Origin of the sequence: Actinomyces sp. oral taxon 171 str. F0337 (assembly GCF_005696555.1) — a bacterium.
Classification (GTDB): Bacteria; Actinomycetota; Actinomycetes; order Actinomycetales; family Actinomycetaceae; genus Actinomyces; species Actinomyces oris_E.
This window is the reverse complement of sequence record NZ_CP040005.1, coordinates 1,201,304-1,315,295: the sequence shown is the minus strand read 5'-3', so window position 1 is coordinate 1,315,295 and position 113,992 is coordinate 1,201,304. Positions and strand designations below refer to the sequence as shown.

Here is a 113,992-nt window from a genome sequence, read left to right as displayed (position 1 = left end):
CTGCGGTCCGGGTCAGGGCAGACGCAGCGCCCAGAAGGCCACGGCGGCGGCCGCCGCCACGTTGAGGGAGTCCACTCCCCCGGCCATGGGGATGCGCACCACCTCGTCGGCCGCGGCGATCGTCCGGTGGGACAGCCCATCGCCCTCCGTGCCCAGGACGACGGCGACCCTGGAGTCCGCACCGGTGCAAGCCGTTGACGCCGCGAACTCGTCCAGCGCCACTGAGGTGTCCGACAGCGCCAGGGCGGCCACGGTGAAGCCCTGGCCATGGAGCTCGTCCATGGCGGGCCAGCGCTCGATCCGGGTCCAGGGGACCTGGAAGACGGTGCCCATGGAGACGCGCACACTGCGCCGGTAAAGGGGATCCGCGCAGCGCGGAGTGACCAGGACGGCGTCGATCCCCAGGGCGGCAGCGCTGCGGAAGGCGGCCCCCACGTTCGTGTGGTCCACCAGGTCCTCCAGGATCGCGACCCTCCTGGCCCCCGCTCCCCCGCGGGCGGCCGACAGCAGCTCGGAAACACCGATGAGCTCGGGGCGGTTCATGGCGGCCAGCGCCCCGCGGTGCAGGTGGAAACCCGTGATGGACTCCAGGACCTCCTCGGGGGCGACGAACACGGGCACCTCACCGCCGTCGTCGTTGCCCCCGCAGCCGGCCGCTGAGGCGATGACCGGGCGCATCTCAGCCAGGTGGCGCGGAGCCATAAGGAAGGAGCGCGGGGCGTGCCCGGCGGCCACGGCGCGTGTGATGACCTTGGAGGACTCGGCCATGTACAGGCCCCGCTGCGTCTCCAACCGACGGCGCAGCGCCACATCCGTCAGCCTGGTGTAGTCCGCCAGGCGCTCGTCGGCCCCGTCGTCCAGCTCAATAATCATCGTTCGTCACCTTCTTGGTTTTCCCCGCTCAGCGCAGCAGTACGGCGGGAAGAATAGGCCGATCATCGTGGATCGCCCATTCCTCCCGCCGCAGCAAGTGCCCCTGGGACCTCTCCGGTTCCCAACGGGCCTCAAGACAGCCGGTCAGGCTCCGTAGGGTCCCTGGGGCGCGCCGGGAGGCGTGCCGTACCCGGGCTGTGCCTGGATGCCGTAACCGCCGCGCGGGGGCACGGAATTCGGCTGCTGATCCTCCTCCTCGGGATCGGCCACGTGACTGCCGCGCGCGGCGTGAGCACCCTCCAGGCCGTCGGAGGTCGGGACGGTCACCGTGGCCCCGCCGTCGGTCTCATCCGCGGGAGCCTTCCGGGGAACGCCTGCCTTGGGAGCGGGCTCCTCACTGGCCTCCTGGGAGGCCGACTCGACCTCGCCCCGGGCCTGGGCGAGGGCCTCCTCGGGGGCTTGGAGGCTGATGCTGGCCAGGTCCGAGGCGATGCCCAGGTCGAGCTCGCTGCCTGAGAGGTCGACGCCGGGACGGGTATCGTCGTCGGAGTCGTCCGAGCCGCCGCTGGGGCCGCCATCCTTGCCACCGCCGAGAGCGCCGGCGATGCCGTCGAGCGCCGCCGTGAACTCAGTGGGCACGATCCACATCTTGGAGGAGGAGCCGTTGGCGATCTTGGGCAGGGTCTGGAGGTACTGGTAGGCCAGCAGCTTGGAGTCGGCGTTTCCGCGATGGATGGCTTCGAAGACCTGGAGGATGGCGCGCGACTCACCCTGGGCCTTGAGGATCGCGGACTGCGCCTGCCCCTCGGCGCGCAGGATGGCGGACTGCTTGTCACCCTCGGCCGTGAGAATCTGGGACTGCTTGACGCCCTCGGCGGTCAGGATCGCGGCGCGGCGGTCACGCTCGGCGCGCATCTGCTGCTCCATGGAGCCCTGGATGGAGGCGGGCGGGTCGATGGACTTCAGCTCCACGCTGTTGACGCGGATTCCCCACCGGCCGGTGGCCTGATCCAGGACACCGCGCAGCTGGCCATTGATCTGGTCACGGCTGGTCAACGTCTGCTCCAGGTCCATGGAGCCGACGACGTTGCGCAGCGTGGTGACCGTCAGCTGCTCAATGGCCTGCAGGTAGTTGGAGATTTCGTAGGTGGCACGCATGGGGTCGGTGATCTGGTAGTAGACCACCGAGTCGATGCTCACGACGAGGTTGTCGGAGGTGATGACCGGCTGGGGCGGGAAGGAGACGACCTGCTCGCGCAGGTCCATGATGTTGCGTACCCGGTCGATGAAGGGCACCAGGAAGTGCATTCCAGCGCCGTAGGCCGCCTGGAAGCGCCCCAGGCGCTCAACGATGATCGCGGTGCTCTGCTTAACGATCCGCACCGATCGGAAGATGGCAACGATGACCAATACGGCCACGAGAAGCAAGATGATGGAGACGATGGGCACGAGTTTTCTCCTGCGGGGTTGAACGGGTGGTCAGAACGGTTGATGGGCCGGTGCGGGGAACGTCAGGGCGCGGGCGCAGCGGCGGAGGTCGTCGCCGGGGCGACCACGGCCACGGCCCCGTCGATCTGTGTCACGGTCACGCTCACCCCGGCCTCCAGGCGGGTGACGCCACCCTGGGCGGCGGGAGCCAGACGGGCGCTCCACTCCTCACCGCCCAGACGGACTCGGCCGCCGCCGTCATCCACCGCGGTGATGGTGGTGGCCGACCTGCCGATGAGGGCGTCGACGTTGGTCTTCATCTGTGGGGTGGCGGCTGCCAGACGCCGCTTGGCCCAGGGGCGCACGGCGAAGAGCAGCAGGGTGGAGACGCAGGCGAAGACCAGTACCTGCGCCCACACAGGCCCACCGAGGAAGGATGTCAGCCCTCCCCCCAGCGCACCACCGGCAATCATGAGGAAGGTGAGGTCGGCCGTCACCGTCTCGATGACGATGAGGAGCAGAGCCCCTCCGACCCAGATCAGCCATTCCATGAGAACCTCCTGATGAACGCGGTTGGTGAGTAAGTGGTCCCGTGCCGGACGGGGACGACGTGGTCCGGAGCGGACATCCGCACCCGGAACCGGTCAGCCCCTGGCCGCGGCGACGCGCCTGCCGTGGCCGACGGGTCGGCCCCTGGCGGCGTAGCGACCGCGGTCGTAGGTGACCTCCAGCGGCATGCCGAAGGTCGTGCTGATCGTGTCCACGGTGAGGACCTGCTCCAGCGGACCGGAGCCCACGACCTTCCCCTCACGCAGCGTGAGTGCGTGGGTGAAGCCCTCCGGAATCTCCTCCAGGTGGTGGGTCACCAGGACCATGGAGGGTGAGTCGGGCGAGGAGATGATCTCGGTGAGCGCCGCCAGGAGCTGTTCACGGCCGGCCAGGTCCAGGCCCGAGGCGGGCTCGTCGAGGAAGAGCATCTCCGGGTCCGGCATGAGAGCGCGAGCCAGCTCGACGCGCTTGCGCTCCCCCGATGACAGCGTTCCCCACAGCCGGTCGACCAGGTGCCCGGCCTCCAGGGCACCCAGCAGGGCGTGAGCGCGCTCAAGGTCAAAGTCGTCGTACTCCTCGCGCCAGCGCCCGATGCGCCCGTAGGAGGCCGACAGGACCACGCCGAGCACCTTCTCGCCGTCCTGGACGTCGGCGGCCAGGGCCGAGGACAACAGGCCGATACGGGGGTGCAGCTCGGAGACGTCCACGCGCCCGAGCCTCTCGGAGAGGATGTCCACCGTGCCGGAGGACGGGAAGAGCCTGGCCGAGGCGATCCTGGCGATCGTGGTCTTGCCCGCGCCGTTGGATCCCAGCAGCACCCAGTGCTGGCCCTCCTCCACGGTCCAGCTGACGTGGCTGAGGATCTGGTGGCTGCCGCGGTGCAGCGAGACGTCGTCGAGGTGCAGGACACTGGTCATGAGCCGATCCTATCGTGACACCGGGATGACACAGGGCAGATGCGGGACGAGAGCCGCCAGCCCGATGGTGCCCGGCCCCCATCCGGGGCTCGCCCCGCCACCATTCACTATGGTTGATCCCCATGGATCCCCTCAACCCGCCTGTCAGCATCATGCTGGCCCTGTGGGCGCCCTCGCCCTCCTCCCGCGGCCTGTCGCTCGTTGAGGGCGTCGACGGCGCCCATGACGTCATCGACAGCATCGTCGACGGTATCGCCGGCGCCCCCAGCGGTTCGGGGCGCGTCGGCCTGGAGCAGTGGCTCACCACCGCCCGCCCACTGAGCCGGGTGAGCGCGGTCCTGCCCTCACCGGCCGGCGGTACCGGCACCTGGGGGATCATCCCCGACATCGAGGAGGGCGTCGTCCTGGAGGGCGCACCCGGTCGGGTGCTGCTGGTGCCCGAGGACTCAGGCACCTCGGTGACCTGGCGCGCTGAGCCGATGGCCCGCCCGCTGCCTCCGCTGGATGCGGCGCACGCCCGCAGGCAGGTGCACGCCGCCACCGAGGAGGCCATCGAGGCGCTCGTCGAGCTCGACCTGGCCCGCGAGCGCCCGGAGATGGCCGATGCTCTCAACGACCTTCTCACCGCCGTGGTGGATCCGCGGCTCGTCCCGCCCTGGCTGTCGCACCGCGATCGAGAGCTGTTGGAGCGCTCCTTGCGCCTGGCGGGGATGTGCGAGCTGGCCCTGGACGACGACGGTGCGGCTACGACCGCCCTTCAGGCGCAGCAGCGAGCCGGCGTCCTGCGTCCGCTGCTGGCTGTGGCGCGTCACGGGGCCGCTGCGGCCACCGAGTGGTGGGCCCGGTAGAGGGGCCGTACCACTCGGTGGCATGGCCGGACGAGAACCGTCCTGTTCAGCCCTGGGCCAGGACCCAGTTGTAGACGTCCATGGTGCGCTGAGCGATGGCCTCCCAGGCGAAGTGCTCCTCGACGCGGCGTCGGGCGGCCTGCCCCATGGTCCTGGCGGCCTCGGTGTCGGTGACCAGGGTGGTGAGGCGCTCGGCCAGGTCGGCCTCGAAGCGGGCCGGGTCGATGGGGGTGCCGGTGCCGTCCTGGACCTGCTCGATGGGGACCAGAAGGCCGGTCTCGCCGTCGACGATGACGTCGGGGATGCCGCCGGTGGCCGATCCGACGACCGGCAGACCCACGGCCATGGCCTCGAGGTTGACGATGCCCAGTGGCTCGTAGACCGAGGGGCACACGAAGACGTCGGAGGCGGCCAGGACGGCGATGAGCTCGGGGCGCGGCAGCATCTCCTCGATCCAGACCACGCCGGTGCGCTTCTCCCGCAGGCGGGCCACGAGACCCTCGACCTCGGCCTTGATCTCGGGGGTGTCGGGGGCGCCGGCGCACAGGATGACCTGGACGTCCGCGGGCAGCTGCTCGCAGGCGCGCAGTAGGTGCGGCAGGCCCTTCTGACGGGTGATGCGTCCGACGAACACGACGGTGGGGCGGTCGGGGTCGATGCCGAGGCGCTTGAGGGTAGCTGCGGCCGCGGCGTCGGCGTCCTCGCCCTGCGGGTGCTTCCAGGCCTCGAGGTCGATGCCGTTGTGGACGACCTTGACGCGTTCGGGGTCGACGGCCGGGTAGGAGCGCAGGATGTCCTCGCGCATGCCGTTGGAGACCGCGATGATCCCGGAGGCGGCCTCGTAGGCGGTCTTCTCCGCCCAGGAGGACAGGGCGTAGCCGCCGCCGAGCTGCTCGGCCTTCCAGGGGCGCAGGGGCTCCAGGGAGTGGGCGCTGATGACGTGGGGGACGCCGTGGAGCAGGCCGGACAGGTGGCCGGCGAGGTTGGTGTACCAGGTGTGGGAGTGGACGAGGTCGGTTCCCTTGGTGCCCTGGGCCATCTCCAGGTCGACGCCGAAGGTGCGCAGAGCGGCGTTGGCGCCGTCGAGCTCAGCGATCTCGGGGTAACCGGTGACGCCGTCGTCAGCGCCCTCGGTGCCGGGCTCGCGGGGGCCGCCGAAGGCGTGGACGCGAACGTCGGCCAGAGGGCGCAGGACCCTGGCGAGCTCGTTGACGTGGACCCCGGCGCCGCCGTAGATGAAGGGTGGGTACTCCTTGGTCAGCAGGTCGACCCTCATGGGTGTGCGTCTCCTCTGTCTGCTGGATGGTCTGACCGCGCCGTCGGCGGCGCAGGACGGGCACCCGCGGTGGGTCGGGCGCCACCCCCGACGGTATACGCACGCGCCTCGCAGTGGGACCGTTCGACGTCGGTGGTTTCCACCGACTCACGTGTACGGGCCCGTCGGCGTCCTGAGCGGGGTGCGTCTAGATCGAAGGTCCGGGTCGACTCGGGAGTCGCCCCGGGAACGGCCCACATTGTGATCTGTTTGGCCCCATAAGCCTCTCAAGCAACGTAAGGTGGGCCACATGGCTCAACCTCGTGTTCTCGCAATCGTCCTCGCTGGTGGCGAGGGCAAGCGCCTCATGCCCCTGACCGTGGATCGCGCCAAGCCGGCCGTGCCCTTCGGCGGGATCTACCGGCTCATCGACTTCTCCCTGTCCAACATGATCAACTCCGGCTTCCTCAAGGTCGTGGTGCTCACCCAGTACAAGTCCCACTCACTGGACCGTCACATCTCCAAGACGTGGCGCATGTCCGACATGCTGGGCAACTACATCGCGCCTGTTCCGGCCCAGCAGCGCGTGGGCAAGCACTGGTTCCTGGGGAGCGCCGACGCGATCTACCAGTCCCTCAACCTGCTCGACGACGAGCGGCCGGACTACGTGGTCATCACCGGTGCGGACAACATCTACCGCATGGACTTCTCCCAGATGCTGGACCATCACATCGCCTCCGGGCTGCCCTGCACCGTCGCAGGCATCCGTCAGCCCCGGTCATTGGCGGACCAGTTCGGCGTCATCGAGACCGACCCGACCGACCGCGGCAGGATCAAGGCCTTCGTGGAGAAGCCCAAGGACACCCCGGGCCTGCCGGACTCCCCTGATGAGGTCCTGGCCTCGATGGGCAACTACATCATGAACGCCGACGCGCTCCTGGAGGCCGTGACGGTCGACGCAGGCGACGAGTCCTCCAAGCACGACATGGGCGGCAGCATCGTGCCCTGGTTCGTCAACCAGGGTGCGGCCGGCGTCTACGACTTCAAGGACAACGACGTCCCGGGCTCCTCCGAGCGCGACCGCGACTACTGGCGCGACGTGGGTACCGTGGACGCCTTCTTCGAGGCGCACCAGGACCTCATCTCGGTGACCCCCGTGTTCAACCTGTACAACGACCGCTGGCCGTTGTTCGCCGGTTACCAGGCCGCGATGCCCCCGGCCAAGTTCGTCTACGGCCACCACGAGCGCCTGGGGCACGCGGTCGACTCGATCGTCTCACCGGGTGTCATCGTCTCCGGTGGTGAGGTGATCTCCTCGGTCCTGTCCCCCGGTGTGCGTGTCAACTCCTGGTCCTCGGTGCGAGAGTCCGTCCTCATGGACGGCGCTGAGGTGGGCCGCAACACCGTGGTCAACCGCGCGATCCTGGACAAGTACGTCCGGGTCGAGGAGGGGGCCATGGTGGGGATCGACCCCGAGCACGACCGCGAGCGGGGCTTCACCGTGACAGAGTCCGGTATCACGGTGGTGGCCAAGGGGCAGCTCGTCACCCGCTGACCGAGGGGCCTACCGCCTTCCATGTGCGCGCCGTCGCCCGAGTCGCCGGGCGGCGGCGCGCTCGTACCCGCCCGCCGGTTCGCCCACTAGCATGGCGCCATGAGCGACACCTCTCGACACCGTGCCGGCGGCTCCGCGGGCCTCAGCGGGGCTCTGACCGATGGTGCCCTGATGACTGGGGGCCCAGGCCTTCTGGTCATGGACGTGGACTCCACCCTCATCGAGCAGGAGGTCATCGAGCTCATCGCCCAGCGCGCCGGAACCCGTGAGCTGGTTGCCGAGGTCACGGCCCGGGCGATGCGCGGGGAGCTGGACTTCGCAGCCTCCCTGCGCGAGCGGGTGGCGACGCTGGCCGGGGTCTCCCAGGAGGTCTTCGCCGAGGTCCTCGCCGAGGTGCGCCCCACCGAGGGGGCTGCCGAGCTCATTGAGGCGCTGCATGCGCGTGGCTGCCGCGTGGGGGTCGTCTCGGGCGGCTTCGAGGAGGTCGTGGTGCCCCTGGCCGAGCGGCTGGGTATCGACCACGTGGCGGCCAACCGCCTGGAGGTGGCGGGCGGCTGCCTCACCGGTCGGGTGCTGGGGCGCATCGTGGACCGTCAGGAGAAGGTCCACTGCCTGCGCACCTGGGCCCAGCAGGACGGTGTGCCCATGGAGCGCACCATCGCGGTCGGGGACGGGGCCAACGACCTGGGGATGCTGGAGGCCGCGGGGCTGGGGGTGGCGTTCTGCGCCAAGCCGGTGGTTGTTGAGCAGGCTGATGCGGCTATCCATGTGCGTGACCTGCGTGCCGTCCTGCAGCTGATCGGGGGCTGACCGGCGACTGCTTCGGGACGTCCAGCCTCAGTCGCGCTTGCGGGCGGTGAAGATCTCCCGGATACGGGCGCTCTTGGGCTCAAGGTCCGCCCAGGCGCCGGGGACATCGATGATGACGGCGGTTGCCGTGGGCACCCCGAAGGAGATCTGGGAGGCCAGGTCGTCATCGGTGTCGTGGAGGATGTGGGCGAGCACGGAGATCGTGGGCTCGTGGCCGACGACGACGACCGTCCTGGCGTCTGCGCCCTCCTCGGCCAGAACCCCGAGGATGCCGTTGGGGCCCAGGTTATAGATCTCCTCGCGCACGAGGGTGTCAGTGGGCTCGAGGCGGTCGCGGATGGGGCGGGCGGTCTCGCGGGCCCGGGCCGCCGGGGAGACCAGGAGCAGGTCGGTGGTCTCCAGGCGCTTGCGCAGCTCCTTGGCCAGCAGGCCTGCGAGGGCGGTGCCCTTGGGGGTCAGAGGACGTTCCAGGTCGGTGACGGCGTCGTGAGAGGCCTTGGAGTGTCGGACGAGCACGAGCCGGCGCATGGGATCCGTTGTCACGGCTCTACCCTACGGCACCACGGCGGCCCCCGGATACGGCCCCGACAACGTCTCGCGGCCTGCTGTGCGCCTAGCGCCCCATGCCCATGCCGCCGTCGACGCCGAGGATGGCGCCGGTGACGTAGGCCGCCGCGGGTGAGGCGAGGAAGACGGCGGGGCCGGCGATGTCGGCGACGTCGGCGAAGCGCCCCAAGGGAATCTGCTCGAGGTAGGCGGTGCGGATGTGGTCGGGCAGGGAGGCGGTCATCGCCGTGGTGACGAATCCGGGGGCCACGGCGTTGACGGTGATGCCGCGCGGTGCGAGCTCGCGGGCCAGGGAGCGGGTCAGCCCCTCCACGCCGCCCTTGGCGGCGCCGTAGGCCGACAGGCCCACGCCTCCACGTGCGGCGATGGCCGAGGAGACCAGGATGATGCGCCCCGTACGGGCCCGCATCATGGCTGGCGTCACGGCGCGTACTGTATTGAAGGTGCCGGTCAGGTCCGCTGAGATGACCTCGTCCCACATCTGGGAGGAGGTGCGGGCGGCCAAGGACTCCCGGTTGATGCCGGCCGAGGCCACGAGGACCTCGATGGGGCCGTGCTCCTCGGTGGCGGCGCTAAGGGCCTGGGCCAGGGCGTCGGGGTCGGTGACATCGGCAGCCAGGCCCAGGGCGCCGTCGGGGGCCTCACCGGAGCGGGAGATACCCGCCACCCGGTCGCCCTGTGCGAGAAACGCCTTCACAACCGCCTCCCCGATTCCCCGGGAGGCTCCGGTCACGACGACGGAACGTGATATCGACGGTTCGGTCTCTTCGTTCATCAGCACAAGCACACAAGGTAACGCGCGCAAGCACTCGTCATCAGCAGTTCGTCATGCACTGACCTCGATCCAGCCCTGTTACTTCCTTCACAAGTGGTCTATACCTGTGTCGGTTCCGGGCCGAAGGACGGGGCCGGTCGCCGCCCTGGTACTCGCCGTGTGTCAGCATGTCGGGGTGACGATGAGTGAGACCTCCCCCCGCCTGCCCGACGCCTGCGCATCGGGCCGCGCGCCCACACCGCTGCGCATCGGGCCGCTGGTGGTGCCCACCCCCGTCGAGCTCGCCCCCATGGCCGGAGTCACCAACGCCTCCTTCCGCCGCTTGTGCCGGGAGATGGCCGAGGCCGTCCTGCCGGAGGCACTGACGCCCTCCTGCCCCGGTCCGGTGTCCGCCCCCGGCGGCGGTCTGCTGGCCCCGGCGGGCCTGTACGTCACGGAGATGGTCACCACCCGCGCCCTGGTGGAGCGCAACGAGCGCACCCTGGCGATGGTGCGCACCGACCCGGCCGAGAGGGTTCGTTCCATTCAGCTCTACGGGGTTGACCCGGCCACGGTGGGGGCCGCGGTGCGGATCCTGGTGGAGGAGGACCTGTCCGACCACATCGACCTCAACTTCGGCTGCCCGGTTCCCAAGGTGACCCGCAAGGGAGGCGGTGCGGCGCTGCCGTGGAAGCGCGATCTGCTGGCGGCGATTCTCACCGAGGCGGTGCGTGCCAGTGAGGCCGCTGCCCGCGCCGCCGGGCGGGTTCGACAGGTGCCGGTGACCATGAAGATGCGCCTGGGCATCGATGAGGGGCACGAGACCTTCCTCGACGCCGCCCGGGCCGCCGAGAACGCCGGGATCGCGGCGGTGGCCCTGCACGCCCGCAGCGCACGCCAGCACTACTCGGGTCAGGCCCGCTGGGAGGAGATCGCCCGCCTCAAGGAGTCCACCGTCCTACCGGTGCTCGGCAACGGGGACATCTGGCTCGGCGACGACGCGGTGCGCATGATGGAGACCACCGGCTGCGACGGCGTCGTCGTGGGCCGCGGCTGCCAGGGCCGCCCCTGGCTGTTCGCCGACATCGTGGCGGCCATGCACGGCTCGCCGACACGCACCCGCCCGGACCTGGACGCCGTCATCGAGGTGATCCGCCGCCACGGGCGCATGCTGGCTGAGGAGATGGGCGAGGACCGGGGAGTGCGTGACCTGCGCAAGCACGTGGGCTGGTACCTCAAGGGCTACCCGGTCGGCGGCGCGGCGCGTGCCGACCTCATGGGGATCCGGAGCCTCGATGAGCTCGACGCCGGCCTGGAGCGGATGCGCTCGCGCCTGCCAGACGTCGTCGACTACCCCGGTGACGTCGTCGAGGGCCCCCGGGGGCGGGCCGGCAGTCCGAAGACCCCCCGTCTGCCCGACGGCTGGCTGGACTCTCCCGCCCTGGACGAGGCCCACCGCGAGATGCTCAGCCAGGCCGAGTCCGACGTCTCCGGAGGCTGACGGAGCGGTCTCACCGGGTCTCTTCAGACCGGTCTTCGGCTACTCGTCGAGGACAGGGGTGACGCGGCACAGGGCCGCCGCGATCGCCGTGGTCGCCGGGATCGCCAGGACCAGGCCGATGGAGGAGATGAGGGTGCGCACGATCTCCTCGGCGATCTCCCCCGAGAGCATGGTGTCCAGCACGGCCCGGTCCATGAGGGAGGCGGCCAGGATGAGTGGCAGCGCCGTGCCGGCGTAGGCGAAGGCCAGGGTGTAGACGGTCGAGGCGATGTGGTCCCGGCCGATCCTCATCCCGCCGGTGAACAGGCGCGTACGCGACAGCAGCGGGTTGGCGGCGTGCAGCTCCCACACCGAGGAGGCCTGGGTGATGGTGACGTCGTTGAGGACGCCGAGCCCGGCGATGACCATGCCGCAGGTCAGCAGCGTCTGCAGGTCGATGTGCGTGCGTGAGGCCAGCAGGCGGGCGGTCTCGTCGACGTCGCCGGTCAAGTGAGCGGCGTCGGTCCCCCACAGGGCGAGCAGCACGGTCAGCACGATGCCGGCCACCGTTCCCAGCAGGGCCGTCGTGGTGCGGATGGACACGCCGTGGGCCACGTAGACGGCGGCCAGCATCATCGCCATCGATCCGACCAGTGTCACCGCCAGCGGGTGGGAGCCTGACAGGAGCGCCGGGATCATGAAGAAGGCGAGCACACCGGTGGCCACCAGCAGACCCAGGACGCTCAGGACGCCCTTGCGCCCGGCCACGGCGACGACGAGCACGAGGTAGACGATCGTCAGGGCGCCGACCGGGAGCTGACGCTGGTAGTCGATGAAGGAGTAGGGGGAGCCGGACAGGATGGCCTGGGGCGAGTAGAGGACGACGAGCCGGTCACCGACGTGGGCGAGCTTGCGGGGCTCACCCACCAGCTGGACCGGCATGACCAGGCCCTTGCCCTCGCCCTCGGTGATGCGGGCGCACACGTGGCTCTTGGAGAACTCCTCCGGCTTGACGCCGTTGACCTCCGTCAGGGCGCTCACGGAGCTCTCACAGCCGGACAGGTCCGTGGAGGTGATGGTGGCCTTGCCCACTGAGCCGCCCTCGGCGGTGAAGGAGCGTGAGCCGATGAGTGAGCTCTTGCCCGGCCAGAGCACGACCAGTCCGACGACGGTGGCCAGGACCAGGGCACCGACGATGACACCGAGCACGATCCGCACCCGGCGGACCTCCCCCGCCTCCAGGTCCAGTGGCCCGGAGTGGGAGTGGCTGTGGCCGCCGTGAGGGCCGGCAGGTCCTACCGACGGCTGGGGAAGGTCCTCAGCGGAAAGAGACTCGTTGCTCGGGGAGGTCGAGTTGGTGCTCACCGTCCCATCATGCCCGCCCCGTGTCCCTGACGTGAGCCAGGGACACGGGGCGGGATCGAGATGGTGGCCGGGTCAGTGGCGCTGCCGGCCTGCTCGGCGCGGCTCAGCAGCCGACGAGGCGCTCAGCCAGGTAGCGCTCCACGCCCTCGAGCGGGATGCGCTCCTGGGTCATCGTGTCGCGCTCGCGCACGGTGACCGCCCCGTCCTCGGGCGAGTCGAAGTCGTAGGTCAGGCAGAAGGGCGTGCCCACCTCGTCCTGACGGCGGTAGCGGCGGCCCACCGCGCCGGCGTCGTCGTACTCCACGTTCCAGGAGCGGCGCAGGCGGGCTGCCAGCTCCTTGGCAGGACCGGTCAGCTCCTCCTTGCGGCTCAGCGGCAGGACGGCCGCCTTGACCGGGGCGATGCGCGGGTCGAGCTTGAGGACGATGCGCTTGTCCACCCCGCCCTTGGTGTTGGGGGCCTCGTCCTCGGTGTAGGCCTCCACGAGGAAGGCCATGAGCGAGCGGGTCAGGCCGGCCGATGGCTCGATGACGTAAGGGGTCCAGCGCTCGGAACGGGTCTGGTCGAAGTAGGACAGGTCCTTGCCGGAGTGCTCGGCGTGGGTGGACAGGTCGAAGTCGGTGCGGTTGGCGATGCCCTCGAGCTCGCCCCACTCCGAGCCGGCGAAGCCGAAGCGGTACTCCAGGTCCACGGTGCGCTTGGAGTAGTGGGAGAGCTTCTCGGTGGGGTGCTCGTAGAGGCGCAGGTTGTCCTCACTGATACCCAGGTCGGTGTACCAGGCCTTGCGGTAGTCGATCCAGTACTGGTGCCACTCCTCGTCGGTGCCCGGCTCGCAGAAGAACTCCAGCTCCATCTGCTCGAACTCGCGGGTGCGGAAGATGAAGTTGCCCGGCGTGATCTCGTTGCGGAAGGACTTGCCCACCTGGCCGATGCCGAAAGGCGGCTTCTTGCGGGCCGCGCTCATGACGTTGGTGAAGTTGATGAAGATGCCCTGGGCGGTCTCGGGGCGCAGGTAGTGCAGGCCGGACTCGTCGTCGACCGGCCCCAGGTAGGTCTTGAGCAGGCCGGAGAACTCGCGCGGCTCGGTCCAGGAGCCCGGCTGGCCGGTGACGGGGTCGGGGACCATGTCGAGGGTGACGGCCTCGGGGTCGAGGCCCTTGCGGGCCGCGTAGTCCTCGACGAGCTGGTCGGCGCGGTACCTCTTGTGGGTGTGCAGGGACTCCACGAGCGGGTCGGTGAAGGCGCCGACGTGCCCGGAGGCGACCCACACCTCGCGCGGCAGGATGACCGAGGAGTCCAGCCCGACGACGTCGTCGCGTGAGCGCACCATGTACTGCCACCACTGGCGCTTGATGTTCTCCTTGAGCTCGACGCCCAGCGGTCCGTAGTCCCAGGCCGAGCGGGTTCCGCCGTAGATCTCGCCGCAGGGGAAGACGAACCCGCGACGCTTGGCGAGGTTGATGACGGCGTCAAGGCGTGAAGGGGTGGATGCCAACGGATGCTCCTTCAGGAGTGGTCGTGGTCCCGCCTGGTTGGTGGGGACGAGTGGGAACAGTCTAGGCGGACAGCCGCCGACAGCTGGTGAGGGGCCCGTCGCACCGCGGATGCGCACGCAAGCGCTCGAGCGGCCCTTCTGACTACTGTTCAAACCGGCTCTCAGCAGCGCACACGCGGAATCCCTCGGAGTTTGACGCACAGCCATCAGAGTATGAGAATGATTCGCATGAGTGTTTCACAGGCTCGTTCCCACCACCTCCGTCGCATCGTGGCGCTCGGAGCCACCCTGATCCTGGCCGCCGGTATGAGCGCGTGCAGCGCCCTGAAGAGCGAGAACTCGTCAAGTGCCTCGGCACCGCACACGATCGCCCCGGGCAAGACCCTGACGGTCTCTACGTCCTTCTACCCGATCCAGTACCTGGCCGAGGCCATTGGCGGCAAGCTCGTCAAGGTCTCCACCGTGACCCCGGCCAACGTCGAGCCGCACGACTTCGAGCTCTCCGGCAAGGCGACCGCCGAGCTGGGCAAGGCCGACCTCATCGCCTACGTCCCCGGCTTCCAGCCCTCCCTGGACAAGGCCGTCAAGGAGGTCGGCTCCGGGCCCACCGTGGTGGACCTCAGCAAGCCGGCCAACCTCGTCCACCACGAGGGGGTTGAGGAGGAGCACGAGCACGGCGAGGAGGCCACCGACGGCGCCTCGGCCACGGCGAGTGCCGCCGCCACCGCGCAGGCCAGCGAGGCCGGCCACGACGAGCACAAGGACGAGCACGGTCACGATGAGCACGGTCACACCGAGGGCGAGGAGGGGCACGACAGTGACCTCGACCCGCACTTCTGGCTCGACCCGGACCGCATGATCAAGGTGGCCGAGGCCCTCGAGGCCTCCTTCGCCCAGATCGACCCGGCCAACGCCAACGACTACAAGGCGAACCTGGACAAGCTCAAGACGGCGCTGACCGGCCTGGACAACCAGTACAAGCAGGGCCTGTCCACCTGCCAGCACAAGACCTTCATCACCACCCACGCCGCCTTCGGCTACATGGCCGAGCGCTACGGCCTGACCCAGGCCTCCATCTCCGGCATCGACCCCGATGCTGAGCCCAGCCCCGCTGAGATGGCCAACATCAAGTCGGTGGTCGAGAAGACGGGGGTGAAGACGATCTTCACCGAGGAGCTGGTCTCCGACGCTCCCGCCAAGGCGATCGCCGCGGAGACCGATGCGAAGACGAGCGTCCTCAGTCCCCTGGAGTCCAAGCCCGAGCGGGGCGACTACACCGACGCCATGACCAGCAACCTGGAGCGGCTCAAGTCCGCCATGGTGTGCCAGTAGCCTCGGGGCCGGGCCACCGAGCCCGAGATCCCGAGCAGATGACGTCCACTCAGATTGGCATGATCGAAACGGCATGACCTCATCATCTTCACCATCATCAGCGTCTGTGACGACGCCGTCCGACTCACCCCGGGCGGCGTCGTCCGCGCTCGCCATCAGGATCCGCGAGCTCAGCGTCGTCCTGGGCTCCTCCCTCATCCTGGACGACGTGAGCCTGGCCGTGGGCGGCGGCGAGTCCGTGGCGATCCTGGGCGCCAACGGCTCGGGCAAGTCCACCCTCGTCAAGGCCGTTCTGGGGCTGGTGCCCCTGTCCGGCGGCAGCATCGAGGTCCTGGGCGCCCCCACCTCGCGCCGCCGCAGGGTCCCCTGGGAGCGCGTCGGCTACGTCCCCCAGCGGATCGGTGCCGGCTCCGGTGTCCCGGCCACCGCCCTGGAGGTGGTGCGATCCGGGCTCCTGGGACCGCGCAGGCCCTGGGCCGACCGGGGGCGGAGCGCCAAATGCAAGGCCATGGCCGCACTCGACGCCGTCGGCCTGGCCCACCGGGCCGCGGACCACGTCCAGGTCTTCTCCGGCGGGCAGGCCCAGCGCGTCCTCATCGCCCGAGCCCTGGTGCGCTCCCCAGAGCTGCTCATCCTCGATGAGCCCCTGGCCGGCATCGACCGTGCCAGCCGTGAGTCCCTGGCCGAGATCCTCCGGGGGCTGCGCGCGCAGGGGCTGACCCTGGTGACGGTCCTGCACGAGATGGGTGAGCTCGCCGACGTCGTCCAGCGGGCGATCCTCCTGCAGGACGGCCGGCTCGTCGCCGACGGCCCGGCCGGCGAGGTCGCTCATCTGCGTGACAGCAGAGTCGGCGCGTCCCACGGCCCACGCCGCACTCACAGCGGCGACGACGACCACCACCCTGACGCCGGAGGCCCTCCGGCCCACCACGCCCCCGTCCTCGACCATCGGTTGCCTGAAACGCGCCCCCATTCCGGTAGGAGCACCCGCCCATGATCGAGTTCGTCTCCGACATGCTCGCCAGCCCCCTCATCCAGCGGGCCTTCATCGTGGCGGTCCTGGTGGGGCTGGCCGCCCCGGTGGTGGGCACCTACCTGGTTCAGCGGGGCCTGGCGCTGCTGGGCGACGGGATCGGGCACATCGCCCTGACCGGCATCGCCCTGGGCTGGCTGGCCGGGACCGCCGCCAACGTCACCTCCCGTGACGCCTGGGCCGTGCCCGGGGCGATCATCGTGAGCGTGCTGGGCGCCGTGCTGATCGAGGTCATCCGCGCCAACGGCCGCACCCGGGGCGACGTGGCCCTGGCGATCCTGTTCTACGGGGGCATCGCCGGGGGCGTCATCCTCATTAGCGTCGCCGGCGGGACGACGACGAATCTCAACTACTACCTGTTCGGCTCGATCTCCACGGTCTCGGTCCCCGACGCCTGGTTCACCATCGCCCTGGCCACCCTGGTGCTCCTGGTGGGGCTGGGACTGCGCGGCCCGCTGTTCGCGCTGTGCCACGACGAGGAGTTCGCCCGCGCCTGCGGGCTGCCCACCAGTGCCCTCAACGTACTGGTGGCGGTGGTAGCGGCGCTGACGGTCTCAGTGTCCATGCGGGTGGTGGGGGCGCTGCTGGTCTCGGCCGTCATGATCGTGCCGGTGGCCATCGCCCAGCTCGTCTCGCACTCCTTCGCCCGCACCATGTACCTGGCGATGGGTCTGGGGGTAGTGGCCTGTGTGTCGGGTCTGACGATCACCTACCGGGTGGAGGTCTCTCCCGGCGCCATGATCGTGGTACTCCTAGTGGGGGGCTACGCCGTCGTCGCCCTCCTGTCCGGACTGCTGCAGTTCGTCAGCCGCTCCCGACGGCACCGCATCACCTCAGGAGGCAGATCATGAGCGCAAGCAGCACGGCGCAGCGTCCACGCGCCACGCGCCAGCGCGCCGCCGTCGCCGACATCCTCACCCGCACCGACGAGTTCCGCTCGGCCCAGCAGATCCATTCCGCCCTGGAGGCCGAAGGCACCAAGGTGGGGCTGGCCACCGTGTACCGCAACCTGCAGACCCTGGCGGAGACCGGCACGGTGGACCAGGTGCGCAGCGCCGAGGGCGAGGTCCTCTACCGGGCCTGCGAGAGGCAGGAGCACCACCACCACATCGTGTGCCGCCGCTGCGGCTACACCGTGGAGGTTGCCGGCGGTGAGCTGGAGGAGTGGATTCAGCGGGTGTCGACCCAGCAGGGCTTCACCCAGATGGAGCACACGGCGGAGTTCTTCGGCCTGTGCGCCGCCTGCTCGGCACAGGACACCTCACAGGACTGAACTGTCCTGATCCGCCTGGTGGCCCCGATCCGGTGGTGCCGGGCGGCCGACTACTGCCCGTCGTGGTGCGGTTCCTCGTCAGCCTCGTCGTCCTCCGGGTCCTCGGTATCGGCGGGCTCCTCGTGCAGCACCTTGTCTACGGCGCCGCCGTAGCGGCGCTCGCGTCCGGCGTAGGCCTCGCAGGCCCTCCACAGCTCGGTGCGGTTGAAATCGGGCCAGGCCAGGGGCGAGAAGTAGAGCTCGGCATAGGAGGAGGACCACATGAGGAAGTTGGAGGTGCGTTGCTCGTCGCCGGTGCGGATGAACAGGTCCACGTCCCGCATGGTGGGTGAGTAGAGGTAACGCTGGATGGTCTTCTCGTTGACGGAGGAGGTCTTGAGGCGGCCGGCGGCCACGTCCTCGGCGATGGCTCGGGTGGCGTCGGCGATCTCGGCGCGCCCGCCGTAGTTGATGCACAGGTTGAGGGTGAGGCCCGTGTTGTGGGCGGTGACGCGTTCGGCCTCACGCAGCTCACGCAGGACGGACTTCCACAGGCGCGGGGTGCGACCGACCCAGCACAGCCTGACGTTCCAGGAGTTGAGGACATCGCGCTGGACGCGCAGGACCTTGCGGGCGAAGCCCATGATGAAGCGGACCTCACCGGGTGAGCGCCGCCAGTTCTCAGTGGAGAAGGCGTAGACGCTCAGCTCTTTCACGCCGATCTCAATGGCGCCGGCGGCGACGTCGAGCATATTGGCCTCCCCCACCCGGTGGCCCTCGGTGCGGGGCAGGCCGCGGGCATTGGCCCAGCGCCCGTTGCCGTCCATGACGACGGCGACGTGCTGGGGCAGGGAGGCGGCCGGCAGCACGGGCGGGGTCAGGCCGGGCCGGTGCAGGGGCGGAGCCGCCTCGACCGTCATGTCTCTGGTGACGTCTGTCATGGTCATGCTCTTTCCACCAGTGCGAGGGAGCGCAGGCGCCGCTCCAGGTACCAGGTCGTGTAGGCCGAGACGAGCCCGGAGGCCTGCGAGCGCTCGCGCTGGCCGGAGGCGTCGGCCACGGCCCAGTCGCCGGTGAGCAGGGCCCCCAGGAGCACCATCGTGGCCGGCTCGACCTCCACGGCGCCGGCCGAGCGGCAGGACTCGCACACCGCGCCGCCGGCCTGCACATGGAAGGCCCTGTGCGGTCCGAGTGCACCGCACAGGGCGCAGTCATAGCACGAGGGCGCCCAGCCCCCCAGGGCCAGGGCCCGCAGCAGGTAGGAGTCCAGGATGAGTCCGGGGGCGTGGCGCCGGTGGGACATGGCGGCCAGGGCCCCGGCCAGCAGCAGGTACTGCTGGGGGCTGGCCTCGGTGCCCAGGTCTCCGTCGTCGGCACTGAGGCGCTCGGCGGTCTCCACCATGGTCGAGGCGCAGGTGAACATGGCGTAGTCGGCGCTCACGGCCCGACCGAAGGGGTCGATGATCTCGGCCTGGGTGACGACGTCGAGGCTGCGCCCGGCGTGGAGCTGGACATCGGTCATGGAGAAGGGCTCCAGGCGGGCACCGAAGCGGGAGGTGGTGCGGCGCACCCCCTTTGCCACAGCACGCACCTGGCCGTGGTGGCGGGTGAGCATCACGATGATGCGGTCGGCCTCGCCCAGCTTGTAGGTGCGCAGGATGATCGCCTCATCCCGGTACAGCCTGCTCGTCACGGGCGCAGTCTCTCACGCCCCCTCAGCGCAGGGCGCGATTGATGGCGGAGATGACGGCCTTGAAGGAGGAGGTGGTGATGGAGGGGTCAATGCCCACGCCCCACAGGACCTGGCCGTCGACCTCGCACTCGACGTAGCTGGCGGCCTTCGCGTCGTGTCCCTCGCTCAGGGCGTGCTCGGCGTAGTCGAGGATCCGCACGCTCAGGCCTGTGCTCTCCAGAGCGGTGACGAAGGCGTCCAGGGGGCCGTTGCCGGCGGCGGTCAGGTGCTTCTCCTGGCCGCCGTCGATCAGGGTGACGGTGAGGGTGGAGTCCTTGTCGTCACCGGTGGAGGTCAGGGTGGCCCCGCGCAGCTCGAAGCGGCCCCAGCGGCTGAGCTCGGCCTCGGGGGCGGCCGCGGCGGGCAGGTACTCGTCGGCGAAGATCGACCACAGGCGGGCGCCGTCGACCTCACCGCCGTAGGTGTCGGTGTGGCGCTGGACGATGTGGGAGAACTCGATCTGGAGGCGGCGCGGCAGCTCGAGCTTGCGAGTGGTGCCCAGCAGGTAGGCGACCCCGCCCTTGCCGGACTGGGAGTTGACGCGCACGACGGCCTCGTAGGAGCGGCCCACGTCGTGGGGGTCGATGGGCAGGTAGGGCATGGCCCAGGGGACGGCGATCTCGGCCTCGGCGTCGGACAGCCCCTCGGCCTTCTTGGCGTTGACCTGCGTGGTGCGCGCGGCGAAGCCCTTCTTGATGGCGTCCTGGTGGGAGCCGGAGAAGGAGGTGTAGACGAGCTCGCCGGCGTAGGGGGTGCGCGGGGGCACGTCCATGCCGGTGGCCCGCTCGACGATGCGGCGGACCTCGTCGATGTCGGACAGGTCCAGCATGGGGTCGACGCCCTGGCTGAAGAGGTTGAGGGCCAGGGTCACCAGGTCCACGTTGCCGGTGCGCTCGCCGTGGCCGAACAGGCAGCCCTCGACGCGGTCGGCGCCGGCCATGAGGCCGAGCTCGGCAGTGGCCACGCCCGAGCCGCGGTCATTGTGGTTGTGCAGTGACAGGCACACCGAGTCGCGATGAGACAGGTGTCGGCTCATCCACTCGATCTGGTCGGCGTAGACGTTGGGCGTGGCGCGCTCGACGGTGGAAGGCAGGTTGAGGATGATCTCGCGGTCCCCGTCAGGCTCCCAGACGTCCATGACGGCCTCGCAGACCTCGAGGCTGTAGTCGAGCTCGGTGTCGATGAAGAACTCCGGGGAGTACTCGTAGCCGAAGACCGTGTCCTCGTCGAGGACCTTCTCGGCACGGGCCATGATCTGGCGGGTGCCGTCGACGGCGAGCTCGCGGACCTGGTCGCGGTCCATACGGAAGACGACGTCACGGAAGATGGGTGACAGGGCGTTGTAGAGGTGGACGGTGGCCCGCGGAATGCCGACGCAGGCGTCCAGGGTGCGGTCGATGAGGTCGCCGCGCGACTGGGTGAGTACCGAGATGGTGACGTCCTCGGGGATCGCACCGTCGTCCACCAGGGAGCGCACGAAGTCGAAGTCGGTCTGAGAGGCGGCCGGGAAGCCAATCTCGATCTCCTTGAAGCCCATGGTCACAAGCAGGTCGAAGACGGCGCGCTTGGCCTGGGGCCCCATGGGCTCGATGAGGGACTGGTTGCCGTCGCGCAGGTCGGTGCTCAGCCAACGGGGGGCGGTGGTGATGCGCTTGTCCGGCCAGGTGCGGTCGGGCAGATCGATGGTGGCGACGTCGAGGAAGGGCCGGTACTTGGCAAACGGCATACCGGAGGGCTGCTGGGGGGCGGGGCGGGCGTTACGCATCGGGGTTCTCCTGGGATCAGGTGCTTCGTGGTTCCGACGGCGGTTCCCGGAAGACTCGTCTGACTCCTGAGGAACGCGGCCGCGAACGTGGCCGAGCAGAACGAGCCAGCCGCGGTCGGGGTGCCGGCCTGTCAGGCCCCGCCGCGGCGACTAAGCAGGAGGCTCACCTGGTGGCCTGGAGTCGCTCGCACGGCGTAGACCCTACCCCGATGACACCCCATCGTCAGGTAGGACGGCCGCACGGGACCGCAGTGTGAGACGGAGGCCGAAGGAGCTCCACCGCAGGCCACACTCTCAATCCGACGAACACCAACGTCATGATGTAGTATCTCTACTATATTCAGTTACGCCTCTACTCAGGAGGATTTGTGCGATGGCTCCAGTCATCACCACGGAGAACCTCGAGTTCTCCTACGGGGACACCCCGGTGCTGCGTGGCATCGACCTGTCGGTCGAGGCCGGAGAGGTCGTCTGCCTGCTCGGCCCCAACGGCGTGGGCAAGACGACGCTCGTGGAGAACCTGCTGGGTTCACTGATGCCGACCAGCGGCAGGGTGCGCGTGCTCGGCACCGATCCGCGCCGGGCGGGCGCCGACTTCTGGGCGCGGATCGGACTGGTGCAGCAGAGCTGGACCGATCACGCCAAGTGGCGGGTGAGGGACCAGCTGGAGTGGATCCGCTCGGTCCAGCTGACGGCGACAAGCCGGGTGAGCAGCGTCGACGAGGTGCTCGACGCCGTCGGGCTCAGCGAGAAGGCCGGCTCCCGGCTGTCACGGCTCTCCGGCGGGCAGCGACGCACCATTGACTTCGCGGCCGCGCTCATGGCCTCACCCGAGATCCTCATCCTGGACGAGCCGACGACCGGACTGGACCCGGTCTCGAAGGCGCGCCTGCACGATCTCATCCTGGCCCGGGTCGACGATGACGCCACCATCATCATGACCACCCATGACCTGGCCGAGGCCGAGCACCTGGCCTCTCGGGTGCTCATCATGAACGAGGGGCGGATCCTTGCCGACGGCACGGTCACGGCGCTGCGCGAGCGCCTTGACCGCGGCGCCGAGATCACCTGGGTCCAGGACGGCACCCGCCACGTCCACTCCACCCACTCCCCGAGCGCTTCGTCAAGGAGCTTGATCTCGATCACATCACCGGGCTCACCATCACCCGTCCCACCCTGGAGGAGACCTACCTCTCCCTCGTCAGCAAGGAGGCCCGAGCATGAGCATTCACACCGTCCTGGCAGTTCTGCGCGCAGCCTCCCGACAGGCGGCCACCGATCTTCGAGCAGGTATTGTCGGAATGAGCGTCGCGCTGCTGGCATCCTTAAGCGCCATCGTGGTCGTCGGCAGGAACACCCAGGTGAACGCCGAGGCCCACGCAACCTTCGGCCCCATGTTCCTCGCCAGCAGCATCGGCACGATCAGCTGCTTCATCACCCTCCAGATCGCCAGCGAGACCTACATCGACCGTATCGGTGGTGCCCTGCTGCGGGTGCGCGTCCTGCCCCGCGGCCCGCTTGCGTGGGCAATCGGTAAGACGATGTCCTCGATCACTCAGACCCTGGTCTTCCAGGGTGCCATTCTTCTCGGGGGAGCCCTGTTCGTTGAGGCGCTGCCCGTGAGTACGTCCCAGGTGCTGGCCTGCCTGCCACTCATAGCGCTGTCGGCTATTGCGACGGTCCCGCTGGGCTTCCTCGTGGGCACCTTCGTTCGCGGCGCCTACAGCTTCATGGCCTCCTACCTGCCCATCTTCGCCCTCGTCGGAACGAGTGGTTTCTTCATGCCCATGGACCGCCTCCCGTCCTGGGTGCAGGCGGTTCAGCTGGTACTGCCCACCTACTGGTCGGGGCACCTGACCCGCTGGGTGCTGGTGGGTGACCCCTCGTGGGAGGTGGGCCGAGCCTTCTCCCCGGCGCTTGCCGTCGGGGTCCTGGTGGCATGGACAGTCCTCGGCTTCGCAGGGGCCTCGTTCATCGTGCGACGCAGCTTCCGCAAGGAGACGATCGGTAGTCTGGCGCGCGTGCAGTCCACCATTCGTTCCCAGTCCGGTCTGTGACCATGTCCGACGACGTCGTCCACAACCGGATCGCGGTCCTGCGTGCCGACCGCAGGGTGAGTCGCCGAGAGCTCGCTGAGGCCCTCGGCGTCCACTACCAGACGGTGGGTTACCTCGAGCGCGGGGAGTACGCCCCCTCACTGCACCTGGCCCTGCGCATCGCCCGCTACTTCGACGTGGCCGTGGAGTCGGTCTTCTCCTTGGAGGAGTTCCCCCGCCTGACGTAAAACGCTGCCACTCATCGTAGTCGGGTGGTGCCCTCCCCGTCTGGGGAGGGCACCACCCGACTACTCGGTTCGGCGGGGTGTCTGTGTCCTGGCGCCGACCGGCCTACAGGAGGCCCTCGGCCAGGTCCAGCGGGGTGCCGAAGCGGTGGTTGGTGATGGCCACAGCCTGCTCGCGCAGGAAGGGCAGCAGCTCGGAGTGCGGGCAGGCCGTCACGGCCCCGGTGTACAGGGCGATGTCGGGGCTCCCGCCGGTCACCCGGCTGGCCTGGCTCCAGCGGGCGGCCGAGGTCTCCTCACGTGGGCCGAGGATGCGCACACGCGTTCCCAGCCCGCCGGAGGCGGAGAGCTCAGCCAGGCGGGCGTCCCAGGTGTCCTGGTCCTCGACCGTCACCTGGACGCCTGCTGCCAGCAGCGCGTTCTGCAACGGCTGGGGCAGACGGTCGGCCACCGACAGGCTGATGAACCCTCCGGCGCGCACGCCGGCCGCCATGACGCGCACGACGTCGGCCGGCTCGGTTCCAGACCCGGCGCGCACGACGACGTCAGTGGGTCGGTAGCGCAGCACGTTGCGCTCGCAGGCCAGTGCCGTGACATCGCGGTTGGCGCCGTAGGCGCTCCTCCAGGCCGAGGCGTCGGCCACCAGGGCGCGGCGCAGCCCGGCCAGGTCGTCCTCGCCCAGCTGACCGCTGACGGCGTCGCACAGGCTCGCCACGCGAGGGTCCAGCGCCGCAGTGCCCTGGCCCGCAGGCTCCTTCACGTCCTGGCCGTCTGCGGGCTCGATGTCCCCCAGTCCCAGCAGGTAGGAGGGACCGCCGGCCTTCGTCGTCGAGCCGATGGCCGAGCGCTTCCAGCCGCCGAAGGGCTGGCGGCGCACGATGGCCCCGGTGATGCCGCGGTTGACGTAGATGTTGCCGGCCTGGATCGAGTCGAGCCAGACGGCCAGCTCGGCCGCGTCGAGGGTCTGGAGCCCGGAGGTGAGCCCGTAGTCGACGGCGTTGACCGCCTCGATGGCCTCCTCGAGCGTGTCGACCCGCATGACGCCGATGACCGGCGCGAAGTACTCGGTGAGGTGGAACTCGCTGCCGGGCACGACCCCGGCGCGGATGCCCGGGGTCCACAGGCCGTCACCGAGGTAGCGGGGCTTGAGGACCCAGTGCTCGCCGACCCCCAGCGTGGTCAGGCCGCGCACGGCCTTCTCGTCATCGGGCACGACGACGGGCCCCATCTGGGAGTCCAGCGACAGCGGGAGCCTGACCCGCAGGGAGGCGGTGGCGTCCACGAGCTGGCGGGCGATGCGCTCGGAGTTTCCGGCCGAGGAGACCAGGACCAGCAGGGAGGAGGCCGAGCACTTCTGGCCGGCGTGGGCGAAGGCCGAGTAGACGGCGTCGCGCACGGCGATGTCGGGGTCGGCCGAGGGGGTGACGATGATGGCGTTCTTGCCGCTGGTCTCCCCCAGCAGGTGCATGTCCGGCTTCCAGGAACGGAAGAGGCGGGCCGTGTCGTAGGAGCCGGTGAGGACCACGCGGTCGACGTCCTTGTGGGTCACCAAGTGGCGTGAGACGTCGCCGTCCTCCAGCGGGGCGAGCACCACGAGGTCCTCGGGGATCCCGGCGTCGTGGAAGGCGCGCACGAGCTCGGCCGCGCAGCGTCGGGCCGGCGGGGCGGGCTTGAGGATGACGGCGCTGCCGGCCGCCAGGGCCGCGGCCACTCCCCCGGTGGGGATGGCCACCGGGAAGTTCCAGGGCGAGGCGACCACGGTGACGTCCACCGGGGCGAAGCGGGCCCCGACCATGTACTCCGGGTCGTGCAGGAGCAGCGAGGACTCGGCGTAGTGGTGGCAGAAGTCGATGGCCTCACTGACCTCGGGGTCGGACTGGTCGATGGTCTTGCCGGCCTCGGAGCCGGCGACCTCGATGAGCTCGGCGCGCCGGGCGGCCAGGACGTCGCCGACACGGTGCAGGGCGGCGGCCCGCTCCTCCGGGTCCAGGGACTGCCAGACTCCGGCGGCCTCGGCCGTCGCGGCCACGAGGGAGTCCACCGAGGCATTCGTGGCCAGACGGGCGGCGCCTGCCTCCACCTCGGCCACGCCCCGCGTGGAGCCCGGGATGGCGGCGGCGATATCCCGGGCCCACTGGCGGTTGGCGGCCAGGGCCGGGTCGGAGTCGGACTCGGAGACGAAGGACCTCCTGGCACGCTCGGCCACTGTCCCGGTCTCCTTCGGAATGCCCGCCTCCCGCTCGGCGAGCCGGTTCTGGGTGCGGTTGGGCACCGGCACCGGGGCATCCGGGTCGAGGTCGGAGAGGGCCGCCAGGAAGCGGTCGCGCTCGCGGGCGAAGATCTGCTCGTTGCTGGCCAGGTCGAAGACGCCGGACATGAAGTTCTCCGGCGCCGCGTTCTCCTCCAGGCGGCGCACCAGGTAGGAGATGGCGACGTCGAACTCGTGGGGGTCGACGACGGGTACGTACAGCAGGAGGTGGCCGGTCTCGCGGCGGACGACCTCCTGGATGCCGGTGGCCATGCCGGAGAGCATCTCGAACTCGACGCTGTCCTCGACGCCGCGTGCGGCGCGCAGCTCGAAGGCGAAGGCGATGTCGAAGAGGTTCTGGCCGGCTACGCCCAGGCGGATGTTGCGGGTGCGCTCGGGCGTCATCGCCCAGGAGAGCATGCGCTTGTAGTTGGTGTCGGTGGCCTGCTTGGAGGGCCAGGTGGTCAGCTCCCAGCCGTGGATCTCGGCGTCGACCTTCTCCATGGACAGGTTGGCGCCCTTGACGATGCGGACCTTGACTCGTGAGCCGCCGGAGGCGACACGCTTGGCGGCCCACTCCTGGAGGCGCTGCATGGCGCCCAGGGAGTCGGGCAGGTAGGCCTGCAGGACGATGCCGGCCTCGTAGCCGCGCATGTCCTCCTGGTCGAGGATCGCGGTGAAGACCGCGATGGTCAGGTCGAGGTCCTTGTAGTCCTCCATGTCCAGGTTGAGGAAGGCGCCGTGGTCGCGGGCCAGGCGGTAGAGGGCAGGAGGGCCTGGACGCCGTGGGCGACGACCTCCTCGAAGCCCCAGGGGTTGTGGGGGCCGGTGACGGCGGAGACCTTGACCGAGACGTAGTCGACGTCCTCGCGGGTGACAAGGCGGGAGACCTCGGCCAGGCGGCGGGCCGCCTCCTTCTCCCCCAGGACGGCCTCGCCCAGGAGGTTGACGTTGAGGCGGTTGCCGCCCTTGCGCAGGCGGGCGAGGGCGGGCCCGAGTCCCTTGTCGGTGGCGTCGACGACGAGGTCGCCGACGATCTCGCGAAAGACACGACGGGCGACGGCGGTGACGGTGCGCGGGGCGAGACGGGAGGCGGCCGAGCCCAGTCCCATGGCACCGGCCAGGGCGGGCGGCAGGAAGTCGGTGCGCCCTGAGGAGAGGCGCTTGAGGGCGGTGCTGGCGACGTCGAGGTCGGTGGGACGCACGACGTCGTCGACGAAGCGGGTGGTGAATGTCAGGCCCTCGGGGTCGGAGAGGATGCCGGAGAGAAGCTTGGCCGAACGCGGTACCGGCTCGGAGGCCGACTCGTCAGCCCACCGGCGTGCTCGGGCGACGGCTCTCTCACCCAGCGCCCACAGGTCGTCGGGGCAGCGGCGCCCTGCGCTACCTGCGTCGGTACGGGGCTGACTGGGAACGGCGTTGTTCGTCATGCGTTTGGTCTCCAGGTCGATGTGGTATTGGACCTTCCAAGTGTGCGTGACAGCACCCCTTGTGCGCGACTGATTCGGATGTCGAGTCGCCTGGTGTCGCACGTTCCCGTCCCAGATACCGTCCGCACCCCTCCGCTCGCAGCGCGGAGGGTTCAGAAACCGAGGCGGGCCAGGGCCTTGGGGTCGGACTGCCAGTCCTTGGCGGTGCGCACGTGCAGGTCGAGGTAAACCTTGCGCCCCAGCAGCTCCTCGATGCCCTTACGGCGGTGACGCCCACCTCCTTGAGGCGCCGCCCTCCCTTGCCGATGATGATGGCCTTCTGGGAGTCGCGCTCGACGACGAGGCTCACGCGCACCTGGAGACGACCTCCGGCGCCCTTGATGCGGCCGACCTCACGCTCGTCGTCGGGGTCGGCGATCTCGTCGACGACGACGGCCAGGGAGTGGGGCAGCTCGTCGCGCACGCCCTCCAGGCGGCCTCGCGCACGAGCTCGGCGATCATGACCTGCTGGGGCTCGTCGGTGATCTCGCCGGTGGGGTACAGCGGGGGGACAGGGGCATGTACTTGAGCAGGACCTCCTTGAGGACGTCGATCTGCTCGTTGCGCTGGGCTGAGACCGGGACGATGTCGGCCCACTCCCCCAGCTCGCTGACGGCCAGGAGCTGTGCGGCCAGGGCCTCGCGGGTAACGGTGTCAGCCTTGGTGACCACGGCGACCACGGGGGTGCGCAGCTCGGCGAGGTCGCGGGTGATGAAGCGGTCGCCCGGGCCGATCTTCTCGTTGGCGGGGACGCAGAAGACGACGACGTCGACGTCGGTGAGGGTCTCGCGCACCAAGTCGTTGAGGCGCTTGCCCAACAGGGTGCGGGGCGGTGGAGACCGGGGGTGTCGACCAGGACGATCTGCGCATTGTCCTGGTGGATGACGCCGCGCACGTTGTGGCGGGTGGTCTGGGGGCGCCCGGAGGTGATGGCGATCTTGGCGCCGACCAGGGCGTTGGTGAGGGTGGACTTGCCAGCGTTGGGGCGACCCACGATGCAGGCGAAGCCGGCGCGGAAGTCCTCGGGGAAGTCGGGGACAACGATCTCGACGCGGGCCGAGTCGGCAGTGTCGGCGGTGTCGGCACTCTCGTCCACGTCGTCGTCCTCGTCGTCGGGGTCGGTGAGCGGGTTGGGGCCGTCCATGAGCTCGGCGTCGGTGGGAAGCGGAAGCCGGCCGGGCGGGGCCGGGTGCGGGCATCTCGAGGGACTCGGCCAGGAGCTCCTCGGGGGCCTGGGGCTGGTCGTCGCGGGCTGCGGGGGCGGTGTGGTCGGCGGTGTCAGTCATCGGTGTCCTCTTCGGGTGCGGGGGTGCGCGAGGCGAGAATAGTGGAGACCTGGCGGCGGCGCCGGTGGCCTCCTCGGCCTGGAGGTGGACGCCCTGGGGTCTCCGGCGGCGCCGGCAGGGGGACGCGGCCGATGGCCTTGGTGAGCAGGCCGCCGACGGTGTCGACGTCGTCGTCGTCGATCTCGAGGTCGAAGAGCTCGCCGAGCTCGTCCAGGGCGAGTCGGGCGGGGACGCGGTAGGTGCCGGGGGCGACTTCGACGACCTCGGGCAGCTCGGGGTCGTGCTCGTCGGTGAGCTCGCCGACGACCTCCTCCAGGAGGTCCTCCATGGTGACCAGGCCGGCGGTGCCGCCGTACTCGTCGACGGCCAGGGCCATGTGGAAGCGGCCGGTCTGCATCTCGCGCAGGAGGTCGTCGGCGGGTTTCGTCTCGGGGACGTACTCGGCGTCGCGGACGAATCCGGCCACGGCGAGGGCCTCGTGCTCGGGGTGGGCGGCCAGGCGACGCAGGACGTCCTTGAGGTAGAGGATGCCGCGCACGTCGTCGGCGTCCTCCCCGATGACGGGGACGCGTGAGTAGCCGGAGCGGATGAACAGGCGCATGGCTGCGGAGGCGGGCTTGTGGGCGTCGATGGTGACCATGTCGGTGCGTGGGACCATGACCTCGCGCACGAGGGTCTGGCCGAGCTCGACCACCGAGCGCATCATCTCGCGGTCCTCGTCCTCGATGGTGTCGGTCTCGCCGATCTCGTCGATCATCTCGCGCAGGTCCTCGTTGACGGCCTCGCGGGTCTCGGCGTCGGTGGGGGCGGACTCGGGGCGGCGGGTGCGGGAGACGAGCCGGCGCTGCGGGGCGGCCAGGACGTCGACCCAGGTGAGCAGGCCCCCCAGGGCGAGGAGGGTGCCGGCGGGGTTGCGCCGGCCGTAGGTGCGTGGGGAGAGGCCGACGACCACGCCCAGCAGGATGATGTTGGCCAGCAGGGCCAGGGCCAGGACCTGCCACCAGGCGCGCACGAGCCCGGAGGCGGCCAGGGTGATGAGGACGGCGGCGAGCATGTCGACGGCGACGCGGGCGACGCTGAGGGCGCCCAGGACCCGGGTGCGGTGCTCGGCCAGGCGGCGGACCCTGGCGGCGCCGCGGCGGCCCTCCTCGATGAGGTCGTCGGCGGCGGCCCGGGTGAAGCGCAGCAGGGCGACTCGCCGGCTGATAGGAGGGCCCCCAGGGCCAGGACGATCACCGCGCAGGCGATGAGCGCGGCGGTGGGGATGCCGGTCACGCGGGTCTCACTTGCCGCGCTCGGCCAGGAAGGTCAGCAGGAGGCGGCGCTGGAGGTCGAACATCTCCTTCTTCTCCTCGGGCTCGGCGTGGTCGTAGCCCAGGAGGTGGAGGATGCCGTGGACGGTGAGCAGGAGCATCTCCTCGACGGCTGAGTGGCCGGCGGCAAGGGCCTGCTTGGCGGCGACCTGCGGGCACAGGACGATGTCGCCCAGGGTGCCGGCGGGGGTGGGCGAGTCGGCTGAGCCGGGGCGCAGCTCGTCCATGGGGAAGCTCATGACGTCGGTGGGGCCGGGCAGGTCAAGCCAGCGCACGTGGAGCTCTTCCATGGGCTCGGGGTCGATGAACATGATGTTGAGCTCGGCGGCGGGGCTGACGTGCATGGCGGTCAGGACGGTCGGCGAGGTCCGCGAACTCGGCGGCGTCGATGACGGTGGTGGTCTCGTTGATGACCTCAGTGGTCATGCGGGTTCCTCTCCGAGTAAGGCCGGGCGGGGCGGTTGCTGCTCCCCCGACGGTACTGGCTGTTGCGGCCGCTGCGGCCAGGCGGTCCGGCGGGTCGGGCGGCGGCGTCCTGGGCGGCGGCCTCGGCGTCGTGGCGGGCGTAGGCCTCGATAATGCGGCCCACGAGGCGGTGGCGCACGACGTCGGCCGATCCGAGCTCGCAGAAGCTGATGCCCTCGACTCCGGCGAGGATCCTGCGCACGACGATGAGGCCGGACTCGCGTCCGCCGGGCAGGTCGACCTGGGAGATGTCTCCGGTGACGACCATGCGTGAGCCGAAGCCGAGGCGGGTGAGGAACATCTTCATCTGCTCGGGGCTGGTGTTCTGGGCTCGTCGAGGATGACGAAGGCGTCGTTGAGGGTGCGTCCGCGCATGTAGGCCAGGGGCGCGACCTCGATGGTGCCGGCGGCCATGAGGCGGGGCAGGGCCTCGGGCTCGAGCATGTCGTGGAGGGCGTCGTAGAGGGGCCGCAGGTAGGGGTCGATCTTGTCGGTGAGGCTGCCGGGCAGGAAGCCGAGGTTCTCGCCGGCCTCGACGGCGGGCGGGTGAGGATGATGCGCGAGACGCGCTTGCGGGCCAGGGCGTCGACGGCCTTGGCCATGGCCAGGTAGGTCTTGCCGGTGCCGGCGGGGCCGATGCCGAAGGTGATGGTGGATTCCTCGATGGCGTCGGTGTAGGCCTTCTGGCCGAGTGACTTGGGGCGGATGGTGCGGCCGTGGGAGGTGAGGATGTCGTCGGTGAGGACCTCGGTGGGGCGGGCAGCGGTCCAGCAGGCCGACGGCGCGCTCGACGGCGTCAGCAGTCAGGGGCGTACCGGTGCGGGCAACGTCAATGAGCTCGGAGAGCAGGACGACGACGGTGTCGACGCGGGCGGCGGGGCCGGAGACGGTGACGGCAGTGCCGCGCACGTGGATGTCGACGTCAGTGAAGCCCTTCTCAATGGCGCGCAGGACCTCGTCCCGGGCGCCCAGGAGGGTCACCGGAGCGACGTCCTCGGGCAGGGTAAGGGTGCGAACCACGGTGGAGTCGGGGTGGTGGAAGTGGAGTGGGCGGCAACCGAGTCGATTGTTGAGACGGCCGGGGATGCGGGACCTGCTGGGTTCAAGGGGCTATCGGCTGAGGAGGTCATCGCCGGCGAACCGGCTGCTGCGGTGGGCGTGTCGTCATCACGGTCGATCCTAGATGATCGGCCCCGGAGACGCCGAGGGCACGGCGTCCTGGGCCGCGCGCACTCTGCAGCCACATCATGCCGCCCTAATCGTCATCCGGATCTGCTGGGCCTCTCGACATTCTTCCGGTACGTCACATCTGATCCCGACTCTCCGTCTCGGATCGGCTAGTTGTTGCAGTCGGCCCAGGGCCCCGAATCGCGGGCGGCACCCACACCAGTAATGTCTTTCGAGGATTCGTATGACTGACTACCTCACCCTTGGAAATGACGGCCGACTCGTTGACCGCGAAGGCAAGACTCTGGAGTTCAAGCGGGATCTCAGCTCACCCACTGGGCCACTGCGCACCATCACAGCCTTCGCGAACTCCGCGGTGGTCGCCTCGTCATCGGGATCGCGGATGATGGCACCGTGGTCGGTGTTGAGGACCCGCTCGCTGAGGAGGAGCGCGTCGTCAGTCTCATCGATGACTGGATCTCGCCGCAGCTGGTTCCCGCCATCGACTTGTCCCGCTCGCCGACAAGACTGTTCTCGTCGTCGATGTTCCTCTGAGCACCCGACGCCCCCACTACATCACCCGGCAGGGGCCGGAAGCGGGCGTCTACGTGCGTCTCGGTTCCTCCACTCGCCAGGCTGATCCGGCATTGGTTGCCGGGCCGTCAAGGAGGTCGGCTCCGGGCCCACCGTGGTGGACCTCAGCAAGCCGGCCAACCTCGTCCACCACGAGGGGGTTGAGGAGGAGCACGAGCACGGCGAGGAGGCCACCGACGGCGCCTCGGCCACGGCGAGTGCCGCCGCCACCGCGCAGGCCAGCGAGGCCGGCCACGACGAGCACAAGGACGAGCACGGTCACGATGAGCACGGTCACACCGAGGGCGAGGAGGGGCACGACAGTGACCTCGACCCGCACTTCTGGCTCGACCCGGACCGCATGATCAAGGTGGCCGAGGCCCTCGAGGCCTCCTTCGCCCAGATCGACCCGGCCAACGCCAACGACTACAAGGCGAACCTGGACAAGCTCAAGACGGCGCTGACCGGCCTGGACAACCAGTACAAGCAGGGCCTGTCCACCTGCCAGCACAAGACCTTCATCACCACCCACGCCGCCTTCGGCTACATGGCCGAGCGCTACGGCCTGACCCAGGCCTCCATCTCCGGCATCGACCCCGATGCTGAGCCCAGCCCCGCTGAGATGGCCAACATCAAGTCGGTGGTCGAGAAGACGGGGTGAAGACGATCTTCACCGAGGAGCTGGTCTCCGACGCTCCCGCCAAGGCGATCGCCGCGGAGACCGATGCGAAGACGAGCGTCCTCAGTCCCCTGGAGTCCAAGCCCGAGCGGGGCGACTACACCGACGCCATGACCAGCAACCTGGAGCGGCTCAAGTCCGCCATGGTGTGCCAGTAGCCTCGGGGCCGGGCCACCGAGCCCGAGATCCCGAGCAGATGACGTCCACTCAGATTGGCATGATCGAAACGGCATGACCTCATCATCTTCACCATCATCAGCGTCTGTGACGACGCCGTCCGACTCACCCCGGGCGGCGTCGTCCGCGCTCGCCATCAGGATCCGCGAGCTCAGCGTCGTCCTGGGCTCCTCCCTCATCCTGGACGACGTGAGCCTGGCCGTGGGCGGCGGCGAGTCCGTGGCGATCCTGGGCGCCAACGGCTCGGGCAAGTCCACCCTCGTCAAGGCCGTTCTGGGGCTGGTGCCCCTGTCCGGCGGCAGCATCGAGGTCCTGGGCGCCCCCACCTCGCGCCGCCGCAGGGTCCCCTGGGAGCGCGTCGGCTACGTCCCCAGCGGATCGGTGCCGGCTCCGGTGTCCGGCCACCGCCCTGGAGGTGGTGCGATCCGGGCTCCTGGGACCGCGCAGGCCCTGGGCCGACGGGGGCGGAGCGCCAAATGCAAGGCCATGGCCGCACTCGACGCCGTCGGCCTGGCCCACCGGGCCGCGGACCACGTCCAGGTCTTCTCCGGCGGGCAGGCCCAGCGCGTCCTCATCGCCCGAGCCCTGGTGCGCTCCCCAGAGCTGCTCATCCTCGATGAGCCCCTGGCCGGCATCGACCGTGCCAGCGTGAGTCCTGGCCGAGATCCTCCGGGGGCTGCGCGCGCAGGGGCTGACCCTGGTGACGGTCCTGCACGAGATGGGTGAGCTCGCCGACGTCGTCCAGCGGGCGATCCTCCTGCAGGACGGCCGGCTCGTCGCCGACGGCCCGGCCGGCGAGGTCGCTCATCTGCGTGACAGCAGAGTCGGCGCGTCCCACGGCCCACGCCGCACTCACAGCGGCGACGACGACCACCACCCTGACGCCGGAGGCCCTCCGGCCCACCACGCCCCCGTCCTCGACCATCGGTTGCCTGAAACGCGCCCCCATTCCGGTAGGAGCACCCGCCCATGATCGAGTTCGTCTCCGACATGCTCGCCAGCCCCCTCATCCAGCGGGCCTTCATCGTGGCGGTCCTGGTGGGGCTGGCCGCCCCGGTGGTGGCACCTACCTGGTTCAGCGGGCCTGGCGCTGCTGGGCGACGGGATCGGGCACATCGCCCTGACCGGCATCGCCCTGGGCTGGCTGGCCGGGACCGCCGCCAACGTCACCTCCCGTGACGCCTGGGCCGTGCCCGGGGCGATCATCGTGAGCGTGCTGGGCGCCGTGCTGATCGAGGTCATCCGCGCCAACGGCCGCACCCGGGCGACGTGGCCCTGGCGATCCTGTTCTACGGGGCATCGCCGGGGGCGTCATCCTCATTAGCGTCGCCGGCGGGACGACGACGAATCTCAACTACTACCTGTTCGGCTCGATCTCCACGGTCTCGGTCCCCGACGCCTGGTTCACCATCGCCCTGGCCACCCTGGTGCTCCTGGTGGGGCTGGGACTGCGCGGCCCGCTGTTCGCGCTGTGCCACGACGAGGAGTTCGCCCGCGCCTGCGGGCTGCCCACCAGTGCCCTCAACGTACTGGTGGCGGTGGTAGCGGCGCTGACGGTCTCAGTGTCCATGCGGGTGGTGGGGGCGCTGCTGGTCTCGGCCGTCATGATCGTGCCGGTGGCCATCGCCCAGCTCGTCTCGCACTCCTTCGCCCGCACCATGTACCTGGCGATGGGTCTGGGGGTAGTGGCCTGTGTGTCGGGTCTGACGATCACCTACCGGGTGGAGGTCTCTCCCGGCGCCATGATCGTGGTACTCCTAGTGGGGGCTACGCCGTCGTCGCCCTCCTGTCCGGACTGCTGCAGTTCGTCAGCCGCTCCCGACGGCACCGCATCACCTCAGGAGGCAGATCATGAGCGCAAGCAGCACGGCGCAGCGTCCACGCGCCACGCGCCAGCGCGCCGCCGTCGCCGACATCCTCACCCGCACCGACGAGTTCCGCTCGGCCCAGCAGATCCATTCCGCCCTGGAGGCCGAAGGCACCAAGGTGGGGCTGGCCACCGTGTACCGCAACCTGCAGACCCTGGCGGAGACCGGCACGGTGGACCAGGTGCGCAGCGCCGAGGGCGAGGTCCTCTACCGGGCCTGCGAGAGGCAGGAGCACCACCACCACATCGTGTGCCGCCGCTGCGGCTACACCGTGGAGGTTGCCGGCGGTGAGCTGGAGGAGTGGATTCAGCGGGTGTCGACCCAGCAGGGCTTCACCCAGATGGAGCACACGGCGGAGTTCTTCGGCCTGTGCGCCGCCTGCTCGGCACAGGACACCTCACAGGACTGAACTGTCCTGATCCGCCTGGTGGCCCCGATCCGGTGGTGCCGGGCGGCCGACTACTGCCCGTCGTGGTGCGGTTCCTCGTCAGCCTCGTCGTCCTCCGGGTCCTCGGTATCGGCGGGCTCCTCGTGCAGCACCTTGTCTACGGCGCCGCCGTAGCGGCGCTCGCGTCCGGCGTAGGCCTCGCAGGCCCTCCACAGCTCGGTGCGGTTGAAATCGGGCCAGGCCAGGGGCGAGAAGTAGAGCTCGGCATAGGAGGAGGACCACATGAGGAAGTTGGAGGTGCGTTGCTCGTCGCCGGTGCGGATGAACAGGTCCACGTCCCGCATGGTGGGTGAGTAGAGGTAACGCTGGATGGTCTTCTCGTTGACGGAGGAGGTCTTGAGGCGGCCGGCGGCCACGTCCTCGGCGATGGCTCGGGTGGCGTCGGCGATCTCGGCGCGCCCGCCGTAGTTGATGCACAGGTTGAGGGTGAGGCCCGTGTTGTGGGCGGTGACGCGTTCGGCCTCACGCAGCTCACGCAGGACGGACTTCCACAGGCGCGGGGTGCGACCGACCCAGCACAGCCTGACGTTCCAGGAGTTGAGGACATCGCGCTGGACGCGCAGGACCTTGCGGGCGAAGCCCATGATGAAGCGGACCTCACCGGGTGAGCGCCGCCAGTTCTCAGTGGAGAAGGCGTAGACGCTCAGCTCTTTCACGCCGATCTCAATGGCGCCGGCGGCGACGTCGAGCATATTGGCCTCCCCCACCCGGTGGCCCTCGGTGCGGGGCAGGCCGCGGGCATTGGCCCAGCGCCCGTTGCCGTCCATGACGACGGCGACGTGCTGGGGCAGGGAGGCGGCCGGCAGCACGGGCGGGGTCAGGCCGGGCCGGTGCAGGGGCGGAGCCGCCTCGACCGTCATGTCTCTGGTGACGTCTGTCATGGTCATGCTCTTTCCACCAGTGCGAGGGAGCGCAGGCGCCGCTCCAGGTACCAGGTCGTGTAGGCCGAGACGAGCCCGGAGGCCTGCGAGCGCTCGCGCTGGCCGGAGGCGTCGGCCACGGCCCAGTCGCCGGTGAGCAGGGCCCCCAGGAGCACCATCGTGGCCGGCTCGACCTCCACGGCGCCGGCCGAGCGGCAGGACTCGCACACCGCGCCGCCGGCCTGCACATGGAAGGCCCTGTGCGGTCCGAGTGCACCGCACAGGGCGCAGTCATAGCACGAGGGCGCCCAGCCCCCAGGGCCAGGGCCCGCAGCAGGTAGGAGTCCAGGATGAGTCCGGGGGCGTGGCGCCGGTGGGACATGGCGGCCAGGGCCCCGGCCAGCAGCAGGTACTGCTGGGGGCTGGCCTCGGTGCCCAGGTCTCCGTCGTCGGCACTGAGGCGCTCGGCGGTCTCCACCATGGTCGAGGCGCAGGTGAACATGGCGTAGTCGGCGCTCACGGCCCGACCGAAGGGGTCGATGATCTCGGCCTGGGTGACGACGTCGAGGCTGCGCCCGGCGTGGAGCTGGACATCGGTCATGGAGAAGGGCTCCAGGCGGGCACCGAAGCGGGAGGTGGTGCGGCGCACCCCCTTTGCCACAGCACGCACCTGGCCGTGGTGGCGGGTGAGCATCACGATGATGCGGTCGGCCTCGCCCAGCTTGTAGGTGCGCAGGATGATCGCCTCATCCCGGTACAGCCTGCTCGTCACGGGCGCAGTCTCTCACGCCCCCTCAGCGCAGGGCGCGATTGATGGCGGAGATGACGGCCTTGAAGGAGGAGGTGGTGATGGAGGGGTCAATGCCCACGCCCCACAGGACCTGGCCGTCGACCTCGCACTCGACGTAGCTGGCGGCCTTCGCGTCGTGTCCCTCGCTCAGGGCGTGCTCGGCGTAGTCGAGGATCCGCACGCTCAGGCCTGTGCTCTCCAGAGCGGTGACGAAGGCGTCCAGGGGGCCGTTGCCGGCGGCGGTCAGGTGCTTCTCCTGGCCGCCGTCGATCAGGGTGACGGTGAGGGTGGAGTCCTTGTCGTCACCGGTGGAGGTCAGGGTGGCCCCGCGCAGCTCGAAGCGGCCCCAGCGGCTGAGCTCGGCCTCGGGGGCGGCCGCGGCGGGCAGGTACTCGTCGGCGAAGATCGACCACAGGCGGGCGCCGTCGACCTCACCGCCGTAGGTGTCGGTGTGGCGCTGGACGATGTGGGAGAACTCGATCTGGAGGCGGCGCGGCAGCTCGAGCTTGCGAGTGGTGCCCAGCAGGTAGGCGACCCCGCCCTTGCCGGACTGGGAGTTGACGCGCACGACGGCCTCGTAGGAGCGGCCCACGTCGTGGGGGTCGATGGGCAGGTAGGGCATGGCCCAGGGGACGGCGATCTCGGCCTCGGCGTCGGACAGCCCCTCGGCCTTCTTGGCGTTGACCTGCGTGGTGCGCGCGGCGAAGCCCTTCTTGATGGCGTCCTGGTGGGAGCCGGAGAAGGAGGTGTAGACGAGCTCGCCGGCGTAGGGGGTGCGCGGGGGCACGTCCATGCCGGTGGCCCGCTCGACGATGCGGCGGACCTCGTCGATGTCGGACAGGTCCAGCATGGGGTCGACGCCCTGGCTGAAGAGGTTGAGGGCCAGGGTCACCAGGTCCACGTTGCCGGTGCGCTCGCCGTGGCCGAACAGGCAGCCCTCGACGCGGTCGGCGCCGGCCATGAGGCCGAGCTCGGCAGTGGCCACGCCCGAGCCGCGGTCATTGTGGTTGTGCAGTGACAGGCACACCGAGTCGCGATGAGACAGGTGTCGGCTCATCCACTCGATCTGGTCGGCGTAGACGTTGGGCGTGGCGCGCTCGACGGTGGAAGGCAGGTTGAGGATGATCTCGCGGTCCCCGTCAGGCTCCCAGACGTCCATGACGGCCTCGCAGACCTCGAGGCTGTAGTCGAGCTCGGTGTCGATGAAGAACTCCGGGGAGTACTCGTAGCCGAAGACCGTGTCCTCGTCGAGGACCTTCTCGGCACGGGCCATGATCTGGCGGGTGCCGTCGACGGCGAGCTCGCGGACCTGGTCGCGGTCCATACGGAAGACGACGTCACGGAAGATGGGTGACAGGGCGTTGTAGAGGTGGACGGTGGCCCGCGGAATGCCGACGCAGGCGTCCAGGGTGCGGTCGATGAGGTCGCCGCGCGACTGGGTGAGTACCGAGATGGTGACGTCCTCGGGGATCGCACCGTCGTCCACCAGGGAGCGCACGAAGTCGAAGTCGGTCTGAGAGGCGGCCGGGAAGCCAATCTCGATCTCCTTGAAGCCCATGGTCACAAGCAGGTCGAAGACGGCGCGCTTGGCCTGGGGCCCCATGGGCTCGATGAGGGACTGGTTGCCGTCGCGCAGGTCGGTGCTCAGCCAACGGGGGGCGGTGGTGATGCGCTTGTCCGGCCAGGTGCGGTCGGGCAGATCGATGGTGGCGACGTCGAGGAAGGGCCGGTACTTGGCAAACGGCATACCGGAGGGCTGCTGGGGGGCGGGGCGGGCGTTACGCATCGGGGTTCTCCTGGGATCAGGTGCTTCGTGGTTCCGACGGCGGTTCCCGGAAGACTCGTCTGACTCCTGAGGAACGCGGCCGCGAACGTGGCCGAGCAGAACGAGCCAGCCGCGGTCGGGGTGCCGGCCTGTCAGGCCCCGCCGCGGCGACTAAGCAGGAGGCTCACCTGGTGGCCTGGAGTCGCTCGCACGGCGTAGACCCTACCCCGATGACACCCCATCGTCAGGTAGGACGGCCGCACGGGACCGCAGTGTGAGACGGAGGCCGAAGGAGCTCCACCGCAGGCCACACTCTCAATCCGACGAACACCAACGTCATGATGTAGTATCTCTACTATATTCAGTTACGCCTCTACTCAGGAGGATTTGTGCGATGGCTCCAGTCATCACCACGGAGAACCTCGAGTTCTCCTACGGGGACACCCCGGTGCTGCGTGGCATCGACCTGTCGGTCGAGGCCGGAGAGGTCGTCTGCCTGCTCGGCCCCAACGGCGTGGGCAAGACGACGCTCGTGGAGAACCTGCTGGGTTCACTGATGCCGACCAGCGGCAGGGTGCGCGTGCTCGGCACCGATCCGCGCCGGGCGGGCGCCGACTTCTGGGCGCGGATCGGACTGGTGCAGCAGAGCTGGACCGATCACGCCAAGTGGCGGGTGAGGGACCAGCTGGAGTGGATCCGCTCGGTCCAGCTGACGGCGACAAGCCGGGTGAGCAGCGTCGACGAGGTGCTCGACGCCGTCGGGCTCAGCGAGAAGGCCGGCTCCCGGCTGTCACGGCTCTCCGGCGGGCAGCGACGCACCATTGACTTCGCGGCCGCGCTCATGGCCTCACCCGAGATCCTCATCCTGGACGAGCCGACGACCGGACTGGACCCGGTCTCGAAGGCGCGCCTGCACGATCTCATCCTGGCCCGGGTCGACGATGACGCCACCATCATCATGACCACCCATGACCTGGCCGAGGCCGAGCACCTGGCCTCTCGGGTGCTCATCATGAACGAGGGGCGGATCCTTGCCGACGGCACGGTCACGGCGCTGCGCGAGCGCCTTGACCGCGGCGCCGAGATCACCTGGGTCCAGGACGGCACCCGCCACGTCCACTCCACCCACTCCCCCGAGCGCTTCGTCAAGGAGCTTGATCTCGATCACATCACCGGGCTCACCATCACCCGTCCCACCCTGGAGGAGACCTACCTCTCCCTCGTCAGCAAGGAGGCCCGAGCATGAGCATTCACACCGTCCTGGCAGTTCTGCGCGCAGCCTCCCGACAGGCGGCCACCGATCTTCGAGCAGGTATTGTCGGAATGAGCGTCGCGCTGCTGGCATCCTTAAGCGCCATCGTGGTCGTCGGCAGGAACACCCAGGTGAACGCCGAGGCCCACGCAACCTTCGGCCCCATGTTCCTCGCCAGCAGCATCGGCACGATCAGCTGCTTCATCACCCTCCAGATCGCCAGCGAGACCTACATCGACCGTATCGGTGGTGCCCTGCTGCGGGTGCGCGTCCTGCCCCGCGGCCCGCTTGCGTGGGCAATCGGTAAGACGATGTCCTCGATCACTCAGACCCTGGTCTTCCAGGGTGCCATTCTTCTCGGGGGAGCCCTGTTCGTTGAGGCGCTGCCCGTGAGTACGTCCCAGGTGCTGGCCTGCCTGCCACTCATAGCGCTGTCGGCTATTGCGACGGTCCCGCTGGGCTTCCTCGTGGGCACCTTCGTTCGCGGCGCCTACAGCTTCATGGCCTCCTACCTGCCCATCTTCGCCCTCGTCGGAACGAGTGGTTTCTTCATGCCCATGGACCGCCTCCCGTCCTGGGTGCAGGCGGTTCAGCTGGTACTGCCCACCTACTGGTCGGGGCACCTGACCCGCTGGGTGCTGGTGGGTGACCCCTCGTGGGAGGTGGGCCGAGCCTTCTCCCCGGCGCTTGCCGTCGGGGTCCTGGTGGCATGGACAGTCCTCGGCTTCGCAGGGGCCTCGTTCATCGTGCGACGCAGCTTCCGCAAGGAGACGATCGGTAGTCTGGCGCGCGTGCAGTCCACCATTCGTTCCCAGTCCGGTCTGTGACCATGTCCGACGACGTCGTCCACAACCGGATCGCGGTCCTGCGTGCCGACCGCAGGGTGAGTCGCCGAGAGCTCGCTGAGGCCCTCGGCGTCCACTACCAGACGGTGGGTTACCTCGAGCGCGGGGAGTACGCCCCCTCACTGCACCTGGCCCTGCGCATCGCCCGCTACTTCGACGTGGCCGTGGAGTCGGTCTTCTCCTTGGAGGAGTTCCCCCGCCTGACGTAAAACGCTGCCACTCATCGTAGTCGGGTGGTGCCCTCCCCGTCTGGGGAGGGCACCACCCGACTACTCGGTTCGGCGGGGTGTCTGTGTCCTGGCGCCGACCGGCCTACAGGAGGCCCTCGGCCAGGTCCAGCGGGGTGCCGAAGCGGTGGTTGGTGATGGCCACAGCCTGCTCGCGCAGGAAGGGCAGCAGCTCGGAGTGCGGGCAGGCCGTCACGGCCCCGGTGTACAGGGCGATGTCGGGGCTCCCGCCGGTCACCCGGCTGGCCTGGCTCCAGCGGGCGGCCGAGGTCTCCTCACGTGGGCCGAGGATGCGCACACGCGTTCCCAGCCCGCCGGAGGCGGAGAGCTCAGCCAGGCGGGCGTCCCAGGTGTCCTGGTCCTCGACCGTCACCTGGACGCCTGCTGCCAGCAGCGCGTTCTGCAACGGCTGGGGCAGACGGTCGGCCACCGACAGGCTGATGAACCCTCCGGCGCGCACGCCGGCCGCCATGACGCGCACGACGTCGGCCGGCTCGGTTCCAGACCCGGCGCGCACGACGACGTCAGTGGGTCGGTAGCGCAGCACGTTGCGCTCGCAGGCCAGTGCCGTGACATCGCGGTTGGCGCCGTAGGCGCTCCTCCAGGCCGAGGCGTCGGCCACCAGGGCGCGGCGCAGCCCGGCCAGGTCGTCCTCGCCCAGCTGACCGCTGACGGCGTCGCACAGGCTCGCCACGCGAGGGTCCAGCGCCGCAGTGCCCTGGCCCGCAGGCTCCTTCACGTCCTGGCCGTCTGCGGGCTCGATGTCCCCCAGTCCCAGCAGGTAGGAGGGACCGCCGGCCTTCGTCGTCGAGCCGATGGCCGAGCGCTTCCAGCCGCCGAAGGGCTGGCGGCGCACGATGGCCCCGGTGATGCCGCGGTTGACGTAGATGTTGCCGGCCTGGATCGAGTCGAGCCAGACGGCCAGCTCGGCCGCGTCGAGGGTCTGGAGCCCGGAGGTGAGCCCGTAGTCGACGGCGTTGACCGCCTCGATGGCCTCCTCGAGCGTGTCGACCCGCATGACGCCGATGACCGGCGCGAAGTACTCGGTGAGGTGGAACTCGCTGCCGGGCACGACCCCGGCGCGGATGCCCGGGGTCCACAGGCCGTCACCGAGGTAGCGGGGCTTGAGGACCCAGTGCTCGCCGACCCCCAGCGTGGTCAGGCCGCGCACGGCCTTCTCGTCATCGGGCACGACGACGGGCCCCATCTGGGAGTCCAGCGACAGCGGGAGCCTGACCCGCAGGGAGGCGGTGGCGTCCACGAGCTGGCGGGCGATGCGCTCGGAGTTTCCGGCCGAGGAGACCAGGACCAGCAGGGAGGAGGCCGAGCACTTCTGGCCGGCGTGGGCGAAGGCCGAGTAGACGGCGTCGCGCACGGCGATGTCGGGGTCGGCCGAGGGGGTGACGATGATGGCGTTCTTGCCGCTGGTCTCCCCCAGCAGGTGCATGTCCGGCTTCCAGGAACGGAAGAGGCGGGCCGTGTCGTAGGAGCCGGTGAGGACCACGCGGTCGACGTCCTTGTGGGTCACCAAGTGGCGTGAGACGTCGCCGTCCTCCAGCGGGGCGAGCACCACGAGGTCCTCGGGGATCCCGGCGTCGTGGAAGGCGCGCACGAGCTCGGCCGCGCAGCGTCGGGCCGGCGGGGCGGGCTTGAGGATGACGGCGCTGCCGGCCGCCAGGGCCGCGGCCACTCCCCCGGTGGGGATGGCCACCGGGAAGTTCCAGGGCGAGGCGACCACGGTGACGTCCACCGGGGCGAAGCGGGCCCCGACCATGTACTCCGGGTCGTGCAGGAGCAGCGAGGACTCGGCGTAGTGGTGGCAGAAGTCGATGGCCTCACTGACCTCGGGGTCGGACTGGTCGATGGTCTTGCCGGCCTCGGAGCCGGCGACCTCGATGAGCTCGGCGCGCCGGGCGGCCAGGACGTCGCCGACACGGTGCAGGGCGGCGGCCCGCTCCTCCGGGTCCAGGGACTGCCAGACTCCGGCGGCCTCGGCCGTCGCGGCCACGAGGGAGTCCACCGAGGCATTCGTGGCCAGACGGGCGGCGCCTGCCTCCACCTCGGCCACGCCCCGCGTGGAGCCCGGGATGGCGGCGGCGATATCCCGGGCCCACTGGCGGTTGGCGGCCAGGGCCGGGTCGGAGTCGGACTCGGAGACGAAGGACCTCCTGGCACGCTCGGCCACTGTCCCGGTCTCCTTCGGAATGCCCGCCTCCCGCTCGGCGAGCCGGTTCTGGGTGCGGTTGGGCACCGGCACCGGGGCATCCGGGTCGAGGTCGGAGAGGGCCGCCAGGAAGCGGTCGCGCTCGCGGGCGAAGATCTGCTCGTTGCTGGCCAGGTCGAAGACGCCGGACATGAAGTTCTCCGGCGCCGCGTTCTCCTCCAGGCGGCGCACCAGGTAGGAGATGGCGACGTCGAACTCGTGGGGGTCGACGACGGGTACGTACAGCAGGAGGTGGCCGGTCTCGCGGCGGACGACCTCCTGGATGCCGGTGGCCATGCCGGAGAGCATCTCGAACTCGACGCTGTCCTCGACGCCGCGTGCGGCGCGCAGCTCGAAGGCGAAGGCGATGTCGAAGAGGTTCTGGCCGGCTACGCCCAGGCGGATGTTGCGGGTGCGCTCGGGCGTCATCGCCCAGGAGAGCATGCGCTTGTAGTTGGTGTCGGTGGCCTGCTTGGAGGGCCAGGTGGTCAGCTCCCAGCCGTGGATCTCGGCGTCGACCTTCTCCATGGACAGGTTGGCGCCCTTGACGATGCGGACCTTGACTCGTGAGCCGCCGGAGGCGACACGCTTGGCGGCCCACTCCTGGAGGCGCTGCATGGCGCCCAGGGAGTCGGGCAGGTAGGCCTGCAGGACGATGCCGGCCTCGTAGCCGCGCATGTCCTCCTGGTCGAGGATCGCGGTGAAGACCGCGATGGTCAGGTCGAGGTCCTTGTAGTCCTCCATGTCCAGGTTGAGGAAGGCGCCGTGGTCGCGGGCCAGGCGGTAGAGGGGCAGGAGGGCCTGGACGCCGTGGGCGACGACCTCCTCGAAGCCCCAGGGGTTGTGGGGGCCGGTGACGGCGGAGACCTTGACCGAGACGTAGTCGACGTCCTCGCGGGTGACAAGGCGGGAGACCTCGGCCAGGCGGCGGGCCGCCTCCTTCTCCCCCAGGACGGCCTCGCCCAGGAGGTTGACGTTGAGGCGGTTGCCGCCCTTGCGCAGGCGGGCGAGGGCGGGCCCGAGTCCCTTGTCGGTGGCGTCGACGACGAGGTCGCCGACGATCTCGCGAAAGACACGACGGGCGACGGCGGTGACGGTGCGCGGGGCGAGACGGGAGGCGGCCGAGCCCAGTCCCATGGCACCGGCCAGGGCGGGCGGCAGGAAGTCGGTGCGCCCTGAGGAGAGGCGCTTGAGGGCGGTGCTGGCGACGTCGAGGTCGGTGGGACGCACGACGTCGTCGACGAAGCGGGTGGTGAATGTCAGGCCCTCGGGGTCGGAGAGGATGCCGGAGAGAAGCTTGGCCGAACGCGGTACCGGCTCGGAGGCCGACTCGTCAGCCCACCGGCGTGCTCGGGCGACGGCTCTCTCACCCAGCGCCCACAGGTCGTCGGGGCAGCGGCGCCCTGCGCTACCTGCGTCGGTACGGGGCTGACTGGGAACGGCGTTGTTCGTCATGCGTTTGGTCTCCAGGTCGATGTGGTATTGGACCTTCCAAGTGTGCGTGACAGCACCCCTTGTGCGCGACTGATTCGGATGTCGAGTCGCCTGGTGTCGCACGTTCCCGTCCCAGATACCGTCCGCACCCCTCCGCTCGCAGCGCGGAGGGGTTCAGAAACCGAGGCGGGCCAGGGCCTTGGGGTCGGACTGCCAGTCCTTGGCGGTGCGCACGTGCAGGTCGAGGTAAACCTTGCGCCCCAGCAGCTCCTCGATGCCCTTACGGGCGGTGACGCCCACCTCCTTGAGGCGCCGCCCTCCCTTGCCGATGATGATGGCCTTCTGGGAGTCGCGCTCGACGACGAGGCTCACGCGCACCTGGAGACGACCTCCGGCGCCCTTGATGCGGCCGACCTCACGCTCGTCGTCGGGGTCGGCGATCTCGTCGACGACGACGGCCAGGGAGTGGGGCAGCTCGTCGCGCACGCCCTCCAGGGCGGCCTCGCGCACGAGCTCGGCGATCATGACCTGCTGGGGCTCGTCGGTGATCTCGCCGGTGGGGTACAGCGGGGGGGACAGGGGCATGTACTTGAGCAGGACCTCCTTGAGGACGTCGATCTGCTCGTTGCGCTGGGCTGAGACCGGGACGATGTCGGCCCACTCCCCCAGCTCGCTGACGGCCAGGAGCTGTGCGGCCAGGGCCTCGCGGGTAACGGTGTCAGCCTTGGTGACCACGGCGACCACGGGGGTGCGCAGCTCGGCGAGGTCGCGGGTGATGAAGCGGTCGCCCGGGCCGATCTTCTCGTTGGCGGGGACGCAGAAGACGACGACGTCGACGTCGGTGAGGGTCTCGCGCACCAAGTCGTTGAGGCGCTTGCCCAACAGGGTGCGGGGGCGGTGGAGACCGGGGGTGTCGACCAGGACGATCTGCGCATTGTCCTGGTGGATGACGCCGCGCACGTTGTGGCGGGTGGTCTGGGGGCGCCCGGAGGTGATGGCGATCTTGGCGCCGACCAGGGCGTTGGTGAGGGTGGACTTGCCAGCGTTGGGGCGACCCACGATGCAGGCGAAGCCGGCGCGGAAGTCCTCGGGGAAGTCGGGGACAACGATCTCGACGCGGGCCGAGTCGGCAGTGTCGGCGGTGTCGGCACTCTCGTCCACGTCGTCGTCCTCGTCGTCGGGGTCGGTGAGCGGGTTGGGGCCGTCCATGAGCTCGGCGTCGGTGGGGAAGCGGAAGCCGGCCGGGGCGGGGCCGGGTGCGGGCATCTCGAGGGACTCGGCCAGGAGCTCCTCGGGGGCCTGGGGCTGGTCGTCGCGGGCTGCGGGGGCGGTGTGGTCGGCGGTGTCAGTCATCGGTGTCCTCTTCGGGTGCGGGGGTGCGCGAGGCGAGAATAGTGGAGACCTGGCGGCGGCGGCCGGTGGCCTCCTCGGCCTGGAGGTGGACGCCCTGGGTGTCTCCGGCGGCGCCGGGCAGGGGGACGCGGCCGATGGCCTTGGTGAGCAGGCCGCCGACGGTGTCGACGTCGTCGTCGTCGATCTCGAGGTCGAAGAGCTCGCCGAGCTCGTCCAGGGCGAGTCGGGCGGGGACGCGGTAGGTGCCGGGGGCGACTTCGACGACCTCGGGCAGCTCGGGGTCGTGCTCGTCGGTGAGCTCGCCGACGACCTCCTCCAGGAGGTCCTCCATGGTGACCAGGCCGGCGGTGCCGCCGTACTCGTCGACGGCCAGGGCCATGTGGAAGCGGCCGGTCTGCATCTCGCGCAGGAGGTCGTCGGCGGGTTTCGTCTCGGGGACGTACTCGGCGTCGCGGACGAATCCGGCCACGGCGAGGGCCTCGTGCTCGGGGTGGGCGGCCAGGCGACGCAGGACGTCCTTGAGGTAGAGGATGCCGCGCACGTCGTCGGCGTCCTCCCCGATGACGGGGACGCGTGAGTAGCCGGAGCGGATGAACAGGCGCATGGCTGCGGAGGCGGGCTTGTGGGCGTCGATGGTGACCATGTCGGTGCGTGGGACCATGACCTCGCGCACGAGGGTCTGGCCGAGCTCGACCACCGAGCGCATCATCTCGCGGTCCTCGTCCTCGATGGTGTCGGTCTCGCCGATCTCGTCGATCATCTCGCGCAGGTCCTCGTTGACGGCCTCGCGGGTCTCGGCGTCGGTGGGGGCGGACTCGGGGCGGCGGGTGCGGGAGACGAGCCGGCGCTGCGGGGCGGCCAGGACGTCGACCCAGGTGAGCAGGCCCCCCAGGGCGAGGAGGGTGCCGGCGGGGTTGCGCCGGCCGTAGGTGCGTGGGGAGAGGCCGACGACCACGCCCAGCAGGATGATGTTGGCCAGCAGGGCCAGGGCCAGGACCTGCCACCAGGCGCGCACGAGCCCGGAGGCGGCCAGGGTGATGAGGACGGCGGCGAGCATGTCGACGGCGACGCGGGCGACGCTGAGGGCGCCCAGGACCCGGGTGCGGTGCTCGGCCAGGCGGCGGACCCTGGCGGCGCCGCGGCGGCCCTCCTCGATGAGGTCGTCGGCGGCGGCCCGGGTGAAGCGCAGCAGGGCGGACTCGCCGGCTGATAGGAGGGCCCCCAGGGCCAGGACGATCACCGCGCAGGCGATGAGCGCGGCGGTGGGGATGCCGGTCACGCGGGTCTCACTTGCCGCGCTCGGCCAGGAAGGTCAGCAGGAGGCGGCGCTGGAGGTCGAACATCTCCTTCTTCTCCTCGGGCTCGGCGTGGTCGTAGCCCAGGAGGTGGAGGATGCCGTGGACGGTGAGCAGGAGCATCTCCTCGACGGCTGAGTGGCCGGCGGCAAGGGCCTGCTTGGCGGCGACCTGCGGGCACAGGACGATGTCGCCCAGGGTGCCGGCGGGGGTGGGCGAGTCGGCTGAGCCGGGGCGCAGCTCGTCCATGGGGAAGCTCATGACGTCGGTGGGGCCGGGCAGGTCAAGCCAGCGCACGTGGAGCTCTTCCATGGGCTCGGGGTCGATGAACATGATGTTGAGCTCGGCGGCGGGGCTGACGTGCATGGCGGTCAGGACGTGGTCGGCGAGGTCCGCGAACTCGGCGGCGTCGATGACGGTGGTGGTCTCGTTGATGACCTCAGTGGTCATGCGGGTTCCTCTCCGAGTAAGGCCGGGCGGGGCGGTTGCTGCTCCCCCGACGGTACTGGCTGTTGCGGCCGCTGCGGCCAGGCGGTCCGGCGGGTCGGGCGGCGGCGTCCTGGGCGGCGGCCTCGGCGTCGTGGCGGGCGTAGGCCTCGATAATGCGGCCCACGAGGCGGTGGCGCACGACGTCGGCCGATCCGAGCTCGCAGAAGCTGATGCCCTCGACTCCGGCGAGGATCCTGCGCACGACGATGAGGCCGGACTCGCGTCCGCCGGGCAGGTCGACCTGGGAGATGTCTCCGGTGACGACCATGCGTGAGCCGAAGCCGAGGCGGGTGAGGAACATCTTCATCTGCTCGGGGCTGGTGTTCTGGGCCTCGTCGAGGATGACGAAGGCGTCGTTGAGGGTGCGTCCGCGCATGTAGGCCAGGGGCGCGACCTCGATGGTGCCGGCGGCCATGAGGCGGGGCAGGGCCTCGGGCTCGAGCATGTCGTGGAGGGCGTCGTAGAGGGGCCGCAGGTAGGGGTCGATCTTGTCGGTGAGGCTGCCGGGCAGGAAGCCGAGGTTCTCGCCGGCCTCGACGGCGGGGCGGGTGAGGATGATGCGCGAGACGCGCTTGCGGGCCAGGGCGTCGACGGCCTTGGCCATGGCCAGGTAGGTCTTGCCGGTGCCGGCGGGGCCGATGCCGAAGGTGATGGTGGATTCCTCGATGGCGTCGGTGTAGGCCTTCTGGCCGAGTGACTTGGGGCGGATGGTGCGGCCGTGGGAGGTGAGGATGTCGTCGGTGAGGACCTCGGTGGGGCGGGCAGCGGTCTCCAGCAGGCCGACGGCGCGCTCGACGGCGTCAGCAGTCAGGGGCGTACCGGTGCGGGCAACGTCAATGAGCTCGGAGAGCAGGACGACGACGGTGTCGACGCGGGCGGCGGGGCCGGAGACGGTGACGGCAGTGCCGCGCACGTGGATGTCGACGTCAGTGAAGCCCTTCTCAATGGCGCGCAGGACCTCGTCCCGGGCGCCCAGGAGGGTCACCGGAGCGACGTCCTCGGGCAGGGTAAGGGTGCGAACCACGGTGGAGTCGGGGGTGGTGGAAGTGGAGTGGGCGGCAACCGAGTCGATTGTTGAGACGGCCGGGGATGCGGGACCTGCTGGGTTCAAGGGGCTATCGGCTGAGGAGGTCATCGCCGGCGAACCGGCTGCTGCGGTGGGCGGTGTCGTCATCACGGTCGATCCTAGATGATCGGCCCCGGAGACGCCGAGGGCACGGCGTCCTGGGCCGCGCGCACTCTGCAGCCACATCATGCCGCCCTAATCGTCATCCGGATCTGCTGGGCCTCTCGACATTCTTCCGGTACGTCACATCTGATCCCGACTCTCCGTCTCGGATCGGCTAGTGTTGTTGCAGTCGGCCCAGGGCCCCGAATCGCGGGCGGCACCCACACCAGTAATGTCTTTCGAGGATTCGTATGACTGACTACCTCACCCTTGGAAATGACGGCCGACTCGTTGACCGCGAAGGCAAGACTCTGGAGTTCAAGCGGGATCTCAGCTCACCCACTGGGCCACTGCGCACCATCACAGCCTTCGCGAACTCCGCGGGTGGTCGCCTCGTCATCGGGATCGCGGATGATGGCACCGTGGTCGGTGTTGAGGACCCGCTCGCTGAGGAGGAGCGCGTCGTCAGTCTCATCGATGACTGGATCTCGCCGCAGCTGGTTCCCGCCATCGACCTTGTCCCGCTCGCCGACAAGACTGTTCTCGTCGTCGATGTTCCTCTGAGCACCCGACGCCCCCACTACATCACCCGGCAGGGGCCGGAAGCGGGCGTCTACGTGCGTCTCGGTTCCTCCACTCGCCAGGCTGATCCGGCATTGGTTGCCGAGCTCCAACGCAACGCTCACGGTATCGCTTTTGAGAACCTGCCCGAGCCGCGTGCGGCCCTGACTGACCTGGATCTGAGCACTCTGGCAGAGCTGCGCGGCCGCGCCACCGACACGGATGACCTGTTGGCGCTCGGCCTTGCAGCAAGACAAGGAGATCAGATCGTTCCGACCTACGCCGGGATTCTCAGCGCCTGCCCCGACCCCACGCGCTTCCTGCCATCCGCCTGGGTTCAGTGCGGCCGGTTGCGTGGTCCCCACGGCACGGACATCTTCGACCAGATTGAGATTCACGGTCCGATGCCGTTGGCCGTTGACCAGGCCATGGACTTCTTGCTGAAGCACGCTTACAAGACCGCCGTCTTCGGAGAAGTGCGCCGCCGCGATGTCTACTCCATCCCCGTGGAGCCGATCCGCGAGGTCATCGTCAACGCCCTCGTTCACGCCTCCTACGCTGAGAGCAGCACCCCGATCCGTGTCGGCTTCTACGACGACCGAGTCCAGATTGACAGCCCCGGGCTACTCCTCCCCGGTATGACCGTCGACACCATGCGGCGGGTGTCCCGACTGCGCAACCCCGCACTGGCGCGCATCTTCCGTGAAGCCGGAATCATGGAGCAGTGGGGCACGGGCATCCAGCGCGTCTTCGAGCAGGTGGCTCAGGCCGGCTTGCCCGAGCCCACCATCGAGGAGGTCATCGACCGCGTGCGGGTTACGATCCACGTGCTCAGCCACAACCCTGCCGATGCCAGGGAACACGGTGAGTCACTAGATCGAGGCACTAAGTCGGAGCACCAAGTCGAAGCACCAAGGCACCAAGTCGAGGCACTAAGTCGCGACACCAAGGCACCAAGTCGAGGCACTAAGTCGGAGCAGCAAGACGGAGCGCCAAGCACACCAACTACCGCTCTGACGCCGGACGAGTTGACTGTTCTCCATCAGATGGAAACAGCAACAGCAAGCAGGGCAGAGATCATGAACGCGCTGGGTATTACGAACCAGACGCGCGCATTTCAGCGCCATGTTGAGCCGCTGATCGAAGCAGGGCTCGTTGAACGAACGATCCCGGACAAGCCCACGAGCCGCCTCCAGCGCTACCGAATCACCGACGCCGGACGCACCTATCTCAACAGACTCTCCGGAGATGCAAAATGAGCGTCAACGTCCGGTGGATGCAGTTCAAGTCACGGCGTCACAAAAGTGGATTGTTCCACGCAATCGTTGCATGGGTCTTCATAGCTATGATTGCCTACACGCTACTAAGCGCGGCGTGGGGGCATGGTGATGGATGGCCTCGCCTTCTCTCAGGGTGGAGCATTGGTGCGACTCACGACCCTTTGGATCGCATCAAAGTTACTTTGACAGCTTTAGGCGGTGTCGGCGCTGTTGGCTACCTCGTCATCAAGTATCGTGAACGCGCAGCTCTCGAACGCGGCGAAGCGGATGACAAGCTCATTCGTGCGGTTCAGCAACTGGGAGACCCTTCTCCGCAGGTGCGCATCGCCGGAGTTTACGCACTGGCCGACGTGGCCGACACCTACAAAGGCCCCTATCACCAACGCGTTGTCGACATCCTCTGCGGCTACCTGCGCACCGACAGACTCCTCAAAGACACAAACGGAGACACGCGGTACGCCACCAACGAGGACGGAACACCCAACCCTGACCAACCCCTCAGCACAGACGGAGCGGTCGAATCCACCATCCTTTTCGTACTGACGAACCACCTCCATCTTTCACGTAAATATAACAACTCAGAAGAAAACAGCGCAGGCCCCTGGAGTCACTGCTATCTAGATCTCCATGATGCATGTATCACAGAAACAGCCGTCTTCATGAATGTTTACATCGGCGAAATCAACGCCTCCGGAGCGCGGTTTTCAAAAAAAATCGCCTTCTTAGAGTGCACCTTCACACAGGCCGCCAGCTTCCAAGGCACCAAATTTACGCAGAACGCCAACTTTCAACGCACAACTTTCGGGTGGACCACAAGTTTTGACGATGCCGACTTTAAGGGAGACGTTGATTTCCAAGGAACTACTTTTGGTTTAGTTAGCTTTATGAACACCATATTCAAAGGTGATGCCAATTTCGGAGCCAAACTAACAGAAAAAGGAGCACACTTTGAGCTGGAAGCTAGTTTTCAGGATGCCACATTCATGAGAGACGCCAATTTTGGGGCGAGAATTGTTGGTCCACAACCAAACGGATCCATTTTTGAGGATAGCGCCCATTTTAATGGCTGCACTTTCAAAAGCCGTGCGATTTTTCAGGGCACCGCATTTAAACGCGACGCAAATTTTGGAAGCGGCATTTGGAGCAGCAATGGCAGTAGATGGCTAGGGGAAGGCGCCACATTCAAAGGCCCTGCGCTATTTAATTACGCAACGTTTGAAACAGGAAATTTCCAGGGAACAGTTTTCGAGGGGCGTGCAGATTTTAGGGAGGCCAAGTTTGCTCAAGATGCCAAATTTGGAGGAAACCCTCTTACGGAAAGCACTACGATATTTCTGCAGCGAGCAGATTTTGAGACGACTCATTTTGCTCAGGAAGCAGATTTTGCGGGAGACGAACACTCAGGGAGTACAGTTTTCAAGATGGACGCATTTTTCCGGCATGCAACCTTCGACAAAATGCCCAATTTTCAAAATACACACTTCAACATAAACCTAAAATCGACAGATCAAATAACCCTCCCTTCCAATTTAAGACAAAACGACGGGCTCCCTGAAGGTTCTCAGTGGGCTAATTTTGAAGATGAAGACTCCGCAGTTTCGGCCGACAGACATCACCAAGGTTCTTCCGAAAAGCCGGACTGTCCTGATGATGCCGACAATGTCGAGGACAGTGATCAACGCGACGAAGTAGGCTAAACCGCACAAGTAGAACAACAGTCAACGCCGCAATTGCCTACCTGTCAGTCTACTCGCACCCACACATCGAGGCTTATTCACAGCATCCGTCGAAGGTGCTGTGACCTGCGCAGATGCCGGCGTCAACTAGTCCTGTGAATAAGTCTCATCGAAACGGTTATCGCCCACATGAGCATGGCAACCTATATTTCCAAAATAACTTTACCAGTCAGCGAGTATGTAAATTCACAAAATTGAGTCATTATGTGCAAAGTCCAAGCGCCAGGTAAAATCGTCTTAGTGATCGGTTCAAGTGCCCTTTCGCCCTTGGTGCCAAGACTTCTACTGGGCGAAGCTCAGAGAACCACCATCGCGAGAGTCCCACCAACGAGCAGCGCCAGCCCGACGAGGTACCGTCTGCTGACGGCCTCCCGCAGGACGAGGGCGGAGAAGAGGACGGTCACGAGCACGCTCAGCTTGTCGATGGGGACCACCACGCTGGCGGGTCCGTCCTGGAGCGCCCGGTAGTAGCAGAGCCAGGAGGCACAGGTTGCAGCCCCGGAGGCCAGGACGAAGCCGAGCTCCCCGCGCGGCACGGCACGGACCTCCCGGAGCTTCCCGGTCACAGCAACCATCACCCAGGCCATCACCAGGACCACCCCGGTACGGATTGCGGTACCGAGGTTGGACTCCACCCCGGTGATGCCGGCCTTACCGAGGATCGCGGTGAGCGCGGCGAAGAAAGCTGAGCCGAGTGCATAGAGCAGCCAGCCCCCGCCGTCGCGCACGGCCCGGGGCAGGCCGCGCAGGTCATCGGCGTCGAGCATCAACAACGTCCCGACCGCGATGAGCACAACCCCGAGCGCACCGATGAGGCTCACCCTCTCCCCCAGGAAGATGAGGGCCAGCAGCACCGTCAGCACCGTGCTCAGCTTGTCGATCGGCACGACCTTGCTGACGCTGCCGAGCTGGAGCGCCTTGAAGTAGCACAACCACGAGGCCCCGGTCGCGAGCCCCGAGAGCACCAGCAGCCCAGTGCTGCGGGCATCGAGGTGGGCCAGTTCGGCCTGCGAGCCAACGATAGACACCATGCCCCAGGCGCCTGCCAGCACCACAACGGTGCGCAGCGCCGTCGCCACGGTCGAGTCCGTGGTGCGGATCCCCTCCTTGGCCAGGACGGCCGTGATGCCAGCAAAAAGCGCTGAGCCGCAGGCGAAGACGATCCACATCAGGCAACCCTAACCCCGCCTGGCACCGCCGCACGGCGGGTACGAAAGACCTCACCTTCTCGCTTCCCGTTGCTGGCTCCTCCCAGTCAGCGGGTCTTGCGCGGCACGGTGGAGGCCGCCACACCCAGGACCACCAGGCCGAAGCAGACCAGGTAGGCCAGGTATCGGAAGAAATCGTCGGAGGGTTCGCTGGCCGTGGTTAGCTCGGTGACGGCGTCGACCGCCCAGCTCATGGGCAGGGCGTCACCGACCACCTCCAGGGCACGCGGCAGCTGGTCGCGTCTGACCAGGAGCCCGCACAGGAAGAGCTGGGGTGCGATGACCACCGGCATGAACTGGACGGCCTGGAACTCGGTGCGCGCGAAGGCCGAGACCAGCAGCCCCAGGGACACCCCGACGAAGGCGTTAACCAGCGCGGTGAGCACCACCCATCCCCAGGAGGCGGAGATGTCCACGTCCAGACCCCAGGCAGCCACGGAGCACAGGATGAGGGACTGGATAATGGCGGTCAGCGCGAAGGCGGTGGCGTAGCCGAACAGGAGGTCGGCCCGGTGGATCGGAGTGGTCCACAACCGCTCAGGGTCCCACTCACGCGCTCGCGCAGCATGGCGACGCTGGTGACCAGGAACATGACCGTCGTCGGCAGGATCGCCATCATGGAAACGGCGATGTGGTTGAACAGCAGGTCCGCGCCGGGGTAGTCGCGGTAGACGAAGTACAGGAGAGTCAGCAGCGCCGCAGGCACGATCGCGATGAGGCCGACCGTGCGCTGGTCAGCGCGCAGCTGGGTGAGGATGCGGCGGGTGGTGGCCAGGTAGGTGCGCAGGTGCATCAACGCTGCCTTCCCTTCTGCTCGGGTCGGTTCTCGGAGCCGGCGATGACGGCCAGGAAGGCGGCGTCGACCGTGTCCGCCCCGGTGCTGGCCAGGAGGTCCGTGGCCGTGGTGGCGGCCAGGATGCGGCCCTGGCGCATGAGGAGGACCTGGTCGCAGCGGAAGACCTCGTCCATGACGTGACTGGAGACCAAGAGGGTGGCGCCGCGCTCGGCCAGGGCGTGGAAGGTGCTCCACAGCTCCTCGCGGGTGACCGGGTCCAGGCCGACGGTCGGCTCGTCCATGACAAGCAGGTCAGGGTCGGCCACGAGCGCGCAGGCCAGGCTCACGCGCCCGGCCTCGCCGCCGGAGTAGGTGGACACGGGCCGGTCCGCCAGGGCGGTCAACCCGACGACGTCGAGGACCTCATCCAGATCGCGGGCCCGGCTGCCGACCAGGGAGGCGAAGTAGCGCAGGTTCTGGCGGGCGGTCAGGTCTCTGTAGACGGCCTGGCCCTGAGTGACGTAGCCGAACCGGCCGCGCACGGCGGCGGCACCCGGGGCGTGCCCAAGAACCTCGAGCTGCCCGCGGTAGCGCTGGACGCCGACGATGGTGCGCATGAGGGTGGTCTTACCGCAGCCCGAGGGGCCGAGCAGGCCGGTGATGGTGCCGGGCGCCAGGTTCAGGTCCAGGCCGTGGAGGATCTCCTTGCGCCCGCGGGTCACGCGCAGGTCCATCGCGGTGACGGCCGACTGAGCCGAGGCGGCGAAGGACGTGATGTCTCGACTGGAGTCGTGCGATTGGTTGCCGGCCCCCGACTCCCGGGGCCCGCCTCCTCCATCGATTTTCATCATGTGATGAATATAGGTCGATGGTAACCCCCTGTCCAGAGGCTGGTTCGGGTGTTCTCAGGCTGGATTGGCGACGTCGGGCAGGTCGTCGAAGGCGTAGCGCTGGATGGTGGGGCCGACAAGCGCAACCAGAGCTTCGGCGTCGAGGGAGGCGATGTGGTCCATGCGGGCGACCCAGCGGGCCAGGCCGAGTCCGATGATCTGGCTGGCGATGAGCTGGGCTCGCAGCTGGGGGCGGTCAGGACAGAAGTGGGTGACGATCGGCGAGAGAACGCCGATGGCGATGAAGTCGCGGAAGGGCTCGACACGGCCCCCCTGGCCGAGCGCGGCGTGGATGACTGCGGTGAAGCGGTCCGCCCCCGCCTCATCCCACAGGCTGATGACGGCACGCACGATTCCCTCCCCCAGCTGCTCGGGCTCGAGCTCGGTAATACCTGCGGCCCGGTGTGTGAGGTTGGCGTCGATCCCGGCGGTCGACTCGATGACGGCCTTGGCGAAAAGCGTGGCGCGGTCCGGGAAGTAGTGGTGGACCAGAGCCGGGTCGACGCCGGCGTCGCGCGCGATGCCGCGCAGGGAGGTCTGGTAGCCGTCGCGGGCGAAGGCGGTGCGAGCCGCCGCCAGGATCGCCTCACGCGTGTCCGGGCTCCCCGCCGGCCGCCGCCCCCGCGGGCTCATCGCTCACTCGTCTCGCTCATAGTCAGAGCATGCCCGCGAGCCACCCCGTTGGGAAGCACCCCCACAACACGACATGTTAGAATTTTGTCTAACAAAACATGTCGGCAGGGGGTTGTGCGGATGTTGGACAGGATCACTGTTCATCCTCGCATCACCCGCCGCCACCCTGACATACAGGTCGCAGACGTTGAGTCCGCCTGGCGCAGCGCCATCGCAGTCCGCCGAAGAAACTATGACCCACCTGAGTACTACGCAGCAGCCGGAGCAGACTCTCATGGACGGCTGCTCGAGATGGTTGGAGTGGAACTCGACGATGGCAGCCTACTGATTTTTCACGCCATGAGACTCACCGACAAGATGGCTCAGGAACTACAGGTCAGAAGGGAGAGCACATGAGCACCTATAAGACGAAGAGTGGAGCCACGCTCACTGACGACGAGATCGAGCGACTTGGTGAGGCAGCAGAACGAGGAGAGTATCCCGGTACTCCAGGAGAGTTCATTGTTTCTCCAGGCAGGCCTCGACTCTCGGACGAGGATCTTGTCACCATCGCCTTCAAAGTGCCACGCTCACATCGAGACGCACTGGACCGTAGGGCTGAGGCACAGGGCGAAACTCGCAGTCAGTTCATGCGAGAAGCACTCGAACGAGCGCTTGCCTGAAGCAAGCAGCGTCCATGCTGATGCCACGCTCGTCAGCCAGCCAACTCAGCTCCTCCGATCTCCACAAAGATCGTCGCCATCACCTCACTCCCACAGGCCGCTGGCGTGGGCGAGGACGGCCAGGGCGACGGGGCCGGCTGAGGCGGTGCGCATGACGTGGGGGCCCAGCCGCACTGTCATCGCCCCGGCGGCCTCCAGAGCCGCTGTCTCCTCAGGGCTGATACCGCCCTCGGGCCCCACGACGACGGCCAGCACCAGCGGCGCCTCTCCGGGCGCGGGCAGGCGCACCGACTCCATCGCGGTGCTGATCGGAGTGCTGGCCTCCTCGTGCAGGACCAGCACCACTCCCCCATCGCGAACCGTCTGCTCCACCCAGTCGGCCAGCCTGCGGGTGTCCCGCACCTCCTCGACCTCGGGCATGCGGGCCCGCCGCGCCTGCTTGGCGGCCTGGAGGGCGGTGGCCTGCCAGCGCTGGCGCCCCTTGGCCTGCTTGACACCCTGCCACACGGACACGCAGCGCTCGGACTGCCAGGGCAGCACCAGCCCCGCTCCGACCTCGGTGGCGGTCTCCACGGCCTGCTCGTCGCGCCCGCCCTTGGCCAGGGCCTGAACGAGGGTCAGCCGCAGCAACGGCGCGGGTTCCTCAACGCGCTCCAGGATCCGCACGGCCAGGCAGTCCTTGGCGCCGCCGACGCCGGCCCCGGTCACTTCGCACAGCAGGCGCAGGCCCGCGCCGTCAACAAGGTCCACGCGCTCCTGGGCACGTAGGCGCTTGACGGTCACAGCATGGCGGGCCTCGGGACCGGTGAGCATGAGGACGGTTCCGGCCCCAGCCGATGCGACGGCGTCGGTGGGCTCAATGGTCTCGGGGGTGAAGAGGAAGACAGGTGCGGTCACGCTCCCAGCCTACGGCCCGCATTGAACCGGTGTCCCCCGGCGGTGCTAGCGTCGGTGACTATGACCGAGTCTCCTTCAGCCGCCCGTTCCCCTCAGTCGTCTCCGGCCCCCTCTTACACCACCGCAGTCACGGTGGAGGACTTCCGCCGCAACCTGGATGCCGTCCGTGCCCGCATCGACACCGCCGCCGAGCGCGCTGGCCGCGATGCCGCCGAGATCCGCCTGCTGCCGGTCTCCAAGACCGTCCCCGAGGAGCGCCTACGCGCCGCCTTCGCCGCGGGCATCACCCAGATGGGTGAGAACAAGGTCCAGGAGGCCCAACGCAAGAGTGAGAACCTGGCGGACCTGGGCATCTCCTGGTCAGTCATCGGCCACCTGCAGACGAACAAGGCCAAGAACGTGGCCGCCTTCGCCGACGAGTTCCAGGCCCTGGACTCCCTGCGCCTGGCCGAAGCCCTCGACCGGCGCCTCCAGGCGGCCGGGCGGGGCCTGGACGTCTACGTGCAGGTCAACTCCTCGGGCGAGCCCAGCAAGTTCGGGCTGGAGCCGGATGACGTCGCCGACTTCCTTGCGGCGCTCCCGGCCTACTCCTCGCTGCGGGTGCGCGGGCTCATGACCCTGGCCGCCAACACCAGCGATGAGGTGCGCGTGCGTGAGTGCTTCAGCATCATGCGTCGGCTGCGCGACGCCGCACTTCAGGCGGGCACCGTCGGCGACGGGCTGCTGTCAATGGGGATGAGCGGGGACTTCGAGGCCGCCATCGAGGGCGGCTCCACCTGCGTGCGGGTGGGCCAGGCGATCTTCGGGACCCGGGCCACCCCCGACTCCTACTACTGGCCCGAGTCGTCTCAGGCCGACCAGCCGCGGGCCAGCAGCTGAACAGCGGACTACAGACCGCGGGCCCGGACCGCGGCCTGCCACCCCGCCCTGGTGGCGCTCAGCGCCCGGAGAAGCGCTCCTTGAGCTTGCCCATGACGCTGGAGTCGCGTACGGGCTCGACGTCGTCCTCCCCGCGCAGGCGGGCCAGCTCGGCCAGCAGCTCGCGCTGGCGGTCGTCCAGGTGCGTAGGGGTCTCCACGATGATGGACACGTGCAGGTCCCCGCGGCCCTTGCGGCGCAGGCGCCCCACGCCCAGGCCGTCGAGGACCACCTCGTCGCCGGGCTGGCTGCCGGCCTTGACGGTGACGTTCTGCTCGCCGTCGAGGGTCTGCAGCGGGAAGACGGCGCCCAGGGCGGCCGCGGTCATGGGTACGCGCAGCTCGGTGTAGAGGTCGTCGCCGTCGCGCTCGAGGAACTCGTGCGGCTTCTCGTGGATCTCCAGGTAGAGGTCGCCGTTGGGGCCGCCGGCCGGGCCGGCCTCGCCGCGCCCCGACATGCGGATACGGGTCCCGGTGGACACCCCGGCGGGGATGGAGACCTCCAGGTCCTGGCGCACACGGGTGCGGCCCTCACCCGAGCAGTCCTTGCAGGGGGTGACGATGACGGTGCCGTAGCCCTGGCAGCCCGGGCAGGGTGAGGAGGTCATCACCTGCCCCAGCAGGGTGCGGGTCATGCGCTGGACGTTGCCGATCCCGTTGCACTGGGAGCAGGTGACCGGTTCGGTGCCGGGAGCGCAGCAGGAGCCCTCGCAGGCGGTGCAGGTGACGTAGGTGTCGATGGGAACTGATCGGGTGGCCCCGAAGGCGACATCGGAGAGCTCCACGTCCACGGCCACGAGCGAGTCCTGGCCACGTCGGGCCCGGGAGGCAGGTCCACGGCTGGCCGCTCCCCCGCCGAAGAAGGACTGGAAGATGCCGCCCAGGTCTCCGAAGTCGGCGCCGGCGAACCCGCCGCCGCCTCGCACGGCGTCCTCCCCGCCCAGGTCGTACATCTGGCGCTTGTCGGCGTCGGAGAGGACCTCGTAGGCGGTGGAGACCTCCTTGAACTCCTCCTCGTGGCCGGGGCCGGCGACGTCGGGGTGCAGCTGGCGGGCCTTCTTGCGGTAGGCCCTCTTGATCTCCTCGGGGCTGGCGTCGCGGCTGACGCCGAGGACCTCGTAGTAGTTGCTCACTGCGTTCTTCCTTTACGGCTACGACTTCTGCGGTGGATGTCTGGTGGCGTGCTCGACCGGGCCGCTGTGGGGCGGGTCGGGCGGGCCGGTTCTCACGTCTCCGGTGGGGACAGGAACCGGGAGAGGTAGCGGGCCACGGCCCGGACGGCGGTCATGGTGGCCGGGTAGTCCATGCGGGTGGGGCCGATGACCCCGAGGTGGGCGACGGCCTCACCGGTGCCCGGTCCGTAGGTGGTGGTGACGACGGAGGCCTCGGCCAGGGCGTCGTCGTTGTTCTCCGAGCCGATACTCACGCGCATCCGGTTCTCACCGGCCTGGGCGACGTCGGCGGCGGTGAACAGGCGCAGCAGCACCACCTGCTCCTCGACGGCGTCCAGGAGGGGACCCAGGGAGGAGAAGTCGGGGGTGGCGCGGGCCAGGTTCGCGGTCCCGGCGACGACGAGCCGTTCTTCGGCGTCGGGGCGCAGGGCGGCGACGAGCTCGTCGGAGACGGCCTCGAGCAGGATCCGCTCGTCGGCGGGCGCCTGCTCGGCCAGGGCGGCCAGGATCGGGGCGACGTCGGCGGCGCGGCGGCCCGCGAGGGAGCTGTTGAGGCGGGTGCGCAGGCGCTCCAGGACGAGGGGGTCGACGACGTCGGTGATGTCGAAGCCCCCGTCATGGTGAGAGCTCAAGGAGCCCCTGGACCTGAGGGTCACGGTGCGCTGGTCGACACGGCCGGTGTCGGTGATGATGACCAGCAGGATGCGCTCCGGCCCCAGGGCCACGAGCTCGAGGTGCTGGAGGGCCGCGTACCTGAGGCTGGGGTACTCGACGACGGCGAGCTGGCCGGTCAGCTGGGCCAGTGCTCGCACGGTGCGGGCCACGACCTGCTCCAGGTCGACCGCTCCCGACAGGAGCGCGGTGATGGCGGCCCGCTCGGGCGCCGAGAGGGGTTTGACGCGGGCGACCTCGTCGACGAAGAGCCGGTAGCCCTTCTGGGTGGGCACGCGCCCGGCTGAGGTGTGCGGCTGGTGGATGTAGCCCTCGTCCTCCAGTGCCGCCATGTCGTTGCGGATGGTGGCAGGAGAGACGCCCAGGCGGTAGCGCTCCACGAGGGCCTTGGAACCCACGGGTTCGCGCGTGCGCACGTAGTCGGTGACGATGGCGGACAGGACCTTGAGACGTCGGTCGTTGGCCACGGGTCCTCCTCCCCTCGTCATTGCCGAGACGCGATCAGTGCCGGCGTCGGGCGACAGGCCGCCCGCGCACCGGTGGGGTGCGGCCAGCGGTTAGCACTCACCCCACGTGAGTGCCATCCTACGCTGTGGTCCGGCGGGTCCACCGCCGGTGGACCGTGAGTTTCCCCTACCGTGCCGAGGGTGAACACGCCCGCCCCGTACCGCTCCCCCGTGCCCGGATCGACCGCCGCCCGCCGCGCCGCCCTGAGGGCTCGCGCCAAGGCGGAGCAGAAGCAGCAGGCGCAGGGCGCCCCGACCGGTTCGCGCTCGCGCAGCGGGGCGGCTGCGAGCAAGCCCACTGCCCGCACGCCGTCGTCAAGTGACCGCTACGGCGGGGACGTCCTGTCGGTCAATCCGCACCGCACGGGACCGGGCGCTGTGCGCCCGGAGTCGGTGCACGTGCCGGTGACGCCGGGTCTGGTGGTTGAGGACCGGCAGACCGGGTTCGTCGGTGCCGCGGTGGCGGTGGAGAAGTCTGGCGGTCAGCACGTCGTGGTCCTGGAGGACCGTCACGGTGTGCGCCGCGGTTTCGCTCTGGGGCCGGGGTTCTGGATCGAGCGCAGTCCGGTGGTCCTGGATCCGCCTGTGGCTCGCAGGCGCACGCCCACCGGCCCGGTGAGCGCCGCCGGGAGACGGCTGACGGCCTCGGGTTCCTACGCGGTTGAGGGCGAGCGGGCCAAGGTGGCCCGCGCCTCTCGCATCTGGGTGGAGGGCAAGCACGACGCCGAGCTGGTGGAGAAGGTCTGGGGTGATGATCTGCGCCACGAGGGCGTCGTCGTCCTCATGCTCGACGGCGTCGACAACCTCGAGGAGGTCATGGCCGACTTCGGTCCAGCCCCCGAGCGGCGGGCCGGCGTCCTCGTGGACCACCTCGTGGCCGGCTCCAAGGAGTCGCGGATCGCCCAGCGAGTGACTGAGATGCCCGGCGGGGAGAACGTGCTGGTCCTGGGGCACCCGTACGTGGACGTGTGGCAGGCGGTCAAGCCGACCCGGGTGGGTCTGGATCGCTGGCCGGACGTCCCGCGGGGCACCGACATCAAGCACGGCACCCTGGAGGCCCTGGGCTGGCCGCACGACACCCAGGCCGACGTCGCCCGGGGCTGGCAGCGCATCCTGGCGACGGTGCGCTCCTACAAGGACCTCGAGCCGAGCCTGCTGGGCCGAATGGAGGAGCTCATCGACTTCGTCACCGCCCCGGGCACGCGCTGAGGAGTCACCGAAGAGTCGCCGAGGAGCCACGGCCCTCAACACAGTGCCCTCACGGGGAGTCTCACAGGACACTGCCGTCGTCGAAGGTCACCGTCATGGTCTGCCCGGGTTCCACGAGCTCGAGCCGATCGTCATCGCTCAGCCTGAGGACGGTGTTCCACTTGCGCTCGGGCATCGGGTAGGTGACGTGGGCGATGGAGCCGATCCGTTGGGGTGGGTGAAGTCCCGGGGTCTGGGTTCAGTGCTGAAGTGGCTCATGAGAAACGGCAGGTCGACGTCGTCGGGGAAGAAGACCTCGTAGCGCAGCTCCCGTCCGTGGGGGTCCACGCGCTTGGGCTTGAGGCGCAGGCCCTTGCTGCTCAGCAGGGTTGTCCCCTCCTCCAGCTCGGAGGCATCGCCCTCGAGGCACAGGCCGCACACCCCTTCGGGGCCTCGGTCCCAGGAGAGGAAGCGGCGAGCCGCGCCTCCGCGCGGGCCGAGCGCGAGCAGGCGCCCCAGGAGCGACGGCATGCCTGCGCGGGCCAGGAGCTCCAGGTAGGGGCCGGAAGAAAAGTAGATGAGCGCGTTGTAGGGACGCTTCACTGTGCCGTACTCGACGGCGAAGCCCCTGGCCTCGAAGTCGGCCACTGCCCGAGAGAGGTCCTTGACCTTGTAGATGACGTGTCCCAGCTGCACGTGCTCAGGCTACGCATACGCAATCCGGGAGGGAACCCGCCCTTGCGAGGACAGATGCAGCTGGTGGACCATCAGAGTCCGACAACCAGCTCAGTTGTCCCCACCCTCGGCCTGGTCGGCCAGGGCGAGCCGGCGGGACTGGGAGAGCAGGAAGACGTCGCGGCCCAGGAGCCCCACGGTGAGCAGCCCGCCCAGGACCTTCCACAGGAGGCCCGGGGCGATGAAGAGCAGGACCATGGCGGCGATGACCGGCACCAGGTGCTTCATAGAGCGTCCTACGTAGCCGCCGAAGCTGGGCATCTCGACGCCGTCGGACTCGGCGACGGACTTGACCATGAAGTTCGGGCCGTTGCCGATGTAGGTGATGGCACCGCACAGAACGGCTCCCAGTGAGATGGACACGAGGTAGAGCTCAGGGATCCCGGCCACGTCAGCACCACCGGGGTGGGGCACCTTGCCGGCCATCTCGAAGAAGGTCGCGTAGGTGGGGGCGTTGTCCAGGACGGAGGAGAGCCCGCCGGTGAAGATGAAGAAGGTGACCTCGTTGAGCGGCAGCGAGCCGGCGACCTCGTCGAGGTAGTGCAGGGCAGGGATCATGGTGAGGAAGATGCCGATGAACAGGATGGCGACCTCGGCGATGGGCCCCCAGGTGAACTGGTTGTCCTTGAAACGGACCTCGCGGCTGCCCAGGAAGTAGGAGCCGGCTGCGGAGCCGAGCATGATGAACTCGCGCACGGGGATCCAGTCACCTATGGCGGCATGCCCCTCCTCGATGGCGTGAACGTCAATGGAGGGGGCGAAGGCGACGGCGGCGATGATGACCGCGAAGAAGACGAAGTTGAGCGAGCCCTTGAGGCCCAGGGGCTCGATCTCGGTGTCATCGTCGTGCACGGCCTTGGCGGGCTCCTGGGAGTAGTAGTAGGAGTCCAGGGCGTAGTAGCCCACCAGCAGCATGATGTTGACGAAGAGGTACTCGCGCAGGAGGTTGAAGGTCCAGGTGAAGGGCACCCCGCGCAGGAAGCCCAGGAACAGGGGCGGGTCGCCCAGGGGTGTGAGGAGTCCGCCGCAGTTGGCCACGATGAAGATCGTATACAGCACCGTGTGCACCCGGTAGTGGCGTTCCTTGTTGGTGGCCAGCAGGGGTCGGATGAGGAGCATGGCGGCTCCGGTGGTGCCCACGAAGGAGGCGATGACTCCGCCGACGGCCAGGAAGATCGTGTTGTTGCGGGGCGTGGCCCGGATATCGCCTTTGAGGAAGATGCCTCCGGAGACGACGAACAGGGCCAGCAGCAGGCAGATGAACTGGCCGTACTCCACCACGGCGGCGAAGACGGACGTCCACCCGAGGGAGACCCACATCCAGGCGGCCACCGGCACCCCCAGGCCCACGGCGACGATCAGCTGGCTGGTGTGCTTCTCCCACCAGTGGGCCGTGGCCGGGATCAGCGGCAGGACGGCGATGCAGGCGAGCATGCCCGCGAAGGGCAGGACGGACCACCACTCAAGATGCACGGCGACTTCCTCACAGAATCTGGACGGTTCGTGTCACCATACCGTCCCGGGCATCAGTTTCCCCGGTGAGGGGCTGTGGTCTCTCGTGCTGAGACCGATTTTCCGGCCTGATGCGGGTAGCGGGGCCGCCGGGCCGCGCCGGGCTCAGATCCAGCCGGCCAGTACCTTTCTGGCCTGCTGAGCCAGGGTGGCAATGGCGCCGTCGGAGTCGTTGCCCCAGGGGACGCAGTGGAAGCCGCCACCCCCGGCAGTGGTGAAGGTCTCGCGGTTGAGCTGGTCGACCTCCTCGATCCGGCGGTCGGAGAGGAACTCCCGCAGGAAGGGCCGAACGGCTCTGGGCGTGGGAGCCGACGGCGTGCCGAGGTTGGCCAGGATGAGGGCGGGGCGCTCGCCCGCGCCCGGCAGGTCGGGGGCAGTGGGGTTCAGGGGCACGGAGGAGGCCTCCGGAGATGAGGTCACACGGGAGGACATAATTCCCAGAAGGCGATTCCGCAATTTCCACAAGCCCCGACACGACGCTGAAAGTATCACTGCATCAGCAGGTGCAGGCCTTGAGCGGCCCGCGCCTGCTGGATCGCCGCAATGATCCTCTTCCTGCTCCACGTCACGAACTCCAGATCGCCTCCCCGCGCGGTTGAGATGACAACGGTGACGTGGAGAATGAAGACCTTGGGGCGTGCAGCGAGGATTTCAGCAATAGGGATACGTAGCCGACTTCGGTCATTGTTGAGATTCATGGAGTGGGGCTCGAAGACGACCTCCGTGGTGGTGACCGAGAGATGCCCTCCGCGCGCCACGCGACCCCGCGCGCCAGTGAGGATGGCGGGCAGCGAGATGAACTGCTCAAAAGCGGAAGCCGGCCGGGCGAGATGGTTCGCCGGCACCCTGAGCAGGACCTGCGTTTCAGGTGTCATCTCAGGCGTCATCATCATCGCCGGCCCCTTTCGATTCCGCCCAGCTACTGGCCTGTCGTCAGCCTACTGCGTCACCGGCTCAGCGCGATGGGGAGAAGCACCCTGCAACCCACGCATTCACTCCTCAAGAGCAGCGATGCAGACCGAGAGCGCCTCTTGCACCACGCGCAACTGGGACTCACTAAGCGGCGAAATCATGACCCGCTCGACCTCCACCGTCACCCTCGACGCCTCCCCGAGGAGGTCCCGCCCTTCAGGGGTGAGCTGCACCGGTAGTGCGCGGCCGGAAGACGCCTGGGCGGCACGTTGAGCCAGACCACGGTCCACCAGGGTGCGCAGAAGCGTACTCATGGTCTGGCGGGTCACGAAGGCCTCTCTGGCGAGGTCGGAGGTCGAGGCTCCCGGGGCACGACTGAGCAGCTCGAGACAGAGGTACTGGGGAGCACTCAGCCCCAGAGGTCGGAGGGCCTCGTCCATACGTGCTCGAAGCGCGGCCTGGACATGCTTGAGCTGGTAGCCGAGGAGCTCCCTGGGGTCGTCTTGACTCATAGCAGTATTCTGACATACTCTCGATATGTCAGAAATCTGACATATATCGTCTGAGAGGAGATCTCCATGACTGTCACCGGCCCCGACTTCATCGCCCTGCAGGTGAGCGACCTCGAGCGTTCCGCGGAGTTCTACGAGAACGCCCTGGGACTGCGCCGCACCCCAGCCTCACCTCCTGGCGCCGTCCTCTTCGCCACAACGCCGATCCCCTTCGCGGTTCGCGAGCCCCTGCCCGGAGTTGATCTCTCTGAGGCTCCCCGTCCCGGTCTCGGGGTGGCACTCTGGCTGCACTGCGACGCGGTTCAGGAGCTGCACGACTCGCTCGAGGCCTCAGGAACAGCAATCCTGGCCGATCCTGCTCCCAGCCCCTTCGGCCTGACGTTCACCTTCGCCGATCCGGATGGCTATGCCGTCACCGTTCACGAGAAGGCGTCGTGACCTGAGCCGATCACGCCGGTGAGTGGCCGGTTGAGCCCCAGCAGCCGAGCCGGCCACTCACCGGCGTACAGGCCGAACCCGACACGACAGAAAGGACAACACATTGAGATACTGGCTTGGCGTTGCTTCCAAGGATCATGTGGCTCTGGGGGTGGCTGACGGGTTCTGTCAGCTGTGCCACGGCAAGAAGGCACCGCTTCAACGTATGCGGAGAGGCGACCACATCCTCTACTACTCACCGAAGCAGGAGTTCAGGTCGCGCCGTCCGTGTCAGGCGATCACCGCCTGCGGAGTGGTCACCGGGGACGAGGTCTACCAGTACGAGATGTTTCCCGGTTTCGTTCCGTACCGACGCGACATCGAGTGGCAGACGCCGGTGCGAGAAGTGCCGCTTGATGTCCTGCGCACCCTGCCGGGCTGGAGCGAGGTAGCACCAAAGCTGCGCTTCGGCCACGTGGAGCTGCTGCCTGAGCTGTTCCAGGCGATTCAGGAGTACATGCTGTCGGACGGCGAGTAGCACAGGATGCCGTCAATGAATTGCAGCCAGAAGTCGACGCCCTATCGGCTCACTCGCTCACTGGGTCAGGGCTCGGGTGACGGCGTCGGCCATGAGACGGCCGCGCAGGGTGAGCACCGCCCGGCCCCTCATGGCTGCACTGGCGTCGAGCAGTCCACCGACGACGAGACCCACCAACGACAAGCTCGCCACCTTGATCGCACAGCAGCGACGAGCAACACCCTGTCACTTCCGGTTCTGCACGCTCACCTGTGGTAACTTCTGGTTTCGTCCACTTGTTCGAGGCTCTGGGAGGCTCTCATGACCCAGCCCATCACACAGCTACCACGCGCACGAGTCATCACCGGAGCGGCGGCCGAGCAGGAACTTCACGCGATGGGTCTGATCCCCTCCAACCTCACTCGGTCCTGCGTTGAGGGGCTGCAGAGCGCAGTCATCAGCTACTCATCTTTCGAGCCGGCGATCGCCTTCGGGATCTCCATCTGGTCGAAGATCGTGGGAGCTCTGCGCAAACAGCTCAACGAGGAGGACTGGAAGCACCATGACATCGCCAACGCACCCCGATCGGTCAGCCCAGACGGGAGCATGGCAATCGCAGCAGTTGGCGGCGACGCACAGACTGCTCACGCGAACGGCAACCCGCGCAATGCGCGCATCAAAGGCCCCAGATTCGCCAATGAGATCGAAAACAACGCGGCAAGGAGTAGAGCTCCGAGATACACGCAGTGTCGGCTCAACCTCGGACCTGGAGATGAGGATACAGTTTTCGCCAACCTGCAAACCTGGATCCTGCTCTATTTCTGGGACCGAGCCAGCAATGAGTTACGCCTGGAGCTATCGCTGCCGATAGAATGCGACAAAGGCTTCGTCAGCCAGTGGGAGACGCGCATCATTCTTCCCGCACAAGATCTCTCAGGATATACTGAATTGTCTTCCGGAGACGACATGCAGTCCTATGCAGCCACACAGGACGTGGACTTCGAGATCACCGCTATTTCATGACACTCGAGGCATCGCGAGTCACCTTGGCCAGACAGAGGGCAGGACTGTCCAAGTCAGCGCTGGCCCACAAGACAGGGACGACACCTCGCACAGTGACGACATGGGAGTCTACGGGCCTCCCCTCATCGAGGTTGCTTCAGATCGCCACCATCACAGGGATGCCGCCCGAGTTCTTCTCGACCAAGGAGATTGACCTACTGGAAGAGAAACAGCTGTTCTTCCGGGCACGACGACGCTCTCCATCCGTCTTACTGCGTCGTTCAACAGCCTTCGGAGCACTGGGGGTCGAGTTCTACAGGTCCATTTCCAAACATTTTAGGACACCTGCCCTCAGCCTGCTCGACACCGAGTTTCGCAACTCACCTCAAGAGGCGGCCATGGCTCTGCGTCTAGCATGGGGAATGGGCCTGGAACCTGCTCCCAACCTGGTGCAGATGGCTGAGGCTCATGGAATCAGAGTCCTCGGGATTCCGTTGGCGGACGTCAAAGTGGATGCATTCAGTTTCTGGTCGGCGGACGGACGCCCCTTCATCTTCCTGTCCCGCGTCAAGACAGCGGAGCGTTCACGCTTCGATCTGGCACACGAGATCGGCCATTTGATACTCCACTCAGATGTCACCAAAACCGAAGAGGCAACAGACCGGCAGATCGAGCATGAAGCGAATATTTTTGCCGCCGAGTTCCTGCTTCCCACAGAGTCCTTGCGCGCCAAGTTATCAAGCCCTCCGTCACTCGACACTCTGATGAAGATCAAGATCACCTACGGGACGTCGGCGATCGCAACGGCGCGTTCTATCTATGACGCAGGATTGTTGTCGGACTGGGGATACCGGCAGATGCTCGCTACGCTCACCACACGAGGCTTCCATCACGGAGAGCCAGGCAGTATGCTCCCCTATGAAAAATCACGAGTCTTCAGCACTGTCAATGATCATCTGAGGTCTCGAGGACTCTCAGTCTCAGACTGGGCTAGGACAATCGGTCAACGTCCTGACGATGTTACTGGTTTTATGCTCGGCCAAGCGCTTCACGTAGCCCCAGATACGGGCACGGAATCCAGCTTGGAGAATTCAGGCAGTGAGGAGCACCCGACTGTCAGACCAACACTTCAGATTGTGAAGTAGCTCATTTCAGCAGTAACTGGGGTGGGTTCATCGGGTCAGGGCGCGGGTGACGGTATCGGCCATGAGACGGCCGCGCAGGGTGAGCACCGCCCGGCCCCTCATGGCTGCACTGGCGTCGAGCAGTCCATCGGCGACGAGACCGGCCACAACGGGCACCAAGTGCGGCGGGGTGGCTCCGGCGGCGTCAGGTAGGTCTGTTGGTGGGCCGCTCGGCCCGGACCCGAGGCTCGCCAGCTCGATGCCCTCACGCAGGCGGATGCCCAGCATGATGCGCTCCAGCTCGCGGGAGTCGGCGTCGATGGCCTCGTGCCCGGCCACGGGCAGGTGGCCGGTGGCGATCTGCCCGGCCCAGGCAACCGGGTGCTTGGTGTTCCACAGGCGCACGTCCCCCAGGTGGGAGTGCGCCCCGGGCCCGGCGCCCCACCAGTCCCAGTCGAGCCAGTAGGCCTGGTTGTGGCGGCACTCGGCGCCGGGTCGCGCCCAGTTGGAGATCTCGTACCACTCGTAGCCGGCCTGGCGCAGAACGGCATCGGCCATCTCGTACTTGGTGGCCTCGTCGTCGTCCTCGGGCATCGGCAGCTCTCCGCGGCGGACCTGCCCCCACATCCTGGTGCCCTCCTCGATGACCAGGGCGTAGGCGCTCACGTGGTCCGGGCTGATCCGGGTCACCGCGTCCAGGGAGCGCTGCCAGTCCTCGAGGGACTCCCCCGGCGCCCCGTAGATGAGGTCCAGGGAGGTACTCAGGCCGGTCCGCCGCGCCCACTCCACCACGCGGGGCACCCGGGCGGGCTCGTGGGTGCGCTCCAGGACCTTCAGCACATGGGGCACGGCCGACTGCATGCCGAAGGAGACCCGGCTGAAACCGCCTTCGGCCAGGGCCGCCAGCCCCGCCTCGTCCACGGAGTCCGGGTTGGCCTCCGTGGTCACCTCCGCGTTGGCGGCGAGCCCGAAGCACTCGCGCACCAGCTCCAGCATGCTCACCAGGTCGGAGGCGGGCAGCATGGTGGGGGTTCCGCCACCCACGAAGACGGTCCGGGCTGAACGCACCGGCAGGCCCACGCCGTCCATGGCGCGGCGGGCGGCGCGCAGCTCGCCGGCGAGAGTTCCCACGAAGTCCTCGGCCGAGGCTCCCTGCCCCATGGTCAGGTTCGTGTAGGTGTTGAAGTCGCAGTAGCCGCAACGCACCTGGCAGTAGGGCACGTGCAGGTACACCGAGAACGGGCGCTCTGCCCCGCCCGGAGCGGGGGCGATCACCTGCGCCGGAAGCTCCCCAGTTCCCGGCAGAGGATCGCCCACCGGCTGGGCCGGGCTCAATGGTCGCCGCCTTGGTCTTCGGCCCGTTCATCGCCCCGCAGGACGCCGGCGGGAATGGCCGGCTCGGGCCTGCCGGAGTCGCCCGCGCGGGCCGCGATCTGGGCGCACACGGTCATGAGCACCAGTACTCCCACCACCATGGCGAAAGGGGCCACCCAGCCGCCGCTGCGCTCATGGACCCAGCCCATCACCACCGGGCCGACGGCGGCCAGGCAGTAGCCGGTCGTCTGGATGACCGCGGTGGTCCGGCGGTTCTCGTCGACCGACTCCGAGCGGCGGATGACCAGGGTGAACAGGGCGGCGAAGAAGGCGCCGTGCGCGATGCCCGAGAACATGCAGGGCACCAGCCAGTAGCCGGGGGCCACCGTCAGGCAGATCGGCAGCATGAGCCAGCAGGCGCAGATGACGCCGAGGACCCTGCTGGCCGGCCACCCCAGCGTCTCAAACATCACCGGGACCATCAGAGGCCCCACGATTCCCAGCAGGGAGAAGACGGAGGCGGCAACGCCCGCGACGGACTCACTCATGGCGAGCTCATCAACCAGGGCCGTGGGCAGCCACCCCGAGATCGCGTAGTAGGAGAAGGTCTGGGCTGCGAAGGCCACGGCCATCACCCAGGTCAGGGGGCGTCTCCAGACAGCAGTGCCGGTCGACTGCGTCGGCCGGGCCAGGGAGCGCTCCGTCACCCAGGAGGTCATGCCCGATCGTTCCCGCAGGCTCTGCCTGGGCGCCTGACTGCCGGGCGGGAAGACCCACAGCCACAGTGCCCCAGCCAGCAGCACCGGGATGGCGGTCCAGGCGGCGGCCGAGCCCTGCCAGCCGATGACGAGGGCAAGCGGCACGGCCAGGGCGGTGGCAGCGGTGACGATGACGTTGCAGGTGGAGGAGTACAGGCCCGTCATGAGTGAGGTGCGGTGCCAGAAGTCGCGGCCGATGACCATGGGCGCCACCAGGTTGCCCACTGTCAGCCCCGCCCCGATGATGACGGTTCCGACGAAGGCCGCCCAGGTGGCACCGGCCGAGCGCAGCAGCGCCCCGACCAGAGCCATTCCCAGGGTGAGCAGGCCCGCGGTGTTGATGCCGACACGGCGCACCACGGTCGAGGCCAGCGGGGTGAGCAGCCCGAAGCACAGGATCGGCACGGAGGTCAGTGCGCCGCGGGCCACCTCCCCCATGCCCAGGTCCTGTCCCAGGCGCGTCAGCAGGGGCGGGATGACGCCCACGGGAGCCCGCAGGACCGCGCAGAACCCGAGGAACCCGGCGACGATGACCATGAGCCAGGCGCGGCGGGGCAGCCTGGAGACAATGGTCACGGCCGGTCCGCCGGGTGCAGCAGGCCGTCGCCGCGGCCCTCGCGCAGTCGCCAGGGCTGGGACTCCAGGTGGTTCCAGGCCTGCCCCTCGGCCTCGAGGCGATCCAGCATGGAGGCGCCCCGCTCGGGGATCCAGGCCACCTCGGTGCGCACAGCGGTCAGGTCGCGGATCGTGCGCCCGGCGTCCAGGCCACGCTGCTCGAAGCGGGTCATGACCCGCCCCTCGTAACGGGGCGACCATCCGCCACGCACCCCCGCGGGGGAACCCGGGTCCAGGCCGTTGCCCAGACTGTCCTCCTCGGCGGTCTCGGCCCCCAGGTCGGGTCGGGCACCGGCGTCGTCGTGCCGGAAGTAGGGCAGGGTGGCGTCCGGGCGCAGACCGGTGGGCAGCGCCGCCACGTCCTCGAAGACGTCGCGCATCTGCCAGGCGTAGTCCGCCCAGTCGGTGGCCAGGCGCCACACCCCGCCGGAACGCAGCACCCGCGCCACCGAGTCGGCGAAGGCAGTGGTCACCAGGCGGCGCTTGCGGTGCCGGGGCTTGCGCCAGGGGTCGGGGAAGAAGACCCACACCTCGCTGGCGCAGGACACCGGCAGGGCCGTGGCCAGCAGCTGGGAGGCGTCGGCGGGGACGACGCGCACATTGTGCAGGCCCCGGCGGTGGATCGAGGTCACCAGTCGGGCGATCGCGGTCTCCCAGACCTCCACCGCCAGGTAGTCAGCACCCGGATGGGCGGCGGCATGGGCCAGCAGCGCCTCACCACTGCCCGGCCCGACCTCGACGATCAGCGGCCTGACCTGCCCCACGTGCCCGAAGACCTTCTCCGGCTCCAGGCGGAAGCTCGGGGACACGGTGCGCACGGCATCGGCCCGCGGCACATCGACCACGTAGCGGGGCCCGAGCTCGGCCAGGGCCTCGGCCTGGACGGGGCGCAGCCTGCCGCCGGAGCGCGAGAAGGAGCGTACCCGCGAGTGGATGGCGTGGGAGCGGGGCGGGTGGTGCTGAGCCATGCGGAGCCTTATGTCCTTTACTTCTGTGAGGTCTCGAAACCGTCTGCCTGGTGCCTTCAGGCGCTGGGCGGCGCGGTCAGCCGACCTGCTCGTGGGCGGCGGCGCGCACGTACTTCTTGGTGAAGGGGGCGATCACGCAGTTGCCGAAGACCTCGGAGTTGAGCAGCCCCTGGGCGTCGCGCGGGTCGTGGTGGGCGAACCAGCGCCGGCAGGTGACCCGGTGCCCCGGGGCGGAGACCACGCGCACCTCGTCGCCGGCCTGCACCGCGCCCTCGTCAAGCACTGCCAGGTAGACGCCCACCCGGTTGCGCGCCGAGAAGACCTCCACCCAGTCCGCGCGGCCCACACCGCGGGCGAAGGTGGCGCACGGGTTGCGCACACCGGTCACCCTGACCCGCAGTCCTCCGTTGCTCGGGTCGCCGATGGACAGGATCGCACCGATCTCCACGTCATCGATGTCGCCCTCGATGAGGAGGTTCTCCCCCAGCCGCCCCGGCTCGATACCGCCCAGGACCTCGGACCAGTGTCGCTGCTCAGCAGCGCTCATGACATAGAGGGCCTTGTCACTGCCCCCGTGGTGGGCGCGGTCCCCGTGCTTGTCGGTGACGATCCCGGTGCGGCCGACCTCGACCGGCCCGTCGACGGCGCCCTTGTGGATCGCCGAGACGCCTGCCTCTCCGGCGTCGGGCCGCAGCCCCTTGACAGTGCACACCGCGCTGACGGTTCCCACCAGGTCACCGTCGTGGAACGGTGAGGGCTCATCATGGTGACGCCCGTCCGCGCCGGCGTGGGGCTCGCCCAGGACCCGGGCCAGCTCCCGGGTCAGGACCAGGCCGGAGCCGTCGTCGGTCAGGGCAGCGTCAACCGTGGTCTGCCTGCTCGTGTCGCTCATGTCCGCAGCCGTCCTTCCGTCATCCGCCGGCGCCGTCCTGGTCCTGCTCGATCCTGCTCGTGCCCGCTGGCTGGACTACTTGCCCGGCTTGGTGCCGGTGGGCGTGTCCGCGCCGAGGGCCGCGATGAAGGCCTCCTGGGGCACCTCGACCCGGCCGATGGCCTTCATGCGCTTCTTACCCTCCTTCTGCTTCTCCAGCAGCTTGCGCTTACGGGTGATGTCACCGCCGTAGCACTTGGCGAGCATGTCCTTGCGCAGGGCCCGGATGGTCTCGCGGGCGATGACGCGGGTGCCGATGGCCGCCTGCACGGGAACCTCGAACTGCTGGCGCGGGATGAGGTCCTTGAGACGCTTGGTCATCATGACGCCGTAGGAGTAGGCCGAGTCGCGGTGGACGATGGCGCTGAAGGCGTCCACCTTGTCCCCGTTGAGCAGGATGTCAACCTTGACCAGGTCGGCGTCCTGGGAGCCGTCCGCCTCGTAGTCCAGGGAGGCGTAGCCGCGGGTCCGCGACTTCAGGGAGTCGAAGAAGTCGAAGACGATCTCCGCCAGCGGCAGCACGTAGTGCATCTCCACGCGTGACTCGGAGAGGTAGTCCATGCCCTGCATGGTGCCGCGACGTGACTGGCACAGCTCCATGACCGTGCCCACGAACTCGCTGGGGGTCAGGATCGTGGCCCGCACCACCGGCTCGGAGACGGAAGCGACCTTGCCCTCAGGGAACTCGCTGGGGTTGGTCACCGTGTGCGTGGTGCGGTCCTCCATGGTCACCTCGTAGACCACGGAGGGGGCGGTGGAGATGATGTCCAGGTTGAACTCGCGCTCCAGGCGCTCGCGGATGATCTCCAGGTGCAGCAGGCCCAGGTAGCCGCAGCGGAAGCCGAAGCCCAGGGCCACCGAGGTCTCCGGCTCGTAGGTCAGGGCGGCGTCGTTGAGCTTGAGCTTGTCCAGGGCGTCGCGCAGGGCCGGGAAGTCCGAGCCGTCCACCGGAAACAGGCCGGAGAAGACCATAGGCTTGGGGTCCTGGTAGCCCGACAGCGGCTCGTCGGCCGGTGCCGCCGCGGAGGTGACCGTGTCACCGACCTTGGACTGGCGCACGTCCTTGACCCCGGTGATGAGGTAGCCGACCTCGCCGGCCCCCAGGCCGGCCGACGGCGTGGGCTCGGGGCTGATGACGCCGATCTCCAGGAGGTCGTGGACGGCCTTGGTGGAGAGCATCTCGATGCGCTCGCGGGGCTTGAGGGCGCCGTCGACAACGCGCACGTAGGTGACCACGCCGCGGTAGGTGTCGTAGACGGAGTCGAAGATCATGGCGCGCGCCGGAGCGTCGGGATCGCCGTGCGGGGGCGGGACGGTCTCGACGATCCGGTCGAGCAGCTTGGGCACGCCCTGCCCGGTCTTGCCGGAGACTTTGAGGATGTCATCGACGTCGCAGCCGATGAGGGAGGCGATCTCCTCGGCGTGCTTCTCCGGCTCGGCGGCAGGCAGGTCGATCTTGTTGAGGACCGGGATGATGGTCAGGTCCCCCTCGATGGCCATGTAGAGGTTGGCCAGGGTCTGGGCCTGGATGCCCTGGGCTGCGTCGACCAGGAGGACCGCACCCTCGCAGGCGGCCAGGGAGCGGTTGACCTCGTAGGAGAAGTCGACGTGACCGGGGGTGTCGATCATGTTGAGCGCGTACGCGCGCGTGACGCCGTCGTCGCCCTCAATGGCCCAGGGCATGCGCACGGCCTGGGACTTGATGGTGATGCCGCGCTCGCGCTCGATGTCCATGCGGTCCAGGTACTGGGCGCGCATGTCACGGGGCTGGACGACGCCGGTGGCCTGGAGCATGCGGTCGGCCAGGGTGGACTTGCCGTGGTCGATGTGCGCGATGATGCAGAAGTTGCGCAGCCGGGCCTGCTCGGTGGCGGCAGGCTGGACGCTGGTCATCTGCTCTGGTGTGGGGATCGGTGACACGGGGATCGGTTCCTGGCTCTTCCTCATATCCGGCATGGGTCTGAGGCAAGTCTCCCACGACGGCGGCCCACCACCCCAGCCCGCCGGGCCAGCCAGCAGTGTGAGGTGCGGCCGCACGCCGGCTCCCCATGGTTCCTATGAACATGCGGCGTAGACGAGCTCACGACCGGACACCGTTCGACTTAGGTTAGCCTTCCTCACATGCTGGAACGGATCCACAGCCTGCCCTACCCCTGGGTCTTCCTGTTCTTCTGGTGCCTGGCCATGATGCGCTCGCACACCATGTACTGGATCGGCCGGGGCATCACGGCGGGGACCGCGCGCACCCGGTGGGTCTCGCTGCTCGAGTCGCCCATGTACGCCCGCGCACAGGCGTGGTCGGCCCGCTGGGGCGTGCTGGCCGTACCGATGTCCTTCCTGACCGTCGGCCTGCAGAGCGTCATCCAGATCTCCGCGGGCGTGGCCCGTATGCCGCTGCGCCGCTACGTGGCGGCCACGGCCGCCGGGGCGATCGCCTGGGCCGCCGTCTACACGACCATCGGGATGGCGATCCTGACGGCGTGGCTCACCGGGCCGATCGGCCGCATCGTCGTCATCCTGGCCGCCGCGGCGCTGATCGTCTCCATCGTGGTCCGCCGTCGACGACGGACCACGATCACTGAGACGGCTGGTGAGACCGGTTTCGTCTCCCAGGGTCGGCAGGGTTAGAGTGACCGCCATGACGACACGGCGCACGACCTGGTGGTGGCTCCCCTCGAGGCGAGCCGCCATCCTGACGCGCTAGGACGTACCGGCTCGCTCACCGCGGGCCCGCCCGACGCATGAGTGAGAGGCCCGCCTGACCCACGATCTCAGGAAAGAGGCCCCATGCCCCCCACCGTGTCCGACACCGCACCTTCGGCCGCACCGCCTGCGGCCTCACCAACTGTCCTCACGCGCCCGGTGCGCTACCCCTCCGACGGCGGTGAACTGCTGGAGCACCTGACCCGAGCCGGCCAGCTGCGCACCACCCACAACCCGGCAGACGACAACGCGGCTGTACGCCCCGTGGACTGCGTGCTGCTGGAGAGCGCCGACATCACCACCAAGGCCTCGCGCACCACGGTCGCCATCCTGGAGGCCTCGGCCAGGCTGACCTGCTGGGGCGGCACCGTGACCGCCGAGGCCCTGGACGTCGTCAACGGCGAGCACGCCGGGTCCGACGGCCTCGCGGCCCTGACCCGCCTGGAGGAGCACCTGGGCGAGCACGTCACCGACCGCTCCCCCGGCCGGCTCACCCTCACCCTGCCCACCAGCGTCGACGACGACCCCACCCTCGAGGAGCGCGAGCGCCTGACGGCCCTGTCCACGATCGAGCCCCTGCGGGTGCTGGCCCAGGCTGAGGTCGACCATCCCCACCTGCCGTTGGAAGCCGGGGCCTTCGCCTTCGACTACCTGTCCACCTTCGAGTCCCTGCCCGAGGTGGCCCAGGGCGCCAACACCTGCCCGGACTACCTCTTCTACGACGCCCGCATCATCCTCGTCGTCGACCACCCCACCCGGGAGGCGACCCTGGTGGGTGCCTCGGTCGACACCGCCGACCTGGAGCGGCGCATGGACGCGTTAGCAGCCGCCATCGACAGCATCGACAACGCAGCCGACGTCGAGGCGCCGGCCTCGTCCACCGACGGCGCCGCCTCCCCCGTCCTGCACGCGGTGCCCACCACCTCGGACGTCGACTTCGAGGCGGTTGTGGAGGAGATGCGCGGCTACATCGCCGACGGCGACGTCTACCAGGTGGTGCCCTCACGCGGCTTCACCATCGCCTGCCCGGATGCGCTGGCCGCCTACCACGTGCTGCGCCACGCCAACCCCAGCCCCTACATGTTCTACCTGGCCGCCCCGGACTTCGAGCTCTTCGGCGCCTCCCCGGAGTCGGCGCTGCTGCACTCGGCACGCACCGGTCGGGTCGCCATCCGCCCGATCGCCGGGACCCGGCCGCGCGGGCTGCACCCTGACGGTTCAGTGGATCACGAGCGTGACACCCGCCTGGAGCTGGAGCTGCGCACCGATGCCAAGGAGGTCGCCGAGCACGTCATGCTCGTGGACCTGGCCCGCAACGACGTCGCCCGAGTCAGTCGCCCCGGTACCCGCAGCGTCCAGGACCTTCTGCGCGTGGACCGCTACAGCCGGGTGATGCACCTGGTCTCGGAGGTCTCCGGTGAGCTCGCCGACGACCTGGACGCCCTGGACGCCTTCCGCGCCTCCATGACGATGGGAACCCTCACCGGAGCCCCCAAGCTGCGGGCCGCCGAGCTCATTCGCCAGGCCGAGGGCGTGCGCCGCGGCTCCTACGGCGGCTCGGTGGGCTACATCCGCGGCGACGGCGAGCTGGACACCTGCATCGTCATCCGCTCGGGCTTCGTGACGGACGGGAGCGCCCTGGTCCAGGCCGGTGCCGGCGTCGTGGCGGCATCCTCCCCGGCCGCCGAGGTCGCTGAGACCGTCCACAAGGCCCGCGCCGTCCTGGAGGCGGTCGCCGCCGCACAGGGCGCCGCACTCATCATCGACACGACCGGCAAGGAGGCCTGAGCCATGGCAATCACCAGCACTCAGCACCACGGACAGGACGTGAGCCAGCACCCCGAGGGCAGCAGCACCGCAGCGGCCCAGGCCCCGGCCCGTGTGGTCCTGCTCGACAACCGCGACTCCTTCGTCTACAACCTCGTCGACCAGTTCGCGACCCTCGGCTCCCAGATCGAGGTCTACCGCAACAACGTGCCGGCCTCCCGAGTGCTCGCTGCCCTCGAGCCCACCGCGGCCGAGCGCGAGGCCGGGCACCGCCCGGTCCTGTGCCTGTCCCCCGGGCCGGGCTACCCGGCGACGTCGGGCTGCCTCATGGAGCTCATCGCCACCGCCCTGGAGCAGGCGATCCCCGCGCTGGGCATCTGCCTGGGCTTCCAGGCCCTCGTCGAGGCCTGCGGTGGACGGGTCGCCCCGGTGGGTCCGGTCCACGGCCGCTCCGACCGCGTCGAGGTCACCGAGGCGGGCCGCACCGACCCGGCCTTCACGGTGCTCAACGGCGGACCACTGGACGTGGCCCGCTACCACTCCCTGGGCACGCGCACGCTGCCCGAGGCCCTTGTCAGCCTAGCCCGCACCGCACCGGAGGACGACAGCGGAAGCGGCGGTATCGTCATGGCGGCCCGGCACCGGTCGGTACCGGCGGTCGGGCTGCAGTTCCACCCCGAGTCGATCCTCACCCCGCAGGGACCTGCGCTGCTCAAGGCCATCACCGCCGACCTGGCTCGGACCCCCTGAGCCACGCCGCCCCGCGCTGTCCCGCAGTTCCCGACAGCTGCCGCACCGCTCGGGCAGAATCACCCCGAGCGCCCCACATGCCTCAGCCACCTGAATAAGGAGCCACAGACCGATGAGTGAGACCAACAGCGCGGCCCCCGCCGCGGCGGAGGGCAGGCCTGCTGCCACGGCGCAGGAGGCGCACGAGCTGCTGCGAGAGGTGGTTCAGGGACGGCGCCTGAGCCGTGAGCAGGCCTCCACGGTCTTCGCCGCCCTGGGCGCCGGTGACCTGTCCGAGGTGGAGACGGCGGCGCTGCTGGCGGCGCTGCATGCCCGCGGCGAGGAGCCCCAGGAGGTCGCCGGGGCCGCGAGCGCCTTCCGCCAGGCGGCCCGGGCCTTCCCGTCGGTGTCCTTCCCGCTGGTGGACGTCGTCGGTACCGGGGGCGACGGCGTGGGCACGATCAACATCTCCACGGGGGCGGGCCTGGTGGCCGCCTCGATGGGGGTCGCGGTGGCCAAGCACGGCAACCGGGCCGTGTCCTCCAAGACGGGGGCGGCCGACGTCATCGCCGAGCTGGGGCTGCCCCTGGATGTGGAGCCGGCCACGGCGGTCGAGCTGCTGGCCCGTGACCACTTCACCTTCCTGTTCGCCCAGGCCTACCACCCGGCGATGCGGCATGTGGCACCGGTGCGCAAGGCGCTGGCCACGCCCACGATCTTCAACGTCCTGGGGCCGCTGGTGAACCCGGCCCACCTGACCTTCCAGCTCATGGGCGTGTGGGACCCGGGCATGCTGGACATGATCGCTGAGGCGATGGTCCAGCTGGGGCGCGAGCGTGCGCTCGTGGTTCACGGCTCGGGCCTGGACGAGATCGCCGTCCACAGGCCGACCCTCGTGCGTGAGGCGACGCCCGACGGGGTGCGGGCCTACGAGGTCACGCCCGAGGATCTGGGGGTGACCTCCTACGAGCTGGCCGACCTGCTGGGTGGGGAGCCGGCCGACAACGCCCGCCTGCTGCGCGAGGCCGTCTCGGGTGAGGGACGGCCCGCCCACCGCGACGCCATCGCCGTCAATGCCGGCGCCCTGCTGTATCTCATCGGCAGGGCCGACAGCCTCGCAGGCGGCACTGCGGCGGCCCTGGAGCAGATCCTTTCCGGTGGCGTGGCCCGCCACCTGGAGTCCATGACCAAAGCCAGTGACCTCATCACTGAGACGGCCTGAGGAGAAGCCGTGACCACCCCCGACATCGCCCCTGTTCCCACCGCGTCACCCGATGGTGCCGGCCCTGGCGAGCGCGCTCACCGTGAGCCGGTCGAGGCGCGTCTCATCGCCACGGGCACCGTCCTGGACTCGCTCGTCCAGGAGCGCCGCGAGCGCATCGATGAGCTGCGCGCCCGCTTCGGACACCTGAGAGCCGAGGAGCTGCCGCGCTCGCAGCGCTCCTTCGCGGACGCCCTGCGTACCCGCAGCGGTCAGGGCCGCAGCCCGCAGCCGGCTCTCATCATGGAGTGCAAGGCGGCCTCGCCCTCGCGCGGCACCATCCGCTCCGACTACGACCCGGCCTCGCTGGCCGCGCAGTACGCGCCCTACGCGGCCGCGGTCTCGGTGCTCACCGAGCCCGACCGCTTCAACGGCTCATTCGACGACCTGGCGGCTGTGCGTGAGGTGGTGGACGTCCCCGTCCTGTGCAAGGACTTCATCGTCGATGAGGTTCAGGTGCTGGCGGCCCGCAGTCTGGGGGCGGACGCGGTCCTGCTCATGCTCTCGGTGGTGCCCGACGACGTCTATCGCGAGCTGGCTGAGCTGGCTCACGGCCTGGGGATGGAGGTGCTCACGGAGGTCTCGACCCCGGAGGAGATGCATCGCGCCTCGACCCTGGGGGCGGAGGTCATCGGTATCAACAACCGCGATCTGCGCACCTTGGACACGGATCTGGCGCGTACCGAGGAGCTGGCTCCTCTGGCTCCGGCGGGGGTGGTCCTCGTGGGTGAGTCGGGGGTCGGCGCTCCCGAGGACGTGCGGCGCCTGTCCGGCCTGGTGGACGCCCTCCTGGTGGGCTCGTCCCTGTCCGGGGCCGCGGACCCGGGCGAGGCCGCTCGGGAGCTGGCCGACGCGGTGCCGCTGCCACAGCCGGGAGGGGAGGGCGCATCGTCGGGGCTGGACCGGGACGGCCAGGGGGCGGGGCACCACCCGCGCCTGCCCGCCTTCTTCGGCCCCTACGGGGGCCAGTTCGTGCCCGAGCTGCTGATTCCAGCGCTGGACCAGCTCGAGGACGCCTTCATCGACGCCCAGGCGGATCCGGCCTTCGCCGCTGAGCTGGACACGTTCATGACCCGCTACCTGGGGCGCCCCACGGCGGTCACCGAGCTGTGCAACCTGCCGTTGGAGGGCAACGCCCGTATCCTGCTCAAGCGCGAGGACCTGGTCCATGGGGGTGCCCACAAGGGCAACCAGGTTCTGGGCCAGGCCCTCCTGGCCAAGCGGATGGGTAAGCAGCGCATCATCGCTGAGACCGGCGCCGGCCAGCACGGGACGGCCACGGCCATGGTCTGCGCCCTGCTGGGTCTGGACTGCACCATCTACATGGGGGCCACCGATGTCGTGCGTCAGGCGCCCAATGTCGAGCGCATGGAGCTCATGGGGGCCACGGTGGTTCCGGTGGACAGCGGCGCGGGTACGCTCAAGGACGCCGTCAACGAGGCGCTGCGCGACTGGACCGCCTCCTTCGCCGACACCCACTACCTGCTGGGCACTGCCGCCGGTCCCCACCCCTTCCCCACGATCGTGCGCGAGTACCACCGGGTCATCTCCCGGGAGGCCCGTGCCCAGGTCCTGGGCCTGACTGGGCGGCTGCCGGACTCGGTCATCGCCTGCGTGGGCGGTGGCTCCAACGCGATCGGTATGTTCGCGGACTTCATCGACGACCCGGGGGTCGAGCTCATCGGGGTTGAGCCGGCCGGTGAGGGGCTGGACACGTCCCGTCACGGCGCCCCCATCAACAAGGGCCTGGTGGGAATCCTCCACGGTGCGCGCAGCTACCTCATGCGCACCTCCGAGGGGCAGGTCGAGGAGTCCTTCTCCGTCTCGGCGGGCCTGGACTACCCGGGCGTGGGGCCCGAGCACGCCTGGCTGTCGGACACCGGCAGGGCCCGATACGTGGGTATCAGCGACGACGAGGCGATTGAGGCCTTCCGGCTGCTGTCGCGCCACGAGGGGATCATCCCGGCCATGGAGTCCGCCCACGCCCTGGCCCAGGCGCTGGCCATGGCCCGGGAGGTGCCCGACGGCGAGGAGCCCCCGGTCCTGCTGGTGTGCCTGTCGGGACGTGGGGACAAGGACCTCGACCAGGTGCAGGCGAGGTTGGGGGGCTCCTTCTCCACTGACGGTGCCGTGGCCAGGGCCTCACGGATGGTGGAGCAGATGGGCAAGCGCACCGAGTACGCGGGCCTGAACGCCGCCAGGAGCACCAGTCTGACCACCGGCCCGGATGAGGAGTTCTGAGATGAGCCGCTATCCCGCGATGTTCGCCGCCCTCAAGGAGCGCGGTGAGGGCGCCTTCGTTCCCTTCGTCATGGTCGGCGACCCCGACCCGGACACCAGTGAGGCCGTCATCGAGGCGCTCATCGCCGGTGGGGCCGACGCCCTGGAGCTGGGTGTGCCCTTCACCGACCCGGTCGCCGACGGCCCCACGATCCAGAGGGCGCATGTCCGGGCCCTGGCCGCGGGAGCGGGATTCCGCGACTGCCTGGAGGTGGTCGCGCGGGTGCGGCGGCGCCACCCGAGGCTGCCCATCGGCATGCTCATCTACGGCAACGTGCCCTTCGCGATGGGCCTGGAGCGCTTCTACTCCCAGTGCGCGCAGGCCGGCATCGACTCGGTGCTGCTGCCCGACGTCCCGATCCGCGAGTCGGCCGCCTTCAGCCGGGCCGCCGAGGACGCCGGTGTCGACGCCGTCTACATCGCCCCTCCGTCGGCCGCCGCCGAGACCCTGGACGCGGTGGCGGCAGCCTCACGCGGCTATGTCTATGCCGTCTCCCGGGTGGGCGTCACCGGCACCGAACGGGCCTCCTCCACCGTGGGGCTTGCTGAGTCGGTGGAACGACTGCGCGCCGACGCCGCCGCGCCTGTCATGCTGGGCTTCGGCATCTCCACGCCCGAGCAGGTCGCCGAGGCCATCGCAGCCGGTGCTGACGGTGCCATCAGCGGCTCGGCCACGGTCAAGATCGTGGAGCGCTACGCCCCTGAGATCGTGGCAGCCTCTTCTGGCGACAACGGCGGAGGCGGTGATGAGGAGCGCCGCCACTACGCGCTCGGCGCACTGCGCAGTGACCTTGTCACCTTCACCGCCACGATGAAGGAGGCCACGCGCCCACACTGATGGGCGATGTCTGGCAGACGGGTCGAGAAGAACAACGACAACAACAACGACAAAGGTCGGTTGCACCAAGAGGTGGATGCAACCGACCTTTGTCCATTTCTTTGAAGAGGGTGGAGAAGTGCGACAGGAGAAGCAATCCACCATGTCCATAGCACTCTGTTCGGGGATATATTAAAGAACCGATTGGCTTCCCTTCCAATCACTTCAGCGAAAGGCGTGCTCATGCACTTCCCTCCCTCCCCACCCGACCAGCCGTGGCGGCGCCTCGTGCGCATTGCCCTGGCTCTTCCCCTCATCGCCGCCGCAGCCGTGGCGGCTCCGGCTTCCGCCGATACCGACATCACCGTGGAAGGGCTCTACCACACAGCCGGTACCGGCTGTCATGGCTCTGACAACGCCGAGGGATGTCTGACCTGGAGAGTTCGCATCCCATCGGCCATCGCCCCGAAGGGCTCCACTAACGTCACCATTGAGGCCGACTCCGTGCCGGGCCAGTGGACCTGGTCCTGCCCCTCCCCGGAGGGTAACGAAGTGGCCGGGACGAGCTCCTTCTACATCGACAAGGGCGAGGGCGAGCCACCGGCCTTGATGGCGGACTCCGGATTGAGCTCCGTCTCCGAGCTGTACAACCCCCTGCTGGATGACAGCATCGGCTCGGTCAAGGCTGTTTCCTGCACTCCTGAGCACCTGAAACTGACCTATACGGTCAACTTCTACACCTACTGGGACAAGACCAGCTACTTCGATCTGGACCTCGGGACCACTGTGGTGGCGCCCGGTGTGGATACGCGCAGCTACCGTTTCACACCCACGATCGAGGTCTCCACACGCAACGCGATTCTTCGGCCCGCTGTCACAGCGCACAAGCCTGCGGCCAGCGCGGCTCACGCCACCGTCTCCACCAATGAGGTCACGGTCGAAGGAGCCGCCAAAGACACTGCCCGCTTCACTATGACGGCGAGGAACGACTCCACTACCGTCCTGTCTGACTTCACCATCTCCGCGGGACGCGTCAGAGGGCGGGCTCAAGCAGCCTCTGTGACCTGCGACCTGACCGCCTTCGGCGGCGAGGTCGTCTCCGCCACGGGACCGGCCGAGAGTCTCACCGTCTCCAGCGGCACGGCGAAGGTCCCCCAGGGCAAGGAGATCACCTGCCAGGTGGACCTCAGCGGCGTGGTGGGACGCAACAGGGTCAAGGCCGCACTGACCACCGGCGACCAGACCTTCTCCAGCGACTACGTCAAGGACCGGCCGGTGGTCGAGGTCTCGACTCATCCCACGGATCTCCTGGTCGAGGCCGACCCCACGGGCACCTATGAGATCGAGGTCGGATACACCGTCACCTTCACCAACAACACCGACGCCGACGGATCCGGCTCCGATATCGTCCTGCGGCCCCGGGTCCCCACCGGCTTCACGCTCAAGAGCGTGACAGGTACTGGTACCCCGCAGTGGGTCGGCCCGGACAGCTACGTCATTCAGGATGACGGCTCCTTGTCATTGCGCACCGGTGAGTCCCTGAACGCCCACTCGTCAACCACGATGACCTTCACCAGCATCTACGAGGTCAACGCAGAGGCGGTCACTGAGGACACCTGGAAGGCCCTGGGCACCTGCAACCCCCAGGACCCCTCCCAGGGACTGACCACGCAGATCGACGTCACCGGCAGTGAAGGCGGCTCCGAGGCCGGGACCCACTCGATCTGCACCCCCGTGACACGCACAGGTAACTAGCACCTCAAGGGTGCTGGCCTCCCGGGCGCCCCCTTCACCATCACCGGATTCGCCTGCGCCACCGGCGGTCCTCCTCCCTCACCGGGAGGGCGGGACCGCCGGTGGTGCTGGCCGCCGCCGTGAGCCTGCGGCAGCCACCGCATCCCGCCCGGCGGTAGGGTGGCACCCATGGCCAGCCTTCTCAATCGGATCCTCACCCTGCTCGGACACGCCGCCTCCGACGCCCTTTCCCAGAAGTCCTCGACGCCGTCCGGCACGTCCGACAGCACGCCATCCGGTTCGGCCGAGCCTGCGCAGTCCCGCGCCCCCAAGTCATCGGCGGCGAAGCCGTCACCGACCCGGACCCGCTCCCACGACAGCGGCGCCGGGGCGGGTACGACGGCCCCCTCGTCGCGGGGTGTCGGCGTCTACGACGTCTCCACTCTGGGGCTGCCCACCTTCAGCTACTCCCCCGACCCGGACGGCGACGCCGACCCCGGCGAGGTGGTGTGGGCCTGGGTTCCCTTCGAGGAGGATCCCACTCAGGGCAAGGACCGGCCCGTCCTGGTCCTGGCTCGCCATGAGGCCCGCCTGGTCGTGGCCCAGATGACGAGCAAGGACCACGACCGTGACGCCGCCCAGGAGGCGCGCTGGGGACGCTTCTGGCACGACGTCGGCACCGGTGACTGGGACCATCAGGGCCGCCCCAGCGAGGTGCGCCTGGACCGTCTGCTCCTGGTGGAGCCGGCCTCCGTACGCCGTGAGGGGGCCACGATGCGACGTGAGGTCTTCGACGGCGTCGTGGCCGCCCTGCGCCGCCACCACTCCTGATCGCCTCCCGAGCCCGGCCTGAACGCGGAGGACCGCAGAAGGTCCATGGGCGATGCACCTCACGCCTGGACCCGGCTTCGTGCCTGGGGACACGGGGATCCTGAATGATACAGTCGCCTACTGGACCTCTGGCCTGGCCGGCTGCGGGGTCCGGCGACCGGGTCAGCCAGGTGCCCCACCACCTCATGTCAACCCGTGGCGCGAACCCTCTCTCCGGCCATCGACCAATCAGACGCGAGAAAGTTTCACCGTGGCGAACATCAAGTCCCAGATCAAGCGCATCAAGACCAACGAGAAGGCCCGCCTGCGCAACAAGTCCGTCAAGTCCGAGCTCAAGACCTACGTGCGCCGCGTGCGCGAGGCCGTCGAGGCCGGTGACAAGGACGCCGCGCTCGAGCACCTCAAGGCCGCCTCCCGCAAGCTGGACAAGGCCGTCTCCAAGGGCGTCATCCACAAGAACCAGGCCGCCAACCGCAAGTCCAAGCTCGCCAAGCGCGTCGCCTCCCTCTGAGGCCACCGCAGCAGTGAGCACCTGAAGGGCGCCTCCCACCGGGGAGGCGCCCTCCCCTTTTTCCCACACTCGTTCCCTGACCCTCACCACGTTCATCAGACCGCCTCAAGGAGAGCCCATTGCGCATCGGATTCGACCGCGACAAGTACCTGCGGATGCAGTCCAGCCACATCGCGGAGCGCCGCGCCCAGTTCAGCGGCAAGCTCTATCTGGAGTTCGGCGGCAAGCTCATTGACGACATGCACGCCTCCCGCGTGCTGCCGGGCTTCACCCCGGACAACAAGATCGTCATGCTCGCCGAGCTGGCCGACGAGGTCGAGATCGTCATGGCGGTCAATGCCAAGGACCTCGCCCGCAACAAGGTCCGCGCGGACCTGGGCATCCCCTACGAGGACGACCTGCTGCGTCACATCGATGCCTTCCGCAGCTATGGGCTCTACGTGGGCAGCGTCGTCGTGACGCAGTGGACTGACGACAACCGCCAGGCCCACGACTTCAAGCGCAAGCTCGAGGCGCTGGACATCACGGTCTACCGCCACTTCCCCATCCCCGGCTACCCCGGTGACGTCGCCCGCATCGTCTCGGCGGAGGGCTACGGGCGCAACGAGTACATCGAGACCAGCCGGGACCTCGTGGTCGTCACCGCCCCCGGCCCGGGCAGCGGCAAGATGGCCACCTGCCTGTCCCAGATCTACCACGACCACCAGCGGGGCATCTCCTCGGGCTACGCGAAGTTCGAAACCTTCCCCATCTGGAACCTGCCCCTGGACCACCCGGTCAACATCGCCTACGAGGCCGCCACCGCCGACCTCGACGACGTCAACATGATCGACCCCTTCCACCTGGCGGCCCACGGTGTCCAGACCGTCAACTACAACCGCGACGTCGAGGTCTTCCCGGTCCTGAGCCGCCTGTTCGAGGAGATCCTGGGCTCCTCGCCCTACGCCTCCCCCACGGACATGGGCGTCAACATGGCCGGTAACTGCATCAGCGACGACGATGCCTGCCGGCAGGCCGCCTGCCAGGAGATCATCCGCCGCTACTATCGGGCCCTGGTGACCGAGAAGCGTGAGGTCATCGCCCCCGTCCAGTCCCAGCGGATCGCGCTGCTCATGGCCAAGGTGGGGGTGAGCAAGGAGGACCGTCCCGTCGTGCAGCCTGCGCTGGAGGTGGCCACGGCCACCGGCGAGCCGGCCTCGGCGATCGAGCTGCCCGACGGGCGCATCGTGACGGGCAAGACCTCCGCCCTATTGGGCTGCTCCTCGGCGATGCTGCTCAACGCCCTCAAGGTCCTGGCTGGGATCGATGACGACATCAACCTGCTGGCCCCGGCCTCCATCGAACCCATCCAGAAGCTCAAGACCCAGAGGCTGGGCAGCCGCAACCCGCGTCTACACACCGATGAGGTGCTCATCGCCCTGGCCGTGTCCGCCAACGGGGACGACAACGCCCGCAAGGCCCTCGACCAGCTCGAGACGCTACGGGGCTGCGACGTCCACACCTCCACGATTCTGGGCTCGGTGGACGAGGGCATCTTCCGGGCGCTGGGTGTCCAGGTCACCAACGAGCCCGTCTACGCCACCAAGTCCCTGTACAGGAAGCGCTGATGTTCACCGGAATCGTTGAGGAGCTCGGGCAGGTCGTTGCGCTGGAGCACAGCGCCGCCCTGGAGGCGCGCTCCGCCCGACTGTCGGTTCGAGGACCGGTCGTCGTCGAGGGCACGCGCACGGGCGACTCGATCAGTGTCAACGGCTGCTGCCTGACCGTCTCGGAGCTGTCCGACGGCGTCTTCGTCGCCGATGTCATGGCCGAGACCCTCCAACACACCGGTCTGGGGGCCCTGGCGCCTGGGAGCCGGGTCAACCTGGAACGCGCCCTGCGCCCCGGCGACCGCATGGGAGGGCACATCGTCCAGGGGCACGTGGACGCCACCGGGACGCTGCTCGCCCGGCACCACGAGGAGCGCTGGGACGTCCTGGAGATCTCGGTGCCCGATGAGCTGATGGGCTATGTGGCCGTCAAGGGCTCAATCGCCATCGACGGCATCTCGCTGACCGTCGTCGACGGCGCTGGGTCCGAAGGCACCGGGGGCCGCGTGACCGTCTCCCTCATCCCGGAGACGTTGCGGCGCACCACGCTCGGGCTCACGCAGGTCGGCGAGGCGGTCAACCTCGAGGTCGACGTCATGGCCAAGTACATCGCTCGGTACCTTTCCCGGTACGTCCCTGACAACGTCCCACAGAGCGCCGGGTAGCGCCTTCCCGCTTACGCCGATGCGGGTCGTGGCGGCTCAGCGCCGGCGGGTACCGGAGCGGCGGGCGTTGCAGATCGTGAGCACCGCCCGCTCGACGGCGTAGACGGGGTCGCGGCTGGCCCCCTTGGCCTCGGCGTCGGCCCGGGCCACGGCCAGGATCGAGGCGGCCAGGGCGTCATCGGACCAGCCCTGGAGCTCGCGGCGGGCCCGGTCCACCTGCCAGGGGGCCATTCCCAGCTCGGCGGGGCTCATGCGTCGTCCCCCGGCGGCCGCGACCCGGGCGAGCTGGCGCACCTTCATGGCCAGGGCCGCGACGATGGCCACCGGGTCGGTGCCGGTGGCCACGGCGTGGCGCAGGGCCGTGATGGCGGCCGGGGTGTTGCCGGCCGCGGCGGCGTCGGCCACGGTGAAGCCGGTCGCCTCGATGCGTCCGGCGTAGTAGGTGCGCACGTGGTCGACGCTGATGGTGCCCTGGGTGTCGGCGAGGAGCTGGTCGACGGCGGAGCACAGCTCGCGCAGGTCGCTGCCCAGGGCATCGACGAGAGCGCCGACGGCCTCGGGTGCGATGCTTCGCCCGGCGCGGCGCACATCGGCCACGACCAGGGAGGACTTGTCCTTGGCGCTCTTGATGGCCTCGCACTGGATGGTCGGATAGGGCGAGGCCTTGATGGCGTCGAGCAGACGTTTGCCCCGTTGGCCCCCGTTGTGGCGCAGGATGACGCTGACCTCGGGGTCGGCGGCGCTTACGTAGGCGATGAGGTCGCTCAGGAGGGCGTCAGTCATCTGCTCCAGGGCGGGGACGTAGACGAGCCGGGGCTCGCCGAACAAGGAAGGAGACACGAGGGTGTCGAGCTGGTGGGGCTCGTAGGTGGCGGCCTCCAGGCGAGTGATCTCGGTGGTGGGATCCTTGGCCCTGGCCTGCGCCAGAAGACTCCTCATCGCTCGGTCGGCGAGGACCTCCTCGCCGGCGCGGATGAGGACGATCGGCGCCAGCTGGGCCTGGTCCCAGCGCAGTCCAGCCGGTGCCTTGCGCGGGCCCCGGGAGCGGGAGGTTCGGGTCGCTGCCATGGGGCAAGCCTGCCACGAGTGGGCCGCATCAATCCTCTGGCTCCTTCCAGCAGGGCGCTGCGGGTGCGGGGAGCCACCGCGAGCAGGACCCCTATCTCGCAGGCCCCCAGTGCCAGGGCCCCCGTGAGACCCTCCGGCCAGGGCAGGGTGGCGCCGGGCAGGTGAGCGAAGAAGTCGGCGACCCACACCATCCAGGAGCAGGCCGCGAGCGCCGGCCAGGCGATGACGGCGGCGGCCGCTGGCCAGGCCGGAGCGATCAGCGCCGCCAGGAGCCCGCTGATGGTGGCGATGACGGCCGCCGGCTCACTGAGCAGGTTGGCGGGCACCGACCATGCCCCCAGCGAGGGCTGAAGGAGAATGAGGATCGGCCCGCAGGCGGCCTGGGCCACCAGCGGCAGCGCCACGGCGGCGGCAAGCCACCTGGGCAGGCGGTGCGAGAGGTGGGCCGCGACCGGCTTGGAGCCGATGACGATCCCGGCGGTGGCCACCACGGACAGTGCGAAGCCGTAGTTGCGGGACTGCCAGGGGTCGATGAGCAGCAGGACGATGGCTCCGGCGCACAGGGCGGGCACGGAGGCGGCGCGTCGCCCGGCGACGACGCCCAGCAGCATGACGGCCCCCATGGTGGCGGCGCGCAGTACGGAGCCCGAGGGGCGCACCAGGATGACGAGGAGGGTGAGCATGACCGTGCCGAGCAGTGCCCGCCACCGTCGGGGCAGCGCCCCGAGTCCGGTCAGCCCCAGTCCCAGGATGATGGCGACATGCTGCCCGGAGACGGCGGTCAGGTGGGTCATGGAGACGGTGCGCATGTCCTCGCGCACCTGGTCCGGCAGGGCGTGGTCGTCTCCCAGGGCGACGCCCGGCACGAGGGTGCGGGCTCCCGGCGGCCATACGCCTGCCCTCTCCTCGGCTCCTTCAGCGCCCTGAGCTCCGACTGCCTGGGCGAGACCAGCGCGAATGCTGGTGACGGCCCCGAGCACCCCGCTCGGTGGGCCAAGCACCGTGAGACCGGCGCGCTTGGGGACGATGGCGGCCTCAGTGCGTCCCGGCCCGGTGGGGCGCAGGCGCGTGCGCACCTGGACGCGGGTCCCCAGGGGCAGGCTCAGCCACTGCGTGTCGCCCAGGACGGTGGCGCTCAGAGTGGAGTCTCGTGCATCGACCTGCTCGACGTCGAGGGCGGTGATGACCAGGGTGGATCGGCTGGTGGCTGCGACTCGCGGCTCCTGGGAGACGGTGCCGATGAGGGTGACCGGCTGCCCGGAGGCCACCGCCATGCTCAGGGGGTCGCGCTGGCGAGCCCACAGGTGGGCGGCGCTGATGGTCAGGACCGTCGCGGCGCACAGGGCGCACACGAGCAGGCTGGCGCTGAGGGTTCCCATGGCCCTGGGGTCATGCTCGGGGGCGCCGGGGCGCGGGTCGGCCCGGTGGCGCGGTGGCCGGAAGCGCAGGACGGGGACGACGAGTACCGCAGCCAGGACTGTGCATCCGGAGGCCAGGAGCAGGGCGTGTCTCCAGGCATCTGCTGCCTCGAGTCCGACGGCCCACCAGGCGCCGACCCAGCAGGTGAGCGCCGGGGCCAGCAGGCGCAGGTCGAGGGCCTCGGGGGCCTTGGAGGAGGTGGCGTGCCGATGTCCGTCCCGGTGCCGGTTGCGGCCCTGTTCCTGGCGCCGGCGCTCGTGGAGCGCGGGGTCGTCCCACGGGGCCCTGGGACTGATCCCACCACTCCCATCATGCTCCCCGTTCATACGGTGGCCTGCTCCCGCAGTCCCTCGAGCTTGGCCTTGCCGATACCGGGGACGTCGGTGAGGGCGTCGACGGTGGCGAAGGGCCCGTGGGAGTCGCGGTACTCCACGATCCGTTGGGCCAGGGACGGGCCGATGCCGGGCAGCTTCTCCAGGTCGGAGGCGGAGGCCGTGTTGATGTTGATCGTGCCGGATGCGCCGCCATCACCGGGTTTGCCCGGGGCTGCTGACGCCTTGGGGGTGGCGGCTCCACTGGCTTGCGGTGCGGGGTCGGGCAGGACCTCACCGACGCGTGGGACCCGGATCTGCTCACCGTCGGTCAGGACCCGGGCGAGGTTGAGCTGCTCGGTGTCGGCGTCCGTGGAGGCTCCTCCGACGGCGTTGATGGCGTCGGTGACGCGGCTCCCCGGGGCCAGGGTCACCACTCCGGGCCTGGTCACCGCCCCGGTGACGTGGACGACGACGTTGCCGGCTGGAGCCGTCGCGACACCCGGCCCTGCCGCCGATCCCGTGGTCGGCGCCGTGGCTGGTTTCATGCCTGGTGCCGCGGCCTGCCCTGTGGGTGGGGGCCGCATCGCCGCGGAGGCCCCCGCCGCTGCCGCCGGGGCCTCTTGGCTGCCGGTGCCGGCGGAGACCATGACTGCTCTCAGTGCCAGGGCGAGAGCCAGGATGAGAAGAGCGGAGCCGGCGATGACCGCGGCTCGTGGCGCGATCGCGAGTCGCCTCGGCCGACGCTCCGGCTCCTCGGGGTCGGTCGAGCAGGCCAGACGCACAAGGTCATCCAGGGACCTGTTCGTGCTGTTCCTTCTGGCTCCCATGTCCTCGACGGTAGGGACTGGATCCGCGCGACGCATGGTGAGGCTGTCTGCCCTGTGGAGAGCACTCGTCGTCGGCGGCCTGTGGCAACCGGGCCGCGTCGTCGGCCCCGGCTCAGAGGTTCCGCAGGTCCGGGGCGACGGCGATGCCGAGGGCGCCAGGGCCCACGTGGGTGCTCGTCGCCTCATCGACCGGGAGGGTGAGGACCTCGGTGACGTTGGCTCCTGCCTCCTCCATGGCCTGACGCAGACCGGTCTCGAGCAGCCCCAGCATGTCGGCGTCGTCTCCTTGAAGGACCAGGCGCACCGGGTCGGCGGGGTGCCTGGGACCGGACAGGGCGGTCCCGCCGGCGACGCGGACGGCCTGCGCGATGAGGTGGCGCCTGGCGCGGGCTGCGCCGCGCACGGTCTCCAGCGTCCGGATGCCGTCTCGGGTCAGGGCCAGGACCGGGCGGATTCCGAGCACGCCGTCCAGGCGCGCCGTGGTGCGGTCGATCCTCCCCGAGCGGGCCAGGCGCCCCAGGTCGTCGACGACGAAGAACTGGAAGGAGCGGGCGGTGCTGGCCTGAGCGATGGCGGCACCGCGACGGGCGTCGTGGGCGCCGGCGGCGGCCAGCACCGCAAGTCCCAGAGCACCTGAGCTGGTGCCGGAGTCGACGACGCGCAGCCACTGCGGGCGACGGCGCCCCACGCTCCCGCCCTGACCGCTGCAGTCGTCCCGGTACTCGGCCTCGAGCTGGGCGGCGGCGATGCGGGCGTTGTCCATGGTGCCGGACAGGGCCGAGGAGATGTGGATGGCCAGGACCTCTTCGGCCCTGCTGGCCGCACGCCGGTAGGCGTCCATCAGCTCCTGGACACTGGGTCGTGAGGTGGTCCCGGGCTCACCGTTCTCAGCGGGGATGGCGTGCAGCGGCACCACCTCGATCGCACGGTCACGCAGGAGGGGCTCCGTCAGGCAGGCGGCGGAGTCGGTGACGACGGCGAGCGACATGCCGCATACCTTATCGGCAAGCCCCGCACGTACCAGCAAGGCGCCGCACGCTGTGGCTGCTGTGGCTGCTGTGGCTGAAGGCCGGCGCGCCCCGGGGCCCGCCGGCCTTCAGCCACGAGAGGTCAGGAGGTCCTCGTAGAGGTTGATGAGCCGCCTGGTCATCGTCTGGGAGTCAAACTGCTGCGCCACTTCCAGGGCCCCGTCGGACAGCTCGGCGAGCCGGGCGAAGTCCTCCCCCTCGATCCCGTCGGTGAGGATCGCGTTGCGCTCGGTGAGGCACTCGGTCATCCGCTCGTCGCAGTAGACGATTGGAAGCCCGGAGACGGCGGCCTCCAGGAACACCATGGGCTGGTTGTCGAAGTGGTAGGAGGCCAGGGAGAAGACATCGGCCTGCTTGAGCAGGACGGCGACCTCATCCGGCGAGCGCCTACCGGCCAGTACCACCCGGTCCGCCACCCCGAGCTCCTCGGCTCGCTTCCCCAGCTCCTCCTGGGAGGGACCGGGGCCGACGAGCACCAGCTTGACCGGCATGTCGGCCAGGTGGGGCATGGCCTCGATGAGCGTCATCTGCCGCTTCTCCGGACTGAGCCGGGCCACGCAGATGATGATCTTCTCACCGGGGGCCTTGGGGATCGGTGAGTCGGCGGCGCGGGCACTGCGGTAGCGGGTGGAGTTCAGCCCGTTGGGCAGCACCATGCAGGGGGTGGTCAGTCCGCCGTCGTCGATGAGGATCTGGGCCAGGTGCTGGGAGGGCGACAGGCAGGCGTCGCACTTGTTGGCGAAGGCCGCCGTCAGGCGCCATCCCTGGCGGGACAGGGCCGTCTTCATGTCACGCTTGTTGAGGTGCTTGATGGTCTCCCGGTGGACGCGAGGCAGGACCGGCAGCGACTTGAGCGCCACGGGGAAGGCGACGGAGAGGGCCAGCAGGCCCGAGACCACGGCCAGCGGATAGTCGTCGATGAGCTCGGTGTAGAGGGTGTGGATGGTGGTGACGTGGGGAATGTTCTGACGCTTGGCCACCCAGTGGGCCAGCACACCCAGGCTGAACTGGGTCTGGCTGTGGACGATGTCGAAGTCGTAGGCGTCGAAGCGTCGGGCCAGGCCGGGATAGATGGTGGCGACCTCTCGGCTGTCGAAGACGTAGTAGCGCGACGAGGACAGGCGGATGACGTGGTCGTCGGTCTCCTCATGGCCCTCGGCCTTGGGGGCCACCACGTAGACCTCGTGTCCCATGCGTTCCAGGGCGGAGCGGAAGGTGGCCGTGGAGGTGGCCACGCCGTGGACGGAGGGGAGGTAGTCGTCAATGAAGAAGGCGATCCGCATGGCACTCACCTGATCCCGCGGGAGGGGTGTACCAGCAACTGGCCCATGAGGGGCGGCTCTTCCGGAAACAACGACGCAGGGGGCAACATGGGGCGTGTAGACCTCGCGGCACTGGGGACGGGCAGGTGTGGGATCGGACGTATCGTCTCAACGTCATTGAGGCCCGAGGCTACCCTCTCGGCCCGGCCCCTGCCTCCATCGCGGTCGGAAATGGCGCAGGCTCCACTGGCACGCCCTGGTCAGCGCACTGGCAGGTTCGGCGTTTACGATGAGTCCATGACCGATTCCGCTGAGATCGCACGCCTCAAGGCCGAGGCCGCCCAGGCCGCCGCCGAAGCCGCCGCAGCCAAGGCGGCCGCCGCTCAGGCGGCCCTCGACGCCGCCATCGCCTCCACCCCGGCCTCGGCCGTGGAGCAGACCGGTGAGCCCCGCACTACTGACGGAGAGCCCGCCGCTCAAACGGCCGACGCCGTCCCCTTAGCCGAGCCGGTTGCGGAAGCTGCCGCACAGCCGGCGACGGACCAGGCTCCGGCCGGCGAAACGGCGCCGGCTGCTGAGCAAGCCCAGGGGCAGCCCCAGGGGCAGTCCCCTGCGCAGGCTGAGGCCGCTGCTCCGGCCGACCAGGCATCGGGGAACGAGGGGGCCGGGGAGTCCGCCTATACCGCTCAGGTCCGTTCCGGCTACGGCTTCTCCTCCCCCACGCTGCCAGTGGGCACCTACCTCGATACGCTCTCCGGTGGTGACCCCGCGGCGGTCAAGGGCCTGTCGGTGGGCATCCCACTGGGGCTGCTCAACCGGCACGCGCTGGTGGCCGGGGCGACCGGCACCGGTAAGACCCGCACGCTCCAGCTCCTGGCCGAGGGCCTGTCCAGTGCTGGCGTCCCGGTGTTCCTGGCCGACGTCAAGGGGGACCTGACCGGCCTGGCCGAGGCCGGGGCCTCCAATGACAAGATCGCCTCCCGCATCGCCTCCACCGGTCAGGACTGGAAGGGCCAGTCCTTCCCCATGGAGCTGTTCAACCTCGGTGGGTCGGACTCCGGCGCAGGCATCAGCGGCACCCCCATCCGCACGACGGTCACCGAGTTCGGGCCGATCCTGCTCTCGCGGGTCCTGGGTCTCAACGACACGCAGGCCTCCGCCCTCCAGCTGGTCTTCCACTGGGCGGACGGCCAGGGGCTGGCCCTGCTGGATCTGAAGGACCTGCGCGCCGTCGTCGACTATCTGACGAACACGGACGCCGGCAAGGAGGAGCTCAAGACCATCGGCGGGGTCTCGGCGGCCACGGCCGGGGTCATCCTGCGGGAGATCGCCGCCCTGGAGGCGGCCGGAGGCGAGGCCTTCTTCGGCGAGCCGGCTCTCGACGTGCGTGACCTCATGCGGGTCTCCCCCGATGGCCGGGGCGTCATCTCCGCCCTGGAGCTGGCCGACATCCAGTCCCAGGGAACGCTGTTCTCCACCTTCCTCATGTGGTTGCTCGCCGAGCTCTTCGAGACCCTGCCGGAGGTCGGCGACCCGGACAAGCCCACCATGGTGTTCTTCTTCGACGAGGCCCACCTGCTGTTCTCCGGCGCCTCGAAGGCCTTCCTGGAGGCCGTGGTGCGCACGGTGCGGCTCATCCGCTCCAAGGGTGTGGGCATCGTCTTCATCACCCAGTCCCCCACGGACGTTCCCGATGAGGTCCTGGCCCAGCTCGGCAGCCGGGTGCAGCACGCCCTGCGCGCCCACACCCCGGCCGACGCCGCCAACCTCAAGAAGGCGGTCTCCACCTTCCCGGTCAGCCCGGTGGACCTCAACCGGGTGCTCACGTCGCTGGGCACCGGTCAGGCCGTCGTCAGCGTGCTGGACGAGAAGGGGCGCCCGGCTCCGGTGGCCCCGGTGGTCGTGAATGTGCCTGCCGCCGTCATGGGGCCGGCCCAGGACGGCACGGTCAACCAGGTGCTGGCCTCCTCACCGATCAAGCCCAAGTACGCCACGGGTGTGGACAACGAGTCCGCCTACGAGCTGCTGGCCCAGCGGGTCCAGGCCGACGCCGAGGCCGCCGAGGCTGCTCGCGCCGCTGAGCAAGCCGCCAAGGAGCAGGCCAAGGCCGATGCCGCCGCGCAGAAGGCCCTGGAGAAGGAGGCCGCCCGCCAGGCGGCTCAGCGTCAGAAGGAGGCCGAGCGCCTGGAGCGCGAGGCCGTCAAGGAGGCCCAGCGTCGCCAGCGCGAGGCGGAGAAGGCCGCCGAGCGCCGCCAGCGGGAGGTCGAGAAGACCATCGGCTCGGTGGGCCGCCAGATCACCCGCGAGATCACGCGCTCCATCTTCGGCACCCTCAGGCGTCGCTGAGCCCCTATTGTCGAGGCACATGGGCGCCACCTTGACCAACCCTCATGTGTCAACCTAAAGTTGACACATGAGGGTTGGGTGGTCGGCGCTGAAGCACGGGGTCACCCGTACGGATGTGGAACACGCCTGGACCAACGCCTTAAGACTGGTCGAGTACGAGTACGAAGGAGAGGAGCGGCTCCTGGTCATCGGGCCAGCAGTTGACGCCACCTTGCTCGAGTTGGTTGCGGTTCCTGCCGCAGAGCCAACCCGGATCATTCATGCCGACCGCCTGCGACCGAAGTTCTACGACTATCTGAGGTGATGACGTTGTCCTCCACACTGACGCACACTCACGACACGACAGGCCTTGAGACTCTCGATCCAAGCAGCACGCCAGCCCGGGACGCCGCGCACTTCCGGGCGATCATTGCCGCGAGTCGGCGGGTGCATGACGCCGAGACCGAGTTGCATGCAGCGGTCGCCCGAGCTCGACAGGCAGGTGACTCCTGGACTGTGATCGGAGCTGCTCTCGGCGTGACCCGGCAGGCTGCGCAGAAGCGATTCGGGCACTCCGCCTGAGCATTGCCGAATCATCTTCGGACAGCAGCACGAGGGGTTGCACCAACCATCTCGGTTCGTGCAGCCCCTCGTACTGTTCCCGGGCTACCGCGGCGCGGCCGTGAGTGGCGCCGTCGGGAAGCCCGCCCCGGTCACTCGGGGACGATGCTCACCAGCTTGGGGGCACGCACGATCACCTTGCGCACGCCGCGCCCGTCCAGGGTGCGGATGACGCCGGGAGCCGCCAGGGCCAGCTCCTCCAGCTCGGCCTCGGAGATATCGGGGTCGACCTCGAGGCGGTCGCGGACCTTGCCCTTGACCTGGACGACGCAGGTGACCTTCTCGGCGGCCAGCAGGGACTCGTCAGTCACGACCGGGAAGTCCTCGTGGGCCAGGGAGTGCTCGTGACCCAGGCGCTTCCAGATCTCCTCGGCGATGTGTGGGGCCACAGGAGCCGTCATGAGGACGAGGGCCTCGACGGCCTCGCGCGGGACCGCACCGAGCCCAGTGAGATGGTTGTTGAGGACGATGAGCTTGGCAATGGCCGTGTTCAGGCGCATCCCCTCGTAATCCTCGCGCACGCCCACGATCGTCTTGGCCACGAGCCGGCGGGTCTCCTCGTCAGCGCGCTCATCGACCACCGTCAGCTCACCGGTGGTCTCGTCGACGACGTTGCGCCACAGGCGCTGCAGGAAGCGCTGGCTGCCGGCGACGGCGCGGGTGTCCCACGGACGGTCGGCGTCCAGCGGTCCCATGCTCATCTCGTAGACACGGAAGGTGTCTGCGCCGTAGGCCTCGTACATGTCGTCGGGGGTGACGATGTTCTTCAGGGACTTGCCCATCTTGCCGTACTCGCGGCGCACCGGCTGCCCCTGCCACAGATAGCTGGTGGTGCCGTCCTCGGCGGGGACCTCCTCGACCTCGTCGGCGGGCACGTACTGGCCACGGGAGTCGGTGTAGGCGTAGGCCTGGACGTATCCCTGGTTGAAGAGGCGGTGGTAGGGCTCGGAGGAGGAGACGTGGCCCAGGTCGAACAGGACCTTGTGCCAGAAACGTGCATAGAGCAGGTGCAGGACGGCGTGCTCGACGCCGCCGACGTACAGGTCGGTACCGCCGGAGATGTTACCGGCCTGCGGGCGCGGCCCCATCCAGTAGGCCTCGTTGGCCGGGTCGACGAGCGCCTTGTCATCGGTCGGGTCGATGTAGCGCATCTCGTACCAGCACGAGCCGGCCCACTGCGGCATCGTGTTGGTCTCGCGGTAGTAGGTGCGGGGGCCGTCGCCCAGGTCGAGCTCGACCTCGACCCACTCGGTGGCCTTGCTCAGCGGCGGCTCCGGGGAGGAGTCGGCGTCGTCGGGGTCGTAGGAGCGCGGCGAGTAGTCGGTGACCTCGGGCAGCTCGACCGGCAGCATCGACTTGGGCAGGGCGTGGACGCCGCCGTCCTCATCCCACACGATGGGGAAGGGCTCGCCCCAGTAGCGCTGGCGGGAGAAGAGCCAGTCGCGCAGGCGGTAGGTGACCGCACCGCGGCCGGCGCCCTTGGCCTCCAGCCAGCCGATCATGGTGGCCTTGGCCTCGTCCTTGCCCATGCCGTTGATGTCCAGGTCGCCCTGGGCGGAGTTCACGATGACGCCGTCACCGGTGTAGGCCTGGGCGCTCAGGTCGACGCCGTGGGGGTCGTCGGCCGGGCCGATGGTCTGGATGATGTCGATGTCGTACTTGGTGGCGAAGGCGTAGTCGCGCTCGTCATGGGCGGGCACGGCCATGATGGCGCCGGTCCCGTAGCCCATGAGGACGTAGTCGGCCACGAAGACCGGCACCTTCGCCCCGTTGACGGGGTTGATTCCGAAGAAGCCGGTGAAGACACCGGTCTTGGCCCGCCCCTCGTCGGTGCGGTCGGCGTCCGACGTCGCCGCGGCCTGGGCCCGGTAGGCCGCCACGGCCTCGGCGGGGGTCGCGTAGCCGCCGGTCCAGGCATCCTTGGTCCCCTCGGGCCAGGTTGCCGGGACAGAAAGGGCCGCGGCGTCGTCGGCGATCTGGGTCTCGGTGCGTACCGACCCGGAGGCCTGGAGGCCGCCCAGCACGGGGTGCTCGGGAGCCACGACCATGAAGGTGGCGCCGAAGAGGGTGTCGGGGCGGGTGGTGTAGACGCTCAGCGACGCGTCCTCGTCAGCGCCCTGACCGGCCCCGGGCACGGCGAAGGTCACCTCGGCGCCCTCGGAGCGGCCGATCCAGTTGCGCTGCATGAGCTTGACCTTCTCGGGCCAGTCCACGGTGTCCAGGTCCTCGGCGAGGCGGTCGCCGTAGGCGGTGATGCGCATCATCCACTGGCGCAGGTTGCGCTTGAAGACCGGGTAGTTGCCCCGTTCGGAGCGCCCCTCGGAGGTGACCTCCTCGTTGGCGAGCACCGTGCCCAGGCCGGGGCACCAGTTGACGGGGGCGTTGGAGACGTAGGCCAGGCGGAAGGAGTCGATGACCTCGGCCTGCTCGGCCGCGCTCAGGGCACTCCAGTCGCGGCCGTCGGGAACGGGGACCTGACCGGAGGCGAGCTTGTCGCGCAGTTCGGTCACCGGCCGGGCCGCCCCCTTGCCTCGGCCGTCGCGGCGCGGGGCCTCGGGGTCGAACCAGGAGTTGAAGACCTGCAGGAAGATCCACTGGGTCCAGCGCACGTAGTCGACGTCGATGGTGGCCAGGGAGCGGCGCGGGTCGTGGGACAGGCCCAGGCGGCGCAGCTGGCGGCGCATGTTGGCGATGTTGGCCTCGGTGGAGATGCGCGGGTGCTGGCCGGTGGTGACGGCGTACTGCTCGGCGGGCAGGCCGAAGGCGTCGTAGCCCATCGTGTACAGGACGTTCTTGCCGGTCATGCGGTTGAAGCGGGCGACGACGTCGGTGGAGATGTAGCCCAGCGGGTGGCCCACGTGCAGGCCCTTGCCGGAGGGGTAGGGGAACATGTCCAGCAGGAAGAACTTCTCCTTCTCCGCCCCGGGGCCGGCCAGAGCGCCGACGGGGTTGTCGGCGTTGAAGGTGCCCTCGGCCTCCCAGCGGCCCTGCCAGGCGGTCTCGATGGAGTCCGCCAGCTCCGCCGTGTAGCGGAAGGGGGTGTCGGACTCCACCGGTGCGGTACTCTCTGACATCGCGGCAGCGCTCTTTTCCTACTCGTGCTTCCTGGTGCTGGGGCACAGCCTATCGCCCGGCTGCAGTGGGGCCCGGCGGCGTCCGCCCCACGAGCGGGCGAGACCGGTCACGTCAGTGGGGCGGGCCTGAGCAGGGCCGTCCTCACTCTTCTTCCCCAGCAGCGGCCCTGAAGCGGTTGAGGGCGTCCTGCTCGCGTGCCAGGCGACTGCGGTGCCGGGCGATCCGCTCCTCGACCGCCTCGAGCTCGCGGCGCAGGTTGGAGCACATGGTGATGGAGACGGCTCGGTCATCACCGGCGACCTCGACGCAGTCCAGGTAGCGCCGGGCGGCGGCAATGCCGAGACCGGTGGCCAGGATCGGCCGGATGCGTGCGACGGCGTCAAGGTCCTTCAGGCTGTAGTTCCGATATCCGGCGGAGGTCCTCGTGGGCACGAGCAGACCGGCCTCCTCGTAGTGCCTCAGGGAACGGGGACTGACGCCCGCCTGTCGGGCGAACTCTCCGATGCGCACGAGGAGCGCTCCTTTCCTGTGAGCAGCTTCTGCTTGACCTTGCCACTGGCGTCAACGTCTACCGTCCAGGGGCATGGATCACGTTACAGAACATCATCCCTCTCACGGACTCGACGGGTTCGACAGGGTCATTCTCGTCCACGGCTTCGGAGCGGGGCCTGACGAGCACTGGTTTCCCTGGCTCGCGCGGAGTGTTCCCCACCTCGAGGCACTGGAACTACCTTCCCCTCAGGCCCCTCGAGCCTCGATCTGGGTTCCGATGATAGCCGAGAGAATCGGCTCATCACCGGACAGCTTGGCAGGACTGGCAATTGTGACGCACAGTCTTGGTGGGCTCGCCGCGCTGCGAGCGATCGAGCGGGTCATCTCGAGCTCACCGGACCACCGTGACGAACAGCACCTGGCGGCCTTCATCGCCGTCGCCCCCTTCGCACAGCATCTCCCTCCAACGGGCGAGGCGGAGCTCGACCACTTCCTCATCACCGGACTGAGCGACTTCGTCAAGGGCGCCGACCCTCGTGAGCTGCGTCCATTTCTGGGCGCCACCACGGTTATCCACTCCGACAACGACCCGCTCGTCCCCCAAGAGGCCTCGCTGGATGTCGCCGCCGCGCTTGGCGCCGACGTCGTCGCCGTTCCGGGCGCGGGCCACTTCCTGGCCTCCGACGGCATCACGTCGCTTCCACAGATCGTAACGGCTCTCAGAAATCAAGCAACGCCATAAATCACCCCTATTCGCTCTTCACCCCAATCTTGGTTTGACGTGCAGCAGCAAAATCTCCAACACCCATCTTCACGCCAATAATGTACGCCATCACTGCACTCAGGGCCGTTGCCAAGAACCACATCAAGCATGTCTCCACCACATACTCCACACCCACAGCCTGAAGCACAACATTAGCGACGCCATGAACCACAGAGGCTGCAAGAACACGATTCCGCCAAGATCCCACCCAGACGGACGCCATTATCACATCCAAACCAATGGCACATCCCACGAATAGAGTGACATACAAGAGACCAAGATCAAAATACTGCAAATGACAAACACCGAAGAAGGCGCCGTTAACGATGACACACAGCCAGGGGTGACACCTCTCAGCCATTGCTCGGTACATCACCCCTCTGTACCCGATCTCCTCACACCAACCACCAACGAACAAACCAACAACGACCATCAGCACCGAACCAGGTCCCACCCAGCCCGACGGAACGAATGGCAGCCCTCCGGGCTCGATGAGCAGAACCATGAGAGCTCCGTACACAGAAGCAGTGAACCCGACCGCAATCCACCCTCTACGCAGTCTCCTTGAAGAAACTTGAGGAGCATCTCCCGGAAACCACCCAGGAACCACGAGCCTGCACACCACCGTCGCGATCAACGGTCCGGTCATCACAAGAGGGAACACTTCATACGGAATATGCCCGAATATTGTGTGACCTTCTTGAAGTCCTGTCATCACTCGAGAAGCCGGAGCCATGACAACAATCCAAAGAACCGCCAGAGAAACAGGCCTGCCTCCACCCTCACCACGATTCTTCGTCCTCTCCAGGACGTCGCGAGCACACATTGTCTACCTTCCACCAGGGGTACATATCCAACGCCTGCGACACTAGCCGCGGAAACAGTGGAAGGCAACAGTTCTCCGCCTTTCGGCACTGATTTAATAAATCTGTCCAGATAACCTCAGAAGCACTGTCGGGCTACCCCGACCAACGATGTCGGGGCAGCCCGACCTCCAGTACTTCTCACTTGATTCATCAACGGATGATTGACTGACCGACACAGGTCCTGGAATGCGCAGTCGCATCGGACTCTCGACACCGACATCCTCTTCAAAGAAGACGTCGATTCAGAGCGTCATCGCACCGCAGAGCTGCCCATCTGCGCGGGCACGAACTCGCCCCAGCCGTCCTCGACGAGGCCGGCCCGCAGGCGCTCCATGGTGGCGTCGAGCTCGGGGGCCTCGGGGTGGCGGGCCGAGGAGAAGGACAGGTCCTCTTCACAGCGGATCGGCAGCACATGCAGGTGCAAGTGGTCAACGCCGTAGCCGGCCACGACGAGCCCGGCCCGGGGCGACTCGAAGACGCGCACCTGCGTGGCGCCGATACGCTTGGCGACCACGGCCAGGTGCGCCACCACGTCGTCGGGCGCGTCCACGTAGGAGTCGACCTCGAGCCTCGGGACCACAAGGACGTGCCCGTCGGTGTGCGGCTCAATGGTGGCGAAGGCGACGCAGACCTCGTCCGCCCACACGAAACGGCCGGGGATCTCGCCCTCAATGATCTTGGTGAAAATCGTGCTCATGGCCCCATTGTCCCCCAGCCGCGCCCGGTTCCGTCCAGGCCCTGTCCCGGCTCAGGCCAGCAGCCACAGGGAGCTGTCGGGGATGATGGCCTCCGGGGTGCCCTTGGGCGCGGCGCCGCGTGAGGCGTCCTCGTCCAGCAGGGCGATGACGGTCGCCCGACGGCGGCCACCGCCCTCCACGGCGGGCGTCACGGTGCCCCGATCACGGATCCGCACCCGGCTGTCCAGCCCGATGCCGGCCCGCTCCAGGCGGCGCAGCGTCTCGGCGTCGTCCTGGATCCGTCCGACGACGCCGTCGGAGCCCACCGGCAGGGTCTCCAGACCCACGAGGTCGGGCACGATGAGGCGACCGTCGGCCGTGGGGATCGGATCCCCGTGCGGATCACGGGTGGGGTGCCCCAGGACCGCATCGAGCCGCTCCAGCAGCCGCTCGGAGACGGCGTGCTCAAGCTCCTCGGCCTCGGCGTGCACCTCGTCCCAGCCGAACCCGAGCCGGGTGACCAGATAGGTCTCCAGGATGCGGTGGCGGCGGATCATGCCCATGGCCCGGCGGCGCCCCTCCTCGGAGAGGGTGACGGCCTTGTAGGGCTCATGGACGAGCAACCCCTCCTCCACGAGGCGAGCCACGTTCTCCGAGGCGGTCGAGGGCGCCACCTCCATGCGTTTGGCCAGGCCGGTGACGGAGGCGCCCGCGCCGCCCCACTCACAAGCGGCCCATACGACCTTGAGGTAGTCCTGTGTGACGGTCGAGTCCCCCGCCACCGAGGACTTCCCGCCGGATCCGCTCGGCGCCCTCCACTCCAGGGGCGCAGTCACCCGAACAGCCTCGCCAGCTGGCCGCCGAAGGCGATGACGATGGTGAGGATCACCGCCAGGTACATCGCCGCCATGATCCACCAGCGGGCCTTGAGCAGGTCGAGCGCCAGGTTGTCGCGCAGCCCCAGGTGCCCGCCGGCCGCGGCCCAGGCCCAGGAGTGGGCGGCCACCGGGATGGTGATGGACCAGATGACCATGCAGAAGGGGCAGAGCTTGCCGAAGGTCATGATGGAGACGGACAGGAACCAGATGACGAAGGCGATCCCGCCGAGGCTGCCGGCGCTGAGCCCCCACCACATCCAGCGCGGCAGGCGTGCGCCGCTGAGCAGGACCATGCCGATCGCGGCCAGGGCCCCGAAGGCGATGGCCCCGATGAAGGAGTTCGGCACCCCCAGCAGGTTGCCCTGCCACACGTTGAGGGAGTCGCCGCAGGACACCAGGGGGCTGACGTCGCAGACGAGCTCCGCATCCGGGTTGCGCAGCAGGTCGAGCTGGGAACTGATGAGCTCCCAGCAGGCGATGATTCCGATGAGCGCACACACGGTGAGCAGCCAGCCGAATCCCCGCTCGGCCCCGGAGCGTCGCAGCCAGGTGGGGCGTGCGGCCGAGTCGTCGTCGGCATCACGACGGGTGCGCCGGTCGAGCTCCTGAGCGGGGGCGGAGCCCAGGTAGGACTCGAGCTCCTCCTCACTCATCTCATCGATCTCGGCATCTGTGGGCATGCGCGACATCGTCAGTCTCCTCACCGATAGTGCGTCAGCAGTTCTTCTGGGCATCGTGGGGCTATCAGGACGAGAGCGTATGCCACGACGGTCGCCCGCGCCCTACCTGTCCGAAAGATTGTTCTCCCCCTGGGGATCGGCCCCTTCCTGCGACTGCGAGGCGTCCTCAGGCCTCGTGCCCTGCTGAGCCTCGGTCGGCGTCGGCACCGGTGTGGCCGACGCCGACGGCCCCGGGGTCGAAGCCATCGTGGCCGTCTTCTGTCCCGGGGCGATTCCGGGAACAGGCCGCCACGCCCCCACCGTCACTGAGGCGTCGGAGTGAAGGATGACCGCTCGCCAGGCCACCAGCGCTCCGGTGGAGTCGAAGGACATGACGTGGAGGAAGGCGTCCTCGGTGACCGAGCCCAGTGACGTGCCACCCTTGCCCGCCCCCGAGATGATCCCGGTGACGGGATGACCGGTTCGGGGACTGATCGCCGTAGTCATCCCCCGCTCGGCGTGGACGTGCCCGGCCAGGAGCAGCGGCGCACAACCCTCCTTCGTGAGCGTGTCGAAGGTGGCGGGCTGGTGGATGAGGACGACGTCGACCGGCGTGCCCCCGCAGCTGACCTTGGCCAGGCGGGAGGCGATCTTCTCGGTGGTCTCGCCGCCGCGAGGCTTGGTGCCCGCCGCCGTCGTGCGCTCGGCGTCGTCGTCCCCCAGGAAAGTGACGCCGGCGACCGTCTGGACCGAGCCGTCGGTGACGGTCCACCCCTGAGAGCGCAGACGGGCTGCTGTGGCGTCGGAGTCGTGGTTGCCGATGGTGGCGACCTTCTTCGTCGAGCTCGGGACCGCCTGGGTCAGCGCGTCGACGCACACCCGCTCCGGATCCGATCCGGTCATGGTCAGGTCGCCGTCATCCATGTGGATATCGGCGCCTGAGAGCTGGTCGAGGACCCCGGAGAAGGCGATGACGTCGAGGTTGCAGTGCAGGTCAGTGGTGAGCACGGCCGTCTTGCGTCCGCGCTCGGGCACTGAGCGGGCTCCCGTCACCGAGATCGAGGGCGTCGCGGTGGCCCTCGGGCTCTCAGACGGCTGCGGGGCGGCGCCGGCCTCCGGCTTGGGGGCGGCCTTCACCAGAGTCTTCGCGGAGGACGCCTGGACCCGGGCCTGAAGGTCCTCGGTGTCCACCTTTCCGTCGGCGGCGGTGACGTCCACCAGCCCCTCAGTCTCCTCGGCGGCCTTCCATGCGGCCCGTAGGTTGGTATCCGCCTTGGCGTAGAAGCCTTTATTGGTCTCCACGAAGGTACGCGCCTTGGACCCGTAGGCGGTGACGACGTCGGCGATGCGTCCTGAGAAACGGGCCTGGGCCAGCGGGGTCCCCTCCAGCACGGACAGGGTGGAGCCCGGAGAGGTGGCGGTGCGCATGGCCGGCACCAGGAGGGAGGTCACGGTGGCCACAGTCGCGGAGAGCGCCACGGTCGTCGCCCAGCGGTGTGAGACACCGGCTCGGACGGTATCGCGCCAGGGCTTGGTCGGTGCCAGGCGCCAGGCGGCCACACAGCACAGGAAGATCGCCTCGATGACTCCGGCCCGGCGCAGGGCGTCGCCGGCCAGCCCATAGAGGCCCTGCCGGATCGTCAGGTCGGGGTGGGAGACCAGTGAGAGGTAGGAGGTCGCATCGGAGGACAGGGACTGCCCCACACTGGCTGCGTTGGCAGTATCGGGTGTCGGATCACCCGGGATCTCCCCCAGGACCACCTTGACGCCGAGGACCCCGGCAGGGGACTCCATCGACGCGGTTCCCAGCGGCCCGAGGTCCAGCGTGACGGTGGAGTCCAGGGTCGTCGACCAGGTCGCCTCGTGCGGACCGACCGGCGTCGAGGCCGTCGCCGTGGACAGTCCCAGCAGGAGGGAGACCGTGCTGGAGGCCAGGATCATCGCCGCCGTGCCGATCACCGTGCGGGTGCCGGGGCGACGACGACGCCACCAGATGCGCGGTAGCAGCACCACCGTCACGAACAGGGCGCAGCAGCGCCGTACGGCCGTCAGCAGGCCGTCCCACGGGTCTCCTGCTCGTTCGGCGATGCCGGTGCCGGCCTTGGTATCAGGATCTGAAGATGTCCGAACCACGGCTCACCTCAGAGACGAGCACCCAGCGAGACCTGGGAGGCGGGGTCCTCACCGCTGTGCGTCTGAGAGGCGATGAGGCTCGCCAGGGAGGTGACGTAGGCGACGGTGTCCTGCCAGCCGCTCACGGCCTGGCAGGGCACGCCCAGAGCCTTGACGGGGTAGTCGTTTCCCTCCGGGTCCAGGCGGTCGCCGACGAAGATCATCTCCTCCAACGCGATACCGGTCATCTCCGCTAGGCGCTTCATGCCGTAGGCCTTGTCCACCCCCTTGAGGGTGATGTCGACGCTCGTGGAGCCGCCGGAGCGGACCTCCAGATCCGGAAGGAGCGGGGCGACGGCGTCACGCAGGGCGGCCTTCTTCTCCCCCATGGGGTCCCAAGAACGTTTGGCGTCCAGGGGGGCCTCCTGCCCGAGGGCCGAGAAGGTGATCTGGCTACCGCGGTCCTCCAGGATCTCCCCCCAGGTCTGTTCCTCCCACAGGCCGAGGCGACGGGCCTGCGCCTCGACGATCTCGAAACCGGTGCGGATCTGCTCAGGAGTGAGGTCGTTGGCGTAGACCAGCGTCCAGGCGTCCTCATCGCGATCGGCGCGGGATGGGTCGTAGGTGTAGTAGCGCGTCCCGCAGGTGGGCATGAGGTGGAGCCGGGAGAGCTCGTCGGCGTCGGCGTCGAGGTGGGCCAGGACCTGGTCGCGGAACTGTCCCACCTGTCCCCCGGAGATGATGCAGACGGGGACGACGTCGAGCAGCCGCCTGAGCGCTGTGGCCATCGCCGGTGGCATGGCCGACTTCGAGGGCGCCAGCGTGTCGTCGAGGTCGAAGGCCACCAGACGGGGCAGCACCCGGGGGCTCACATCAGTCTGAGTCATAGGCGTATTGTGTCCCACCCGTCTGGAAACCGGCCGAACCGGGCCCCAGACGGGTGGTGGAGTCAGTCTCTCTTTTCAGTGGATCTCGCCAGAGGATCTCAGTGGACCACGCCGATCAGTCGGCCTGCTCGGGGTGGAGCATGTGCTCACGGGCCCGCGCCGAGGCCTCGGCCCGGGCATCACGGTCCTCGCGGCGTCCGCGTGAGATGAGTGCGGTGATGGACACCGCCAGGCCACCCCAGATGATGACGATGGCAAGCAGCATGATGAGCACGGCGATTCCGGTCATCTCAGTCCTCCTCTTGGGGATCGGCCTCCAGCTTGAGGGCCTCGAACTCATCCACCGGGGTCTTCCAGGGGATGAGGCTCATGACGGCGCTGCACAGGGCGACCACCAGCAGCATCCCCCATCCGAAGACCATGACGAAGCCGCTGGAGTAGGCCTCCGACTCATATCCTTCGGACAGATACGTCCACAGGGTCTGGACGAACATGTAACCCAGCAGGACCGGGACGACGGCACCAACGAGTGCCCGCCACCACAGGCCGATCATCCGGGACTCGGAGACGGCATTGAGGTGGTCCTGAAGCAGCCTGGCGCGCCGCAGGACCCAGGCGACCACCACACACATGATGATGGCCGAGGCGACCACGCCGATGTTGTTGATGAAAGCGTCCACGACGTCGAGATCCGGCAGGCCCGAGCTGGTGGCGAACAGGACGAAGGACAGGACGGCGGCTGGGACGCCGACGACGAGGGAGGCCGCCTTCGGAGTCAGGTCGAGCTTCTCCCCCACACCGGCCGCCACCACCTGGATGATGGAGATGAAAGAGGTCAGTCCCGCCATGGAGAAGGAGGCGAAGAAGAGCACCCCGAAGAACGCGCCGCCGGGCATCTGGGCGATGACGGTGGGGAAGGTGACGAAAGACAAGGAGGGCCCGGTGATCTTCATCTCGCTGATCCCGACATGCTGCGTGTGCGCCATGAAGCCGAGGGTCGCGAAGACGCCGATGCCCGCGAACAGCTCGAAGGAGGAGTTGGCGAAGCCCGCCACGAGGCCGGTTCCCACGAGGTTGGAGCGGCGCCGCTGGAGATAGGAGGCGTAGGTGAGCATGATGCCGAATCCCACCGACAGGGAGAAGAAGATCTGTCCGAAGGCCGCCATCCACACCTGGTAGTCCAGCAGGGCGGACCACTTGGGCGTGAACAGCGCATTGAGTCCCTCCCCCGCGCCCGGGAGCATAAGGGCGCGCACCACGAGGCCGGCGAACATGAGGACCAGCAACGGCAGGAAAATCTTGTTGGCCTTCTCCACGCCCCCACTGACTCCCAGTGCGGTCACCACCAGACCGAAGCCCCACACGAACAGCAGCGGGAGGGCCACGCCCATGACGATCTCCGGGGAGTACCTGACTCCCTCCCCGAGCCGGTCCACACCGATGTAGTGCTGGAAGAAGCCGCCCGCATCGTCGCCCCAGGCGATATTGACCGAGAAGAGCATATAGCGCAGGGACCAGGCCACGACCACTGCGTAGTAGGTCATGATGACGAAGCAGATGAAGACCTGGAACCATCCCAGCCACTCGAGCCTGGTGGACAGGCGCCGGAAGACCGCCGGCGGGGAACCGCGGAAGCGGTGCCCCAGGGCGTAGTCGAGGAAGAGGATCGGCAGCCCGGCCGCCAGCAGTGCGATGACGTAGGGGACGATGAAGGCACCGCCGCCATTGGTATAGGCCACGCCCGGGAAGCGCCAGATGTTGCCCAGCCCGATCGCCGAGCCGATGGCGGCGATGAGGAAGCCGAGCTGACCGCTCCACTGCTCTCGCGGGGGCGCCTGAAGAGACTCGCTCTCCCCTGTCTTGGAGGTCATGAGCACCTTCCGTGATGTGACGAACGAAGGCGGCTCCAGGGCCGCCTTTTCCTGCGGACTGGTCGCAGGCCCTTTTGTCGCTGGACGCTAGCCCAGCGACCACGATGTGTCGTCCGACGTCCACGATACGGACGGTCATCGTGATGATCGCCTGTTTTTTCTCACGCGATCCATGCCACACTGAGCACCACTGCCGACACCTGACTCACCACCGCGAGAGGATCCTCATGGCCACCCCTCACATCGCCGCAGAACCCGGAGACTTCGCCCCCGCCGTTCTCATGCCCGGCGACCCCAAACGGGCCCGACGCATTGCCGAGCTCCTCATGGATGACGCCCGCCTGGTCACCGACGTGCGCGGAATGCTGGGCTTCACCGGGACCGTGAACGGAAGACCGCTGAGCGTCATGGGCTCAGGGATGGGCCAGCCCTCCTTCACGATCTACGCCACCGAGCTGTTCAGCCAGTTCGGGGTGGAGCGGATCATTCGGGTGGGAACCGCAGGCGCCCTCTCTCCAAAGGTCAAGGTCGGCGACGTCATCGTCGCCACTGGCGCCCACACGGACTCCTCCATGAACCAGCTGCGCATCCCGGGCGTCAACTTCTGCGCGGTCGCAGACTTCCGACTGGCCGCCGCTGCGTATGAGGCCTCACTGCCCGAGCAGGGACAGGTCGATGGAACAGTCCACCTGGGCACAGTCATGTCACGGGACCACTTCTACTTCACCCCCGAGGGGCAGACCGAGGCGCTGGCACGGCACGGGGTCCTGGGAGTGGAGATGGAGGCAGCCGCCCTCTACGGGGTCGCCGCCGAGTACGACAAGCAGGCACTGGCGGTCCTGACCGTCTCCGACCACCTGCTGGATCACTCCGGCGACATGAGCGCCGCCGAGCGCGAGACACGTTTCGCGGACTCTCTGCGCCTGGCCGTGGCGGCCGCCCACAGCTGATCCACGCGAGGTCTTCCGGGACACCCAGCCCTCCGGGTGACCCGGAAGGCGGCAACTCCCCTTCTCCTGAGGCGGGGTGGGCACAGCCCGCCCCGCCTTTGACGTAGCGCCCCCCACGCCGCGGCACATCCTCGCCCGCACCCGTGCAGGACTGCCTTACCTGGGAGGAATAACGAAAACCGGCAGCACACAACCCCTCCCGTTCCCAAGGCCCTCCAACGGACGGAAACAGCCCGACACGAAGCACCGAAATGGCGGAATTTCAACGTTTCTCGATGCGGCTCGAAGCAGGGCAGGCTGCCCTTCGTTGCCGGTGGGCGGATGCGAATTTACGTTATTCATGTCCACAGCGCACATCCGCTCGAAAGGAAAAGCATCATGTCCGTCACCAAGATCTCCTCCTGCACCACCACCTCCTGCGCCTTCAACAACGGTGGCTGCACCGCCTTCGCCATCACCGTCGGTGGCGACAACGGCGCACCGGCCTGCGACACCTTCATCAGCCTCGACGCCCGCGGCGGCCTGCCGGTGGCCGAGGGCCACGTGGGGGCCTGCCAGCGCCTCGAGTGCGTCCACAACAAGGACCTCATGTGCACGGCCGAGGCCGTGACCGTCGGCGGCGACACCGCCGCCTGCACGACCTACGAGGTTCGCTGACCGGAAGGCTCTCCAGCTCGAGCGGCTGGGGGCCAACGAGGGATGCCACCACATGGTGGTGTCCCCCGTTTCGGTTTCCGCAGTCGGATCAACGGCAGCAAGCGCACCGCGCCTGGCCGCCTCAGGGACGAGCCAGGCGCTGCGGCAGGGCCTGAGAGGCCAGATGCTCCAAGGCCGGCCCGACCTCGCTCGCGCCGGCCAGTGCCTGTGCGAAGGAGACCACCAGGGTGGTGACCTCTTCACCGGTGATGGACATGAGGGTCACCCCGTGGGCATCGACGTCGACGCACATGGTCCTGTCCCACAGTGTGGGACACACACCGACAGCAGGGCGGGAGGAGCAGACCCATCCAGGCAGCTGTCCCTCACGCACCGCCTCGCACACGGCCCGCAGCCCCAGCTGACCGACAGCACTGACCGCTTCATGGGCGCCCATGATCTCCTGAGGGCTCCAGGAGATCGAGGGAGCCGCACCGGCATCGGCCGAGTCGATATCGAGGATCTCCTCAATATCATGGCTGGAGACCCCGGAGACGCAGTGAAGCATGACCCGTTCACAGGTGATGACGCCCAGCCGTCCACCGGGTCCCGAGGCGATCTCTCGGACCCGTTCAAGGGGATCCTCGCCGACGATGGCGCAGTGGCAGGCGGAGGCCCGAGAGGAGGCGAGGGTCAGGGAGAGGTCCTCACCCTCGATCCAGGTCAGGCTCCCGAGCAGATGAGCGGTGGCTGCCGTGATGCGAACACCGGGTTCGGCGGCATCGAGAGTGACGTCGAGCCGGACGTCGACGGCCACGCCGTCGGGCGCGATGGCCAGCGGGGTACCCTCCGGCGGACACGCAGCGACGAGGATCCGGCCATCAGCCCGCATAGCGTGAGCGACGAAGGCAGCCGGCGCGGAGGGGTCAATGCGGTAGGCCGTCACTGCGGCGCTTCCACTGCCGGCCAGGAGACGCCTGGCCATGCGCCGGGCGCGCTGCATGATGTCGGGAACCTGAACGGACGTCACACGCTTACCTTCCTACCGTGTTGCCGTATGCCGGGGCGGGGTGCTCCCGGCAACATCTGAAGGTGAGGCTACCCTCAGAGTCCCTGAGGGGCCAGTTCCTCTCAGGAACCCACACGTGGGGCGCATCTCAGCGAGTCAGCCCGGGGAAGAGGTGCTGGATCCCGACGACGATCATCTGTACCGCGATCGAGGCCAGAATCATTCCCATGAGGCGAGTCATGATGGTACGCATCGTCATGGACAGACGAGCGCCGATGCTGGCTGAGAAGTAGAGAACGATCCCGAGTGCCACGAGGACGGCCGCCAATGCAGCCGCAACCGCCGCATGCCCAACCAGCCCCCGGGCCTGTGACTGGATGACGATGATGGTTGCAATCGTTCCCGGCCCCACGAGGATGGGAAAGGTCATGGGGTAGAAGGCGACATCGTTCCCATCACCAGCAACGACGTCGTGCTGCTCCTTCTCCTGCGCGCTCCCCTCGTGGGCGCTGGAGCCGCTGCCGTTGAGCATGGACAAGGAGATGATGAGCAGAACGATTCCGCCTGCAATCCGGAAATCGTCGACGCCGATGCCGAAGAACCTCAGAATTGCCGCGCCGAGGAACAGAACGACGGCGCACATGACAGTGGAGGAGATCGTCGTACGAACCGCTGTGCGCCGCTGGGTCACTGCATCCTGGCCTTGGGTGAGGCTCAGGAACAGGGGCAGATTGACGAAAGGATTCATGATCGCGAAGAAGGCCCCCAAGGCCTTGACCAGCACAGCGATAGCCATACCCGCATTGTGCCGCACACTCCAGCGGTAAGCAGGGAAACAAAATGACCCTCGCCTGGATGGCGGGGCCTGCTCGGAGACTTTGTGGAGCTAGGGGGATTCGAACCCCCGACCTCTTCCATGCCATGGAAGCGCGCTACCAACTGCGCCATAGCCCCTTCATGGGTGTCCCGCTCGGTGTTCACTCCGACGGGATCGTGGAGCTAGGGGGATTCGAACCCCCGACCTCTTCCATGCCATGGAAGCGCGCTACCAACTGCGCCATAGCCCCGTTCGGGCGTCGCTCTTGTTCGGCGACGCGGATAACTGTATGAAGATCGGCCCCGTCAGAGCAAATCCACGGTACGTGCGCTACCTCACCTGCTCAGCCCAGGATCTTGCCCAACGGACTGGAGTCCACCGGTGGCCCGGCGTTCCACTTGACCACCGACCAGCCTGGAGGCCGTTTGTTGGTCCGCATGAGCGCGTAGCAGCAGTTGCTCATACCGCGTAGGCCGAACCACTGCTGAGTATCCATCCCCAGCAGATAGGTGGCCCCCAGGTTGGTGGCCGCTCCGTGGGAGACGGCCACGATGACGTCACCCTTCTGAGAGCCTGCGACGATGGTCTTGAGCGCCTCCCCCACCCTCTCGGCGGTCTGACGGCGCCCTTCGATCCTGAACTGAGGAAGCTCTCCTCCAGCCCGCCAGGTGGCGTAGTGCTCCGGCCACTGCTTCTTGATGTCGGCCGCCTTGAGTCCCTCCCAGTCTCCGAAGGACTTCTCGGCCAGTCCCTGATCGACCTCGACGCTCAGGCCGGTCAGCGACGCCAGCACCTCAGCCGTCGCCCGAGCCCGTGCCAACGGGGAGGAGACGATGCGCGTAGGCCCCAGCGCCGCGATACCGTCGGCGGCACGTCGCGCCTGGTCACGACCGGTCTCATTCAAAGGGATGTCGACCTGCCCCTGAATGCGCCCTTGACTGTTGTAATCGGTCTGGCCGTGGCGCCACAGAATGAGATCCGTCATGACGCAGCGTCCTCCCGACCGCCGACCGCAGCACCATCTCGACTGTTCTCGCGCGTCAGGTCCACCGGCAGCTCGATAGCCGGGCAGTCCTTCCACAGTCGTTCGAGCGAGTAGAACTCCCGGTCCTCGTCCTGCAGGACATGGACGACGACGTCGCCGTAGTCCACCAGGACCCAGTGGGCGTCGGCGAAGCCCTCCCGGGTACGGCGCTTGGCTCCGGCGTGGTGCATGGCCTCATCCACCGCATCGACGATGGCGTGGACGTGACGGTCGTTCGCCCCGGAGGCCAGCAGGAAGACATCAGTGAGCCCCAGCCGCTCGGAGACGTCGATGGCGGCGAGGTGCTCGGCCTTCTTATCGGCCGCCGCACGAGCGGCAGCGATGGTCAGGCTCGTGGCGTGTTCGGTGGCGGACACGGATCTCCTTCGGGACGGTCAGTCAGACATCATGCGGCAGCGGCGACTGTACCGTGCACGCCACCGTCA

Annotated in this window: 98 protein-coding genes, 2 tRNA genes and 10 pseudogenes (1 of these 110 only partly in view); 45 read left to right on the top strand and 65 right to left on the bottom strand. The window is 68.7% G+C overall.

What is annotated here, in order from left to right:
* Nucleotides 1-12: 12 nt before the first annotated feature.
* The 4 genes from FBF36_RS05860 to FBF36_RS05845 form a co-directional block, all read right to left on the bottom strand.
* A complete protein-coding gene (locus tag FBF36_RS05860) occupies nt 13-873 on the bottom strand; it encodes a TrmH family RNA methyltransferase (protein WP_138137279.1) in 861 nt (286 codons plus the stop codon).
* Nucleotides 874-1,017: 144 nt separating this feature from the next.
* Entirely contained in the window at nt 1,018-2,322 is a 1,305-nt protein-coding gene (locus FBF36_RS05855; RefSeq protein WP_009397825.1) for an SPFH domain-containing protein, read from the bottom strand.
* 62 nt (nt 2,323-2,384) lie between these two features.
* On the bottom strand, nt 2,385-2,852 hold the full coding sequence (locus FBF36_RS05850) for an NfeD family protein (RefSeq protein WP_009397826.1): 468 nt from the start codon (nt 2,850-2,852) through the stop codon (nt 2,385-2,387).
* A 93-nt stretch (nt 2,853-2,945) separates the two neighbouring features.
* On the bottom strand, nt 2,946-3,767 hold the full coding sequence (locus tag FBF36_RS05845; protein WP_009397827.1) for an ABC transporter ATP-binding protein: 822 nt from the start codon (nt 3,765-3,767) through the stop codon (nt 2,946-2,948).
* 122 nt (nt 3,768-3,889) lie between these two features.
* Between FBF36_RS05845 and FBF36_RS05840 the strand changes: the two genes are divergently transcribed.
* Nucleotides 3,890-4,615, top strand: coding sequence for a hypothetical protein (locus tag FBF36_RS05840; protein ID WP_009397828.1), 726 nt, complete (start codon nt 3,890-3,892; stop codon nt 4,613-4,615).
* A 46-nt stretch (nt 4,616-4,661) separates the two neighbouring features.
* Here FBF36_RS05840 and glgA read toward each other — a convergent pair whose 3' ends face one another.
* On the bottom strand, nt 4,662-5,891 hold the full coding sequence (glgA, locus tag FBF36_RS05835) for a glycogen synthase (RefSeq protein WP_009397829.1): 1,230 nt from the start codon (nt 5,889-5,891) through the stop codon (nt 4,662-4,664).
* A gap of 289 nt (nt 5,892-6,180) precedes the next feature.
* On the opposite strand from glgA, the gene glgC reads away from it, so the two are divergent.
* Nucleotides 6,181-7,425: a glucose-1-phosphate adenylyltransferase gene (gene glgC / locus FBF36_RS05830; protein ID WP_009397830.1), complete on the top strand. Its 1,245-nt coding sequence runs from the start codon at nt 6,181-6,183 to the stop codon at nt 7,423-7,425.
* A gap of 99 nt (nt 7,426-7,524) precedes the next feature.
* Complete coding sequence (gene serB, locus FBF36_RS05825) at nt 7,525-8,235, top strand: phosphoserine phosphatase SerB (protein ID WP_009397831.1); 711 nt, start codon at nt 7,525-7,527, stop codon at nt 8,233-8,235.
* Nucleotides 8,236-8,262: 27 nt separating this feature from the next.
* Here serB and FBF36_RS05820 read toward each other — a convergent pair whose 3' ends face one another.
* Entirely contained in the window at nt 8,263-8,763 is a 501-nt protein-coding gene (locus FBF36_RS05820) for a SixA phosphatase family protein (protein WP_009397832.1), read from the bottom strand.
* An 85-nt stretch (nt 8,764-8,848) separates the two neighbouring features.
* Nucleotides 8,849-9,577 (bottom strand): SDR family oxidoreductase, encoded by a 729-nt coding sequence (locus FBF36_RS05815; protein ID WP_178387661.1) that lies wholly within the window; start codon nt 9,575-9,577, stop codon nt 8,849-8,851.
* Nucleotides 9,578-9,758: 181 nt separating this feature from the next.
* Here FBF36_RS05815 and dusB point away from each other — a divergent pair, with 181 nt between their 5' ends.
* Nucleotides 9,759-11,057, top strand: coding sequence for a tRNA dihydrouridine synthase DusB (dusB, locus tag FBF36_RS05810; protein WP_009397835.1), 1,299 nt, complete (start codon nt 9,759-9,761; stop codon nt 11,055-11,057).
* Nucleotides 11,058-11,096: 39 nt separating this feature from the next.
* Here dusB and FBF36_RS05805 read toward each other — a convergent pair whose 3' ends face one another.
* Nucleotides 11,097-12,401: a YibE/F family protein gene (locus tag FBF36_RS05805; RefSeq protein ID WP_034493214.1), complete on the bottom strand. Its 1,305-nt coding sequence runs from the start codon at nt 12,399-12,401 to the stop codon at nt 11,097-11,099.
* A gap of 103 nt (nt 12,402-12,504) precedes the next feature.
* Complete coding sequence (locus FBF36_RS05800) at nt 12,505-13,896, bottom strand: glycine--tRNA ligase (RefSeq protein WP_138137276.1); 1,392 nt, start codon at nt 13,894-13,896, stop codon at nt 12,505-12,507.
* Between the two features lie 228 nt (nt 13,897-14,124).
* On the opposite strand from FBF36_RS05800, the gene FBF36_RS05795 reads away from it, so the two are divergent.
* The 4 genes from FBF36_RS05795 (at nt 14,125) to FBF36_RS05780 (ending at nt 17,534) form a co-directional block, all read left to right on the top strand.
* Nucleotides 14,125-15,228: a metal ABC transporter substrate-binding protein gene (locus FBF36_RS05795; protein ID WP_034493216.1), complete on the top strand. Its 1,104-nt coding sequence runs from the start codon at nt 14,125-14,127 to the stop codon at nt 15,226-15,228.
* 73 nt (nt 15,229-15,301) lie between these two features.
* Nucleotides 15,302-16,225 carry a metal ABC transporter ATP-binding protein gene (locus tag FBF36_RS05790; protein ID WP_034493218.1) on the top strand — a complete coding sequence of 308 codons (924 nt, stop codon included), beginning with the start codon at nt 15,302-15,304 and terminating at the stop codon, nt 16,223-16,225.
* Nucleotides 16,222-17,112 carry a metal ABC transporter permease gene (locus tag FBF36_RS05785; protein WP_009397840.1) on the top strand — a complete coding sequence of 297 codons (891 nt, stop codon included), beginning with the start codon at nt 16,222-16,224 and terminating at the stop codon, nt 17,110-17,112. The genes FBF36_RS05790 and FBF36_RS05785 overlap by 4 nt, the downstream gene beginning before the upstream one ends.
* Nucleotides 17,109-17,534: a Fur family transcriptional regulator gene (locus FBF36_RS05780; RefSeq protein ID WP_009397841.1), complete on the top strand. Its 426-nt coding sequence runs from the start codon at nt 17,109-17,111 to the stop codon at nt 17,532-17,534. The genes FBF36_RS05785 and FBF36_RS05780 overlap by 4 nt, the downstream gene beginning before the upstream one ends.
* 50 nt (nt 17,535-17,584) lie before the next feature.
* Here FBF36_RS05780 and uppS (FBF36_RS05775) read toward each other — a convergent pair whose 3' ends face one another.
* The 3 genes from uppS (FBF36_RS05775) to leuA (FBF36_RS05765) are packed head-to-tail and all read right to left on the bottom strand — an operon-like array spanning nt 17,585 to nt 21,010.
* Nucleotides 17,585-18,454 carry a polyprenyl diphosphate synthase gene (uppS, locus tag FBF36_RS05775; protein WP_034493230.1) on the bottom strand — a complete coding sequence of 290 codons (870 nt, stop codon included), beginning with the start codon at nt 18,452-18,454 and terminating at the stop codon, nt 17,585-17,587.
* A gap of 2 nt (nt 18,455-18,456) precedes the next feature.
* Nucleotides 18,457-19,206, bottom strand: a complete 750-nt coding sequence (recO, locus tag FBF36_RS05770; RefSeq protein WP_138137274.1) for a DNA repair protein RecO — start codon at nt 19,204-19,206, stop codon at nt 18,457-18,459.
* A 22-nt stretch (nt 19,207-19,228) separates the two neighbouring features.
* Entirely contained in the window at nt 19,229-21,010 is a 1,782-nt protein-coding gene (gene leuA / locus FBF36_RS05765; RefSeq protein ID WP_034493225.1) for a 2-isopropylmalate synthase, read from the bottom strand.
* Nucleotides 21,011-21,383: 373 nt separating this feature from the next.
* Here leuA (FBF36_RS05765) and FBF36_RS05760 point away from each other — a divergent pair.
* From FBF36_RS05760 to FBF36_RS05750, 3 genes and pseudogenes are all read left to right on the top strand, one after another.
* Nucleotides 21,384-22,234 (top strand): annotated as a pseudogene (locus FBF36_RS05760) (ABC transporter ATP-binding protein).
* A complete protein-coding gene (locus tag FBF36_RS05755; RefSeq protein WP_034493228.1) occupies nt 22,231-23,067 on the top strand; it encodes an ABC transporter permease in 837 nt (278 codons plus the stop codon). Before FBF36_RS05760 ends, FBF36_RS05755 begins: the two are co-directional and overlap by 4 nt.
* Before the next feature lie 2 nt (nt 23,068-23,069).
* Nucleotides 23,070-23,294 carry a helix-turn-helix transcriptional regulator gene (locus FBF36_RS05750; RefSeq protein WP_009397847.1) on the top strand — a complete coding sequence of 75 codons (225 nt, stop codon included), beginning with the start codon at nt 23,070-23,072 and terminating at the stop codon, nt 23,292-23,294.
* Nucleotides 23,295-23,397: 103 nt separating this feature from the next.
* Here the strand turns inward: FBF36_RS05750 and FBF36_RS05745 are convergent.
* The 5 pseudogenes from FBF36_RS05745 to FBF36_RS05725 form a co-directional block, all read right to left on the bottom strand.
* Nucleotides 23,398-26,969 (bottom strand): annotated as a pseudogene (locus FBF36_RS05745) (proline dehydrogenase family protein).
* A gap of 152 nt (nt 26,970-27,121) precedes the next feature.
* Nucleotides 27,122-28,294: pseudogene (gene era, locus FBF36_RS05740) on the bottom strand (GTPase Era).
* Nucleotides 28,287-29,569 (bottom strand): annotated as a pseudogene (locus tag FBF36_RS05735) (hemolysin family protein). Before FBF36_RS05735 ends, era (FBF36_RS05740) begins: the two co-directional pseudogenes overlap by 8 nt.
* 7 nt (nt 29,570-29,576) lie before the next feature.
* Nucleotides 29,577-30,033, bottom strand: a pseudogene (ybeY, locus tag FBF36_RS05730) (rRNA maturation RNase YbeY).
* Nucleotides 30,023-31,202: pseudogene (locus tag FBF36_RS05725) on the bottom strand (PhoH family protein). Before FBF36_RS05725 ends, ybeY (FBF36_RS05730) begins: the two co-directional pseudogenes overlap by 11 nt.
* Before the next feature lie 451 nt (nt 31,203-31,653).
* On the opposite strand from FBF36_RS05725, the gene FBF36_RS13455 reads away from it, so the two are divergent.
* From FBF36_RS13455 to FBF36_RS05695, 6 genes and pseudogenes are all read left to right on the top strand, one after another.
* Entirely contained in the window at nt 31,654-31,794 is a 141-nt protein-coding gene (locus FBF36_RS13455; protein ID WP_225792477.1) for a hypothetical protein, read from the top strand.
* Between the two features lie 100 nt (nt 31,795-31,894).
* A pseudogene (locus FBF36_RS05715) lies at nt 31,895-32,649 on the top strand (metal ABC transporter substrate-binding protein); the annotation flags it as partial.
* 73 nt (nt 32,650-32,722) lie between these two features.
* Nucleotides 32,723-33,394, top strand: coding sequence for a metal ABC transporter ATP-binding protein (locus tag FBF36_RS05710; protein WP_138137272.1), 672 nt, complete (start codon nt 32,723-32,725; stop codon nt 33,392-33,394).
* The gene (locus FBF36_RS05705) at nt 33,369-33,641 is read left to right on the top strand and encodes a hypothetical protein (RefSeq protein WP_138137270.1); all 273 of its coding nucleotides are present in this window, start codon (nt 33,369-33,371) and stop codon (nt 33,639-33,641) included. Before FBF36_RS05710 ends, FBF36_RS05705 begins: the two co-directional genes overlap by 26 nt.
* Nucleotides 33,638-34,523 (top strand): annotated as a pseudogene (locus tag FBF36_RS05700) (metal ABC transporter permease). The gene FBF36_RS05705 and the pseudogene FBF36_RS05700 overlap by 4 nt, the downstream one beginning before the upstream one ends.
* The gene (locus FBF36_RS05695) at nt 34,520-34,945 is read left to right on the top strand and encodes a Fur family transcriptional regulator (RefSeq protein WP_009397841.1); all 426 of its coding nucleotides are present in this window, start codon (nt 34,520-34,522) and stop codon (nt 34,943-34,945) included. The pseudogene FBF36_RS05700 and the gene FBF36_RS05695 overlap by 4 nt, the downstream one beginning before the upstream one ends.
* Before the next feature lie 50 nt (nt 34,946-34,995).
* Here FBF36_RS05695 and uppS (FBF36_RS05690) read toward each other — a convergent pair whose 3' ends face one another.
* The 3 genes and pseudogenes from uppS (FBF36_RS05690) to leuA (FBF36_RS05680) all read right to left on the bottom strand — a co-directional run bounded on the left by uppS (FBF36_RS05690) (nt 34,996) and on the right by leuA (FBF36_RS05680) (nt 38,420).
* Nucleotides 34,996-35,865 carry a polyprenyl diphosphate synthase gene (uppS, locus tag FBF36_RS05690; protein WP_034493230.1) on the bottom strand — a complete coding sequence of 290 codons (870 nt, stop codon included), beginning with the start codon at nt 35,863-35,865 and terminating at the stop codon, nt 34,996-34,998.
* 2 nt (nt 35,866-35,867) lie between these two features.
* Nucleotides 35,868-36,616 (bottom strand): annotated as a pseudogene (recO, locus tag FBF36_RS05685) (DNA repair protein RecO).
* A 22-nt stretch (nt 36,617-36,638) separates the two neighbouring features.
* A complete protein-coding gene (gene leuA / locus FBF36_RS05680; protein WP_034493225.1) occupies nt 36,639-38,420 on the bottom strand; it encodes a 2-isopropylmalate synthase in 1,782 nt (593 codons plus the stop codon).
* A gap of 373 nt (nt 38,421-38,793) precedes the next feature.
* On the opposite strand from leuA (FBF36_RS05680), the gene FBF36_RS05675 reads away from it, so the two are divergent.
* Genes FBF36_RS05675 through FBF36_RS05665 form a run of 3 tightly spaced genes read left to right on the top strand, consistent with a single transcriptional unit; the run spans nt 38,794 to nt 40,705 of the window.
* Nucleotides 38,794-39,645, top strand: a complete 852-nt coding sequence (locus FBF36_RS05675) for an ABC transporter ATP-binding protein (RefSeq protein ID WP_009397845.1) — start codon at nt 38,794-38,796, stop codon at nt 39,643-39,645.
* On the top strand, nt 39,642-40,478 hold the full coding sequence (locus FBF36_RS05670; protein ID WP_034493228.1) for an ABC transporter permease: 837 nt from the start codon (nt 39,642-39,644) through the stop codon (nt 40,476-40,478). The genes FBF36_RS05675 and FBF36_RS05670 overlap by 4 nt, the downstream gene beginning before the upstream one ends.
* A gap of 2 nt (nt 40,479-40,480) precedes the next feature.
* On the top strand, nt 40,481-40,705 hold the full coding sequence (locus FBF36_RS05665; RefSeq protein ID WP_009397847.1) for a helix-turn-helix transcriptional regulator: 225 nt from the start codon (nt 40,481-40,483) through the stop codon (nt 40,703-40,705).
* Nucleotides 40,706-40,808: 103 nt separating this feature from the next.
* On the opposite strand, the gene FBF36_RS05660 is transcribed toward FBF36_RS05665, so the two are convergent.
* The 5 genes from FBF36_RS05660 to FBF36_RS05640 form a co-directional block, all read right to left on the bottom strand.
* Nucleotides 40,809-44,381, bottom strand: coding sequence for a proline dehydrogenase family protein (locus FBF36_RS05660; RefSeq protein WP_138137268.1), 3,573 nt, complete (start codon nt 44,379-44,381; stop codon nt 40,809-40,811).
* Nucleotides 44,382-44,534: 153 nt separating this feature from the next.
* A complete protein-coding gene (gene era, locus FBF36_RS05655) occupies nt 44,535-45,713 on the bottom strand; it encodes a GTPase Era (protein WP_009397851.1) in 1,179 nt (392 codons plus the stop codon).
* On the bottom strand, nt 45,706-46,992 hold the full coding sequence (locus FBF36_RS05650; RefSeq protein WP_138137266.1) for a hemolysin family protein: 1,287 nt from the start codon (nt 46,990-46,992) through the stop codon (nt 45,706-45,708). Before FBF36_RS05650 ends, era (FBF36_RS05655) begins: the two co-directional genes overlap by 8 nt.
* 7 nt (nt 46,993-46,999) lie before the next feature.
* Entirely contained in the window at nt 47,000-47,458 is a 459-nt protein-coding gene (gene ybeY, locus FBF36_RS05645) for an rRNA maturation RNase YbeY (protein ID WP_009233916.1), read from the bottom strand.
* Entirely contained in the window at nt 47,448-48,671 is a 1,224-nt protein-coding gene (locus FBF36_RS05640) for a PhoH family protein (protein ID WP_225792476.1), read from the bottom strand. The genes ybeY (FBF36_RS05645) and FBF36_RS05640 overlap by 11 nt, the downstream gene beginning before the upstream one ends.
* A gap of 245 nt (nt 48,672-48,916) precedes the next feature.
* Here FBF36_RS05640 and FBF36_RS05630 point away from each other — a divergent pair, with 245 nt between their 5' ends.
* Nucleotides 48,917-50,485, top strand: a complete 1,569-nt coding sequence (locus FBF36_RS05630) for a helix-turn-helix domain-containing protein (protein WP_009397514.1) — start codon at nt 48,917-48,919, stop codon at nt 50,483-50,485.
* Complete coding sequence (locus FBF36_RS05625; RefSeq protein ID WP_009397516.1) at nt 50,482-52,203, top strand: pentapeptide repeat-containing protein; 1,722 nt, start codon at nt 50,482-50,484, stop codon at nt 52,201-52,203. Before FBF36_RS05630 ends, FBF36_RS05625 begins: the two co-directional genes overlap by 4 nt.
* A gap of 335 nt (nt 52,204-52,538) precedes the next feature.
* On the opposite strand, the gene FBF36_RS05620 is transcribed toward FBF36_RS05625, so the two are convergent.
* The 4 genes and pseudogenes from FBF36_RS05620 to FBF36_RS05605 form a co-directional block, all read right to left on the bottom strand.
* The gene (locus FBF36_RS05620; RefSeq protein ID WP_009397518.1) at nt 52,539-53,411 is read right to left on the bottom strand and encodes an EamA family transporter; all 873 of its coding nucleotides are present in this window, start codon (nt 53,409-53,411) and stop codon (nt 52,539-52,541) included.
* 86 nt (nt 53,412-53,497) lie between these two features.
* Nucleotides 53,498-54,243 (bottom strand): annotated as a pseudogene (locus FBF36_RS05615) (ABC transporter permease).
* Nucleotides 54,243-55,076: an ABC transporter ATP-binding protein gene (locus tag FBF36_RS05610; RefSeq protein WP_009397522.1), complete on the bottom strand. Its 834-nt coding sequence runs from the start codon at nt 55,074-55,076 to the stop codon at nt 54,243-54,245. Before FBF36_RS05610 ends, FBF36_RS05615 begins: the two are co-directional and overlap by 1 nt.
* Before the next feature lie 54 nt (nt 55,077-55,130).
* Entirely contained in the window at nt 55,131-55,748 is a 618-nt protein-coding gene (locus tag FBF36_RS05605; protein ID WP_009397523.1) for a TetR/AcrR family transcriptional regulator, read from the bottom strand.
* Between the two features lie 392 nt (nt 55,749-56,140).
* Between FBF36_RS05605 and FBF36_RS05600 the strand changes: the two genes are divergently transcribed.
* Nucleotides 56,141-56,410, top strand: coding sequence for a ribbon-helix-helix protein, CopG family (locus FBF36_RS05600; RefSeq protein ID WP_009397524.1), 270 nt, complete (start codon nt 56,141-56,143; stop codon nt 56,408-56,410).
* A gap of 84 nt (nt 56,411-56,494) precedes the next feature.
* On the opposite strand, the gene FBF36_RS05595 is transcribed toward FBF36_RS05600, so the two are convergent.
* Complete coding sequence (locus FBF36_RS05595) at nt 56,495-57,307, bottom strand: 16S rRNA (uracil(1498)-N(3))-methyltransferase (protein ID WP_009397525.1); 813 nt, start codon at nt 57,305-57,307, stop codon at nt 56,495-56,497.
* A gap of 60 nt (nt 57,308-57,367) precedes the next feature.
* Here FBF36_RS05595 and FBF36_RS05590 point away from each other — a divergent pair, with 60 nt between their 5' ends.
* Nucleotides 57,368-58,186 (top strand): YggS family pyridoxal phosphate-dependent enzyme, encoded by an 819-nt coding sequence (locus FBF36_RS05590; RefSeq protein WP_192574997.1) that lies wholly within the window; start codon nt 57,368-57,370, stop codon nt 58,184-58,186.
* Nucleotides 58,187-58,244: 58 nt separating this feature from the next.
* Here the strand turns inward: FBF36_RS05590 and dnaJ are convergent, their stop codons facing one another.
* The gene (gene dnaJ, locus FBF36_RS05585) at nt 58,245-59,357 is read right to left on the bottom strand and encodes a molecular chaperone DnaJ (RefSeq protein WP_009397527.1); all 1,113 of its coding nucleotides are present in this window, start codon (nt 59,355-59,357) and stop codon (nt 58,245-58,247) included.
* 92 nt (nt 59,358-59,449) lie between these two features.
* Nucleotides 59,450-60,535, bottom strand: coding sequence for a heat-inducible transcriptional repressor HrcA (gene hrcA, locus FBF36_RS05580; RefSeq protein WP_138137262.1), 1,086 nt, complete (start codon nt 60,533-60,535; stop codon nt 59,450-59,452).
* Nucleotides 60,536-60,715: 180 nt separating this feature from the next.
* Between hrcA and FBF36_RS05575 the strand changes: the two genes are divergently transcribed.
* Nucleotides 60,716-61,783 carry a DUF3097 domain-containing protein gene (locus FBF36_RS05575; RefSeq protein ID WP_412784062.1) on the top strand — a complete coding sequence of 356 codons (1,068 nt, stop codon included), beginning with the start codon at nt 60,716-60,718 and terminating at the stop codon, nt 61,781-61,783.
* A gap of 138 nt (nt 61,784-61,921) precedes the next feature.
* Here FBF36_RS05575 and FBF36_RS05570 read toward each other — a convergent pair whose 3' ends face one another.
* From FBF36_RS05570 to FBF36_RS05550, 5 genes are all read right to left on the bottom strand, one after another.
* Nucleotides 61,922-62,458 carry a VOC family protein gene (locus FBF36_RS05570; protein WP_225792475.1) on the bottom strand — a complete coding sequence of 179 codons (537 nt, stop codon included), beginning with the start codon at nt 62,456-62,458 and terminating at the stop codon, nt 61,922-61,924.
* Between the two features lie 90 nt (nt 62,459-62,548).
* Nucleotides 62,549-63,970, bottom strand: coding sequence for a sodium:proton antiporter (locus FBF36_RS05565; protein WP_009397533.1), 1,422 nt, complete (start codon nt 63,968-63,970; stop codon nt 62,549-62,551).
* Nucleotides 63,971-64,114: 144 nt separating this feature from the next.
* Complete coding sequence (locus tag FBF36_RS13790; protein WP_009397534.1) at nt 64,115-64,441, bottom strand: ferrochelatase; 327 nt, start codon at nt 64,439-64,441, stop codon at nt 64,115-64,117.
* A gap of 56 nt (nt 64,442-64,497) precedes the next feature.
* On the bottom strand, nt 64,498-64,902 hold the full coding sequence (locus tag FBF36_RS05555) for a hypothetical protein (RefSeq protein ID WP_009397535.1): 405 nt from the start codon (nt 64,900-64,902) through the stop codon (nt 64,498-64,500).
* A 99-nt stretch (nt 64,903-65,001) separates the two neighbouring features.
* Nucleotides 65,002-65,433 carry a MarR family winged helix-turn-helix transcriptional regulator gene (locus FBF36_RS05550; RefSeq protein ID WP_009397536.1) on the bottom strand — a complete coding sequence of 144 codons (432 nt, stop codon included), beginning with the start codon at nt 65,431-65,433 and terminating at the stop codon, nt 65,002-65,004.
* Nucleotides 65,434-65,499: 66 nt separating this feature from the next.
* Between FBF36_RS05550 and FBF36_RS05545 the strand changes: the two genes are divergently transcribed.
* Nucleotides 65,500-65,871, top strand: coding sequence for a VOC family protein (locus tag FBF36_RS05545; RefSeq protein ID WP_009397537.1), 372 nt, complete (start codon nt 65,500-65,502; stop codon nt 65,869-65,871).
* Nucleotides 65,872-65,974: 103 nt separating this feature from the next.
* The gene (locus FBF36_RS05540; protein ID WP_034493024.1) at nt 65,975-66,388 is read left to right on the top strand and encodes an EVE domain-containing protein; all 414 of its coding nucleotides are present in this window, start codon (nt 65,975-65,977) and stop codon (nt 66,386-66,388) included.
* Between the two features lie 57 nt (nt 66,389-66,445).
* Here FBF36_RS05540 and FBF36_RS13660 read toward each other — a convergent pair whose 3' ends face one another.
* Complete coding sequence (locus FBF36_RS13660; RefSeq protein WP_263970030.1) at nt 66,446-66,571, bottom strand: hypothetical protein; 126 nt, start codon at nt 66,569-66,571, stop codon at nt 66,446-66,448.
* A 117-nt stretch (nt 66,572-66,688) separates the two neighbouring features.
* On the opposite strand from FBF36_RS13660, the gene FBF36_RS05535 reads away from it, so the two are divergent.
* A complete protein-coding gene (locus FBF36_RS05535) occupies nt 66,689-67,390 on the top strand; it encodes a hypothetical protein (protein WP_009397541.1) in 702 nt (233 codons plus the stop codon).
* Nucleotides 67,391-67,548: 158 nt separating this feature from the next.
* Complete coding sequence (locus tag FBF36_RS05530) at nt 67,549-68,514, top strand: ImmA/IrrE family metallo-endopeptidase (RefSeq protein ID WP_225792474.1); 966 nt, start codon at nt 67,549-67,551, stop codon at nt 68,512-68,514.
* Between the two features lie 27 nt (nt 68,515-68,541).
* Here FBF36_RS05530 and hemW read toward each other — a convergent pair whose 3' ends face one another.
* The 5 genes from hemW to lepA all read right to left on the bottom strand — a co-directional run bounded on the left by hemW (nt 68,542) and on the right by lepA (nt 75,035).
* Nucleotides 68,542-69,828 (bottom strand): radical SAM family heme chaperone HemW, encoded by a 1,287-nt coding sequence (gene hemW, locus FBF36_RS05525; protein ID WP_009397543.1) that lies wholly within the window; start codon nt 69,826-69,828, stop codon nt 68,542-68,544.
* A complete protein-coding gene (locus FBF36_RS05520) occupies nt 69,825-71,141 on the bottom strand; it encodes a CynX/NimT family MFS transporter (RefSeq protein WP_009397544.1) in 1,317 nt (438 codons plus the stop codon). Before FBF36_RS05520 ends, hemW begins: the two co-directional genes overlap by 4 nt.
* Nucleotides 71,138-72,148, bottom strand: coding sequence for a tRNA (guanosine(46)-N7)-methyltransferase TrmB (gene trmB / locus FBF36_RS05515; protein ID WP_009397545.1), 1,011 nt, complete (start codon nt 72,146-72,148; stop codon nt 71,138-71,140). Before trmB ends, FBF36_RS05520 begins: the two co-directional genes overlap by 4 nt.
* Nucleotides 72,149-72,224: 76 nt before the next feature.
* On the bottom strand, nt 72,225-73,040 hold the full coding sequence (locus tag FBF36_RS05510; RefSeq protein WP_009397546.1) for an MOSC domain-containing protein: 816 nt from the start codon (nt 73,038-73,040) through the stop codon (nt 72,225-72,227).
* A gap of 75 nt (nt 73,041-73,115) precedes the next feature.
* A complete protein-coding gene (gene lepA, locus FBF36_RS05505) occupies nt 73,116-75,035 on the bottom strand; it encodes a translation elongation factor 4 (RefSeq protein WP_009397547.1) in 1,920 nt (639 codons plus the stop codon).
* 165 nt (nt 75,036-75,200) lie between these two features.
* Here lepA and FBF36_RS05500 point away from each other — a divergent pair, with 165 nt between their 5' ends.
* The 11 genes from FBF36_RS05500 to FBF36_RS05450 all read left to right on the top strand — a co-directional run bounded on the left by FBF36_RS05500 (nt 75,201) and on the right by FBF36_RS05450 (nt 87,966).
* Nucleotides 75,201-75,707 (top strand): DedA family protein, encoded by a 507-nt coding sequence (locus tag FBF36_RS05500; RefSeq protein ID WP_009397548.1) that lies wholly within the window; start codon nt 75,201-75,203, stop codon nt 75,705-75,707.
* A gap of 159 nt (nt 75,708-75,866) precedes the next feature.
* Nucleotides 75,867-77,570, top strand: a complete 1,704-nt coding sequence (locus FBF36_RS05495) for an anthranilate synthase component 1 (protein WP_034493029.1) — start codon at nt 75,867-75,869, stop codon at nt 77,568-77,570.
* A 3-nt stretch (nt 77,571-77,573) separates the two neighbouring features.
* Entirely contained in the window at nt 77,574-78,299 is a 726-nt protein-coding gene (locus FBF36_RS05490) for an anthranilate synthase component II (protein WP_009397550.1), read from the top strand.
* A 112-nt stretch (nt 78,300-78,411) separates the two neighbouring features.
* A complete protein-coding gene (trpD, locus tag FBF36_RS05485) occupies nt 78,412-79,500 on the top strand; it encodes an anthranilate phosphoribosyltransferase (RefSeq protein ID WP_009397551.1) in 1,089 nt (362 codons plus the stop codon).
* 9 nt (nt 79,501-79,509) lie between these two features.
* The gene (gene trpB / locus FBF36_RS05480; protein WP_138137258.1) at nt 79,510-81,780 is read left to right on the top strand and encodes a tryptophan synthase subunit beta; all 2,271 of its coding nucleotides are present in this window, start codon (nt 79,510-79,512) and stop codon (nt 81,778-81,780) included.
* Nucleotide 81,781: 1 nt separating this feature from the next.
* A complete protein-coding gene (gene trpA, locus FBF36_RS05475) occupies nt 81,782-82,657 on the top strand; it encodes a tryptophan synthase subunit alpha (RefSeq protein WP_138137256.1) in 876 nt (291 codons plus the stop codon).
* A gap of 222 nt (nt 82,658-82,879) precedes the next feature.
* Nucleotides 82,880-84,391, top strand: a complete 1,512-nt coding sequence (locus FBF36_RS05470) for a hypothetical protein (RefSeq protein WP_138137254.1) — start codon at nt 82,880-82,882, stop codon at nt 84,389-84,391.
* 168 nt (nt 84,392-84,559) lie between these two features.
* A complete protein-coding gene (locus tag FBF36_RS05465) occupies nt 84,560-85,201 on the top strand; it encodes a type II toxin-antitoxin system PemK/MazF family toxin (RefSeq protein WP_009396925.1) in 642 nt (213 codons plus the stop codon).
* Nucleotides 85,202-85,451: 250 nt separating this feature from the next.
* Nucleotides 85,452-85,712 (top strand): 30S ribosomal protein S20, encoded by a 261-nt coding sequence (gene rpsT, locus FBF36_RS05460; protein ID WP_009396927.1) that lies wholly within the window; start codon nt 85,452-85,454, stop codon nt 85,710-85,712.
* Nucleotides 85,713-85,831: 119 nt separating this feature from the next.
* A complete protein-coding gene (locus FBF36_RS05455; RefSeq protein ID WP_138137252.1) occupies nt 85,832-87,319 on the top strand; it encodes a DUF1846 domain-containing protein in 1,488 nt (495 codons plus the stop codon).
* Nucleotides 87,319-87,966, top strand: a complete 648-nt coding sequence (locus tag FBF36_RS05450) for a riboflavin synthase (protein ID WP_009396929.1) — start codon at nt 87,319-87,321, stop codon at nt 87,964-87,966. Before FBF36_RS05455 ends, FBF36_RS05450 begins: the two co-directional genes overlap by 1 nt.
* 36 nt (nt 87,967-88,002) lie before the next feature.
* Here the strand turns inward: FBF36_RS05450 and holA are convergent, their stop codons facing one another.
* The 5 genes from holA to FBF36_RS05425 form a co-directional block, all read right to left on the bottom strand.
* On the bottom strand, nt 88,003-88,905 hold the full coding sequence (holA, locus tag FBF36_RS05445; RefSeq protein WP_263970032.1) for a DNA polymerase III subunit delta: 903 nt from the start codon (nt 88,903-88,905) through the stop codon (nt 88,003-88,005).
* Complete coding sequence (locus FBF36_RS05440; protein WP_009397302.1) at nt 88,902-90,779, bottom strand: ComEC/Rec2 family competence protein; 1,878 nt, start codon at nt 90,777-90,779, stop codon at nt 88,902-88,904. Before FBF36_RS05440 ends, holA begins: the two co-directional genes overlap by 4 nt.
* Entirely contained in the window at nt 90,776-91,549 is a 774-nt protein-coding gene (locus FBF36_RS05435; RefSeq protein ID WP_138137810.1) for a ComEA family DNA-binding protein, read from the bottom strand. The genes FBF36_RS05440 and FBF36_RS05435 overlap by 4 nt, the downstream gene beginning before the upstream one ends.
* Before the next feature lie 157 nt (nt 91,550-91,706).
* Entirely contained in the window at nt 91,707-92,582 is an 876-nt protein-coding gene (locus tag FBF36_RS05430; RefSeq protein WP_138137250.1) for a DegV family protein, read from the bottom strand.
* 108 nt (nt 92,583-92,690) lie between these two features.
* The gene (locus FBF36_RS05425) at nt 92,691-93,914 is read right to left on the bottom strand and encodes a glycosyltransferase (RefSeq protein ID WP_034492861.1); all 1,224 of its coding nucleotides are present in this window, start codon (nt 93,912-93,914) and stop codon (nt 92,691-92,693) included.
* Between the two features lie 267 nt (nt 93,915-94,181).
* Between FBF36_RS05425 and FBF36_RS05420 the strand changes: the two genes are divergently transcribed.
* On the top strand, nt 94,182-96,230 hold the full coding sequence (locus FBF36_RS05420; protein ID WP_138137248.1) for a helicase HerA-like domain-containing protein: 2,049 nt from the start codon (nt 94,182-94,184) through the stop codon (nt 96,228-96,230).
* 67 nt (nt 96,231-96,297) lie between these two features.
* Nucleotides 96,298-96,534, top strand: a complete 237-nt coding sequence (locus FBF36_RS05415; protein WP_009394867.1) for a hypothetical protein — start codon at nt 96,298-96,300, stop codon at nt 96,532-96,534.
* A gap of 388 nt (nt 96,535-96,922) precedes the next feature.
* On the opposite strand, the gene FBF36_RS05405 is transcribed toward FBF36_RS05415, so the two are convergent.
* Both FBF36_RS05405 and FBF36_RS05400 read right to left on the bottom strand, forming a co-directional pair.
* Nucleotides 96,923-99,904: a leucine--tRNA ligase gene (locus tag FBF36_RS05405; protein ID WP_009394869.1), complete on the bottom strand. Its 2,982-nt coding sequence runs from the start codon at nt 99,902-99,904 to the stop codon at nt 96,923-96,925.
* A 142-nt stretch (nt 99,905-100,046) separates the two neighbouring features.
* Nucleotides 100,047-100,415: a MerR family transcriptional regulator gene (locus tag FBF36_RS05400; protein ID WP_009394870.1), complete on the bottom strand. Its 369-nt coding sequence runs from the start codon at nt 100,413-100,415 to the stop codon at nt 100,047-100,049.
* 73 nt (nt 100,416-100,488) lie between these two features.
* On the opposite strand from FBF36_RS05400, the gene FBF36_RS05395 reads away from it, so the two are divergent.
* Nucleotides 100,489-101,139 (top strand): RBBP9/YdeN family alpha/beta hydrolase, encoded by a 651-nt coding sequence (locus tag FBF36_RS05395; RefSeq protein WP_034491646.1) that lies wholly within the window; start codon nt 100,489-100,491, stop codon nt 101,137-101,139.
* Between the two features lie 7 nt (nt 101,140-101,146).
* On the opposite strand, the gene FBF36_RS13260 is transcribed toward FBF36_RS05395, so the two are convergent.
* The 8 genes from FBF36_RS13260 to FBF36_RS05355 all read right to left on the bottom strand — a co-directional run bounded on the left by FBF36_RS13260 (nt 101,147) and on the right by FBF36_RS05355 (nt 109,110).
* A complete protein-coding gene (locus FBF36_RS13260) occupies nt 101,147-101,665 on the bottom strand; it encodes a CPBP family intramembrane glutamic endopeptidase (protein WP_034491649.1) in 519 nt (172 codons plus the stop codon).
* 611 nt (nt 101,666-102,276) lie between these two features.
* Nucleotides 102,277-102,723 (bottom strand): HIT family protein, encoded by a 447-nt coding sequence (locus FBF36_RS05385; RefSeq protein ID WP_009394874.1) that lies wholly within the window; start codon nt 102,721-102,723, stop codon nt 102,277-102,279.
* Between the two features lie 51 nt (nt 102,724-102,774).
* On the bottom strand, nt 102,775-103,539 hold the full coding sequence (locus FBF36_RS05380; RefSeq protein WP_009394875.1) for a metal-dependent transcriptional regulator: 765 nt from the start codon (nt 103,537-103,539) through the stop codon (nt 102,775-102,777).
* Nucleotides 103,536-104,270 (bottom strand): vitamin K epoxide reductase family protein, encoded by a 735-nt coding sequence (locus tag FBF36_RS05375; protein WP_009394876.1) that lies wholly within the window; start codon nt 104,268-104,270, stop codon nt 103,536-103,538. Before FBF36_RS05375 ends, FBF36_RS05380 begins: the two co-directional genes overlap by 4 nt.
* A gap of 93 nt (nt 104,271-104,363) precedes the next feature.
* A complete protein-coding gene (locus tag FBF36_RS05370; protein WP_034491654.1) occupies nt 104,364-106,373 on the bottom strand; it encodes a metallophosphoesterase family protein in 2,010 nt (669 codons plus the stop codon).
* An 8-nt stretch (nt 106,374-106,381) separates the two neighbouring features.
* Nucleotides 106,382-107,239: an HAD hydrolase family protein gene (locus FBF36_RS05365; RefSeq protein WP_009394878.1), complete on the bottom strand. Its 858-nt coding sequence runs from the start codon at nt 107,237-107,239 to the stop codon at nt 106,382-106,384.
* Between the two features lie 115 nt (nt 107,240-107,354).
* Nucleotides 107,355-107,528, bottom strand: a complete 174-nt coding sequence (locus FBF36_RS05360; RefSeq protein ID WP_009394879.1) for a methionine/alanine import family NSS transporter small subunit — start codon at nt 107,526-107,528, stop codon at nt 107,355-107,357.
* A 1-nt stretch (nt 107,529) separates the two neighbouring features.
* Nucleotides 107,530-109,110, bottom strand: coding sequence for a sodium-dependent transporter (locus FBF36_RS05355; RefSeq protein ID WP_009394880.1), 1,581 nt, complete (start codon nt 109,108-109,110; stop codon nt 107,530-107,532).
* 227 nt (nt 109,111-109,337) lie between these two features.
* Here FBF36_RS05355 and deoD point away from each other — a divergent pair, with 227 nt between their 5' ends.
* The gene (gene deoD, locus FBF36_RS05350; RefSeq protein WP_009394885.1) at nt 109,338-110,060 is read left to right on the top strand and encodes a purine-nucleoside phosphorylase; all 723 of its coding nucleotides are present in this window, start codon (nt 109,338-109,340) and stop codon (nt 110,058-110,060) included.
* Nucleotides 110,061-110,438: 378 nt separating this feature from the next.
* The gene (locus FBF36_RS05345; RefSeq protein ID WP_004565152.1) at nt 110,439-110,717 is read left to right on the top strand and encodes a DUF1540 domain-containing protein; all 279 of its coding nucleotides are present in this window, start codon (nt 110,439-110,441) and stop codon (nt 110,715-110,717) included.
* Nucleotides 110,718-110,838: 121 nt separating this feature from the next.
* On the opposite strand, the gene FBF36_RS05340 is transcribed toward FBF36_RS05345, so the two are convergent.
* The 7 genes from FBF36_RS05340 to FBF36_RS05310 form a co-directional block, all read right to left on the bottom strand.
* Entirely contained in the window at nt 110,839-111,726 is an 888-nt protein-coding gene (locus FBF36_RS05340; protein WP_009394887.1) for a hypothetical protein, read from the bottom strand.
* Between the two features lie 127 nt (nt 111,727-111,853).
* Nucleotides 111,854-112,501: a MarC family protein gene (locus FBF36_RS05335; RefSeq protein WP_009394888.1), complete on the bottom strand. Its 648-nt coding sequence runs from the start codon at nt 112,499-112,501 to the stop codon at nt 111,854-111,856.
* An 85-nt stretch (nt 112,502-112,586) separates the two neighbouring features.
* A tRNA-Ala gene (locus tag FBF36_RS05330) sits at nt 112,587-112,659 on the bottom strand.
* Between the two features lie 40 nt (nt 112,660-112,699).
* Nucleotides 112,700-112,772, bottom strand: a tRNA-Ala gene (locus tag FBF36_RS05325).
* A 93-nt stretch (nt 112,773-112,865) separates the two neighbouring features.
* A complete protein-coding gene (locus FBF36_RS05320) occupies nt 112,866-113,507 on the bottom strand; it encodes a histidine phosphatase family protein (protein WP_009394889.1) in 642 nt (213 codons plus the stop codon).
* The gene (rsfS, locus tag FBF36_RS05315; protein WP_009394890.1) at nt 113,504-113,923 is read right to left on the bottom strand and encodes a ribosome silencing factor; all 420 of its coding nucleotides are present in this window, start codon (nt 113,921-113,923) and stop codon (nt 113,504-113,506) included. Before rsfS ends, FBF36_RS05320 begins: the two co-directional genes overlap by 4 nt.
* A gap of 66 nt (nt 113,924-113,989) precedes the next feature.
* A protein-coding gene (locus tag FBF36_RS05310) for a hypothetical protein (protein ID WP_009394891.1) crosses the window boundary here: on the bottom strand, nt 113,990-113,992 show its final stretch. Its footprint extends 1,707 nt past the window's final position; only the last 3 of its 1,710 coding nucleotides appear in the window; the start codon falls outside the window, past its right edge; its stop codon occupies nt 113,990-113,992.

Excerpts from the sequence above, each read along its gene's own strand:
- FBF36_RS05490 (WP_009397550.1), top strand. The coding sequence starts at position 77,574 with ATGGCAATCACCAGCACTCAGCACCACGGACAGGACGTGAGCCAGCAC.
- FBF36_RS05530 (WP_225792474.1), top strand. The coding sequence starts at position 67,549 with ATGCCGCCCGAGTTCTTCTCGACCAAGGAGATTGACCTACTGGAAGAG.
- FBF36_RS05675 (WP_009397845.1), top strand. The coding sequence starts at position 38,794 with ATGGCTCCAGTCATCACCACGGAGAACCTCGAGTTCTCCTACGGGGAC.
- FBF36_RS05495 (WP_034493029.1), top strand. The coding sequence starts at position 75,867 with ATGCCCCCCACCGTGTCCGACACCGCACCTTCGGCCGCACCGCCTGCG.
- FBF36_RS05785 (WP_009397840.1), top strand. The coding sequence starts at position 16,222 with ATGATCGAGTTCGTCTCCGACATGCTCGCCAGCCCCCTCATCCAGCGG.
- FBF36_RS05500 (WP_009397548.1), top strand. The coding sequence starts at position 75,201 with ATGCTGGAACGGATCCACAGCCTGCCCTACCCCTGGGTCTTCCTGTTC.
- FBF36_RS05610 (WP_009397522.1), bottom strand. The coding sequence starts at position 55,076 with ATGATGAAAATCGATGGAGGAGGCGGGCCCCGGGAGTCGGGGGCCGGC.
- FBF36_RS05365 (WP_009394878.1), bottom strand. The coding sequence starts at position 107,239 with ATGACTCAGACTGATGTGAGCCCCCGGGTGCTGCCCCGTCTGGTGGCC.
- FBF36_RS05415 (WP_009394867.1), top strand. The coding sequence starts at position 96,298 with ATGAGGGTTGGGTGGTCGGCGCTGAAGCACGGGGTCACCCGTACGGAT.
- FBF36_RS05670 (WP_034493228.1), top strand. The coding sequence starts at position 39,642 with ATGAGCATTCACACCGTCCTGGCAGTTCTGCGCGCAGCCTCCCGACAG.
- FBF36_RS05850 (WP_009397826.1), bottom strand. The coding sequence starts at position 2,852 with ATGGAATGGCTGATCTGGGTCGGAGGGGCTCTGCTCCTCATCGTCATC.
- FBF36_RS05840 (WP_009397828.1), top strand. The coding sequence starts at position 3,890 with ATGGATCCCCTCAACCCGCCTGTCAGCATCATGCTGGCCCTGTGGGCG.
- FBF36_RS05860 (WP_138137279.1), bottom strand. The coding sequence starts at position 873 with ATGATTATTGAGCTGGACGACGGGGCCGACGAGCGCCTGGCGGACTAC.
- FBF36_RS05605 (WP_009397523.1), bottom strand. The coding sequence starts at position 55,748 with ATGAGCCCGCGGGGGCGGCGGCCGGCGGGGAGCCCGGACACGCGTGAG.
- FBF36_RS05420 (WP_138137248.1), top strand. The coding sequence starts at position 94,182 with ATGACCGATTCCGCTGAGATCGCACGCCTCAAGGCCGAGGCCGCCCAG.
- FBF36_RS05620 (WP_009397518.1), bottom strand. The coding sequence starts at position 53,411 with ATGTGGATCGTCTTCGCCTGCGGCTCAGCGCTTTTTGCTGGCATCACG.
- era (WP_009397851.1), bottom strand. The coding sequence starts at position 45,713 with ATGACTGACACCGCCGACCACACCGCCCCCGCAGCCCGCGACGACCAG.
- FBF36_RS05355 (WP_009394880.1), bottom strand. The coding sequence starts at position 109,110 with ATGACCTCCAAGACAGGGGAGAGCGAGTCTCTTCAGGCGCCCCCGCGA.
- lepA (WP_009397547.1), bottom strand. The coding sequence starts at position 75,035 with ATGCCGGATATGAGGAAGAGCCAGGAACCGATCCCCGTGTCACCGATC.
- FBF36_RS05795 (WP_034493216.1), top strand. The coding sequence starts at position 14,125 with ATGAGTGTTTCACAGGCTCGTTCCCACCACCTCCGTCGCATCGTGGCG.
- ybeY (WP_009233916.1), bottom strand. The coding sequence starts at position 47,458 with ATGACCACTGAGGTCATCAACGAGACCACCACCGTCATCGACGCCGCC.
- FBF36_RS05750 (WP_009397847.1), top strand. The coding sequence starts at position 23,070 with ATGTCCGACGACGTCGTCCACAACCGGATCGCGGTCCTGCGTGCCGAC.
- FBF36_RS05465 (WP_009396925.1), top strand. The coding sequence starts at position 84,560 with ATGGCCAGCCTTCTCAATCGGATCCTCACCCTGCTCGGACACGCCGCC.
- FBF36_RS05630 (WP_009397514.1), top strand. The coding sequence starts at position 48,917 with ATGACTGACTACCTCACCCTTGGAAATGACGGCCGACTCGTTGACCGC.
- FBF36_RS05590 (WP_192574997.1), top strand. The coding sequence starts at position 57,368 with ATGACCGAGTCTCCTTCAGCCGCCCGTTCCCCTCAGTCGTCTCCGGCC.
- FBF36_RS05395 (WP_034491646.1), top strand. The coding sequence starts at position 100,489 with ATGGATCACGTTACAGAACATCATCCCTCTCACGGACTCGACGGGTTC.
- FBF36_RS05665 (WP_009397847.1), top strand. The coding sequence starts at position 40,481 with ATGTCCGACGACGTCGTCCACAACCGGATCGCGGTCCTGCGTGCCGAC.
- FBF36_RS05450 (WP_009396929.1), top strand. The coding sequence starts at position 87,319 with ATGTTCACCGGAATCGTTGAGGAGCTCGGGCAGGTCGTTGCGCTGGAG.
- FBF36_RS05430 (WP_138137250.1), bottom strand. The coding sequence starts at position 92,582 with ATGTCGCTCGCCGTCGTCACCGACTCCGCCGCCTGCCTGACGGAGCCC.
- FBF36_RS05405 (WP_009394869.1), bottom strand. The coding sequence starts at position 99,904 with ATGTCAGAGAGTACCGCACCGGTGGAGTCCGACACCCCCTTCCGCTAC.
- FBF36_RS05780 (WP_009397841.1), top strand. The coding sequence starts at position 17,109 with ATGAGCGCAAGCAGCACGGCGCAGCGTCCACGCGCCACGCGCCAGCGC.
- leuA (WP_034493225.1), bottom strand. The coding sequence starts at position 38,420 with ATGCGTAACGCCCGCCCCGCCCCCCAGCAGCCCTCCGGTATGCCGTTT.
- FBF36_RS05385 (WP_009394874.1), bottom strand. The coding sequence starts at position 102,723 with ATGAGCACGATTTTCACCAAGATCATTGAGGGCGAGATCCCCGGCCGT.
- dusB (WP_009397835.1), top strand. The coding sequence starts at position 9,759 with ATGAGTGAGACCTCCCCCCGCCTGCCCGACGCCTGCGCATCGGGCCGC.
- FBF36_RS05710 (WP_138137272.1), top strand. The coding sequence starts at position 32,723 with ATGACCTCATCATCTTCACCATCATCAGCGTCTGTGACGACGCCGTCC.
- FBF36_RS05470 (WP_138137254.1), top strand. The coding sequence starts at position 82,880 with ATGCACTTCCCTCCCTCCCCACCCGACCAGCCGTGGCGGCGCCTCGTG.
- FBF36_RS13790 (WP_009397534.1), bottom strand. The coding sequence starts at position 64,441 with ATGTCCTCCCGTGTGACCTCATCTCCGGAGGCCTCCTCCGTGCCCCTG.
- FBF36_RS05440 (WP_009397302.1), bottom strand. The coding sequence starts at position 90,779 with ATGAACGGGGAGCATGATGGGAGTGGTGGGATCAGTCCCAGGGCCCCG.
- FBF36_RS05550 (WP_009397536.1), bottom strand. The coding sequence starts at position 65,433 with ATGAGTCAAGACGACCCCAGGGAGCTCCTCGGCTACCAGCTCAAGCAT.
- FBF36_RS05660 (WP_138137268.1), bottom strand. The coding sequence starts at position 44,381 with ATGACGAACAACGCCGTTCCCAGTCAGCCCCGTACCGACGCAGGTAGC.
- FBF36_RS05555 (WP_009397535.1), bottom strand. The coding sequence starts at position 64,902 with ATGATGATGACGCCTGAGATGACACCTGAAACGCAGGTCCTGCTCAGG.
- holA (WP_263970032.1), bottom strand. The coding sequence starts at position 88,905 with ATGAGGAGTCTTCTGGCGCAGGCCAGGGCCAAGGATCCCACCACCGAG.
- FBF36_RS05335 (WP_009394888.1), bottom strand. The coding sequence starts at position 112,501 with ATGGCTATCGCTGTGCTGGTCAAGGCCTTGGGGGCCTTCTTCGCGATC.
- FBF36_RS05345 (WP_004565152.1), top strand. The coding sequence starts at position 110,439 with ATGTCCGTCACCAAGATCTCCTCCTGCACCACCACCTCCTGCGCCTTC.
- FBF36_RS05695 (WP_009397841.1), top strand. The coding sequence starts at position 34,520 with ATGAGCGCAAGCAGCACGGCGCAGCGTCCACGCGCCACGCGCCAGCGC.
- trmB (WP_009397545.1), bottom strand. The coding sequence starts at position 72,148 with ATGGCTCAGCACCACCCGCCCCGCTCCCACGCCATCCACTCGCGGGTA.
- glgA (WP_009397829.1), bottom strand. The coding sequence starts at position 5,891 with ATGAGGGTCGACCTGCTGACCAAGGAGTACCCACCCTTCATCTACGGC.
- deoD (WP_009394885.1), top strand. The coding sequence starts at position 109,338 with ATGGCCACCCCTCACATCGCCGCAGAACCCGGAGACTTCGCCCCCGCC.
- uppS (WP_034493230.1), bottom strand. The coding sequence starts at position 35,865 with ATGACAGACGTCACCAGAGACATGACGGTCGAGGCGGCTCCGCCCCTG.
- FBF36_RS05640 (WP_225792476.1), bottom strand. The coding sequence starts at position 48,671 with ATGACGACACCGCCCACCGCAGCAGCCGGTTCGCCGGCGATGACCTCC.
- trpD (WP_009397551.1), top strand. The coding sequence starts at position 78,412 with ATGAGTGAGACCAACAGCGCGGCCCCCGCCGCGGCGGAGGGCAGGCCT.
- FBF36_RS05535 (WP_009397541.1), top strand. The coding sequence starts at position 66,689 with ATGACCCAGCCCATCACACAGCTACCACGCGCACGAGTCATCACCGGA.
- glgC (WP_009397830.1), top strand. The coding sequence starts at position 6,181 with ATGGCTCAACCTCGTGTTCTCGCAATCGTCCTCGCTGGTGGCGAGGGC.
- FBF36_RS05790 (WP_034493218.1), top strand. The coding sequence starts at position 15,302 with ATGACCTCATCATCTTCACCATCATCAGCGTCTGTGACGACGCCGTCC.
- FBF36_RS05600 (WP_009397524.1), top strand. The coding sequence starts at position 56,141 with ATGAGCACCTATAAGACGAAGAGTGGAGCCACGCTCACTGACGACGAG.
- FBF36_RS05375 (WP_009394876.1), bottom strand. The coding sequence starts at position 104,270 with ATGTCGCGCATGCCCACAGATGCCGAGATCGATGAGATGAGTGAGGAG.
- FBF36_RS05360 (WP_009394879.1), bottom strand. The coding sequence starts at position 107,528 with ATGACCGGAATCGCCGTGCTCATCATGCTGCTTGCCATCGTCATCATC.
- FBF36_RS05510 (WP_009397546.1), bottom strand. The coding sequence starts at position 73,040 with ATGAGCGACACGAGCAGGCAGACCACGGTTGACGCTGCCCTGACCGAC.
- trpA (WP_138137256.1), top strand. The coding sequence starts at position 81,782 with ATGAGCCGCTATCCCGCGATGTTCGCCGCCCTCAAGGAGCGCGGTGAG.
- FBF36_RS05755 (WP_034493228.1), top strand. The coding sequence starts at position 22,231 with ATGAGCATTCACACCGTCCTGGCAGTTCTGCGCGCAGCCTCCCGACAG.
- FBF36_RS05545 (WP_009397537.1), top strand. The coding sequence starts at position 65,500 with ATGACTGTCACCGGCCCCGACTTCATCGCCCTGCAGGTGAGCGACCTC.
- FBF36_RS05845 (WP_009397827.1), bottom strand. The coding sequence starts at position 3,767 with ATGACCAGTGTCCTGCACCTCGACGACGTCTCGCTGCACCGCGGCAGC.
- FBF36_RS13260 (WP_034491649.1), bottom strand. The coding sequence starts at position 101,665 with ATGGTTCTGCTCATCGAGCCCGGAGGGCTGCCATTCGTTCCGTCGGGC.
- uppS (WP_034493230.1), bottom strand. The coding sequence starts at position 18,454 with ATGACAGACGTCACCAGAGACATGACGGTCGAGGCGGCTCCGCCCCTG.
- serB (WP_009397831.1), top strand. The coding sequence starts at position 7,525 with ATGAGCGACACCTCTCGACACCGTGCCGGCGGCTCCGCGGGCCTCAGC.
- FBF36_RS05820 (WP_009397832.1), bottom strand. The coding sequence starts at position 8,763 with ATGCGCCGGCTCGTGCTCGTCCGACACTCCAAGGCCTCTCACGACGCC.
- FBF36_RS05625 (WP_009397516.1), top strand. The coding sequence starts at position 50,482 with ATGAGCGTCAACGTCCGGTGGATGCAGTTCAAGTCACGGCGTCACAAA.
- leuA (WP_034493225.1), bottom strand. The coding sequence starts at position 21,010 with ATGCGTAACGCCCGCCCCGCCCCCCAGCAGCCCTCCGGTATGCCGTTT.
- FBF36_RS05815 (WP_178387661.1), bottom strand. The coding sequence starts at position 9,577 with ATGAACGAAGAGACCGAACCGTCGATATCACGTTCCGTCGTCGTGACC.
- FBF36_RS05320 (WP_009394889.1), bottom strand. The coding sequence starts at position 113,507 with ATGACGGATCTCATTCTGTGGCGCCACGGCCAGACCGATTACAACAGT.